Source organism: bacterium, from assembly GCA_035307765.1.
Classification (GTDB): Bacteria; Sysuimicrobiota; Sysuimicrobiia; order Sysuimicrobiales; family Segetimicrobiaceae; genus Segetimicrobium.
In genome coordinates, this window is the sequence record DATGHU010000040.1 from 1 (window position 1) to 98,982 (window position 98,982).

General features: G+C 65.7%; 80 protein-coding genes, 5 tRNA genes and 2 pseudogenes. 20 read left to right on the forward strand and 67 right to left on the reverse strand.

Annotation, left to right across the window (positions count from 1 at the left end):
• Nucleotides 1-246: 246 nt before the first annotated feature.
• The 12 genes from VKV57_13285 to VKV57_13340 form a co-directional block, all read right to left on the reverse strand.
• Complete coding sequence (locus VKV57_13285; protein HLW60880.1) at nt 247-1,446, reverse strand: acetyl-CoA C-acyltransferase; 1,200 nt, start codon at nt 1,444-1,446, stop codon at nt 247-249.
• A 27-nt stretch (nt 1,447-1,473) separates the two neighbouring features.
• A complete protein-coding gene (locus VKV57_13290; GenBank protein HLW60881.1) occupies nt 1,474-2,253 on the reverse strand; it encodes an enoyl-CoA hydratase-related protein in 780 nt (259 codons plus the stop codon).
• A complete protein-coding gene (locus VKV57_13295; GenBank protein ID HLW60882.1) occupies nt 2,243-2,965 on the reverse strand; it encodes a uracil-DNA glycosylase in 723 nt (240 codons plus the stop codon). The genes VKV57_13290 and VKV57_13295 overlap by 11 nt, the downstream gene beginning before the upstream one ends.
• Nucleotides 2,962-3,735 carry an enoyl-CoA hydratase-related protein gene (locus VKV57_13300; GenBank protein HLW60883.1) on the reverse strand — a complete coding sequence of 258 codons (774 nt, stop codon included), beginning with the start codon at nt 3,733-3,735 and terminating at the stop codon, nt 2,962-2,964. The genes VKV57_13295 and VKV57_13300 overlap by 4 nt, the downstream gene beginning before the upstream one ends.
• Nucleotides 3,736-3,788: 53 nt before the next feature.
• Nucleotides 3,789-4,457, reverse strand: coding sequence for an SPOR domain-containing protein (locus VKV57_13305; GenBank protein HLW60884.1), 669 nt, complete (start codon nt 4,455-4,457; stop codon nt 3,789-3,791).
• A gap of 63 nt (nt 4,458-4,520) precedes the next feature.
• Nucleotides 4,521-5,555 (reverse strand): lysylphosphatidylglycerol synthase transmembrane domain-containing protein, encoded by a 1,035-nt coding sequence (locus VKV57_13310; GenBank protein ID HLW60885.1) that lies wholly within the window; start codon nt 5,553-5,555, stop codon nt 4,521-4,523.
• 39 nt (nt 5,556-5,594) lie between these two features.
• Entirely contained in the window at nt 5,595-8,279 is a 2,685-nt protein-coding gene (locus VKV57_13315; protein HLW60886.1) for a valine--tRNA ligase, read from the reverse strand.
• Between the two features lie 373 nt (nt 8,280-8,652).
• The gene (gene lon, locus VKV57_13320) at nt 8,653-11,073 is read right to left on the reverse strand and encodes an endopeptidase La (protein HLW60887.1); all 2,421 of its coding nucleotides are present in this window, start codon (nt 11,071-11,073) and stop codon (nt 8,653-8,655) included.
• A gap of 203 nt (nt 11,074-11,276) precedes the next feature.
• The gene (gene clpX / locus VKV57_13325) at nt 11,277-12,551 is read right to left on the reverse strand and encodes an ATP-dependent Clp protease ATP-binding subunit ClpX (GenBank protein ID HLW60888.1); all 1,275 of its coding nucleotides are present in this window, start codon (nt 12,549-12,551) and stop codon (nt 11,277-11,279) included.
• A gap of 31 nt (nt 12,552-12,582) precedes the next feature.
• Complete coding sequence (locus VKV57_13330; GenBank protein HLW60889.1) at nt 12,583-13,188, reverse strand: ATP-dependent Clp protease proteolytic subunit; 606 nt, start codon at nt 13,186-13,188, stop codon at nt 12,583-12,585.
• Between the two features lie 151 nt (nt 13,189-13,339).
• On the reverse strand, nt 13,340-14,680 hold the full coding sequence (gene tig / locus VKV57_13335) for a trigger factor (GenBank protein HLW60890.1): 1,341 nt from the start codon (nt 14,678-14,680) through the stop codon (nt 13,340-13,342).
• A gap of 136 nt (nt 14,681-14,816) precedes the next feature.
• Nucleotides 14,817-14,903, reverse strand: a tRNA-Leu gene (locus VKV57_13340).
• Between the two features lie 134 nt (nt 14,904-15,037).
• On the opposite strand from VKV57_13340, the gene VKV57_13345 reads away from it, so the two are divergent.
• Nucleotides 15,038-15,113: transfer RNA gene (locus tag VKV57_13345), tRNA-Lys, on the forward strand.
• Between the two features lie 84 nt (nt 15,114-15,197).
• Here VKV57_13345 and VKV57_13350 read toward each other — a convergent pair.
• A complete protein-coding gene (locus VKV57_13350; GenBank protein HLW60891.1) occupies nt 15,198-17,837 on the reverse strand; it encodes an AAA family ATPase in 2,640 nt (879 codons plus the stop codon).
• Nucleotides 17,838-17,981: 144 nt separating this feature from the next.
• Here VKV57_13350 and VKV57_13355 point away from each other — a divergent pair, with 144 nt between their 5' ends.
• The 4 genes from VKV57_13355 (at nt 17,982) to VKV57_13370 (ending at nt 21,302) form a co-directional block, all read left to right on the forward strand.
• Nucleotides 17,982-18,260 (forward strand): DUF4242 domain-containing protein, encoded by a 279-nt coding sequence (locus VKV57_13355; GenBank protein ID HLW60892.1) that lies wholly within the window; start codon nt 17,982-17,984, stop codon nt 18,258-18,260.
• A 59-nt stretch (nt 18,261-18,319) separates the two neighbouring features.
• On the forward strand, nt 18,320-18,925 hold the full coding sequence (locus VKV57_13360) for a hypothetical protein (GenBank protein HLW60893.1): 606 nt from the start codon (nt 18,320-18,322) through the stop codon (nt 18,923-18,925).
• A 55-nt stretch (nt 18,926-18,980) separates the two neighbouring features.
• The gene (locus tag VKV57_13365) at nt 18,981-19,376 is read left to right on the forward strand and encodes a cupredoxin domain-containing protein (protein ID HLW60894.1); all 396 of its coding nucleotides are present in this window, start codon (nt 18,981-18,983) and stop codon (nt 19,374-19,376) included.
• Between the two features lie 330 nt (nt 19,377-19,706).
• Nucleotides 19,707-21,302 carry an ABC transporter substrate-binding protein gene (locus VKV57_13370; GenBank protein HLW60895.1) on the forward strand — a complete coding sequence of 532 codons (1,596 nt, stop codon included), beginning with the start codon at nt 19,707-19,709 and terminating at the stop codon, nt 21,300-21,302.
• A 62-nt stretch (nt 21,303-21,364) separates the two neighbouring features.
• Here the strand turns inward: VKV57_13370 and VKV57_13375 are convergent, their stop codons facing one another.
• Together VKV57_13375 and VKV57_13380 are read right to left on the reverse strand one after the other, a co-directional pair.
• Nucleotides 21,365-22,000: a sigma-70 family RNA polymerase sigma factor gene (locus tag VKV57_13375; protein HLW60896.1), complete on the reverse strand. Its 636-nt coding sequence runs from the start codon at nt 21,998-22,000 to the stop codon at nt 21,365-21,367.
• A 5-nt stretch (nt 22,001-22,005) separates the two neighbouring features.
• Nucleotides 22,006-22,596 carry a TetR family transcriptional regulator C-terminal domain-containing protein gene (locus tag VKV57_13380; GenBank protein ID HLW60897.1) on the reverse strand — a complete coding sequence of 197 codons (591 nt, stop codon included), beginning with the start codon at nt 22,594-22,596 and terminating at the stop codon, nt 22,006-22,008.
• 218 nt (nt 22,597-22,814) lie between these two features.
• Between VKV57_13380 and VKV57_13385 the strand changes: the two genes are divergently transcribed.
• Nucleotides 22,815-23,765 carry a PQQ-binding-like beta-propeller repeat protein gene (locus VKV57_13385; protein ID HLW60898.1) on the forward strand — a complete coding sequence of 317 codons (951 nt, stop codon included), beginning with the start codon at nt 22,815-22,817 and terminating at the stop codon, nt 23,763-23,765.
• 56 nt (nt 23,766-23,821) lie between these two features.
• Here the strand turns inward: VKV57_13385 and VKV57_13390 are convergent, their stop codons facing one another.
• Nucleotides 23,822-24,382, reverse strand: coding sequence for a redoxin domain-containing protein (locus VKV57_13390; GenBank protein ID HLW60899.1), 561 nt, complete (start codon nt 24,380-24,382; stop codon nt 23,822-23,824).
• A 453-nt stretch (nt 24,383-24,835) separates the two neighbouring features.
• Between VKV57_13390 and groL the strand changes: the two genes are divergently transcribed.
• Nucleotides 24,836-26,467 carry a chaperonin GroEL gene (groL, locus tag VKV57_13395; GenBank protein HLW60900.1) on the forward strand — a complete coding sequence of 544 codons (1,632 nt, stop codon included), beginning with the start codon at nt 24,836-24,838 and terminating at the stop codon, nt 26,465-26,467.
• 56 nt (nt 26,468-26,523) lie between these two features.
• Here the strand turns inward: groL and VKV57_13400 are convergent, their stop codons facing one another.
• The 4 genes from VKV57_13400 to VKV57_13415 all read right to left on the reverse strand — a co-directional run bounded on the left by VKV57_13400 (nt 26,524) and on the right by VKV57_13415 (nt 27,901).
• Nucleotides 26,524-26,751 carry a hypothetical protein gene (locus VKV57_13400; GenBank protein ID HLW60901.1) on the reverse strand — a complete coding sequence of 76 codons (228 nt, stop codon included), beginning with the start codon at nt 26,749-26,751 and terminating at the stop codon, nt 26,524-26,526.
• A gap of 17 nt (nt 26,752-26,768) precedes the next feature.
• Nucleotides 26,769-27,527, reverse strand: coding sequence for an MBL fold metallo-hydrolase (locus VKV57_13405; GenBank protein HLW60902.1), 759 nt, complete (start codon nt 27,525-27,527; stop codon nt 26,769-26,771).
• A gap of 59 nt (nt 27,528-27,586) precedes the next feature.
• Entirely contained in the window at nt 27,587-27,793 is a 207-nt protein-coding gene (locus VKV57_13410) for a hypothetical protein (protein HLW60903.1), read from the reverse strand.
• Between the two features lie 31 nt (nt 27,794-27,824).
• Nucleotides 27,825-27,901, reverse strand: a tRNA-His gene (locus VKV57_13415).
• Nucleotides 27,902-28,037: 136 nt separating this feature from the next.
• Between VKV57_13415 and VKV57_13420 the strand changes: the two genes are divergently transcribed.
• On the forward strand, nt 28,038-28,256 hold the full coding sequence (locus tag VKV57_13420; protein HLW60904.1) for a hypothetical protein: 219 nt from the start codon (nt 28,038-28,040) through the stop codon (nt 28,254-28,256).
• Nucleotide 28,257: 1 nt separating this feature from the next.
• Here VKV57_13420 and VKV57_13425 read toward each other — a convergent pair whose 3' ends face one another.
• The 4 genes from VKV57_13425 to VKV57_13440 all read right to left on the reverse strand — a co-directional run bounded on the left by VKV57_13425 (nt 28,258) and on the right by VKV57_13440 (nt 32,317).
• Nucleotides 28,258-31,176 carry an FAD-linked oxidase C-terminal domain-containing protein gene (locus VKV57_13425; GenBank protein ID HLW60905.1) on the reverse strand — a complete coding sequence of 973 codons (2,919 nt, stop codon included), beginning with the start codon at nt 31,174-31,176 and terminating at the stop codon, nt 28,258-28,260.
• A 2-nt stretch (nt 31,177-31,178) separates the two neighbouring features.
• Nucleotides 31,179-31,577: a DUF2231 domain-containing protein gene (locus tag VKV57_13430; GenBank protein ID HLW60906.1), complete on the reverse strand. Its 399-nt coding sequence runs from the start codon at nt 31,575-31,577 to the stop codon at nt 31,179-31,181.
• A 143-nt stretch (nt 31,578-31,720) separates the two neighbouring features.
• Nucleotides 31,721-32,065 carry a hypothetical protein gene (locus tag VKV57_13435; GenBank protein HLW60907.1) on the reverse strand — a complete coding sequence of 115 codons (345 nt, stop codon included), beginning with the start codon at nt 32,063-32,065 and terminating at the stop codon, nt 31,721-31,723.
• A gap of 48 nt (nt 32,066-32,113) precedes the next feature.
• Nucleotides 32,114-32,317 carry a hypothetical protein gene (locus tag VKV57_13440; protein HLW60908.1) on the reverse strand — a complete coding sequence of 68 codons (204 nt, stop codon included), beginning with the start codon at nt 32,315-32,317 and terminating at the stop codon, nt 32,114-32,116.
• Between the two features lie 299 nt (nt 32,318-32,616).
• Here VKV57_13440 and VKV57_13445 point away from each other — a divergent pair, with 299 nt between their 5' ends.
• Nucleotides 32,617-33,963 carry a glycosyltransferase gene (locus VKV57_13445; GenBank protein ID HLW60909.1) on the forward strand — a complete coding sequence of 449 codons (1,347 nt, stop codon included), beginning with the start codon at nt 32,617-32,619 and terminating at the stop codon, nt 33,961-33,963.
• Nucleotides 33,964-34,055: 92 nt separating this feature from the next.
• Here the strand turns inward: VKV57_13445 and VKV57_13450 are convergent, their stop codons facing one another.
• A complete protein-coding gene (locus VKV57_13450; protein HLW60910.1) occupies nt 34,056-34,316 on the reverse strand; it encodes a hypothetical protein in 261 nt (86 codons plus the stop codon).
• 1,960 nt (nt 34,317-36,276) lie between these two features.
• Here VKV57_13450 and VKV57_13455 point away from each other — a divergent pair.
• Together VKV57_13455 and VKV57_13460 are read left to right on the forward strand one after the other, a co-directional pair.
• Complete coding sequence (locus VKV57_13455) at nt 36,277-37,422, forward strand: glycosyltransferase family A protein (protein HLW60911.1); 1,146 nt, start codon at nt 36,277-36,279, stop codon at nt 37,420-37,422.
• An 88-nt stretch (nt 37,423-37,510) separates the two neighbouring features.
• Entirely contained in the window at nt 37,511-38,530 is a 1,020-nt protein-coding gene (locus VKV57_13460) for a polysaccharide deacetylase family protein (protein ID HLW60912.1), read from the forward strand.
• A gap of 78 nt (nt 38,531-38,608) precedes the next feature.
• Here VKV57_13460 and VKV57_13465 read toward each other — a convergent pair whose 3' ends face one another.
• Together VKV57_13465 and VKV57_13470 are read right to left on the reverse strand one after the other, a co-directional pair.
• Nucleotides 38,609-39,265: a hypothetical protein gene (locus VKV57_13465; protein ID HLW60913.1), complete on the reverse strand. Its 657-nt coding sequence runs from the start codon at nt 39,263-39,265 to the stop codon at nt 38,609-38,611.
• Nucleotides 39,266-39,308: 43 nt separating this feature from the next.
• Nucleotides 39,309-39,629 carry a hypothetical protein gene (locus VKV57_13470; protein ID HLW60914.1) on the reverse strand — a complete coding sequence of 107 codons (321 nt, stop codon included), beginning with the start codon at nt 39,627-39,629 and terminating at the stop codon, nt 39,309-39,311.
• A gap of 483 nt (nt 39,630-40,112) precedes the next feature.
• Here VKV57_13470 and VKV57_13475 point away from each other — a divergent pair, with 483 nt between their 5' ends.
• The gene (locus tag VKV57_13475; GenBank protein HLW60915.1) at nt 40,113-40,391 is read left to right on the forward strand and encodes a hypothetical protein; all 279 of its coding nucleotides are present in this window, start codon (nt 40,113-40,115) and stop codon (nt 40,389-40,391) included.
• Between the two features lie 186 nt (nt 40,392-40,577).
• Here the strand turns inward: VKV57_13475 and VKV57_13480 are convergent, their stop codons facing one another.
• Entirely contained in the window at nt 40,578-42,674 is a 2,097-nt protein-coding gene (locus VKV57_13480; protein ID HLW60916.1) for an AsmA family protein, read from the reverse strand.
• A gap of 556 nt (nt 42,675-43,230) precedes the next feature.
• Between VKV57_13480 and typA the strand changes: the two genes are divergently transcribed.
• On the forward strand, nt 43,231-45,069 hold the full coding sequence (typA, locus tag VKV57_13485; GenBank protein HLW60917.1) for a translational GTPase TypA: 1,839 nt from the start codon (nt 43,231-43,233) through the stop codon (nt 45,067-45,069).
• A 151-nt stretch (nt 45,070-45,220) separates the two neighbouring features.
• On the opposite strand, the gene VKV57_13490 is transcribed toward typA, so the two are convergent.
• The 4 genes from VKV57_13490 to VKV57_13505 are packed head-to-tail and all read right to left on the reverse strand — an operon-like array spanning nt 45,221 to nt 49,955.
• Complete coding sequence (locus VKV57_13490; GenBank protein HLW60918.1) at nt 45,221-46,393, reverse strand: amidohydrolase family protein; 1,173 nt, start codon at nt 46,391-46,393, stop codon at nt 45,221-45,223.
• Between the two features lie 23 nt (nt 46,394-46,416).
• Nucleotides 46,417-47,310 (reverse strand): ABC transporter permease, encoded by an 894-nt coding sequence (locus VKV57_13495; GenBank protein HLW60919.1) that lies wholly within the window; start codon nt 47,308-47,310, stop codon nt 46,417-46,419.
• Nucleotides 47,303-48,256, reverse strand: coding sequence for an ABC transporter permease (locus VKV57_13500; GenBank protein HLW60920.1), 954 nt, complete (start codon nt 48,254-48,256; stop codon nt 47,303-47,305). Before VKV57_13500 ends, VKV57_13495 begins: the two co-directional genes overlap by 8 nt.
• 13 nt (nt 48,257-48,269) lie before the next feature.
• The gene (locus VKV57_13505) at nt 48,270-49,955 is read right to left on the reverse strand and encodes an ABC transporter substrate-binding protein (protein ID HLW60921.1); all 1,686 of its coding nucleotides are present in this window, start codon (nt 49,953-49,955) and stop codon (nt 48,270-48,272) included.
• A gap of 105 nt (nt 49,956-50,060) precedes the next feature.
• Between VKV57_13505 and VKV57_13510 the strand changes: the two genes are divergently transcribed.
• Together VKV57_13510 and VKV57_13515 are read left to right on the forward strand one after the other, a co-directional pair.
• Complete coding sequence (locus tag VKV57_13510; protein ID HLW60922.1) at nt 50,061-51,026, forward strand: LLM class flavin-dependent oxidoreductase; 966 nt, start codon at nt 50,061-50,063, stop codon at nt 51,024-51,026.
• A 62-nt stretch (nt 51,027-51,088) separates the two neighbouring features.
• Nucleotides 51,089-51,760 (forward strand): VOC family protein, encoded by a 672-nt coding sequence (locus tag VKV57_13515; protein HLW60923.1) that lies wholly within the window; start codon nt 51,089-51,091, stop codon nt 51,758-51,760.
• A 184-nt stretch (nt 51,761-51,944) separates the two neighbouring features.
• On the opposite strand, the gene VKV57_13520 is transcribed toward VKV57_13515, so the two are convergent.
• The 8 genes from VKV57_13520 to VKV57_13555 all read right to left on the reverse strand — a co-directional run bounded on the left by VKV57_13520 (nt 51,945) and on the right by VKV57_13555 (nt 61,176).
• A complete protein-coding gene (locus tag VKV57_13520; GenBank protein HLW60924.1) occupies nt 51,945-52,232 on the reverse strand; it encodes a hypothetical protein in 288 nt (95 codons plus the stop codon).
• Between the two features lie 275 nt (nt 52,233-52,507).
• A tRNA-Arg gene (locus tag VKV57_13525) sits at nt 52,508-52,583 on the reverse strand.
• 239 nt (nt 52,584-52,822) lie between these two features.
• A complete protein-coding gene (locus VKV57_13530) occupies nt 52,823-53,644 on the reverse strand; it encodes a methyltransferase domain-containing protein (GenBank protein HLW60925.1) in 822 nt (273 codons plus the stop codon).
• A 256-nt stretch (nt 53,645-53,900) separates the two neighbouring features.
• Complete coding sequence (locus VKV57_13535) at nt 53,901-56,168, reverse strand: SpoIIE family protein phosphatase (protein ID HLW60926.1); 2,268 nt, start codon at nt 56,166-56,168, stop codon at nt 53,901-53,903.
• 197 nt (nt 56,169-56,365) lie between these two features.
• Nucleotides 56,366-57,331, reverse strand: coding sequence for a glycine reductase (locus VKV57_13540; GenBank protein ID HLW60927.1), 966 nt, complete (start codon nt 57,329-57,331; stop codon nt 56,366-56,368).
• A 536-nt stretch (nt 57,332-57,867) separates the two neighbouring features.
• Nucleotides 57,868-58,713: a 5'-3' exonuclease H3TH domain-containing protein gene (locus VKV57_13545; GenBank protein ID HLW60928.1), complete on the reverse strand. Its 846-nt coding sequence runs from the start codon at nt 58,711-58,713 to the stop codon at nt 57,868-57,870.
• A gap of 18 nt (nt 58,714-58,731) precedes the next feature.
• On the reverse strand, nt 58,732-59,889 hold the full coding sequence (locus tag VKV57_13550) for a Xaa-Pro peptidase family protein (protein HLW60929.1): 1,158 nt from the start codon (nt 59,887-59,889) through the stop codon (nt 58,732-58,734).
• A 315-nt stretch (nt 59,890-60,204) separates the two neighbouring features.
• Nucleotides 60,205-61,176: a chromate resistance protein ChrB domain-containing protein gene (locus tag VKV57_13555; protein ID HLW60930.1), complete on the reverse strand. Its 972-nt coding sequence runs from the start codon at nt 61,174-61,176 to the stop codon at nt 60,205-60,207.
• A gap of 134 nt (nt 61,177-61,310) precedes the next feature.
• Here VKV57_13555 and VKV57_13560 point away from each other — a divergent pair, with 134 nt between their 5' ends.
• From VKV57_13560 to VKV57_13570, 3 genes and pseudogenes are all read left to right on the forward strand, one after another.
• Complete coding sequence (locus tag VKV57_13560; protein ID HLW60931.1) at nt 61,311-61,751, forward strand: chromate resistance protein ChrB domain-containing protein; 441 nt, start codon at nt 61,311-61,313, stop codon at nt 61,749-61,751.
• Nucleotides 61,752-61,847: 96 nt separating this feature from the next.
• Nucleotides 61,848-62,657, forward strand: coding sequence for a hypothetical protein (locus VKV57_13565; protein HLW60932.1), 810 nt, complete (start codon nt 61,848-61,850; stop codon nt 62,655-62,657).
• A gap of 15 nt (nt 62,658-62,672) precedes the next feature.
• A pseudogene (locus VKV57_13570) lies at nt 62,673-62,819 on the forward strand (chromate transporter).
• Between the two features lie 312 nt (nt 62,820-63,131).
• On the opposite strand, the gene VKV57_13575 reads toward VKV57_13570, so the two are convergent.
• The 10 genes from VKV57_13575 to VKV57_13620 form a co-directional block, all read right to left on the reverse strand.
• A complete protein-coding gene (locus VKV57_13575; protein HLW60933.1) occupies nt 63,132-64,094 on the reverse strand; it encodes an NAD(P)-dependent oxidoreductase in 963 nt (320 codons plus the stop codon).
• Nucleotides 64,095-64,955: 861 nt separating this feature from the next.
• Nucleotides 64,956-65,162, reverse strand: coding sequence for a hypothetical protein (locus VKV57_13580; protein HLW60934.1), 207 nt, complete (start codon nt 65,160-65,162; stop codon nt 64,956-64,958).
• Nucleotides 65,159-65,932 carry a hypothetical protein gene (locus tag VKV57_13585; protein HLW60935.1) on the reverse strand — a complete coding sequence of 258 codons (774 nt, stop codon included), beginning with the start codon at nt 65,930-65,932 and terminating at the stop codon, nt 65,159-65,161. Before VKV57_13585 ends, VKV57_13580 begins: the two co-directional genes overlap by 4 nt.
• 225 nt (nt 65,933-66,157) lie before the next feature.
• A complete protein-coding gene (locus VKV57_13590) occupies nt 66,158-67,147 on the reverse strand; it encodes a VWA domain-containing protein (GenBank protein ID HLW60936.1) in 990 nt (329 codons plus the stop codon).
• On the reverse strand, nt 67,144-68,178 hold the full coding sequence (locus VKV57_13595; GenBank protein ID HLW60937.1) for a VWA domain-containing protein: 1,035 nt from the start codon (nt 68,176-68,178) through the stop codon (nt 67,144-67,146). The genes VKV57_13590 and VKV57_13595 overlap by 4 nt, the downstream gene beginning before the upstream one ends.
• Nucleotides 68,157-69,056, reverse strand: coding sequence for a DUF58 domain-containing protein (locus VKV57_13600; protein HLW60938.1), 900 nt, complete (start codon nt 69,054-69,056; stop codon nt 68,157-68,159). The genes VKV57_13595 and VKV57_13600 overlap by 22 nt, the downstream gene beginning before the upstream one ends.
• The gene (locus tag VKV57_13605; GenBank protein ID HLW60939.1) at nt 69,016-70,059 is read right to left on the reverse strand and encodes an AAA family ATPase; all 1,044 of its coding nucleotides are present in this window, start codon (nt 70,057-70,059) and stop codon (nt 69,016-69,018) included. Before VKV57_13605 ends, VKV57_13600 begins: the two co-directional genes overlap by 41 nt.
• Nucleotides 70,060-70,161: 102 nt before the next feature.
• On the reverse strand, nt 70,162-71,682 hold the full coding sequence (locus VKV57_13610) for a PIG-L family deacetylase (GenBank protein ID HLW60940.1): 1,521 nt from the start codon (nt 71,680-71,682) through the stop codon (nt 70,162-70,164).
• 198 nt (nt 71,683-71,880) lie between these two features.
• Entirely contained in the window at nt 71,881-73,467 is a 1,587-nt protein-coding gene (locus tag VKV57_13615; GenBank protein HLW60941.1) for a stalk domain-containing protein, read from the reverse strand.
• 416 nt (nt 73,468-73,883) lie between these two features.
• Complete coding sequence (locus VKV57_13620) at nt 73,884-74,576, reverse strand: ribonuclease H-like domain-containing protein (GenBank protein HLW60942.1); 693 nt, start codon at nt 74,574-74,576, stop codon at nt 73,884-73,886.
• 232 nt (nt 74,577-74,808) lie between these two features.
• Here VKV57_13620 and VKV57_13625 point away from each other — a divergent pair, with 232 nt between their 5' ends.
• Nucleotides 74,809-75,126, forward strand: coding sequence for a hypothetical protein (locus tag VKV57_13625; protein ID HLW60943.1), 318 nt, complete (start codon nt 74,809-74,811; stop codon nt 75,124-75,126).
• A gap of 136 nt (nt 75,127-75,262) precedes the next feature.
• Here the strand turns inward: VKV57_13625 and VKV57_13630 are convergent, their stop codons facing one another.
• From VKV57_13630 to VKV57_13645, 4 genes and pseudogenes are all read right to left on the reverse strand, one after another.
• Nucleotides 75,263-76,492: a phenylacetate--CoA ligase family protein gene (locus VKV57_13630; protein ID HLW60944.1), complete on the reverse strand. Its 1,230-nt coding sequence runs from the start codon at nt 76,490-76,492 to the stop codon at nt 75,263-75,265.
• A 4-nt stretch (nt 76,493-76,496) separates the two neighbouring features.
• A pseudogene (locus VKV57_13635) lies at nt 76,497-77,117 on the reverse strand (ABC transporter ATP-binding protein).
• A gap of 367 nt (nt 77,118-77,484) precedes the next feature.
• Nucleotides 77,485-78,687, reverse strand: coding sequence for a beta-galactosidase (locus VKV57_13640; protein ID HLW60945.1), 1,203 nt, complete (start codon nt 78,685-78,687; stop codon nt 77,485-77,487).
• A gap of 374 nt (nt 78,688-79,061) precedes the next feature.
• Nucleotides 79,062-79,138, reverse strand: a tRNA-Pro gene (locus tag VKV57_13645).
• Nucleotides 79,139-79,356: 218 nt separating this feature from the next.
• Between VKV57_13645 and VKV57_13650 the strand changes: the two genes are divergently transcribed.
• Nucleotides 79,357-81,015 carry a DUF885 domain-containing protein gene (locus tag VKV57_13650; GenBank protein ID HLW60946.1) on the forward strand — a complete coding sequence of 553 codons (1,659 nt, stop codon included), beginning with the start codon at nt 79,357-79,359 and terminating at the stop codon, nt 81,013-81,015.
• Between the two features lie 7 nt (nt 81,016-81,022).
• On the opposite strand, the gene VKV57_13655 is transcribed toward VKV57_13650, so the two are convergent.
• The 13 genes from VKV57_13655 to VKV57_13715 form a co-directional block, all read right to left on the reverse strand.
• Entirely contained in the window at nt 81,023-81,715 is a 693-nt protein-coding gene (locus VKV57_13655; protein HLW60947.1) for a hypothetical protein, read from the reverse strand.
• A 64-nt stretch (nt 81,716-81,779) separates the two neighbouring features.
• Nucleotides 81,780-82,430, reverse strand: coding sequence for an RdgB/HAM1 family non-canonical purine NTP pyrophosphatase (rdgB, locus tag VKV57_13660; GenBank protein ID HLW60948.1), 651 nt, complete (start codon nt 82,428-82,430; stop codon nt 81,780-81,782).
• Entirely contained in the window at nt 82,427-83,161 is a 735-nt protein-coding gene (gene rph, locus VKV57_13665; GenBank protein HLW60949.1) for a ribonuclease PH, read from the reverse strand. The genes rdgB and rph overlap by 4 nt, the downstream gene beginning before the upstream one ends.
• A 21-nt stretch (nt 83,162-83,182) precedes the next feature.
• Entirely contained in the window at nt 83,183-83,944 is a 762-nt protein-coding gene (locus VKV57_13670) for an MBL fold metallo-hydrolase (GenBank protein ID HLW60950.1), read from the reverse strand.
• Nucleotides 83,944-85,797, reverse strand: coding sequence for an N-acetylmuramoyl-L-alanine amidase (locus tag VKV57_13675; protein ID HLW60951.1), 1,854 nt, complete (start codon nt 85,795-85,797; stop codon nt 83,944-83,946). The genes VKV57_13670 and VKV57_13675 overlap by 1 nt, the downstream gene beginning before the upstream one ends.
• A 151-nt stretch (nt 85,798-85,948) precedes the next feature.
• Entirely contained in the window at nt 85,949-87,133 is a 1,185-nt protein-coding gene (locus VKV57_13680) for a fructose 1,6-bisphosphatase (protein HLW60952.1), read from the reverse strand.
• Nucleotides 87,134-87,544: 411 nt separating this feature from the next.
• Nucleotides 87,545-90,685, reverse strand: a complete 3,141-nt coding sequence (locus VKV57_13685) for a hypothetical protein (GenBank protein ID HLW60953.1) — start codon at nt 90,683-90,685, stop codon at nt 87,545-87,547.
• 867 nt (nt 90,686-91,552) lie between these two features.
• Entirely contained in the window at nt 91,553-92,533 is a 981-nt protein-coding gene (locus VKV57_13690; GenBank protein ID HLW60954.1) for an ABC transporter permease, read from the reverse strand.
• Nucleotides 92,526-93,470: an ABC transporter permease gene (locus tag VKV57_13695; GenBank protein HLW60955.1), complete on the reverse strand. Its 945-nt coding sequence runs from the start codon at nt 93,468-93,470 to the stop codon at nt 92,526-92,528. The genes VKV57_13690 and VKV57_13695 overlap by 8 nt, the downstream gene beginning before the upstream one ends.
• Before the next feature lie 35 nt (nt 93,471-93,505).
• Complete coding sequence (locus tag VKV57_13700; protein ID HLW60956.1) at nt 93,506-95,308, reverse strand: peptide ABC transporter substrate-binding protein; 1,803 nt, start codon at nt 95,306-95,308, stop codon at nt 93,506-93,508.
• Between the two features lie 30 nt (nt 95,309-95,338).
• Nucleotides 95,339-97,135 (reverse strand): peptide ABC transporter substrate-binding protein, encoded by a 1,797-nt coding sequence (locus tag VKV57_13705; GenBank protein ID HLW60957.1) that lies wholly within the window; start codon nt 97,133-97,135, stop codon nt 95,339-95,341.
• Nucleotides 97,136-97,298: 163 nt separating this feature from the next.
• Complete coding sequence (locus VKV57_13710; GenBank protein HLW60958.1) at nt 97,299-97,727, reverse strand: cupin domain-containing protein; 429 nt, start codon at nt 97,725-97,727, stop codon at nt 97,299-97,301.
• A 60-nt stretch (nt 97,728-97,787) separates the two neighbouring features.
• Nucleotides 97,788-98,982: Rieske (2Fe-2S) protein (locus VKV57_13715; GenBank protein HLW60959.1), on the reverse strand; the 1,195-nt coding region annotated here is incomplete at its 5' end.

The following is a 98,982-nucleotide window of genomic DNA, read 5'->3' on the forward strand; positions in this document are numbered from 1 at the left end:
CAACCGGGAGCGCCCGCATCAAGGCTATCGACTGCAAGGCCGGACGCCGGCGACGTTGTTCGCCGGCAGGAAGGTCAGCTAACCAATGCCGGAACGTTCGGTTGGAGTGCAAAGGTGTCAACACCTCATCCACACTGGACATGCTAGACTGGTTCATGAGCCGGCACCTCCGTATGTGGATAGGTTCCTCTCTTGGGAGGAGCAACCCACGTCTAATTACGCAGGTCGCCGGCTCGTCCATGCTATCTACACCGCCTCGACGATCGTCGCGATTCCCTGCCCCACCCCGATGCACATCGTCGCCAGCCCCCACCGCCCCTCACGCCGGCGCATCTCATGAAGCAGCGTGACGAGGATCCGGGCCCCGCTCGCTCCGATGGGGTGGCCGAGGGCGATCGCCCCGCCGTTGGGATTGAGGCGGGCCCGGTCGATCCCGAGGTCGCGAACGCAGGCAAGGACCTGCACCGCGAAGGCCTCGTTCAGCTCGACGACGTCCATCTCGTCGATGCGCCGCCCGGCGCGGTCGAGGGCTTTGCGGGTGGCGGGGACGGGCCCGATGCCCATGTAGGAAGGGTCGACGCCGGCGACCGCGGTGGCGACGATTCGCGCGATCGGCCGGCGCCCCTCCCGCTCCGCCCACTCCGCGGATGTGACGAGGAGCGCCGCGGCCCCGTCGTTGATCCCGGAGGAGTTCCCGGCGGTGACGGTGCCGCCTTGGCGAAACGCCGGCCGCAGCGCGGCAAGCCGCTCCGCCGTCGTCTCGGGGCGTGGGTGCTCGTCTCTGTCGACGACGACCGGTTCGCCGCGGGGGCGCTTGATCGTCACCGGCACGATTTCGTCCGCGAACCGCCCTGCCCCCTGGGCGGCGGCCGTGCGCCGTTGACTCTCGAAGGCGTACGCGTCCTGCTCCTGGCGTGAGATCCCGTAGCGGTCCGCCACGTTCTCCGCCGTCTCACCCATGCTGTACAGCGGGTACACGTCGGCGAACCTCGGGTTCGCGAATCGCCAGCCGATCGTCGTATCGTGCAGCACCATCGGGCCGCGGGGGAACCCCACCTCGGGAGACCCCATCACGTACGGCGCCCGGGTCATGCTCTCCACACCCCCGGCGATGTAGACGTCCCCGTTCCCGTAGGCAATCGCCTGCGCCGCGGCGTGCACCGCCTGCATCCCCGACCCGCACAGGCGGTTCACGGTCTGCCCGGGGACCTCGGGAGGCAACCCGGCCAAGAGGACGGCCATCCGCGCCACGTTCCGATTGTCCTCCCCCGCCTGATTGGCACACCCCATCACGACGTCCTCGATCACCAGCGGATCGACGGTGTTCCGCTGGACGATGGCCTGCACCACCTGGGCGGCGAGGTCGTCGGGGCGGACCTCCCGCAACGCCCCGGCGTACCGTCCGATGGCGGTGCGGATTCCATCCACAATCACCACGTCACGCATTTCGCTCTCCTCCCGGCCCGGCCGGGCCTAGCGCCCCGTGTAGACCGGGGGGCGCTTGGCCAGGAAGGCGGCGACCCCTTCGCGGTGGTCGCCGGTTCTGCTGGCGATCTCTTGGAGATGCGCCTCGTACTCCAGCGCCCCCTCCAGGTCGGTGGCGAGCGCCCGGTTGAGCGCCCGCTTGATCAGTCCATACGTCCGCGTCGGGCCCGCGGCGAGGCGCCCCGCCCACTCCAGCGCCCGGGGCATCAGGTCGTCGTGGGGCACGACCCGATTCACCAACCCCATCCGCTCCGCCGCCGCCGCGTCGACCGGATCGGCGAACAGCACGAGCTCCAGCGCCCGCCCCATCCCGGTGAGCCGCGGCAGCAGCCAGGTGCCACCGGAGTCCGGGATCAGCCCGATTCTGGAAAACGCCTCGATGAACGACGCTCGGTCCGAAGCGATCCGCAGGTCCGCGGCGAAGGCCATATTGGCCCCGGCCCCCGCCGCCACGCCGTTGATTGCCGCGATCACCGGCTTCTCCATGGTGCGCAGCGTCAATACGATCCTATTGTAGCGTGTGCGCAGCAGCTCCCCCACCTTCGTCTCCCCCGGCGTCTGCTCGCGCAGGTCCGCGCCGGCACAAAACCCGCGGCCCGCCGCGGCGAGCAGGACGCAGCGGACCTCGGGTGCGCGCTCGGCCTCGCGGAGGGCATCGAGAAGATCTGCACCCATCTGCGTGTTGATGGCGTTCAGCACGTCCGGCCGGTTCAGGGTCACGGTTCGCACCCCGCCCTGCGTCCCCGTCACCACACTCTTATCCATCATCTCCCCCCCCGGGTCCCGCCTGCGCCGGCGAGTCCAATAACCGCCGGGCCGTATCGAAGACGCGATCGAGCATCGGCGCGGTGAGCTTTCCGGTGTTGGTGTTCTGCCGGCTGGGATGATAACTAGCGATCAGCGTGGGAGCCCCGAGGCCCAGGGGATAGACGGCACCGTGGGCAAACCGCAGGCGGCGCACGTCCGCGCCCCGCGCCGCGCACACCCGGCGACAGGCGTCGAACCCGAGGCGGCCGAGGGCGAGGATGACGCGGACGTGGGGGAGCAGGGCGAGCTCTCGCGCCAGGTACGGCCCGCACCTCACGATCTCCGCCCGGGTCGGCTTGTTGTCGGGCGGAGCACAGTGCACGGCGGAGGTGATGTAGGCCCGTCGCAGGCGGAGACCGTCACCCCGACGAACGGACGTCGGCTGGCTGGCGAAGCCGGCCCGATGCATCGCCCGGGTCAGCCACTCCCCCGACCCATCCCCGGTGAACATCCGACCGGTCCGGTTCGCGCCGTGCGCCGCGGGGGCGAGCCCGACCACCAGCAGTTCCGCCTCGGGATCCCCGTACCCCGGCACCGGCTTCCCCCAATAGGTCCACCCGGCAAACTCGGGCTTCCCTCGAGCGGCGACGGCGGCGCAATACCGGCGGAGGCGCGGGCACGCCGCGCACGCGACGACGTCGCGCGCAACCGCGGTGAGCCGGTCTCGCTTCATCGCCCCGTGAACGTTGGCGGCCGCTTGTCGAGAAAGGCGCGGATCCCTTCGCGCTTGTCCTCGGACCCGAAGAGCAGGTGGAAGCACTTCCGCTCAAACTCCAGGCCCCCCGCGAGGGTGGTCTCGAACGCCTGGTTCACCGACTCCTTGGCCATGCGGACCGCGACGGGAGGCTGGGCGGCCACCTCGGCGGCGAGGCGTTTCGCCTCATCGAGGACCACCTCGACGGGCACCACGCGCGACACCAGCCCCAGCGCGCAGGCCTCCTGGGCGGAGAGCATCTGCCCGGTGAGAATGAGCTCCATCGCGCGTGACTTGCCGAGCGCGCGCGTGAGACGCTGCGTCCCCCCCGCTCCCGGGATGAGCCCGAGGCGGATTTCGGGCTGCCCGAAGCGGGCGCTCTCGGAGGCGATGATGATGTCGCAGGCCATCGCCAGTTCGCACCCGCCCCCCAGCGCGTACCCGCTCACGGCGGCGATGATCGGGGTGCCGATCCGGCGGATGCGGTCCCACTCAAGAAACCGGTAGGACCGCGCCATCTCCACCGACGTCGCCTCGGCGAACTCGCGGACGTCAGCCCCCGCCGCGAAGGCGCGGTCGTTCCCGGTCAGCACCACGCAGCGAACCGCGCCATCGCGGTCGAACGCCTCCAGCGCAGCGGCGAGCTCGCCCATCAGCGCTCGGTTCAGTGCGTTCAAGACCTTCGGCCGGTTGAGCACGACGATCCCGATGGCACCTTCGGTGGTCACGAGGATGTGTTCGTACGGCATCTTCGGCTCCTTCGGTGCCCCCGCGGGGGGCGCCGCGCAATCGCGTGGAGTGGTTACCGGGCGCTCAACGTCACGTCGAAGCCGGCGGCCTGAAGGTTGGCGGCGAGCCGCTCCGCGGTCCCCCGGTCGAGGTACCCGCCGACCCACACGCGGTACGGGGGCCCCTCCACCAGGGTCACCGCATACCCGCGTGCGCGCAGCTGAGTGACCAACGCTTCAGCGTTCGTGCGGTCGTCAAACGACCCCACCTGTACGTGAAATCGTGAGGGGGGCTCCGGGATCGCTGGGGTGACACTGGGGAGACCGGTGGGGCCCGGGACCGGCGAAGAAGGCGGCGGCGGCGGGGCCTGGGGCGCGGGCGGGGCCTCCGCGGGAGCGGGGGGACCGGGAGGGGCTGTCGGCTGCGGCTGGGGGCTTGGCGCGGGTTCGGCGGGCAGAGGCGCCGGGCCGACCGCGGGGGGCGTCCCGGATCCGGGGGCCGTCGTCGAAGCGGACCCGGGGACCGTCGGCAGCGTAAGCGCGGGAGGCGGTGGGGGGGTGCGAAACGAGGTCTGCCCCATGAAGTACCCCGCCGCCACCGCAACGGCGAAGATACCCACCACCCCGAGCCCAACTAGCGCCAGGGACAGCCGCCCGCCCTTCATCGCCACCGCCGCCCGATCATGCTCCCCATCCGCTCGGATCCGATCCGGGGTGAGTGCAGGGCGATCGCCTTGGCTCACCCACAGGCACCGCTCGGGTTTCTCTTCGAGGGTGGTCCGTGTCCCTTCCTGCCCGTGTCCGCCTCAGACGAAAATCCGCCGGTAGCGATGGTAGGCGATGAGGAGGCCCGCGCCGACCAGCACCAGGAGATAATACGAAAAGAACCGATCGAGGAGAACCGCGCTGCGGGCCACGTTGGCCGAGACCGCCCCCGGGGCGAGAAACGCGATCAGTCCGGCCATCGAAACCTCTGTGACGCCCACCCCGCCGGGGATCAACAGGGCCATGCCGAGCATGGCGGCCCCGAGGTAAGAAAACGCGATTAACGCGAGCCCGAGGGTGATGCCCATGGCGCGGAACACCGTGAAGACGCGAGCGATGTCGAGCGCGGCGGCGACCGCGGTGAGGCCGAGGAGAGACCACAGCGTTCGGTGCTGGCGCAGCACCAGGAAACTCGTAAAAAACGTTTCCACCAGGTTGACCACTCGCTCCCGGACCCGTTCGGGAACCGGAATCCGCCGAAGCACCGCGCCGACCCACCCCTGCACCTGGGCGGGGAGGGCGACCACCAGCGCCGAGCAGAACACCAGCGCCGCGATCGTCACCAGCACGACGTGGCTCGCCAGCACCATCCGGCTGGGAACGAACGCGGCGGCCAGCAGGAAGGTGGCGATGAGGAACACGATATCGAGGATCCGTTCCACGATCATCGCCGACGTGCTGATCCGGAGCGGCACCCCAAAGGATCCCTTCAGCAGAATCGCTTTCGCCACTTCAAAACTCCGGCCGGGGGCGATGCTGCCGGCCGCCACCCCGGCGATGATCGAGATCGCGCCGAACCTGATGGAGATGCGGGTCCCCGTGAGGCGCCACACCATGAACCGCCAGCGGGCGGCCTTCACCAGGAGTTGAGCGAAAACCGCGACGATGGCCAAGCCGAACAGCGGCGGCTGGATCCGGCCAATCGCCTCCCCGATCTGCCGGAAATTGGTGGTGGCGGCGAATGCGGCGAGGATCGCCACCCCGAAGCCCAGGAGGAGCAGGCTCACCCAGCGCGAAGCGTCGCGTCGGACCGCGACGTCCCCCGAAGTCACCTCGTTGGCCTTTGCGGCTGCCACGCGTCGCCGCCTCCCCTGTCCACCTGCTTGCTCAACCCGTTACTCACCGATCCCGGCCAGATACCGTTCCAGCGTCGCCCGGCGCGCCGCCAGCTCGCGCTGGCGCAGCCGGTCCGCCTCGACGATCTCCGCCGGGGCGCGCTCGAGAAACATCGGGCTGCGCAGCCGGTCTTCCAGCCCGGTCAGATCGCGGGTGACGGTGGTGAACTGTTTCAACAGCCTGGCCCGCATCGCCTGAGCGGCTTCTCCGGACTCGATCGAGAGGCCGACCTCCACATCCCCGATCAGTGCGGAGAGCCCCCGCTTCGACCGGGGTGCGGCGTCTTCCCCGATCGTGAGCGGTCGGGCCCGTGCCAGCGGCCCGATGTAGCGCGCCGCCGCGTGCATCAGCGGCCGCCGTGACGCCGGCGCGACGATGCTCACGGGGACCGAATCGCCGGGGGGAAAACCAGCGTCGGCCCGCATCCCGCGCACCGCCCGGATCAGCCCCATCACTAGGTCCACCTGCTCCTCGGCTTCGGGGTCGATCCAGGCCTGGAGATCCGTGGGCCACGGGGCGTGCATGATCGTCACCCCCTCGTGGGGGAGCGCCTGCCAGATCTCTTCGGTCAGCGACGGCATAATCGGATGCAGGAGCTGCATCGTCCCGCTGAGGATCCGGCTCAGGACGACCCGGGTCACCGGAGCGTGGTCGGGGGTCTGGGGGTCGCGCAGATCCTGCTTCGCCATCTCCACGTACCAGTCGCAGAACTCGCTCCAGATGAACTCGTAAAGGGATTGGCACACTTCGCGGAACTCAAATCGCTCGAGCGACCCCGTCACCGCCGCGGCGGTGCGCGCGAACCGGCTCAGGATCCACCGATCGGTCAGCCCGAGGGAGGCCCGCCCCGGAAGCGCGGCCGGTCCCGCGAGGAGGGAGGCTTGGCTCGGGAGCGCGGTCGGTCCCGCGACTTCATCCAGGTTCATGCGGACGAACCGGGCCGCGTTCCAGATCTTGTTCGCAAAGTTCCGCGTGCTCTCCACCATCTGTTCCGAAAATCGCAGGTCCTGCTCGCCGCTGCACCGGTTGATGAGGGCAAACCGCAGCGAGTCGGCACCATACCGGTCGATGAGCAGCAGCGGGTCGAGCCCCGTCCCCATCGTCTTGCTCATCCGCTTGCCCTCGATGTTGAGGACCGTGGGATTGATGTAGACGTCGCGGAAGGGGACCTCGCCCCGAAACTCGAGGCCAAACATGATCATGCGCGCGACCCAGAGGAAGATGATGCCCCGGTCGGTGATCAAGGTGCTCGTCGGATAGAAGTACCGTAGATCGTCGGTCTCCCTGGGCCACCCCAAGGTCGCGAGCGGCCACAGCGCAGAGCTAAACCAGGTATCGAGCACGTCGGGGTCTTGGGTGAGGGTGGTCCCTCCGCACTTCGGACACCGCGCCGGAGGAGTCTTGGCCGCGACCGTTTCCCCGCACCCGCAGTACCAGACCGGGATCCGTTGCCCCCACCACAGCTGGCGGCTAATGTTCCAGTCGCGGATCCGCTCCATCCAGTCCATGTACACTTTCGTCCACCGCTCGGGGTGAAACCGGACGCGACCGTCCCGAACCGCCTGGGCCGCCGGCGCGGCGAGCTCGTGCATCCGGCAGAACCACTGATCGGAGATGTAGGGTTCGATGACGGTCTTGCAACGGTCGCACCGCCCGATGCTCGTGGTGTAGGGCTCCTCGCGCACCACCGCCCCCGCCGCGCGGAGGTCGTCGGCAAAGACCCGACGGCACTCGTCGCGGTCCATCCCCTGATAGCGCTCCCCACCCAGGTCGTTGATCCGCCCCTGGGGATCCAGGCACACCAGCACCGGCAGGCGGTGATCGGTTCCGATTTCGTTGTCGAGGGGGTCGTGCCCGGGCGTGATCTTCACCGCCCCGGTCCCGAATTCGCGCTCCACGCGCCGGTCGGCGATGACGGGGATCACCCGGTTCACCAGCGGCACCCGCACACGCGTCCCCACCAGGCGCCGGTACCGTTCGTCGGCGGGATGAACGGCGACCGCCACGTCGGCCAGGATCGTCTCGGGACGCTGCGTCGCGATGACCACCCCCTCTCCCCCGTCTTCGCTGGGGTAGCGGACGTAGTAGAGCGCGCTGGGCGTCTCCACGTACTCCACTTCAAGGTCCGACACGCTGGTCTGGTCCTTGGGGCACCAGTTGATCATCCGCTTCCCTTTGTAGATCAGGCCCTTGCTGTAGAGGCGGATGAAACCGTCGAGAACGGCATCCGTGTAGCCCGGATCCATCGTGAACACCGTGCGGTCCCAATCGCAGGAGCATCCTAGACGACGCACCTGGCCGAGGATCGTGCCGCCGATCTGTTCCTTCCATTTCCAGGTCTCCTCGAGAAAGCGCTCTCGCCCCAGCGCAAATCGTGTCTGCCCCTGCGCGGCCAGCCGGCGGTCCATGACCACGTGCACGGCGATGCCGGCGTGGTCGAGCCCCGGCTGCCACATCGCGTTCAGCCCCCGCATCCGGCTCCAGCGAATGAGGCAGTCCTGGAGGCCGTTGTTCAGGGCGTGCCCAACGTGCAGTTCACCGGTGACGTTGGGCAGCGGCATCACGATGACATACGGCCGACGGGTCGGGTCGGGGACGGCGTGGAACTCATCCCGGCTCAGCCACTCGGCGTACCAGTGCTCCTCTACCCGCTTCGGCTCGTAGGCACTGGGGATCTCGGTCATCGCGATGCCTCCTCTCCGCTCCGTCCTCAGCCGATCCGTCACGAAACGAACGCGCCGCTCCGCCTCAAAGGGCAGAGCGGCGCTCCGCGGTACCACCTTTGTCCCGACCGGCCCCGTCAGGACCGGTCGCTCGTCACGCTGTCTCGGGCGCTCCCGGGCTGACCGCGACCCCAGCAGGGGTCACGCGCGCCGCTCGGGGGCGACATTCGACCCGCCCATCCCGGGGAGCTTGCACCGGCTCTCCCCTCGCTGCGGGAAGACGGATCTACTCCTCCCCGTCATCGCCCCGCCCCGATGCACGGGACGGTGATGTTGCGCGTATTATACCAGCGCCCGGGAAGCCGGCGCAAGCCCGGCGTGGCGGCGGGCCGCTTTACGCCTGGATCGACGGTTGCTGCCGCCGAACCTCCGTCGGCGCGTGCGGCAGGGCGGGCAGGCCCAAGCTCGGGCCCAACGCCTCCTGCAAGACCTCATCCATGTGCTCGACCAGCACGAAATGGAGCTTCTTTTTCACGTGACCGGGGATCTCCACCATGTCCTTCTCGTTCTCTTTGGGAACGATCACCGTCTTGATCCCCGCGCGGTGGGCGGCGATCACCTTCTCCTTCAGGCCGCCGATCGGCAGTACGTTGCCCCGCAGGGTAATCTCCCCGGTCATCGCCACGTCCTTGCGGACTTGGCGCCCCGTCAGCGCCGACGCCACGGCGGTCGCGATCGTAATTCCCGCCGATGGGCCGTCCTTGGGCACGGCGCCCGCCGGGACGTGAATGTGGATATCGTACCGTGAGGTGAATGTGTCGTCGGCCCCCAGCGCGAGCGCCCGCGCGCGGATGTAGCTGAGCGCCGCTTGGGCGGATTCCTTCATGACGTCGCCGAGTTGCCCGGTCAGGGTCAACTTGCCGTCCCCCCGCATCAACGTCGCCTCGACCGTAATGATGTCCCCGCCCTGCTCGGTGTAGACGAGCCCTGTCGCCGCGCCGACCTCGTCGATCTTTCCGACGCTCCCGTAGTGGTATTTCGTCGGCCCGAGGAACTTGTGCACGTTCTGAATCGTCACCTTGACCGACGTCGCCTCGCCCTCGGCCACCTCCCGGGCGATTTTGCGGCAGATCGTCGCGATCTCGCGTTCCAGGTTCCGCACCCCCGCCTCCCGCGTGTACTGGCGGATGACGAGCCGCAGGCTCTCATCGGTGAAGGTGACGTGCTCCGGCTTAAGCCCGTTCTCTTTCAACTGTTTCGGGATGAGAAATTGGGTGGCGATGTGGTGCTTCTCGTCTTCGATATAGCCCGAAAACCGAATGACCTCCAACCGATCGCGCAGCGCGGGGGGGACGGTGTCAAGGATGTTGGCCGTGGTGATGAACATCACCTCGCGGAGGTCGAACGCCAGCTCCAGGTAGTGGTCGCTGAACGTGGTGTTCTGCTCAGGGTCGAGCGCTTCGAGCAGTGCCGCGGATGGGTCGCCGCGGAAGTCCATCCCCAGCTTGTCGATCTCGTCGAGCATGAACACCGGGTTCTTGCTGCCGGCGGTCCGCATCCCCTGCACGATGCGGCCGGGAAGCGCTCCCACGTACGTGCGACGATGCCCGCGAATTTCCGCTTCATCGCGTACGCCACCGAGCGACACCCGGACGAACTTCCGGCCCAACGCCCGCGCGATCGACTTCCCGAGGCTGGTCTTTCCCGTTCCGGGTGGGCCCACGAAGCAAAGGATCGGCGCCTTGGACTCCGGTGCCAGCTTGCGCACGGCGAGGTACTCGACGACCCGATCCTTGGCCTTCTCCAGTCCGTAGTGATCTTCGTCGAGAATTGCACGCGCGGCCTTGGTGTCCAGGCGGTCCGCGGTGCGCACCGCCCACGGCAGCGCAAGGATCCAGTCCAGGTAGGTGCGGACCACCACCGCCTCCGCGACCATCGGCGGCATCTTCTCCAGGCGGCCCAGCTCCTCGAGGGCCTTCTCTTTGACTTTCTCGGGAAGATCGGCCTCCTCGATGCGCTTCCGGTATTCGTCGGCCTCCGCCGTGCGCTCGTCTTTCTCGCCGAGTTCCTGCTGAATCGCCTTCATCTGTTCTTTGAGGAAGTACTCGCGCTGACTCTTCTCCATCTGCTTGCGGACGCGGTTCTGGATCTTGCGCTCCAACTCCAGGATGTTGATTTCCTTCGTGAGGACCCCGCTCAGCTTCTCCAGCCGGTCCTTGGGCGCGGCCTCGAGGATCCCTTGCCGCTCCTCAACCCTGAGCTGCAGGTGCTGCGCCACCAGGTCGGCGAGCCGGCCGGGCTCCTCGGCCGACATCGCCAGCATGAATGCCTCGGGCGCGATCGATCGCGAGAGCCGGGCGTACCGTTCGAACTGCGAGGTCACCCCCCGCATCAAGGCCTCGATCTCGAGGGGTTTGTCCTTCGCGTCGGCCCGGGGGACGATGCGCACCTGGAAGAACGGGGTGGTCTGGGTTACTTCGGTCACCGCCCCGCGGTGAAGCCCCTCCACGACCACCTGCACCGTCCCATCGGCCTGCTTCCCGACCTGAAGGATCTTGCAGATCGTCCCGAGCCAGTACAAATCGTCCGGCCCGGGATCCTCTTGGTCGTCTTGCTTCTGGGCCACGAGCAGGATGAGCCGATCCCCGGCGAGCGCCGCTTCCAGGGCGGCCAGTGACTTCGCCCGCCCGACCCCCAAAGGCACCACCATATACGGAAGGACTACCGTCCCCTTCAGGGGCAACGCCGGCAGCAACTCCGGGAACGTTGTCGGCTGTTCCTGCGCCGTTTCCTGCTTGGACTTTTGCTCCGTCATCGATGGACCTCCTGGGAGGCCGCGTGGCAGACCAGCCCACGGACGCCGTCCCATTCATCATCTACCCAAGTGATACGGTAGACCGACCTCAAATGATTCCTTCGGGCGGGGAAACCTGGGGAGGAAACGGGAACCGTACGCGGAGCACACGTCGACGCGCCGGCGGCGTCCTTCTCCGACCACCGCCTCACCGCGGCATCCGATCAGGCGGGCTTCTCCTTCGGCATTTTCTTCAGATCCGCCGCGGTCAGCAGCAACGGCTCGACTCGCTTCGTCACCGTGTCCTCACTGATCACGCACCGTTTCACATCGCCGCGGGATGGAATCTCGTACATGATATTCAGCATGATTTCCTCGAAAACGGTGCGCAGCCCCCTTGCCCCCGTGTGGCGGGTCATGGCTTCCCGAGCCACCGCCCGCAGGGCCCCGTCGCCGACGATCAGCTCCACCCCGTCCATCTCCAGGATTTTCTGGTACTGACGGACGAGGGCGTTTCGGGGTTCCACGAGGATCGTGACCAGGTCAGGCTCGGTGAGCGGCTCGATCGGCACAACGATCGGCAGGCGCCCGATAAACTCGGGGATCAGCCCATAGCGGAGGAGATCCTGCGGCATCACCCGTCCCAGCAGTTCACCCACCCGTTGCTCGCGCTTCGGCTCGATCGTGGCCCCGAACCCAATATTGGCCACCCGAATCCGCGATTCGATGATCCGGTCGAGGCCGTCGAACGCCCCGCCGCAGATGAAGAGAATATTGGTGGTGTCGATCTGGATGAACTCTTGATGCGGGTGCTTACGCCCGCCCTGCGGCGGGACATTCGCCGTGGTTCCCTCCAGGATCTTGAGCAGCGCCTGCTGGACTCCCTCCCCCGACACGTCCCGGGTGATCGAGGGATTCTCGGATTTCCTGGCGATCTTGTCGACTTCATCGATGTAGACGATTCCCCGCTCAGCCCGCTTCACGTCGTAGTCGGCGGTCTGGATCAGGCGGAGAAGAATATTCTCGACATCTTCACCGACGTACCCCGCCTCCGTCAGCGACGTCGCGTCGGCGATGGCGAACGGCACGTCGAGAATGCGGGCCAACGTTTGCGCGAGGAGCGTCTTCCCGCACCCGGTGGGACCGATCAATAGGATGTTGCTCTTCTGCAACTCGACGTCGTTCGAGCGCTTGGAGTGGGCGCCGATGCGCTTGTAGTGGTTGTAGACGGCGACGGCCAGGGCCCGCTTCGCCCGGTCCTGCCCGATCACATACTGGCAAAGTGTCTGGAAGATCTCATGGGGCTTCGGGACACCGCGGGGTTTGGCCGCCCCGCGCGGCTCGCCGTAGAGCTCTTCCTCAATGATCTCGTTGCAGAGTTCAATGCACTCGTCGCAAATGTACACGCCCGGGCCGGCGACCAATTTCCGGACCTGTTCTTGCGTTTTTCCGCAGAACGAGCACTTCAGACGATCTCGTTCATCCCCGAACTTAAACATCGATCCGGCGCCTCTGTGGGTGTATCATCTTTCAGCGACTGGGGGGAGGGATCAGCTGTCTTGGCTTGATCACGTCGTCGACGAGGCCGTAATCCTTGGCTTCCATCGAACTCATCCAGAAGTTCCGCTCCGTGTCGCGCTCCACGCGCTCCAGCGGCTGTGCCGTATGCTTGGCCAGCACCTCGTTGAGGATTTGCCGGATCGTCATGAACTCCTTTGTCTGAATCCCGATGTCCGTCACCGACCCCTGCGCCCCGCCCCATGGCTGGTGGATCATCATCCGGGAGTAGGGAAGCGCAAACCGCCGTCCCTTGGTCCCGCCCGCCAGGATGATCGCGCCCGCGCTGGCCGCCAAGCCGACACAGATCGTCGAGACCGGCGACCGCATATACTGCATCGTGTCGTATATCGCTAACCCCGCCGTGGCTTCCCCGCCCGGTGTGTTGACGTACAATTGGATCTCCTTCTCGGGGTCCTCGTACTCGAGGTAGAGCATCTGCGCAATGATCAGGTTGGCCATTTCGTCTTCGATGGGGCCGCCGATGAAAATGAGTCGTTCCTTCAGGAGGCGCGAGTAGATATCGTACGCTCGCTCCCCCCGTGCGGTCTGTTCCACGACCATCGGGATATAGTGCATCAAGCGCTCCTCCGCAAGTACAGTCTCTCCGCTTCGGGGCATCCAGCCCATTGCTTCCCCCCACCCTCTAGTAGTACCCCGACGGGCGGTGGGAAGGACGGGATCGAGCGCGCGTTCCGGCCCGGTCAAGCGGAAACCCCGGGGGAATCCGCTACTCCGCAGATTCTCCCGGGGCCTCCGCGCCCGCGGCGAGGCTGGGCGCCGTAGACACGCTGCCGGGGACCGGAGCTCCCGATGCCAGTGCGACCAGCGTCGCCATCGCCTTCTGCCGCAGCAGGTGTTCCCGCAAGGCGTCCAGCCGGTCCCCCTGGGCGAGCCAGGCCTTCGTCTTCCCGGCGTCTTCGCGCGACTCCTGAGCCAAGTTCTCGACTCCCTGAGAGATCTCCTCTTCGGTCAGCACAATCGCCTCGCGCTTGACGATCTCACGCAGCAGCAGACGGGTCCGGATCCGTCGTTCCCCCCCCACCCGCAGCTCCATCCGCAGCGCGGCCTCGTCTTTCTCTTGCGATCGGAGATAAGTCTCCAGACTCAACCCTTTCGACCGCAGCCGATCGGTGAGGTCTTCAATCATGTGTTCCACTTCGTGCGCGACCATGCTCTCCGGAAGCTCGATCCGGGCCTCCGCCAGGACCGCATCCACCACGCGCTCGCGGAGGGCGCGTTCTTCCGCCTCCGCCCGCTCCGCCACCAATCGCTCCCGCAACACCCCCCGCAGCGCCGGCAGGGTCGTTTGATCGGAGACGGTGCGGGCAAAGGCGTCGTCGAGCGCCGGGAGTTCCTTGCGGCGGACGTCCACCACGTGCACCTCAACCGGGCTTTCCGCCCCTGCGGGCTGGGCGGTGCGGTCCTCACCGGCCCGAGCACCCTCCAGCACGGCCTCCACCTCGGCCGGCAGCAACCCGCCCCCCACTTCAACGAGCAGTTCTTTGCCGGCTTGAAGACGGTCCGCTCCCCCTGGCGCCCGCGTCACTTTGAGCAAGATGTAGTCGCCCCGACGGGCGGGCTCATCCCCCGCAGGCACGAGATGCCCGTGACGGGCGCGGAAGTCTTCGAGCACCCCATCGACATCGGCGTCGGTGACGGGGTGAGTTTCTCGTTCCACGCGAAGCGCCCGGCAGTCGGGCAGGGTGATCTGGGGGTAAACGTCCACCACAGCGGTGAGGTGGAGCCCTTTGCCCTCGGGGGCGTCCTTGACATCAAAGGTGGGACGGGCGACGGGAGACACTTCCGCGTCGCGCACCGCCTCGGCGAAGCGCTCAGGCAACAGTTCGTTGAGCGCCTCTTCCCGAAGGGCCGCGGGGCCGAGGTGGCGCTCCAGCACGACGCGCGGCGCCTTCCCCCGGCGAAATCCGGGGACCTGCACCCGCTTCACCAAAGCGGCATAGGCGGCGTCCATCGCCCGAGCGATCTCGTCCTCGGAGATCTCAATCTCGAAGACCGCCCGGCTGCCTGGCTCGGTCCTCCACGCCATCTTCACCGGGGCCGTTGCCATCGCTGTGGATCTGCCTCCTTGCACCGAGTTCGGACGATGGATGCGTGATAGCCTCGACGATCCATCCGTCGAGGCTATCACCCCGGCGCAGTATAGCACACGACCTTTCGGCCGTTCAAGTAAGCGCGGACCGAAGTGCGGGCGGAGGGATTTGAACCCCCACGGACCTTTCGGCCCACTAGGTCCTAAGCCTAGTGCGTCTGCCGGATTCCGCCACGCCCGCGCGTCGCCGCCTCGATTTTACGTCCTCCCCTTTGGCGTCGTCAATTTTCGTCGCCCGCACTCCGCGCGCCGCTGGCGGGCCACGCGGCCCTTAGCGATTTACACCCCCAGGGGGCTCTGCTAAGATATGGTTGCGGGCCGTTAGCACAACTGGCAGTGCAGGGGACTCTTAATCCCAAGGTTGCAGGTTCGAGTCCTGCACGGCCCACCACATGATCGTTCCTCGCGTCACCTCTCGCTGCGCTCAATGGGGCGTTCCGACCCGATGCAATTCAGCGGAATCACGGACCGCGCCCTATCGTGCATTGCGGCCGCCGTTGCCCGAACCCGTGCTCACACCCAGAGAGTGTCTTGTCTTCAAGTTGAGCCTGACCGCTACCGCCGTCGCCTCGCTGCGCGTGCGCACGCCGAGCTTGTGGAGAATCGACGAGACGTGGTGTCCAACCGTTTTGGTCGAAAGGAAAAGCTGCCCCGCGATATCTGCATTGCGCAGACCCCCGACAACGAGCGCAAGTACCTCGATTTCTCGAGAAGTGAGACCTCCGAGGTTCTCCCTGGTCGAGGGGTGGGGCCCGCGGCGGAGGCCGCGCACGCCCCGCTGGCGCAGGCGGCGGGCGACGATCGTCGAGGCGGGGCGCGCACCGAGACGGCGCAGCTCCTCGAAGCTTCGCCGCAGGGACGCCTCATCGTCGGTGTGTGCAAGCGCGAGTGCGGCCTCGTAGGGGCACCCCATTTGTGTCCAGAGCTCCGCCGCCCGCATTCCCTCGCCGGCGATCTCCCGCGCGTAGGGCTCGGCGGCGCACGCCGGGGGGGTCACGAGGAGCCCGGCGCGCCAGCGCCAGCATGCCAGCTCTCCGGTTACCCACGGATCGCCCACTTCGAGTGCCAGTGCAAACGCTGCCCGGGTCTCCCCGTCAATCGCACCGGCATTGCCCGCGAGCCACGCCGCCTCGGCCCGTGCCGCGGCGATCGGCGCGATCCGCTGGAGCGGACCCGCCGTTTCGGCCAATCCAAGTGCTTCGTCCAGCAGCCGCCAGCACTCTGGATCTCCACGCCGCGCCCGCAAGAGCCCGACGATCACGAGCGCAAGAATGCGCAGGAGCGTGGCGTCTCGAGGATGCCCGAGAACGAACGAGGCCGAGTCCGCGGCCTCGGTCCAGCGTCCCTGGTCAAGTTCGACGCGGGCCCGGTATACGAGCAGGTACAGCACCCACAGGTCCAGGCCGCGTTCGGTACAGTACTCGATCCCCGCAGCGAGGCGATCCGCGAGCGCGTACGCACGCGTGCGTGTGATCGCCCACGCGAGATTGATGAAGGCTCGCCCCACGTGCTCTTCAAAGCCGGCCCGTTCGCCGAGCTCGATGCTCCGCTCGAGCTTCTCCCTACCTCCCGGGGCCCCGGCAAGGAATTCCATCGTACCGATGTTGTTGAGAGCGTGGACGAGGATCTCGGCGTCCTCGTGGCGCTGAGCAAACTCAAGCGCACGCTTGCCCCACGCGATGGCTCCCCCGCGGTCCTCGGCGTTCATATAGAGTTGCGAGAGGGCGCTGTAGGCCTTCGCGAGTTCGCGTCCCGGCGGGAGTTGCTCGAGCAGCGCCAGGGCCTTTCGGCCCGCCTCGCCGGCGTCCACCACGCGGCCGGAACACCAAAGAGGGTGTGAGAGCGAGCGCAGCACGTCCCCCTCCTTGCGCCGGTCGCCGAGCGCCCGATAACGATCGAGCGCACGCTCCAGCGCGTCGATCGCCTGGTGGAACTGGTCGGTCAGGAAGCACTCGTACGAGAAACGCTCAAAGAGGTCCGCTTGCGCCGCGAGGGGGATGACGTCCGCGAACCGGAGTGCCCGTGCGTACTGCGCGGCGGCCTCGCGGTGCGCGCCGACCGCAGCGGCACGCCCGGCTGCTTCCGGCGCAAACCGCAGCACGGCGTTCGCGTCGCCGGCAGCCTCCGCATGATGCGCGAGGCGGGTTGGATCGGGCTTCGCCGAGCCCGCGAGTGAGGACAGCACCGCACGATGCAGCTCGATCCGCCGGTGCGCAAGGATCGCGTCCTCGACGGCGAGACGCGCGAGCTCATGGCGAAACGCGATCGTCTCTCCCTCGACCTGCAGCATCCCGGACAATAGGCATTCCTCCAAACACTCGTAGGCCTCCCCCGCCACGGCCTGGAGGAGGGAGAATCCAGCGCCCGCGGGGACGACGGCGACGCACTCCAGCAACCGCTGTGCCGCGAGGCCCAGTCGCGCGACACGCGCCAAGACGGCGTCGCGCACCGTCGGGGGCACCTCTGTCTCGCCCACGCCCAGAACCTCGGTGACGAAAAATGGGTTACCCCGCGTCCGGCGGTGTAGCGCGGCCGGGTCGAGGCCGCTCCCTTCGGCAAGCGTCCGCACCGCCGCTTCTGACAGAGGTGGCAGGGTCATTCGATGTACTGCCGCGGAGGTGGCCAAGTCCCCCAGCACCAGCCGCAGTGGGTGCTTTGGCCCAACTTCGTCGTCCCGATACGTGGCCATGATGAGCGCGCAGGAGTCGTGAACACGGCGGCCGAGGAACCGGAGCAGGTCGAGCGTCGCTTCGTCGGCCCAGTGAACGTCCTCAAACACGAGGACGGTTGGCCCTCCACACCCCCGCAGTTCTTGGAGGAGGGCTCTGAACGCCCGCTGCCGCTGAGAGGCTTCTTCGATCAACGCCAGATCGGATCCCAGGGCGTCGGCAATGTCATGGAGCGGAGCGAGGGGGCGTGGCGTCGACAACGGCTCACACATTCCCCACGCGACGCGCACCGCCGACCCCGCGATCGTGCTGAACCTGTGGGCCAGGGTGGTTTTGCCACCCCCGGCTTCGCCGCCGATGAAAACGAGCGCCCCGCTGCCCCTCCGCGCCCCCTCGAGGCGATCCGCAAGTTTCTGGAGGAAGATGCCTCGTTCCAAGAACTGCATCATACCCTCCCCACGCGACTCAGACCCGGGCTTTCGGGGGTCAAAATAGGGATTCCTGCCGCACAACATAGGGGGTTCCCCCGATGCTCCGCGGACCGCACCTCGGTAGCATCGCGGATGAGACCTGTCGCGAGGGGGAAGAGGATGCCGAGATACGTGATCGAGCGCGAACTGCCAACGGGAATCACAGAATCCGAAATCGAGGATGCGGTCCGGCGGGCGATCGCTGTGAACGCAACCCTGCCCGCCATCCGGTGGGTTCACAGCAACCTGACGGTTGACCGGCGCAAGTTCTTTTGCGAGTACGAGGCTCCGAACCCCGACGCCTTGCGCGAGGCCGCACGACTGGCGGACATCCCATGCGACCGCGTGAGCGAGGTCGTGGAAGTTCGGGCCAGCCAATATAAGCTCTCCGGCGGCTGAGGGCGAGTTCGAGCCCTTCGCAGCGGCTTCACCCTGTTCAAAAAAAGGAGGTGGTGGGCATGAAGAGAGTGCCCCTGGTCCTCACTGCAGTACTCCTAGCGGGACTGCTCGCGGCGGGTCCCGGCCTGTTTCGCGGAGGCAACGTCCACGCGGCCGGGACGACAAATGCCCCCGTGGCCTCGGCCGTGATCGCCGAGTTGGCCCAGGCGCGTGTTGCCACGGCGAAATACGCCTCGGGGATCGAGCGGGCAAAGGCCGACGGCTACACGATCATCACCCCGATGATCCCCAACATGGGCTATCATTTTCTGAATCCAAAGATCAGCAGTTTCGACGTCTCGAAGCCGCCGATCTTGGTCTACGTCCGCAAGGGAGAGGACTGGCAGCTCGTCGCGATCGAGTGGGTCTGGCCCAAGAGACCCGCGGCCGCCCCCCTGCAGGGAGCGACGTACGGATCCTTTGGCGCCGCGTGCCACTATACGGACGGATCGTTCATCGCCGCCTACGCCGAAGCGACATGCGTGAAGCGACATCCCAAGACCGGTGCGGAGTTCAGCTTCTGGCATCCCCCGCTGGTGACGTTCCACGTGTGGATTTGGTACCCGAACCCCAACGGCCTCTTCGGAGAATACAATCCGCTCTTGACCCCCTTCAACAACGAGTAGCGCGAGATTGAATGAGGAGGGAAGGAAAGGGCCTTCCCTCCTTTTCCTCCGATCAATGAAACGGAACATCTTCCTCCTCGCCGCCCTCCCCTTACTGTTGCCGTTGTATGCCGGTGCCGAGATGCCCTCGACCATCCGTATCGAAATGAGTGAATTCGCCTTCCGGCCTGCGACGATCCATCTGACGATCGGCCATCCCCTCCGTCTGGTGCTGGTGAATCGTGGCCAGATCGCCCATCAGTTCCAGACAGGGTATGTCTCGGCGCTCCCGGTGGTCCTGGTGAGCGGCGCGCTGCACGAGGAGGCTCCCGGACTCGACGTAGTGCGGTTGGATCCTGGCGGGACTGCGCGGCTGGAGTTTCTGGCCCGCAAGAAAGGCGACTTTGAGTTCTTTTGTGGGATCGAGGGCCACCGCGAAGCCGGGATGCACGGCATCCTCGAAGTGCGGTAGTGGCGCGACGTCCTCGCCGCGGCATACATCCATGATCTATCGCTCGACGGTCCGGCTCCTCTAGGGACGTCGGGGCCCACCTGAATGCAACAAGCCTTAGCCCCCCCGATGAAATCGCATTTTCCGGCAGGAACGACCCACCGCTCCGCCGCATAGAGTAGATCGATTTGCCGCCCGGCGCGTCGCCCACCCTGCCCTCCCGGTTGGAGGCAGGCGAATCCCCATGGGTGCCGCGTCGGATGAGACCATCGAGCGGTCAGCCCACTCCGTTCGCCTCGGCCGGGAGATCATGACCGCTTTGACCAAGTCAGTCCGTAGGCAGGTGATGACATGCAAGGGCCCCGCTGCTTCGCCAGCTTCACCGTCGCCGCCCTTCTCTTAGTCGCCCGCCCTCCGGCGAGCGTGGGGGCGCAAGGTGGGGCGACGCTGACGGTCGCCCAAAGCGGTGCGGTCGCGACGCTTGATCCAGCGGGTCCATCGAACGACCTGATGCACCCCGCGGGGTCAGCGGCCGCATCTCTCGTCTACGAGGGCCTCGTCGGGTTCGACACCGAGATGAAGATCACCCCGGAGTTGGCCTCGTCGTGGAGGGTGGATCGCGACGGTCGAACGTGGATGTTCAAGATCCGGGGCGGGGTGTCATTCCAGGACGGCACTCCCCTTACCGCGCAAGCGGCGGCCATCAATTTCGAACGAGAGATCAACTCGAAAACCAACGAATCGACCCTGTCGCTCTGGGATCCCATCGCCTCGGTCACCGCCCCAGACGCGTCCACGTTGCAGATCGTCACCACAAAACCCTACGGCGCGCTCCTCAACACGTTGGCCCACGGCTCCGCCCTCATCGCCAGCCCGGCCGCGCTGGAAAAGTGGGGCGCCCAATACAAACTCCACCCGGTCGGCACCGGACCGTACGTGCTGGACCGATGGGACGTCGGGACGCAGCTGGAACTGGTCCAAAACTCTCAGTACTGGGGAGGGAAGCCCGGGTTCGGACGAATCATCCTGCGCGACATCCCGGATCCGGCCGCGCGCGTCGCCTCGCTAGAAAGCGGCCAGGCCCAGGTCGCCGAATCGATCCCGCCCGAGAACGCCGACCAAGTGCGGCGGATTCCCTCAACCCGCGTCATTATCGAGCCGGGGCTGGCCACCTTTGGGATGGGGATCAATCTGACGCGGCCCGTCCTCCAGGATCTCCGGGTGCGGCAGGCGCTCAACTACGCCGTCAGCAAGGATCTCCTGGTAAAAGCCCTCTTCCACGGAGACGCGAGGGTGCTGGATTCGCCCCTGGCGCCCGGAGCCGCAGGCTACACCGACGTCGGACCCTGGCCGTACGACCCGCCAAAGGCGCGTCGGCTGCTCGACGCGGCGGGATGGAAACCCGCTCCTCCGATTGGCATCCGGGTCAAGGACGGCAAGTCGCTTGAGATCACACTCCTGACTCCGCGGGGGACCTTCCCACACGACATGGAGGTCGTGGAGACGCTCGCCGACTATCTGCGAAACGTGGGGTTTGGACCCCATTTCCTCTACGTCGACTCCGCGGCGTTTCGGGACGCCCTGTTGGCCCCTCCCGATCAGTACAAGTGGGATCTCGCGTATTTTGGATTCACCCCCGGCAACGGCGACGGCGGGTATCACCTCGATGCCCTCTATCGGTCGAATCCCGACCGCCAGCATCGGCCCCAGATCTGGAATTTTACATGGTACAGCAACCCACAGGTAGACGCGTGGCTTAATACGGGGGACCAGGCTGTCGATGCGCGGATCAGGGACGCCGCCTACGCCAAGGCGCAGCGGCAGGTTTGGACAGATGCGCCCTACCTCTGGCTGTTCTCGGAGGATGTCATCGTCGGGACGCGGGACGTCAAAGGGGTCGACGTCCTGCCCACCGCCCTCACGATGCTCAAGCACGCCCACCCGTAGCCCCCGCCGCGAAGGACCCGAGCGATCCGGCGCGGGGACTTCACGGTCCTTGGAAGGGAGGCTCAGCAGGCCTTCAGGTATCCGTGATCGCGCCCGTATTGAGTCAGAGCCCGGCGCATCGCCCGCCGGCCACGGAAAAGTCGACTCATGACCGTCCCCCGGGGAATGCTGAGGATATCCGCAATCTCCTGGTAGGAGAATCCCTCGAGATCCGCGAGGATGAGGCAGGCCCGAAAGACCTCCGGGATCTCCATCAATGCCTGTCGCACCTCCGCATCCATCAACCCGGCCATGATCAGTGACTCGGGGGTATCGTGAACCACAAACGCCGGATCCTGCCCTTCCAGCTCGTCGACGGTCTGCACGGTACGGGATGACGCCCGGTACCGATCGATGTGCGCGTTGTGCAGGATCCGGAACAACCATGCCTTGGGGTTGGTGTCCGGCTTATAGGTGTGCAACGACCGCCACGCCCGCAGGTAGGTCTCCTGCACCAGATCCTCCGCATCTTGGGGCCGACCGCTGAGCCGCAACGCCGTGCGGTAGAGGGCGTCCAGGTGCCGGGTTGCCATCTCGTTAAACAACACGGCTTCGGGTGACCCCGGAGTGCGGGCCCGCAGCGCCGCCTCCTTCGACCCGAGGAGGACGGCCGCGGACGGCGCGACCGATGTGCTCGCCTGACGGTCCACTTGTTCCATTCGGCTCACCTACTTTCTATCAGCTTGAGCATCGTATCGACGCCCGCCTCGAGGGGACCCCCGTGGCGGTGCGTCTTCATAAGCAAAATGGCCCCTTCGATCTGGGTGACGAGCGCGACGGCAACCCGCTGCGTGTTCATGTCCTGGCGAAACTCACCCTGGGCCACTCCCTCTTGAAGGCACCGGTCGATCGACTGCTCCCAACGGGTGAAAAATTCGCTCAGCCGCCGTCGAAATTCCGGGTGCACCCCGCCCAGTTCGGCCGCGAGGTTGCCGAACGGGCATCCGTAGCGATACTCATCGGCTCGCTGTCGGGCCGCCACGTTCTCGTACATGAGTTCGAGCCGCCGTCGAGCGGAGGTGGTTCGATCTTCGAGGATTCCCCCGATGCATCGCCCCTCGAATGCCTCCGCTTGCTGCCGCAGCACCTCGAAGCCTAGGTCTTCCTTGCTTCGAAAGTGATAGTAGAAATTGCTCCGGCACACCCCGCTGGCCTCAAGGATGTCCTCAAGCGCAGTCGACTGGAAGCCCCTCAAATGAAACAGGGCCCGCGCGGCCTCGACGATCTTCTCCCGACTGTGTTTGTCCCGCCCCATTCTTGGCGCCCGCTTGTGTGGTTTAGATAGGACTGTTCAGTCCTAATTGTACCCGTTCCGCCCTTGTTCGTCAAATTCTTGCACCGGGGGTTCACGGATTGGTATCGTGGGAAAGATTAGTCGGCACCCCGAGTTCGAAGCCCGCCGTAGGAGGCATCGTTAAGTTGGGTAGCGCTGAGATCGGAAATTCGCTGCGAATCCCCCTCTGGGGAGTCGTGGTGCTGACCGTAACCTGGCTCCCCGCCTTTGCCGCGGCCCGGCCAGAACCCGTCCTCCCCGGAAACGTCCTGATCGCAGACGCGGGGAACAACCGGATCATCGAAGTGACCCCGGAAAAGCGGGTGGTCTGGGAGTTCCCGCGGCCTGGGGATCTGGCCCCGGGAGAGTCCTTTTACTATCCCGACGATGCGTTCTTCACGCCGGGCGGACGAACAATCATCACGAACGAAGAGGAAAACCACGCCATCTCCATCATCGACTATGCTACCCATAAGATCGTCTGGCGCTACGGCCACCCCGGCCATCCCGGAAGTGGGGCCGGCTACCTCAACACCCCAGATGATGCGTATCAGTGGCCCGATGGGCGGGTCACCGTCGCCGACATCAAGAACTGCCGCATTCTCATCTTCGATCCGCCACCGGCGCACCACATCCAGAAACAGTTCGGGGTGACGAAGGATTGCCGTGCGGGGTCGGGGCACTTCCTCTATCCCAACGGCGATACCCCGCTGCGCAACGGCCACATCCTCCTCACGGAAATCGGCACGCGCAGCGCGGCGGAGCTCGATCCGGTTTCGGGGGACATCCTGTACCGGGTGCCGCTCCATGTCGACTATCCGTCAGACACTCAACTAACCCACGACGGGCTCTACTTGGTGGCCGATTACAGCCGCCCGGGTCAGATCGCGCTGGTGACCAGGCAAGGAAAGGTCGCGTGGCGGTACGCCCCCCGATCGGGGCCCGGCCGGCTCGACCATCCGTCCCTGGCAATCGAACTGCCGAGCGGCAACTTTCTCATAAACGACGATTTCAATCACCGGGTCATCGTGCTCAGCCGGGCGGGCCAAATTCTCTGGCAGTACGGGGTCACGGGAACCCCGGGCCGGGGGGCGGGACAACTGCACACCCCCGATGGGGTAGACCTGAAACCGGCGGGGTTCTCCCGCTAGCGTCGTCAGAAGCGGGAGGCCCCCCACTCCCCGCTCCAACGATCCCCCAACGACGGTTACGGGACGATGACCCGCCCCGCAATCAACCCCTCCACCGCCTCCCGCCAGACGGAGGGCCCTCTCTGCTCTCCGGGAAATCTCCCGCGGATGCGGCCGTCGGCACCGACAAAAAACGTCTCGGGGACCCCGGTCGTGCCGAAAAGACGGCCGACATCGCCATCGGGATCGCGCAGATTGCGGTAGGTGATACCGAACTGTGTAAGGAACCGCCGGGCCGGCGAGGCAAGGTCTTGGGTGTCAATTCCGAGTACGATGACTCCCTTCGCCCGATACTCCGTCCAGATGCCTTCAAGCAGCGGGGCCTCCTCGCGGCACGGGACGCACCACGAGGCCCAAAAATTGACGATCACGGGATGACCGCGCAGGTCGGACAGCGAGACCGATCGACCGTCAAAGTCGACCAGGGTCACAGCGGGGACCAAGGGGGTATCTCCCCTGGCGAGCGCCTCCCCAATCTCGAGGGACCGCTGGTGGTGCACCACGGCCCAGGCGAGAACGCCCAGCACCGCTGCCACCGGGATGAGTAGGGCCGCCCGGACTCCCCAGGGTGACCGCACGGCAGGAGCCATAGGTTAATGGTACCAGAAAGCCCCTCCGCCCCCCTTCAGTTCTCAAATTGAGAGCAAACTGCTCTTGACTGGGTCGACGCTCCGTGGTACCGTAATTTCCCGTCTCATAGAGCGGACTGCAAGGCTGGGGGCGCCGTCTCAAGTACTTGTGGCGGCCCAGCCCAAGGGCACGGACTTCTCGAGACGGGATGACCGACGGCTGCGACAGCCCAGGACCGGACACTCTCCGTGCTGGGCGGCAGCCGTCTCAGTTTTCGCGATTACGAGAGATATCGAAAGAAATATCGAGTGCTAGCGCGATAAACAGCGGATTTATGCGGCAAAGCCCCTGCCGACCCCTCTTGATCCCCTTGAAAGGACGCTGACCACAGTGAAAAATGAGAGTAGTTAGCACTTGCCCATGGCGAGTGCTAAACTCCACAGAGTTGAGGAGGCCCGGGTATGCCCGCCAAGCTCCTGCTTTACGATGAGGATGCGCGCAAAGCCCTCGAGCGCGGCGTCGAGAAGGTCGCGAGCGCGGTCCGCGTCACGCTCGGCCCGAAGGGGCGAAACGTCGTACTTGAAAAGAAGTGGGGATCGCCGACGATCACGAAGGACGGCGTCACCGTCGCCAAGGAGATCGAGCTGGAGGACCCCTATGAGAACATGGGCGCCCAATTGGTCAAAGAGGTGGCGAGCAAGACCAACGACGCCGCGGGGGACGGCACGACGACCGCAACGGTCCTGGCCCACGCGATCGTAAAGGAAGGGCTCCGGAACGTCGCGGCCGGCGCGAACCCCATGATCCTCAAGCGCGGCATCGACAAGGCGGTGGCGGCCTTAGTGGCGGAGCTCAAAAAGCTGAGCGTTCCGCTGGAAGGCAAGGACCATATCGCCCACGTCGCCAGCATCGCCGGGAACGATCCCGAGATCGGCCGGATTATCGCCGAGGCGATGGACAAAGTCGGCAAGGACGGGGTGATCACCATCGAGGAATCCAAGGGGATTGAGACGACGGTCGAGGTCGTCGAGGGCATGCAGTTCGACCGGGGCTACATCTCGCCCTACATGGTCACCGATGCGGACAAAATGGAGGCGGTGCTCGAAGATCCCTACATCCTCCTTACCGAGAAGAAGATCAGCGCGGTCAAAGACATCGTCCCCTTAATGGAGAAAGTCATGCGTTTCGGCAAACCCCTCATCGTCGTCGCCGAGGACGTCGAGGGAGAGGCGCTGGCCACCCTGGTCGTGAACAAGCTGCGCGGCATCATGCCGTGCTGTGCGGTGAAGGCCCCCGGCTACGGCGACCGCCGAAAGGCGATGCTGCAGGACATGGCCGTGCTGACCGGCGGAAAGGTCGTCAGCGACGACATCGGCATCAAGCTCGAGAACGTCGAGATCGAGATGCTGGGCCGTGCGGCCAAGGTGCGTGTGGCCAAAGAAGAGGCGACGATCATCGAGGGGCGGGGCCCCAAGAAGGACATCCAAGGGCGGATCGCCCAGATCAAGAAAGAGATCGAAACAACAACCTCCGACTATGATAAGGAAAAACTGCAGGAACGGCTCGCCAAGCTCGCCGGCGGCGTCGCCCAGATCAAGGTCGGCGCAGCCACCGAGACGGAACTCAAGGAGAAGAAGCATCGCTTCGAGGACGCGCTAAGCACGAGCAAGGCGGCGGTCGAGGAAGGCATCGTCCCCGGCGGAGGAACGGTGCTGCTCAACATCTCCAAGGCCCTGGACAAGGTCGATACCGATGGCGGGGATGAGAAGATCGGCGTGAATATCGTGCGCCGTGCGATCGAGGAGCCCGCCAAGTGGCTGGCGGCCAATGCCGGGATGGAGGGCGCGGTCGTCGTCGAGCGCATCAAGTCCGAGAAGAGCGGCATCGGCTACAACGTGGCGGAGAATCGGTTCGAGGATATGCTCAAGGCCGGGATTATCGACGCGACCAAGGTCACCCGACTGGCGCTCCAAAACGCCGCGAGCGTGGCAAGTCTTCTGCTCACCACCGAAGCGTTGGTGGTGGAGAAGCGGGAGAAGAAGAAGGCCGCGCCCACCCCGGGTGGGTACAATCCGGAAGATATGGACATGTAGCGACCGGGCAATCCGCCGGGCCATTCCGAGGGGGGCCGACTACCGGCCCCCCTGCGCTATTTCTGCGTCGCTCCGCTGAGGCGCTCCACGGTGCGCGCGTACACCATGCGCCCCATCTTGCCGACCCGGCCGGGCACCAGCACCACCAGGACGCCGTACCTCGGGTCGACGACTTGGACATCGGCGGGGTCGGCCAAGCCCTCGACCCGAACCGTATCACCCACCTGCACCAGCCGCCCCTGCCGATCCAGGACGCCGTGCGCGGTCGTCACCGGAACCGCCATCGCCACTCCCCCTTCCTTCACCTCGATCGGGTAAACCCGCCGTCGATCCGGCGGGCCTGCCCGCCCGCCACTAACTTTTCGAGATGGGCCAGCACCGTCCCCTCCGCCGCCCTCCACAACCGCGGATCCAGATCTGGATAAAGGGTGCGCGCCAGGTCGGAAGGCGTCCGCGCGACCTCCGTGAGCGCGTCGAGGATTTGGCGCTCGCGCATACGTCGGTGCGCCAGATATTCCGCAACCCGCACCTTGGGTTCCCTGATCAGCGGTCCGTGGCCCGGCGCGATGCTCGCCAGGTTGAGTTGAGCAATTCGCTCCAACGATTTGAGGTAGTCGATCATCGATCCGCCGGGTGGGGTCACCTGGACCGTCCCTTGGCCCAGGATCAGATCTCCCGAAAATAACACCCCCGGGCCCTCCCAGTAGAATGCCACGTGGTCCGGCGCGTGCCCTGGCGTGTAGACTACCCGGCATGCTTCCCCCCGAAACGGGAAGATCTCCCCGTCGTGGAGGGGGCGGCCGGTGCCCCGCCATCCCCGTACCTGAGCCCCGGTTTCCCGCGCCAAGCGGGCGACACCCCCCACATGGTCGCTGTGCCCGTGGGTGACAAGGATCAGGACCACTCGCCCGCCGGCGCGGGCGGTCCGTTCGATCACCCGCGCGAGGTGGGCGGGGTCGTCCGGGCCGGGGTCGATCACGACGGCCTGACCAGCGGAATCGATGAGATAGGTGTTGGTCCCAGCGAGCGTGGCGGGCGACGGGTTGGGGGCGGTGATCACTTCAAATGGTGCCCCCGCGGGATCGGGCCCTGGGGCACCCTCTCCACCCTGCTCGGCGCCTATCGGTCCTCCTCGCTTTCGCGATCGAGGAGCTCGAAGCGGGGGCGCCACCGTTTGTCGAGCAGGCGTTGCGCGCGCTCGTGCGTCGCGGCGTTGACACTCAGCCGCTCTTCGCCGCCCGGATCATCGCACGCGGCCACCCACCGACCGCCGCGGCGGTCGAACTCCACCCTGACTCCGGTCATGACGGGGCGTACCTCTGGCATGAGGGGGAACCCCTCCCTGAACGACCCAGGATGGGGTGGCCGAGGGGATTTGAACCCCCAACCCCCAGAGCCACAGTCTGGTGCTCTGCCAAATTGAGCTACGGCCACCACGCGCCAGCATTGTAGCATCAGCGACCGGCGAGCGTCCAGGGCCGGGTCTGAGGGGCGATTAGAGTGGGCATGAACCCAACCGGATCGCTGGGCGCTCGGTCCGCGCATCGATCGAACGGGAGAGTGATCGCCGGTGAAATGGGTTGCGCTGATCAGCACCGTCGGAATGGGGGCCATCTTTCTTGCGGGACTGCTGGCCTTCACATTTTATGTTTCCCGACTGTCCAAGGTCGTCGCGGCTCCGGGATGGTTCCTACCCCATCTCGCCCAAGTCCTCATCGTGATCGACATCGTGATCGCCGTCGGACTCGGGGTGACGGCAATCGTCCTCTTACGCATGCGGTCGGAATAGCTCACCGATCCAGAGGGCCCAGCGCCTCCGCCAGGGCTTCCACCAGGTGCACGGCCGGGCGCCCGGTGCCGTGGAGGATCTGCTGACGGCACGACGCCCCCGCGGCGACGATCAGCGCGTCGACGGGGAGATCTCGAATCGCCTTGAAGAGGGCACGCTCGCCCATCGCCAGCGACACGGCATAGTGCTCCGCCTCGTAGCCAAACGACCCGGCCATCCCGCAGCAGCCTGAGTCCGCCTCCACCACCGTTGCTCCGGGAAGCCACCGAAGCGCAGCCAGCGACGGCTGCGTCCCCACCATCGCCCGTTGGTGACAGTGCCCGTGAAGCAGCACTCGACGCTCGCGGCGCCCCAGGGGAAGGTCGATCCCCCGTGCGTGAAGCTGAACGAGGAATTCCTCGATCATGAACGTTTGCCGGGCCACCTGATCCGCCGCACCGCCGGGGGCAAGGTCGGGGTACTCGTCTTTGAGGGTCACCGTGCACGATGGTTCGAGGCCGACGATGGGGATGCCCTCGTCCGCGTACGGACGCAGCCGCTGCGTATTTGCCGCGGCGAGGGCCTGGGCTTCTTTCAACAGCCCGTTGCTGATCATCGGGCGACCGCAGCATCGGCTCGGGGCGAGCACGACCTCGCACCCGGCGGCCTCCAGCACCCGCACCGCGGCTTGCCCGATCGCCGGATAGTAGTACTCGGTAAACGTGTCAACAAGCAGCATGACCCGTCCGCCACCCGGAAGCGCCTTCGCCGCCCCGTTCGCTCCTCGAGGGCTGCCCCCGCGGTGGCGGAACCACCGCGTGAACCGTTGCCGGCTGAAGGCAGGCAGGCGACGGCGGGGGTGAATCCCGAGCGCGCGATGCAGCAGCCACCGAACGGGGGGTGTTCCGATGACCCAGTTTGAAACCGGCGCCGTGGCACATCCCACCGGCCCGGCCGCGGCGACGTGGCCAAACATCCTCGCCCGGAACGGCACCCCATGGGCCGCATAGTAGTGTGCGAGGAACTCATGCTTGAGCTTCGCCATGTCGACGTTGCTCGGACATTCCGCCTTGCAGGCTTTGCACCCGATGCACAGATCCATCACCGCATACAGCTCGGGGCCGGTCAGTGCCTCCCGTGGGAGCCGACCGGAGATGGCCGCCCGCAGCGCGTTCGCGCGGCCCCGCGTGCTGTGCGCCTCTTCCTTGGTCACCATGTAGGACGGGCACATCGTGCCGCCCTGCGGTTTCCGGCAGGCTCCCACCCCGCTGCACAACTCCACGGCGTTCGTAAACCCGCCGTCGCGGTGGAAGTCCTGCACGGTGTGAATCGCGTCCGCCCGATAGGCCGCGCCGTAGCGCAAGGACGCGGTCATCGACGGCGCGTCGACGACCTTCCCCGGGTTCATCCGCCCCTCCGGGTCGAACGCGGCCTTGATCTCACGAAAGGCTTGATAGATCTGAGGGCCAAACAGCTTCTCGTTGAAGTGGCTCCGAGAGAGCCCATCCCCGTGCTCCCCGCTCATCGCTCCGCCAAACTCCTGCACCAGATCGCTGATCTCTTCTGCGATTTGCCGCATGGTATCGATATCCTTGGCCTCGCGGAGGTCGAGGATGGGCCGGGTATGCAGGAGGCCGACGCTGGCGTGACCGTAGAACGAGGCGTGAGTCCCGTGCCGCTCGACGATTTCCCGGAACCGGCGGACGTACTCGGCGACCCGGTCAGGGGCCACCGCGGTATCCTCCACGAACGCCACCGGTTTGCGAGCCGTCTTCATCCCAAGCAACAACCCCACACCCGATGACCGTATCTGCCAAAGATTGGCCTGGGCCGCGGGCTCGATCGCGCGGACGATCGCCCCCCCGAACCCTCGGCGGCGCATGCGCGATTCGAGCGCATCGAGCCGTGGGAGCAGGGCCTCGGGAGTTTCCGCCGCGTACTCCACCACGATCAACGCGGCCGGATCCCCTTCCACAAAGGTCATCTTCGTTGAGTAGTCCCGCATCTGGCGGGCCATATCCAGGATGATCTTGTCGATCAGTTCTACCGCGGTTGGGTGGGTATCCAAGATCTCCGGCGTCACCTCCAACGCCGGTACAATATCGTCAAAGTGCAACACCGCCAGCACCGTCGCCTGGAGACGGGGAACGATCCGGACGGTTGCCTCCGTGACGGTGGCAAGCGTCCCCTCCGACCCCACCACCAGTTTGGCCAGGTTCCACGGCCCGCCTGGAGGAAATTCGTCGAGGTTGTAGCCGCCCACCCGGCGCTGGATCTTCGGGTAGCGCTGGGCCACCTCGGCGCGGGTGCGCTCAACAACCTCGGGGATCATCCGGTACAGGACCCCTTCCGGCCCCTCTTTCCGCGCCCGGGCGGCCACCTCCGCACCACCGAGCGGTTCGAACGTGACCGCCTCGCCGCCCGCGAGCAGGGCGCGAACCGAAATCGTGTTGTCGACGGTCTTCCCGAATACGATCGACCGCGCGCCGGAGGAGTTATTGCCGATCATCCCCCCAATCGTCGCGCGGTTGCCGGTGGAGGTCTCCGGGCCGAAGACCAGTTTCCTCGGCGCCAGCGCGTTCGCCAGCTCGTTGCGCACCAGCCCGGGTTGGACGCGGGCCCATCCGGCGTCTGGGTTCACTTCCAGGATGCGGTTCATGTACTTCGAGAAGTCGAGCACGACTGCGTGCCCGACGGTCTGACCGGCGAGGCTCGTCCCTCCTCCGCGCGGCAACACCGGAACGCGGGCCCGTCGGGCGATCTCCAGAACCGCCTGCACGTCATCCGTGTCCCGCGGGATGACGACGCCGATGGGCTCGATTTCGTAGATGCTGGCATCGGTGCTATAGAGCACCCGGGACACCGCATCGAAGCGTACTTCGCCGCGAACCACCCGGCGGAGGTCCTCCGCCAGATCCTGCACGAAGGTAGCCGATGACATGGTCACATCACCTGCCGCATCTCGCCGCCGAGGTAGCCGGTCACGGTCACCAGCGCCGCCCCCATCAGGGAGAGCAGGAGGATGCCGGAAGACGGCCGATTCGCTCTTCGCCACCGCCAGAGGAAGACGCCGAGGTAGGCGGCGGTGGAGGCGTACGCGAGCACGCTATGCACGTTGTGACGGAGCAGCAACCCGGTGCCCACGCCCTGTTGCTCCTGGGCGAGCAGATCCGCCCACCCCAGCAGGATGCTTCCCGCCGCGCCGACCAACCCAAGCCCCACGAGCCAGAACGCCATGTCTCGGTAGAACGTCCCCGGCCGCCGCCATCCCATCAGGTCGAAGAAAGTGCTGGCGAGCCAGAACGCGATGGGGAAATGAACGACCGTGGGATGAATCAGCATCCACAACTCCTTCGGCGGCGTATTGCGGTGATCGTGCCTTGTGCTCCGATCCCATCCATCTCGACGTGAAGGTGGATCCTCCGTCACCATCCGCAACATGTTGAACCGTCCCGCGCTGTGCGGTCGATGCGCGGCGCCCTCCCTCAAGGAGTCAACAACGGGATCGCGACGCATGCCATGGCTGCCAACACCCAGATCGTCCGGTGCTCCCGGACCAAGGCGGCGGCCGCCGCAGCGGCACCCAGGGTGATAAACACGCCCCCCAGCAGCCAGGCTCGAGCCAGCAGGGCGGCCCGCGGATCCTGCCCGCTCATCGCCGCCGCAAGAAACACGAACCCGGCACGACTGACCGTGACCTCGAACCCGGCGCGCAAGATCAGTCCTCCCACCACGCCGGCCGCGGTGGCTTTCAGCCAGTCGTTTCCCTCCAGCAGCCCCCGGCCGCTGTCGAGCTCCGGCTGGGATCCCGGGCGCGGATCGACTGGCAAAATCTCCGGGCCGCCCGTGCTCCAGTCGGGGCCCGCATCGAGGGTCCCTCAGGAGTCGCCGATTGCGGCCGGTGCGCTTTCGATCTCCGCTCGCCGATGCTCGAGGTCCTCCAGCCTCCGACGGTACTCGAGTCGAGCAACCACAGCGCCTTGGACGTAGCTCAGCACCACACCGTCCACCGGGCGCTGGATTTTCCGCTCCCGCTCGACAATAATGTCCGCGAGGCTGCTCACGAACTGCCTCAACTCCATGGGCGATCCCTCCTTGGGGCCGCGGCGCCCTTGCTCCCGGCGACGCGCTCGCGTGCATCCCTCGCCCGAGGGTTCTCGCCAAAGGAATCATCTCCTCCGCCCGCCGACCAGGACTGGGCGTCAACCGCCGCGAAGAGGGAGACCATGGACCTCTGCCCGTTCCCCAGGCGGCCCAGCCAGGCGCCGAGGCGCACCAAGGACTTTCCTCTTCCATGAGCCCAGTATCTCCAGGATATCCGGAACCGCTTGGTTCTGGTCAGGCGAGAGAGCTGTCCGCCCCACCGGGGGACGACGCAGCCGTGGGACCAACGATTTGGGACGCGCGACTCGCGTGCGTTCTCATCTTGTTCCTCACCGTGATCTTAATCGGGCCGCTTCTGGTGGGGGACATGCGTCCGCTCCAGGCCACCCTTTTCATCCTCGGTTTGTACATTCTGAAGATCACCTCCGCCGCGGTCTGGTCGATTCGAAACCCCCGGCGAATCACGATGCCCGCCCCGCTCCCCTTCGTTTCGGTCCTCATCCCCGCGCGCAACGAGGAGCGGGTCATCGCCACGACCATTGCTGAAGTCGCCGCTCAAGACTACCGGGGGCCCGACGGAGAGCCGCGGTTCGAAGTCCTCGCGATCGATGACGCCTCCTCTGACGGCACCGGGGCGATCCTCGCGTCTCTAGCGACCCAGTACCCTCAACTGCGGATCCTCACCCGATTGGATGCCCAAGGGGGCGGGAAGGCCGCCGCGCTGAACGCCGCGTTACCTCACTGCCGTGGCGAAGTCATCGTCGTTTTCGACGCCGATATCTTGATCGCCCGCGATTTCCTTCGGATTTTGATCAGCAACCTGGATCCCTCCATTGCCGGCGCCCAGGCCCGCGTGCGGATTTACAATCGCGACCGCCACCCGTTGGCAGCCTGCCAGGATGACGAATTTGCCGCGTTTCACAAGGTGATGCAGCTCGGGCGGAACGCGCTGGATGGCGCGGTTGGCCTGGGCGGCCAGGGGCAGGCCGTCTGGGCATCTGCGCTTCAGCAGGTCGGAGGGTGGCACACCGGGGCATCGACCGAAGATCTCGATCTGACCGTGCGCCTGGTGCTGGCGGGACATCGGGTGAGGTTTTGTCCCCAGGCGGTTGTTTGGCAGGAAGGAGTCACCAGCCTGCGAGGCCTCTTCCGGCAACGACGCCGGTGGGCCGCGGGGAACTTGCGGGTGTGTTTTACATACCTGTGGCCCCTGTTGAGAGCGCGTGTGGTTCTTGGTAGACGGCTCGACTATGCGGTGTACCTGACGAGCATTCTCACGCCGTTCTGGCTGCTGTTGTCCTATCTCGTTGTCAACTTGCGCCTCATCTTCAACGCAGACCCTGCCCTCTCGCTCGCCCCCGCGTATATAGCGATCAGCGCGGTGGCCTATTTTCCTCTGCTCGTGATCGGGCTGTGGGGAGAGGTCACGCGATCACCCCTCGACCTGATCTGGCGCGTCGTCCGACTGTGGGGCTACAGTTTCCTCTGGATTCCCATCGGCCTGGCCGCGCTGTGGCAAACCTTAATCGTGCGCGCACCCGTTTGGGACAAAACGCCACATGCGGGATTGCATCCCAGCGAGCGGTTGTTGATCGGACAAGGGGCGGTCGACGGGGATGGCTGAGCGCCACACTCACGGTTAGCCGAACCGGCCCTCTTCGCTGAGGGCCGGGTGATGCCGCGCGTGTTGGCGAACTACTGGTAATGTTCCACGAGCTACCCGCGCTGAATGACCTCCGACAGTCGTCGTCGCTCGACCCAGTCCCGGGCCCACCGCAGCATATACGAGTTGGCTTCTTCCTGGGTAGAAAATGTCTCGACGTCCTGGGGGGAGATCAGGTATTCGAGCCTTGGCGGGCCGGCTTCCACGACAACCGCCTTCGGCCGCCACCCTTTCCTGACGCCTCGCCCAGACGGCACCCATTGCGACCGAGGTTCAATGCTGTAGCCGTTTCGCTCGATCACCGCTTCACTCATCCAGACATCCCTCCTGGGCGGTTGGCGCCCGAGAGGGTGTGTATACCCGAATACCCCTGCTTCGAGACTCGCGAGGTCGGGCCTTCTCAGCATCCTCGCCCCGGCTCAACGTCCGGCGCCTTCGATCACCTGGTGGTTGACCCGCACGCTTGGTTCGACATGGTGCTCTCGCACCTCTGTCGGGGTTGGCTGCCTCCCGGCGCATCCTGCCGACGGTCATTTCGATACGTTTGCGGATTTCGGTTAGTATCTCGATATGCCGGTGTGGGCTGATTACCCGGAGGAGTCCACCGCGGCGACCCTTGCGGAGCCGGTATCCGGTTCGCCGGCTCGCGATACGCCGGTGTGGGTTGATTGCTCGGAGGGGTCCACCGTGACGGCCCTTGCGGAGCCGGTGCTCGGTCTCCCGGCCTGCGATACGCCGGTGTGGGTTGATTGCTCGGAGGGGTCCACCGTGGCGCCCCTTGCGGAACCGGTCCTCGGTTCGCCGGCTCGCGATATGTCGGTGTCGACTGATTGCTCGAAGGGCTCCACCGTGATGGCCCCTGCGGGACCGGTCCCTGGTTTGCCGGCCCGCGATACGCCGGTGTGGGTTGATTGCTCGGAGGGGTCCACCGTGACGGCCCCTGAGGAACCGGTACCCGGTTCGAATCACGGTGGGTGGGAACGTCCCAGCGGGTGTCCGGGCCGCGCACGGGCGCATCACGATACGGCCCATAGTAAGGGCGGTACTCCGCCCTATAGTAATACCGGTGATACGGGCCGTAATACGGATACCGATAGAATCGGCCGTCGTGGTCGCGTGCCAGCAGATACTCGAGTCCGCCCACGACCGCTATGCCCAGGACGACCCCGACAATTAGGGGGGGAACAGTGATAATCGGGGCAAACACGGGGTAGAATCCGAAGTAGGGTCTATACTCCGGTCGATAATAGTGGCGGTAGTACGGCCCGTAGTATGGGTAGCGATAGAAATGTCCATCGTCGTCGCGAGTGAGCAGGTACACGAGGCCCGCGACAACGACCGTCCCCAGGACAATCCCGACCACGGGCAGCGGTGTTGTAACCTCCGGATATGCCGACGAGGCTGGCGGCAGAGGAGCTGCGACAGCTTGGGCGACAACGTCAATCCGCGTGGCGGTAAATTCGTTGCCGCTGGCAAGCAACCACACGGTTGCAGGAGCACCGACGTACTGCTGCAAAGCGCACAACGGGATGCTTGTCGAGTTGACCAACACCACCGTATAAGGCGCCGCGGCAATCGTGTTCGAGGTACCGGGCCCGACCAACACAACCGTCTGCGCCTGACAATCCACAGCCTGAATGGTGCCCTGGACCTGTACCGAGGATTGAGCGTCGCCGATCCCAGACCACCCCAGAAGCGGCAACAGCGTCCCCAGCAAGAGTGCGGTTGCCCTTCGCATCGCCTACCCCCTCTCACCTCGTGCAGGTGCCGCTGCTTCGCATTGTCCGATTTCCGGTTCCGCCCGAGACGCCCGAGACCGTCAAAAGCTGGATCGATTCGACAGTAGTTTACCAGCCAGTTTCGAAGAACTTGTGAAGAACTTGTGAAGGCCCGCGCCGCCGATAAAATTCATCTTTTCGGAGGAGAGTCGGTGGTTCTCGCAAGGTGTAATCTGGGTGCACAAACAGTTCAAATGGGGCAGCGCATCACACACCGGAATCAGGTCGATGTCACCGTGGTGGTGACCCCCCCGAGGGCCCGCAACCAGCTCGTATTCGTGCGGCGAGAGCCCTGCTGAAACGAGTGGACGTAGCGGCGTGCCTTCCCTCAAAGAGAGCACCAGCATGCTACCTCCCGCCCCTGATGTGGGTGTGCTCGTGGAATGGGGAAAACGCTTTATGCGCAGCATCGCGACGACCGCATCCCTGAACGAGTCGAATGCCCGCTGACCTCCCTGTGGCCCCCCGGAGCGGCAGGCCGCTAGTCAGCGCGATCGTGCCAACGCGCAACAGGGCCGCTCTCCTGGTTGGCGCACTGGACTCAATCTATGCACAGAACGGCATCGGCGACCAGTTCGATATCGAAGTTATCGTCGTGGACGACGCCTCGACAGATTCCACGCCGGAGGTCGTGGGGCGTTTCCCCGAAGCCCGCTACATTCGACTCCCCGCGTGCAGGGGGGCGTCGGCGGCCCGAAATCTAGGGATCGCCGCCGGAAGGGGGGCATTTATCGCATTTCTGGATGACGATGACATATGGCTCCCGCATCGACTGAGCGCGCAAGTCCCCATCCTGGAGAGCCGTTTGGAGGCCGGAGCGGTTTACAGCCAGGCTCGCATTCAGGAAGGGACGGAGGAGATTCTGTGGCCGGACGCACGCCGCGCGGTTTCCGGTCAGATCTTCGGTGCGTTGTTGCGTGAGGACTTTCTCAGTGTGCCGTGCATACTCGTGCGTCGCCGAGCCTTCGAAGTGTGCGGTCTTTTTGACGAAACCCTCGAAACGGCCGAAGACTGGGACATGTGGCTGCGGTTGAGCTCTCGCCTTCCATTTCTGTACGTCCAGGGGCCCGTCGCGGTGGTCCGGCAATCTTCGGATGGGAAGCATTTCAGCGCCGTCGCGAGTGGGCGATATGGACCGACGATCCAACGGATCGTGGAAAGAGCCCTTGCGACACTCCCCGACACCGGGGCGCGTGCCAGCATGAAACGAGAGGTGCGGGCCCGGGTGGAAATGACCATCGGCGAACGCCTCTCGCACATCGGCCAGCACGAGGCGGCTCGACCGCACCTCTTGGCGGCACTGCAACTCTGCCCTTCCCTGCCCGGCGACCCGGCGGTTCGGCTCACGGTATCTCGGATTGCCAGCCGCCTTGCGCTTGCGTCTTCCTCCCCGCTGCCCACCACCCGGACGCTCTGCCAAGAGGTGAATCATTTCACCGCCAGACAGGGCTTCATCGGGTGTCTCCGGGCGAGAAGGTTGATCGCACACATATGGAGCGACGTCGCGGTCGGCCTCAGCGAAGGGCGGGGGGGGCAGGTCGACCCTCGATTGGTCGGGTCCGCGGTGGCGGAGGCCATCTGGCATAACCCCTCGCTGCTCAGGAAGACGAACTGGGTGAGACTCGTGTGCTCGTCGCGGTGATGTACCGTCGCGGTCACGCCGCGGCGGCCAGGGAGGAATTACGACCGCAGCGACCCCACCGCAGGGATACGGGGTGCCAGGGGGCCTTGTGAAGGAATCGATAATCCTTTGCTATCACCATATCGTTGAAGCGATCCCCGCGGATCCGTTGGACATCCTGAACCGCTTTCGCGTCTACGTGGAGGCGCGGCGATTCCGGCAGCAGATGGAAATCCTTGCCCGCCGGTATTCCATTGTTCCCCTCGATCAGTTCCTGACCCGCCTTGCCGCTGGAACCCCGCGTGGGGGTCTCGCAGCGGTGACGCTCGATGACGGATATGCGGATAACTATTGGTTCGCGTTCCCCATACTCGAACGCCTCGGCGTCCCCGCGACGATTTTCCTTGCCACGGGGTATATCGAACACCAGGTGCCGTTCTGGTGGGATCGGCTTTCCGGGTTTTTCTGCGCGAAAGCCGGTGGAACCCTGTCCGCCTCCGCCTCCCTCGGGAGCGTGGAGCTCCGCACGCCGGACCACCTTCGCCGGGCCCACTTCGCACTGCGCGAGCGATTGTGCGCCCTCGACGGCGCAGCGAGAAACCGGCTGCTCGACACCTTGGGCGCGGAAAGCGGACCATCGGGCAGCCGCCCGCTGACCTGGCGAGAGGTCAGCACGATGAGCCGCCGGGGCGTCGGCTTCGGTGCCCACTCGGAGTGGCACTCGTCCCTCATCGCGCTTCCCCCCCCCCAACTTCGGGAGGACATCACCGCCTCCCGGGACCGCATCGCCGTCCACCTCGGCGGAGAGCCGACGGCTTTTGCGTACCCTCATGGGGACGTGGACGCGCGGGTCAGGAATGAGGTCGCCGCCGCCGGGTTCTTGGGGTCTGTCACGATCCGACCCGAAATGTGCACGGCTACTTGCGACCGCTACCTTCTCCCGCGGGTATCAGTGGGAAACCACAACCGCACCAACTTTGCCAGACTCTTGGATACGCTGGAGGGGGCGGCGCACAACGCGCACGCCCCCACCGTAACGGCTCTAAAACGAATCCTTCCCGGTCCTGTGTGGTCCGCGGGAAGGCGCGTCTCTCGAGCTCTTGGCAGCATCCGCAGAAACGCGCATTGACGCCAACGGGTCCTTGCGGTCGCGTCCGCCGAGGCGCGCCTCCGTCTTCACACCTGGTTCGTCCGCCCGTCCCGGGTGCTACTGAAATTTATCGGGAAACTGCTTGGCGATCCCTTCGGCGAGAGCGTCGCTAATCGTATAAATGTGCTTGACCATGGGATCCCACATATCCGCTTCGCCCGACCAATCCTTCTTCGTGGTTGCCTCGATGGACATGATGTGCTGCTGCGCATGCGTCACCAAGAGGCCGTACACGGTCGCCTTGGGCAGGTTCGGGTTCGCTGAACTCACAAACGCGGCGATCTCGGTCGCATTCTTCGTCAGCTGATCGACAGCGGCTTTCTTCTGGGCGGCGCTGCCCTTGAAGTTATTGGTAAACGCGGCACGCATGTACGCCTTTACCCCCGAGTAGTGCCCCACGAACAACGTGGCGAATTTATCGCCCGCCGCCTGTCCATAGAACGGGGCAATCGATTCTCCGATCGCCTTGGCATTCTTCATGCCATATTCGTCCGCCTCGCTGATAGCGCCCTTTTCCCCGAGCCGCGTCGAGACCACAAGATCGCGCACCCAGAAAATATGGTTGATGTAGAGGTCGCGGAGGGCCATCTTCAACTCGGCGACCTTTGCGGGATTCGGCATCGCCGATTGGCTCCGGGCCGGGGGCACCGTCCAGGCGAACAGAACACTGATTACAACAAGACCGCTGAGCACCGATCGCATTTTCCGCATCATGCGTCCCCCTTCTCTGATTCTCCAGTCCGGTTCTTCTTCATGGCTAATAGCCGTACGATGATTTCGAGACGCTTACTGGATACTGAACCACGGCAGAGGGGTCATCCCCTGTCGCCCGGACCTTTACCGAAAACGTCCCCGGCTTCACCGTCGAGGACGCTTTCACAGTCATCGTGCTCGTGAACGTTGGGTTGCCGGACGCCGGAACGAAGCCGATTGCCAATCCGGCAGGCACGCTCGTGGCCTCGAGGTTCGTCCCCCAAGACTTCCCCGAGCTGAGGGTGAGGGTGACCTTGGCCGAAGCCGACTTCCCCGCCGCGACGGTGAGACTCTTGGGTTCCAGCGTTAAGACGGACGTGCCCATTCCTCCACCATAATCTTGGCCCGAGGCCCATGGATGAAAACCACCCCAGGGGGAGAGGACTACCCCCGCGGCGACAAGAACCACTCCGACGACCCATAATCTTCTCATGCTCGTCTCCGCGTTGCAGTATTTGCTTCTCTTCTTACTCCTTCGCTGTCACGATTTTGTCAACAGGCAGTTAACTCTGACATGACTTGGAACCTCCACCCCGACTGACATCGGCCGATCCCGCCCGGAAGGATGCGTGAGGCGCCGACGGCCCCTTTGGGAGCCTTCGCCTCGACATGAGGGCCGCCCAAGCTATGGATCCGGATATCGGACCCACAGCGGCGTTGGCCGCGGGGGAACACAGTCGACTCTGCGCAACTCCGCCATATGAGGCCCCGGAAGAGGCCGGCGGGTCTCTCCTCGCGAATTGGAGCGGCAGAGGACGCCGTGCATTAGCGCGGTCGCCTCTCAATCCAGGTATCGGGGGGGAAACCGATGATTGTCCACTATGAGTTTCAGATTCACCCTGACCACAAGGAGCGAGCCAAAGACGAGCTCCGTAAGTTGAAGACGATTATCGCGAAGCACGGCGGCAGAAACTTCAAGTACTACGCATCGATGACCTCTGGCACGCCAAACAGGCTTTTCATCTACGAGATCGACAAGCTTGCCCACTTCGACTCTCTTAACGATGATCCAGACTTTCGAAATGTGAAACTCGACGCGCTCTACACAGACGCCACCGGCACCACGTGGGCAGAAGTGCCCCTGTGATACGGGTAATGGGTCGCGTCCGGCATCCTTCATGCCGGACGCGCGACATCACGCGCGCGATGACCGCGCCCCATACGGAAAGGCATGCCGGACGGAGCGATGTCCCCTAAAGAACTGCACCTCCGGTGCGGTCAGGGACGACAAGAAATGGATGGCGGCCTACAGCCCGCTTGAAACTTCGACGGGCTAAGGGGAAACCTTAAACAGGTCTTGCAATGCGGGCGGCAGCTGAGGGAGTTGGGTCTGCTGAGTTTGTTGTGGCTGAGCCCCCTGGGCTCGAATGAACTCCGGCATGCCGGCCAGCGCGAATTTGGGATCGTCGAAGGTTCCGCGGATCGAGAACGGCACCCGGGTCCCGGTTGAACCCGCCGCTCCCGGCAGCACTCGGCCCACCATCTCCCCCGCCGACGGCAGTACCCCCATGGCCGGCGCCCCCCCGGCCGGCTTCAGGGCCAATACACCGCTCCCCGTATAATCGAGTGATCTATTGAAGCCAAAGCTGCCCCGGCCGGTACCTTCCAAGCCCTCGCCGGTTAACCGGAGGGCATTGCTATAGACGCGCTGTTGGGCGAACCGAACATCCCCTCCAAAGTAACTGAACCGAGTGTCGCCCGTAGGGACGCCGAGTTGGAAGACCCTCGCGATCTGCGCCAGGTTGTGCTTGAGGTCCAGTCCCGGAAAGGAACCGTCGTGCAGCGCAAAAGTTCCCGCACCCGTCAAGGCCGCCTGCGGGTCTCCTCCCAGCGCGGTCGCAACTGCGAGATCGGCACTCAGTGTTCCCGTGACCTTCTTCGCCCCGGGGGCAACCGAGGTCACCAGGCGTTCCAAGTTGACCCCACGCACCGTCGCGGTTCCGGCGACGGGAAGAGCCCGCGCGGAGTAGTCCAACCCGCCGGTGCCCCGGATGGTGCCGCTGTATGCCGAGAGCGTATACGAGGTCAGCTGAATCCGGTTCGCCCGCACGCGCACCGCACCGTGCGCCTCATTCGCCTCGAGCGGGGGAACTACCAACCCGTGCACGAGGAAGGTTCCGCTGCCCGCCAGCGCTGCTTTAGGGTCTCGGCCCAAGGCGGTCGCAAACGAGAAGTCGGCATCCAGCCTCCCGGCGACCTGCGTTTTCCCAGGGTTGAACACGCGCACAATCTCCGCCAAGTTCACCCCGCGCGCGTGCACCATCCCCTTCGCGGGGAGGTCGGCCGAGGCGTAGTTCAGCGCCGCCCCGCCCCGCACCAAACCGCCGTAGGCGGTGAGCGCGACCGAATCCAGTCGCATAGAGGTTGTGTAGAAGCTCAACACACCCCGCGCCCCGGTCGCCTCGACCGGGGAAGCTACGAGCCTATCCGCCGTCACCTCTACGCGGGCCACCAACCGCGGCCGCACCGGGGGCGCGTTCACATCTGACCTACCTCCGCCGCCACCGGCCAGGACGCGCTCCAATCGATCGACGTCGAGCCGCGGGGTGGCGAGGGCAAATGCGCCGGAGAATGGGACAAAGCTGGCGATCGAAGCTGTCCCCTTCAACCGCATCGTGTCCAGCGATGCTGCAAACGCACCCCGTCCACCGCCGTTCTTCAGCAAGAGTTCGCCGGTTTGGAATTGGACGGGCTTGGTCAGCGTCGAGGTGGCGAGCCGTGCACCCCGAAGGTCGATGGCGACCTGGACCTTCGCCGCCCAATTCGATGAAGTCAGGTCCATGGATCGAACCTTGGCGTTGAGGCCAGTCAATGCGAGATATGGGGGGGCCTGCCCGTGACGCGGATCCACGTTGGCAAGAGCGATCCCAACGTCTCTTCCCGTCACAACCCCGATGTGATTCAGGGCAACCAGAGGAGCGCGCCCTGCGTCCGCAGCGGACTTGGACACTGGTGCGCCTCGCGGGGGCGTCGGGAGGTCGAAGTTTGACCGCCCGACGGGATCGGTCAGGACCTCGGCCCTGACGCCGCTGAGGGTGATATAGGTGACGTCGAGCCGGCGAGAGAGCAAAGCGCGAGCGGCGACGCCGAGATCGATCGATTTCACGAGAATCGCGTTCCCCGAGGGGAATCCCGGGGGGTTCTTCAGGCGGACATTCGCGACACGAAGGTGGATCGTCGGCAGGAGGTAGAGTTTCAGGTCGCCGATTTGGACCTCACGGCCCAGGCTGGTTCGGATAAACTGCTCAAGCAGCGGCCGGTATCGGTAAACCGGAATCAGAAATGGTGTCGCCGCCACGGCCACCACCGCAAATATCAGAACCGTGCCCCCGATGAGCGACCACCGCAGTCTGAGCGAGGATCTAGCCATAGCGCAGGTTGGCCCTCCAACCCTCCTCGTACCCCTTGAGTCTACCATTTAGACCGCACTCTTTTTACACCAACCACTTCCAGAGGTCTGCATGGGCAGCGCGAGTGAATTTGGCCGGGCGCCCGAATCCCCTGCTGCGCTTTGCTCGGCCTCAGCACAGGTTTATTCGCAGTCTACCCGAACCTCTGCCCACGAGCGGCTCGGAGTAACGCGTGGGGTTATGGGGAGGGTCGCGCTCCCGCTTCCTCGTAGGGCTCCCCGCGGTCAAACCAGACCAAGGCCCCCCCGACCGCTGGCCGGGCATTCCGCAACACCTCGGGGCGTTGTGCTCAAGAGGTTAGCTCCAACCAAACGGGGAGTTCGGCCCGGTGCCAAACTCCAGGGTATGGTGGTCCGGGAGGGCGGGCGACCGGCCTGATGCCGGATTCACGCAGGGTGCAGGAGACACCGTCGCACCACGCGGTCGTCACGGGCGAGGACCCACCGAATATCAGTCGATCCCGGGGCCAAGCGTAGGCGTTCGACAGAAGATCAACGTTGACCGAGGAGACCGGCAGTGATCAGGGCGATTCGTAACATTGCGATCATCGCGCACGTCGACCATGGGAAAACGACATTGGTCGACGCCATGCTGTGGCAGAGTGGCGCGTTTCGTGCCAATGAAATCATGGTGGACCGGGTGATGGACTCCAACGAGCTGGAGCGCGAGCGCGGCATCACGATCCTGGCCAAGAACACCGCCATCATCTATGCCGACACCAAAATCAACATCGTGGATACCCCCGGTCACAGCGACTTTGGCGGGGAGGTCGAACGTGCCCTGAAGATGGTGGATGGGGTGATGCTGCTGGTGGACGCGAGCGAAGGACCCCTCCCCCAAACCCGCTACGTGCTGAGCAAGGCCCTGGAGGGCGGCCTGCCGCCAATCGTGGTTATCAACAAAATTGACCGGCCCGATGCGCGCCCGCAACAAGTGTTGAACGAAATCTACGACCTGTTCATCGACCTGGACGCCCAGGAAGGGCAACTCGATTTCCCAGTCCTCTACACCAACGCGAAGCTGGGCACCGCTTCGACCGATCCGGCGCAGGCGGGGAAGGATCTGCGTCCCCTGTTTGAGGCGATCGTCTCCACCATCCCCGCGCCCGGCGGAACGGCCGGGGCCCCGCTACAGGTGTTGGTCGCCAACCTCGACTACAGCGATTACCTCGGCCGCATCGCGATCGCGCGGGTCTTCAACGGCACGCTGAAGACGGGCGAAGACGTGAGCATTGCGAAGATTGATGGCTCGGCGCCCAAAACGCGCATCACCAAACTGTTTTCGTTCAACGGGCTAAAACGGGTAGAGATTACCTCGACCGATCTTGGCGACATCATCGCGGTCGCCGGCGTTGAAGGCATTGCCATCGGCGACACCATTACCGAGGCCGATGTGCCCGCTCCCCTGCCCCGCATTGCGATTGATGAACCGACCATCGCGATGCAGTTCACCGTGAACACTTCGCCTTTTGCCGGCAGAGAGGGGACGTACGTCACCTCACGCAACCTGCGCGAGCGCTTGGAGAAAGAGACGCTGACGAATGTCTCCATGCGGGTGGAGGAAATGGACAGTACCGATTCCTTCAAGGTCATGGGGAGAGGAGAGCTCCAGCTCGCCATCCTCATCGAGATGATGCGGAGAGAGGGATACGAGCTGATGGTCGGCAAGCCGCAAATTGTGACCAAGATGCTCGCCGGCAAGCTGATGGAACCTATTGAGCGGGTGACGATCGACGTGCCCGAGACCTTTGTCGGGGTGGTGGTGGAGAAACTCGGCGCTCGCAAGGGACTGATGACCAACATACACAACCACGGGTTTGGGCGCGCGCGCTTGGAGTTCCGACTTCCCAGTCGCGCCCTCATCGGCTTGCGAGGCGAGTTGCTTACCGACACACGCGGCACCATTGTCATGAATTCGCTTTTCGATGGTTACACCGAGTGGATGGGAGAGATCCCGCGTCGCCCCACGGGTGCGCTCGTCGCCGATCGGCCGGGGGTGACGACGTCCTACGCCCTCTACAATCTACAGGAGCGCGGCGAACTCTTCGCCGGCCCAGGGATCGACGTGTACGAAGGAATGATCATCGGCGAGAACGCACGAGACAATGATCTCGACGTCAACATCGTGCGGGAGAAGAAACTCACCAACATGCGGGCATCCACCGCCGACGACGCCATCCGACTCGTCCCATTCCGGGCCTTGAATCTGGAGCAAGCGATTGAATTTATTGCGGACGATGAGTTTGTGGAGGTCACGCCCAGATCACTGCGTCTGCGGAAGAAAACCCTGCAGTCAAACCGCCGCCCGCGGAAAGGTGCGGTCCCGGCTGCGGGATCACGCCTTTCCGAGCAATGACGGGCTGAAATTCACGTACCCAGGGGGCGCCCCTCCCCCGCCCTCCTGCGGACGCTGGGCGGCCGCGGCCTTCGCCCGCTCGTCTTGCGCCGCTTCAGCAGCTCCACGCGTATCAATTCGGTCCGAAGGCCGCGGCGAGCGCGGGTCGCGACTACGGTGCCGCGTCGCGCACGACCTCGCCCCCCTGCATCACGATGGCGACCTGGTGCAGCGCCGCGATATCGCGGGTGGGGTCTCCCTTGACCGCAAGCAGGTCCGCAACCTTGCCGGAGGCGATCGTGCCGGTCTCGTGGTCTGTCCCCAGCGCGGCCGCCCCGCCGGATGTCGCGGCCGCCAGCGCCGCGCTCGGGCGCATGCCGCACTCCACCATGTACTCGATTTCCTCGGGCAGCGACTCAAATCGGCCGAGCCCGAAGAAGAGATCCGTACCGGCGCCCATCGGGACCCCGGCCGCGAGGGCGATCTGGAAGCTTTCGACGGCGCGTTTCGCACGCACGGGAATCGAGCGGAACATCGGGATGGTCTTGTACTCGTCCCACCGATCCATGATCCGCTTCGAGACGAGCAGCGTTGGGACAAGCGTCATCCCCCGATCAGCCATCTGGCGCGCGGTCCGCTCGTCGAGATCGGACCCGTGCTCCATCGTGTCCACACCCGCCTGCACGGCCATTTGGCTGGACCCAAGGATTGACGCGTGGCACGCGACCCGCCGGCCCAGTCGGTGTGCCTCGTCGACGATGGCGTCAAGTTCGGCCTGCGTGAGCTCCACGACGTTCAAAGGCCCGTTCGTTGTGACCTTGATGCAATCCGCCCCCGCTTTCACCTGCTCGCGGACGGCGCGCCGGCAGTCATCCGGACCGTCCACCTCGCGCGCCATTCCGGGAAGGGCCGGCGGCTCCGACCCGTGGCCGCCGGTCATGCAAAGGATCTGCCCGCACGGCACCACGCGGGAGCCCGGAATGTCACCACGTCCCACCGCATCGCGCGCGGCCGCGGCGACGCCGCCCAGAGTGCCGACGTCGCGAACCGTCGTGATCCCCACGGCTTGTGTGGCGCGGAGGTTGCGGGCTGCCCGGAACGCAATCGTCGCGACACTCGGGGCGAACGTCCGCGGACCCCACCCCAAGTGGACGTGAAGATCGATCAGGCCGGGGAGCAGCGTGCACCCGCTGAGATCAATCGTCCGCGCGTCGGCACCCCCGTCTGCGGACCCATCGCTCGCCACCTCGGTGATACGGTCGCCTTCGACAACGACCGTTCGGCGCTCGGGCGGCCGGCCGGTGCCGTCGAAGACGCTCGCGCCGCGCAGAATCATCCGGGTCATCTCACGCCTCCCGCTCGAACGACTCAAATCTGCAGTCTGGGATCAAAAGCGTCGCGGAGACCGTCGCCGACCAGATTAAATGCCATCACACCCAAGAGCACACACAACCCTGGGAATAGCGACACCCACCAGGCGGTGGCGAGATACTCTCGCCCGTCGGCGATGATGTTCCCCCAACTCGGCTGGGGCGGCTGCACCCCGAGGCCCAGGAAGCTCAAACCCGCCTCCGTCAGGATCGCCAGGCCGACGCGCAGGGTGGCCGAGATCACGATCACGGGCACGACGTTCGGTAGGAGATGGCGCGCGATGATCCGGCCGCTCGACGCGCCGGTCGCCCGGGCGGCCGCGACGAAGTCCCGGCCGCGCAGCGACAGAAACTCCCCCCGCACCAGCCGGGCCGTCGGGGGCCACGCGGTGACCCCGATAATCAAGATGAGACCGGGTACGCTGGGGCCGAACAACGCCAGGAACGCGACCGCGAGGAAGAATATCGGGATCGCCAACACGACATCGGTCAGGCGCATCAGTACGGCATCGGCCAAACCGCCGAAATACCCCGCCGAAGCGCCGACAAGAATGCCGATCACCACGGAGATGAGCATCGAGAGGAGTCCGATCGCCAGCGAGATGCGCGAGGCGACGATGATCCGGCTGAGCACGTCGCGCCCCAGGTTGTCCGTACCGAGCAGGTACGGCCACGCGGGCGCGCGCAGGATCGCCAGGACGTGCGGCACGTCCGGCCGGAACGGCGCGAGGCGCGGCGCGGCGAGCGCGATCGTAAAGAACAACGCCATGATCGCGCAGCCCGCGATCGCCCGCGGGTTGCGAATGAACCGGTGTCGCGCGCCGCGCCGTCCCCGATGTCCGGTGCCGGATCGCCCGGGACCGGCGGTGGGGCGAAAGGACTGTCTAGCCATCGCGGATCCGGGGGTCGAGATAGAAATAGCCGAGGTCGGCGCCGAGGTTGCTCAGCGCCACCAGCACGCCGGCGACGGTCGTCGTGGTCAGCACCGTCGGGTAGTCGCGCGCCAGCGCGGCGTTCACCGCCAGCCGGCCGATGCCGGGTAGGGCGAAAATCGTTTCGACGACCACCGAGCCGCTCAGCAGAAAGGGCAGCAGCAATGCGACGATGGTGAGCATCGGCGTCAGCGAGTTCCGGGCAACGTGCCGGAGGAAGACGGCCTGTTCCGCCAGCCCTTTGCTGCGCGCGACGCGCACGTAGTCCTGGTCGAGTGCGTCGAGCAACGACGATCGAGCATATCGCACGAGCACGGGGAGGATGCTCAGCGCCTGCACGATCGTCGGCATCACGAGGTAGGGGAAGATCACGACAGGGTTGTATCCGGCAACCCCCACGGGGCGGAGCCCGCTCGCCGGCAACGCGCCCAGTTTTCCGGTAAGGACGAAGATCAGCACAAGTGCGAACCAGAACGTCGGGAGCGAAATGCCCAGCAGCGAAAACAGCGTCGCGACGTGGTCGACGCTACTGTAGGGCCGCAGCGCCGAAACGACCGCGATCGGCGACGCCAGCGCGATGGTCAGGGCAAGCGACGTCGCGGTGAGGATGAGGGTCGTCGGCAGAGCGTCGATCACGCGTTGGGTCGTGGGACGCCGGTCGCTGAAGCTCCGAAGCTTTCCGGTCATGAGATCCGCCATCATCGAAACGTACTGCACCGGGAGCGGCCGGTCGAGCCCGAGCTGGTGGCGCAGCTGTGCGACGTCGGTGAACCCGCGCTGCTCCGGTGAGACTAGAAAGTCGACGGGATCCCCCGGCGCCAGCACCAAGAGTGCGAAGGTGATCGCGGTGATCCCAAACAGTAGCGGGATGAGGGTGAGCACCCGCCGTGCGATGTAACCACTCACGCGACCCGCTGGCTCAGCGCGCCGTCCAACGCGGCAGGGATCCGAAGAAATCGCGGAGCGAGTTGACCCCGGTCGGCAAGACGAAGTTCTTGTTGACCCCCCAGATCACATCGGGCCGGATCGTGAGGATGTGTGGTGCGTCCGAAAGCACGAGCTCCTGTATCTGGTTATAGAGCACCTTCTGCGCCGCCCGATCGCGGGTCAGCACGACCTGCTGGAGCAACTGGTCCATCTTCGGATTGTCGTAACCGATGATTTGGGAGGTCGACCCCGTGCCCAAGAAGTTTGCCTCAAGCTCCGCCTGCGGCGGTAAGATCAAGTTAAACCAAGCGATGCCGACCAGCTCGATCGGGGCGCCCGGCGTGAAGTATCGGCTAAAAAAGTCGCCGCGCTCGATCGCCTGCACGTCGATCGCGATGCCGACGGCGCGGAGATACTGCTGGATCAGGAGCGCCTGGTCTTGGTAGTCCTTCCCGGCGAGGAACGCGTACTTGGCTTTGAACGGCTGCCCGCCCTTCTGCACGATCCCGTCCGGCCCCGGCGTCCACCCGGCTTGGGTCAGGAGCTGCTTTGCTTTCGCCGGATCGTACGCGTACCCTTTGAGCTGCTTGTCGTACTGCCAGAGACTTGGGTGAACGGGGCTCTGGCAGACCGTCCCCAGACCTCGGTACAGCGCACTGAGCATCTCCTCGCGATTGATCGCGTACGCCATCGCCTGGCGGACCCGAACGTCCTGGAACATCGGCAGTTTGAGGTTGGGCGCGAACCAATAGAATGTGTCCCCGGGCACCCGCAGCGGCGTGACCCGCGGATCGTTCTGAAACTGCGCATACGCCTCGGGAAGGATGCGACCGGCGTCGATATTGCCGGCATGGAGCTCCGCGAGCACCGTGGCGTCTTCCGGAATCAGCTTGAACACCACGCGCGGCAGGTGCGGGGCGCCCCCCCAATACTCGCGGAACGCCTCGAACGTGATGCTCTCCGACTCGCGCCACTCGACCAGGCGGTAGGGTCCCGCCCCGATCGGCCGTCGGGCAAACGGCGCCTCCTGCAGCCGCGACATGTCAACGTTTGCGAGCGCGTGCGCGGGGAGGATGGCCCCGGTCCCGATCTGTTCGTAGAAGAACGGATACGGACGGTTGAGGATGAACCGCACCACACGCGGGTTGACGACCGTAATCCCCGTCACCGCGGAGGCCTTGCCCGCCTTGTACTCTCGCGCCCCGGCAATCTCCAGGAACGCCGGAGCGGTCGTGGGGTACTTGGGATGCAGATAGAGTTCGTAGCTGAACTTCACATCGCGAGCCGTCACGGGTGACCCATCTTGGAATTTCGCGCCCCGAAGGGTGACAAGATACGTCTTGCCGTCCGGCGAGGCCGGGTACTGCGCGGCGAGCCGTCCGCTGACGTTCCCCTGACCGTCGACGGCCGTCAGGGAATCGTTGATCAAGAGATTGACGTACGAAAATACCGCTTCGCTGCTCCCCAGCATGCGAACCGGAAGGCCCCAGATCGCGATCACGACCTGCGATGGCCCCTGCGCGGCTTCCCCCGGCCGGCTCAAGGCCCCAGCGACACCAGTCGCGATTCCGCCCATACCGATCTTCAACAACGCGCGTCGAGTCAACATATCGAGCCCCCACCACCCAAACCTGCGTCCCGAGTTGGTCCCACGCCGGTCACTGATTCGCTGAGGCACCGACGACTCCTCCGATCGGCGGCGCAGGGGTGGAAGGAGCCGCCAAGGAAGATCCCTCAACGCCTCGCGCGGCGCATGATCTGGCGGAGGTGGAGGGGTGAAGGTATGAAGTTCGGACTGACGCTGCCAAACCGCGGTGTGCTCTTCGGAGCGATCACGCCGGATGAAATGCTCGCCATGAGCGAGATCGCCGACCAGTCGGGACGGTTCGAGCATCTCTGGGTCGGCGACAGCTTTCTCGCCAAGCCGCGGATGGAAAGCATCACGTTGATGGCCGGCCTTGCCGCTCGGACGAAACGCCTGCGGATCGGTCCGGCGTGTATGGCCAGTTTCCCGCTGCGCGATCCGCTCCTGCTGGCGTACCAGTGGGCGAGCCTCGATCTGCTGTCCAACGGGCGCACCATCCTGGTGGCGTGCACCGGCATCGTGCCGCAGGCCGGCGCGGCAGTGGAGGACGCGCAGTACGGGGTCGACAACAAGGCACGCGCCGAACGGTTGGTCGAGTGGATCGTGCTGCTGAAACGTCTGTGGACCGAGGAGAAGGTGACGGTTGAGGGCCGGCACTACCGCGTCCATGGCGTCACGATCGAGCCCCGGCCCGCGGCGAAACCACGGCCCCCGATCTGGATCGCCAACAATTCACTTGCCGCCCGAAGCGTCGTCGAGCGCACCCATAGACGCGTCGCCGAGCATGCCGATGGTTGGATGACCGCGCTTTCGAACCCCGAGGAGGTGTCGTGGCGCCTGCAGGACATCCGGAGCAAGGTCCGGGAGCTCGGGCGGAACCCCGATACGTTCCCCACGTGCCTCTACCACAACATCAACGTCAATGAGGACCGCGGCGCGGCACTGGCGGAATCCAAGAAGTTTCTCGACACCTACTACACCACGGATATGCCTCCGGACCGGGTCGCCAGCTGGACGGCCGCCGGCTCACCGCAAGAGTGCGTGGAGCACCTTCGTGTCTACGAGCGGATAGGGATGGGTTCTATCGGGTTGCGGTGTACGAGCTGGGACCAGCGGGGGCAGCTGCGGCGGGTGATCGAGGAAGTGCTGCCCCACCTGAGCTAACCTCCAACCTCGAAGGAGATGCGTTGGGCATCGGGTGCCACACCGCAGAGGGGGAAACTTCATTGACGGACCATCCGCTAGTCGCGATCGATCACATCCTCATCCCTGTCGCCGATTTGGCCGACGGAGCCCGTCATCTTGAGCAGACCTACGGGCTCCGCGCGCTCCCGGGAGGACGGCATCCGGGCGTCGGCACCGGGAACATGATTGTTCCCCTCGGATCATCCTACCTAGAGCTGATCGCGGTCGTGGAGCCCGCGGAAGCCGGATCCCCAAGCGCTCTTCGCGTGACCAACGCCCTGCGCGACGGGCGGACGTTTGTGACATGGGCGGCACGCACCGATCGCCTCGACGCTCTTCGGGCCCGCCTCCAGGCGGCCGGTGTCGCGCGGGTGGTGCAGAACGGCGCGCGCGCGCGCCCGGACGGCGTGATGTTGCGATGGCGCACACTCTCGCTCGTACCGTTTGGCGAGCCGAGCGTGCTGCCGTTCATCATCGAATGGGGCGTACCGCCAGCTCAGCACCCCGCCGCGGCCACGGTCGAGCATCCGTCAGGTGCGCGCGGGATCCGGCGGCTCCGTCTCGGCGATCCCCACCCAGATGAGGCGACACGCCGATTGGCGTCGCTGCTCGGCGAAGAGATCAGCACCCTCGTGGTGGTGGAACCCGCGGAGACCCCAGGAGTCGTGGCGGTCGAGCTGGACACGCCCGGTCGCGAAGTCGTGATCACATAAACGTGGCGCGGGATCGTCTTGGAGATGCGCGCCCGGGGGGATTCACCCCCCCCGACCCGCTGCTGAGAAGGCCGACTGCATGATCGTTCCCGAGGTGCGTCGAGTGAGGCGCTGACGCTCCCCGACTATTCGCTACTGCTTTGGCCGGCGGATGAGCAGGTGGTGGGCATGGAAATCGGGCCTGTTACCGCAGCAGGTGATGGACGTCGAAGGCCGTCTCCTGTGGTGGTGTCGTGAAGCCACCTTTGATGCCCTGCCGCATTCGCGGCATCAGGGTGCCGTCGCGAAACCGCTCCCAGCTCTCTTTGGAGTCGTGGATCGCGACAATCGTCCAGCCGCCGGCCGACGCACCAGCCGCGTGGAAGATCTGCCCTTTCGGTAGGCTGTCTTTGGTGGGATGCACCGCAGCGATTGACGCTTCGTACTGCTCCTTTGTACCGCCTGGAAAGTGATGCACGATCCCGTACGCCATTCTTATTCTCCTCTCAGGATGGTTCCGCCTCACACCCGATGCTGCTCGTGCTTGCGCGGTACGGTAGTCACGTTCCGTAAGTTACGCGCTGACTTTCCCGATTCCTCCGGGAATTCGCCGCTCACTTCGCCCGTCGATGAGCAAAGGCAGAGCAAAACGCCGGCCAAGTCGGCCCCGGGGCTCGAACCGCTCGAAAATCCGTTCGGCCCGAAAGTGTTACCCATGTCTTAGGTACGAAGTGTCACCTATGTCTCCGGGTTGGACCCTGCTTGCTTTGGCGCGCCCGGAGGGATTCGAACCCCCGACCCGCTGCTTAGAAGGCAGCTGCTCTCTCCCCTGAGCTACGGGCGCGCTTTACAAAGCATACACCTGGGTGGACCTGTACTTCCTTCCGTCTGAACCGCGCCGCTCCAAGCAGTGTATCACAATTGGCGACCCCCTTGGACGGAGTGAGCGGACGCAACGGTGGATATGGAGGGGGGCAATGCTTTCTAGGCAGAGAGGGTCGCGCTAACGTCAGCGGCCGGACGCCTGGAACCCCCAGGGCCGCCGAGGAATAAGCTCTCTCCCAACCATTTCGGTCCGCGACTTCAACCGTCCGGTGGGCGGCGTCCCCGGGCCGTCATGACGATGAATCCCTGGGACACGAAGTTGGGGGAATCAAGAAGCGCAAAGTACGCCTCGATCTCGGCCTCTGTCGCTAGATGGGCGTCGACAATGTCCTTTCGAAGTTGCTCAACGGAGAGCCGCTTCCAGTACGTCGCCGCAGTGCCGGCGTGAAGCAGAGACACACGCCCCTCGGCATGGACTTCGGCCAGTCCGAGAGCGCTTAGATACCCATACAGATGGTGCCCGCAGTACACGTGGCCCCGCGTGGCCATCACCCGATCTTTCCCCTGCTCGACCTTCATGAAGAGTTCGTTGTTTGCGGAATTCATGGGGGAGACAAGAGCAACCGAGGCGTTGTCTGTATCCTCACAAACCAACCAGCCTCCGGGTTTGAGCGCTGATCGCATCCGCCGCAGCGCCTTCTCACGTTCGGGAATGTGCTCCAATACCAGTCTCGAAAGCACCAGATCGAATCTACACTCCGGGAGATCCTCTGAGAGGATATCATGACGACGAACGTCGAGATTGGTCATGGGCAAGGTCTCAAGAAAGCGAGTGTCCAGGTCGGTCGCCATGACGTATCCGGCCTGCCCCACTCGTTGGCACAACCACTCGGCGATCGTGCCGCCTCCGGCGCCGACTTCCAGACAGTGCCAGCCTTCACCCACCCCGAGCGCCTCCAGGTGTTTAATCGTGCCAGGATCAAGGAGTTGCTCAAGGCCCCGGAGTCGCTGCCGTGCGTGGACCCACGTGGGGTCAAACGCATACTTGTCCATTGGGGTGGAATTGTGAGGTGGGGTCACCGCGAAACCTCCGCCGCAGGGGCCAGGAACCCGTACCGCGCCGCTCCGCAGGTTCGATGGGGCAACGCGAACGGAGCATCAACCTTCTGAATCAACATGACCGCAGATTGACAGGGATGCGGGCCCGGGCCCCACCGGTCCGGGGCGAGGCGCGAGACCTTTCGTGCGAAGACAAATCCGATTGCGCGGCCGAGAACATACCCGGAGCGTCCCCGGCCGGGGTCCGAGAAGATTGACCGGGGGTCGACCGGAGGGGTCATCTCGACCCATGGGGGGAAATGGGGGCGACCGACACGGTAATGAGCGCGATGTCATCGCGTGGAGGCGATTCCTGCGGAAGGACGTGCGCGAGGATCGCTCGTGCGGGATCGTCGGCACCCGTCTGCAACACCGCGCGCATCGCCTCCTGCAGGGCCATCGAGCCCTTGATGGGGTCGCGGGTCATTTCGATCAGTCCATCAGTGTACAGCACCAGCAATGAGCCGGCCGGCAGTGTAATAATCCGCTCGGCCGGCCCATGTGCGCTGGGCGCCCCCAGCGGCGGACCACCCGTGATGGGAAGAATCTCCACACGTCCGTTCGAAGTCCCAAGCATCGGCGGAGGATGGCCGGCGGAGGCAAGTGTCACCGTGAGTGTGTCGGCATCAAGCTCGCCGACGATAGCCGTGGCCATTCCGTCCCCCGCGCTGGTCGCCGTGAGGACCTCCCCGGCGCGGCGGAGGATCGCCCAAGGCGCATATCCCTCCAATGCCGCCGCGCGGACGGTTTGGCGTAGCTGTCCCATGATCAGGGCTGCATGCAGCCCGTGCCCCACGACATCCCCCACCGACATCATCACATGGCCGGTCGGGAGCGCAAACGCATCATACCAGTCGCCTCCGATTTCGGCCTCGTCACTGCCCGGCGCGTATGCGGCGTGGATGGTCACCCCGCTGAGGATCGGCAGGGCCTCCGGCAGGAACGCCCGCTGAAGCGCACCCGCGATCCGGTGTTCGCGTTCATAGAACCGAGCGCGCTCCAACGCTTGCGCACAGAGTCGGCCGAGGCTCTCCAGGAAAGCGCGATCGTTCTCAGGAAACAGCCGGGAGTCCGCGGTGACGAACAGCAGTGCCCCGATCGGCCGTCCTTGGACCATCAGCGGCACAGCGACCCGGGCCCCCCATTCGAGCGCGCCCTGCAGCTCAGCGAGGTCCGGATGCTGAGCAACACCGGCATTCCGGGAGGGCAGGAATACCAACTGTCGCCTCCGCACTGCGTCCGTGATGGCGATCCGGGTAGTAATCGGGATGTGGTGCCAGCGCCCGATGAACCCCTCGGGAATACCGATGGCACGCACGATATCCAGGGTCTGCCCATCTTCGCTCAGCAGGCACATCGTCCCAGTCTGAGCATCGAGCGCGGCGATTCCACGATCAACGATCACCTCAGCAACCTGTGCCGGAGTCAGCGCCTCGGACAACGCGGCGGTGATCGCCTGGAGCCGCGCGATGCGGTCGGTTGCCCGTTCCGCTCCGGCGCGAGCGACCTCGGCCTCGTGGCGGGCCGCGTCGGCCTCGTGGCGGGCCGCGTCGGCAGCTTGGCGAGCCGTGTCGGCGGCGATGCGGGTTGCCTGTTCGGATTGATAGAGGGCAGCGTTGTCCAACGCCAAACCGGCGCGCAGGCCAATTTCCTCCGCCAGGCCAAGATCGCCTCGACCGTAGCGCCGGCGAGCCTCGGCCGACGCGAACGTAAGGGCCCCCAAGATGCGATCACGGCCCCTGATCGCGACGATCATCGCGGAAGCGAGCCCGAGCCGACGTAGGACGCTGAGGTAATCGGCATTGGGAGCGACGTGTTCCAAGAAGCGCTCGGTAATCACTTCAAACAATTCCGACTGGCCGGTGCGGATGACGCCCATCGATCCTTGAGAAGATTCTGGGGTGGGCGGGTAGCGTTCTTGGAGTTCCCTCGCCACCTGGAGCTTCAATGGGTCTCGATGGGCCACCACGAGCGTCCGTATGATTCCGGCCGCATCCGCAACGTCAACCGCGCACCAATCGGCGAATGTCGGCACGCAAAAGTTGGCCAGCCCCGACAATCTTGCCGACACATCCAGTGAAGCGCCGGACAGCAGAGCTCCGACATCGGCGAGAAATTGCTGCACTGCCACACTGTGTCGCTGCGCTTCCTCGACCCGTCGCAAACGTCTCCCGCTGAACGCCACGGTCCACGCGGCCAATGCGAAGAGTCCCAACAGGGGAAACGTCCCCGGTGACATCGCAAACGATCGCTCCGGAGAAATGATAAAGGACCATACGGCCCCGACGCAGAGGAGCGCTGATCCATAGCCGGCGATCGGCCCTGCGTAATACGCGACCCCCCCGATAACCGGGATCGGGACGAAAAGGAACTGGCTGGGAAATTTTCCGCGGAGCCAGACCATCCCCAGGGTCAACACGCTTGTGCAGAGGAGGGCGACGACGACTTGGCGCAACGGAGACTGCGCGCCCCCGCTCACCGACAGGAGGGCGGGCCGCGGAGACATCAGCGACCCCCTCCCCTCGGCGTCGACCCCCGGTGCCAGGTGGTGCGGCTGGGGATCAGCCCTTCGATCGTAACCGCCGCTTCCCGCTTCCCCATCTTCGCGTCTCCAAGCGCAATGCCACCGCGACGTGATGAATGCGCGATTGCGGCCGGCGTCTCAAATCGTCGTTCGGCAACGTTCAGCCCGGGCAATGTCCATCAAGCGGTCTCATCCGCCACCCCGGACGCGAGTCCGGCCTTCTCGCGCACGTTCTTGGCCTCTCTCTTTCCTCTGTCGAATTCAGCCCGCCGGCGCCCGATTTCCTCGAGCGTGAGGCATTCGATATTGCAGTAATCGCGCTTCCAAGCAGGGCTGGGGCCCCATCTCAACGGAGACTGTACGGTGGTCCGTGGGGCTGGTGCAGCCTCGACCACCTTGAGGGCGAGGTCAAGGGTGAAGGCCTGCGACGCGGAGTCGTTGGGGCGGCCCGCTCCGTTCCCGAGCGGGAAATCCGAGAACACAAAACGCGGCACGCCCACATACTCGACAATATCTTTGGCGCAACCCATCACAACGGTGGAGACACCGTGTTCTTCCAGCATTCGCGCGGCAAGACCGACGGTCTGGTGGCAGACGGGGCAGTTGGGAACCAGGATCGCCACATCGACTTCGTCGGCCAGACAACGTGCGACGATCTCCGGGCAGTCGATCTCGAGCGTGACGCGATGGCTGCGATTGGTTGGAACGCCGTGAAAACGCGGGGCAACCGACCCGATGCGACCTGAGGCGGCGTTGTGACGCAGCGCGGTCAGCGGAAAGTACGCGGCGGGATCGTCGGCCTTGGTGTGCTTACGATCAATCGCGATGTGTGAGATGCGCAGGTCGTGGTCCTTGGTCGTGTCACCCGAGTACACGGTGTAGAACTTGGCCGCCGCATTGTAGGGGGCCCCGGGCCCTTGATCGCCCTTGTCCGGCTGATAGGGAGCCGCCGTGGTAATGATACTGACCCGACACCGGGCGAGCGGCTTAGGCAATGGCCGAAACGGCACGTCGGAGTAATGGGCCCACTCGTAAGGCGCGCCATAGCCCAACGCCTGATAATAATCCCGGATCCGTGGTAGGTAAGGAACCGGCACATCATCCTCAGCGGCGAAGCCAAATTTCCTGCCACGCTCGCTCGTCATGGCGGTACCTCCAATTCTCGATACGTCACCCCCCAATGAGGAGTGTCCGCCCCGCGCGTACGTGACAGGGTGACCTCCAGGGGAAGTGATCGCGCGGTGGCGGATCGACCACGCCGGCCTCCACCAGCGGAGGAATCCGCCAAGCCCGACGTTCGGCGGAGGGATCCGTTGTTCCTCGGGGCGGACGTGGTCTGAATGGCGGGGCGTCGCGCGGCACAAGCTCGTTGGAATCAACCCTCCGGCGCCCATCGGGGGGTGAGTCGAAGGATAAACCTCAGACACGCCATCGTCCACGCAAGACATCGGCAACGGCGTTCAGCGAGAGCACCGTGATCGCGATCGCCGCGCCCGGAAAGATGCCATGCCAGGGTCGGCGCAAGTCAGCGCCCGTGCGTAGTCGAGCGGAGGATGCCGCTGTGCCCGGCGAAAGAATCGCGGCTCGGCGGCGGTCAGCGTTGGAAAACGAAAACAATTTCGGTTGCGTCGGGGAAGAGGATGACACCTCTCTTACGCTGGCCGGGCAGCGGAAGATCCATTCAGGCTTCCCTCGCACCTGAGGTCACTCGCGCTTCGAGGCAGCGCGCCAGCAGGCGGGCGTCTCCCAAGCGCTCCGACCACGCCGCAAATGCGTTGGTGGGGCCACGCCACCGCAGGCGGTCCACGTCGCGGAAAAGGGGCGCATCGGTTCTGAGCACGGCGAGGTCCTTGAATAGGAGCGCCTGGTCGCGTCGGTTCTCCCGCAGTACGGCTGGCGGAAAGTTCTCAATGATGCCGTATTGATTCAGTAGCCGTGCCGCGGTGGTCCGGCCTATCCCCGGAATGCCTGGATATCCGTCTGCCTGGTCCCCGACGAGGGCGAGGAAGTCGGGGATCAGGACCGGGTCCACCCCGAACTTTGCGCGAACTCCCTGCTCATCGAGGATCCTCTGACCTTTGCGGTCAACCTGCACGACACGCTCGCCCCGGACGCACTGGGCCAGGTCCTTGTCCGGGGTCCAGATGCAGATTTTCTCCACGTTCGTATTTCCGGAGGCGATCTGCGCCGCGGAGGCCAATCCGTCGTCGGCTTCGAGCTCGATCATGGGCCAGACTGCCACGCCCATCGCCGTGAGCGCTTCTTCCAGGGGGGAGAATTGCGCAAAAAGCGCGGGGTCAACGCCCTCGCCGGTCTTGTAATCGGGCCACAGATCGTTGCGGAAAGATTCGATGACATGGTCGGTCGCCACACCGACGTGAGTCGCCCCGGTCTCGATCATCTGCAACAAGGAATGCAGGACACCGACAACAGCGCCGAAGGGCGGATCCGCGCTCTTCTTGTACCGGCGAAGCCCGTAGAACTGGCGGAACAGTTCGTACGTGCCGTCGAGGAGATGAACGATCATCGCCGCTCGTGCGTCCGCTTATCCCCCCGCCGCGGCGACGCACCACCCACGGTCGACGTCACCAAGTCCCTCGCACCCAGTCGCGGTCACGACCACGCTGTCCTCGATTTTGACGTGTCCAACATCTGGGTGCCGAACTTCTGTCTCAATCGACACGACCATCCCGGCCTCCAGCGCGCGCGTGCTTTCGGGCGTCACTTCCGGGGGTTCGTGGCTCACCATCCCGAGCCCGTGGGCGAGGAAGCGGCCGTACTCCGCCCCGGGCCCAACCCGGACGGCCTCGCTGCCAACCCGCCACAACTCACCGCAGGATACACCGGGTCCCACCGAGGTGCGGGCGCGCTCCTGTGCCGCGCGGCACACCTCAAACAGCGCGCTGGCCGCGGGGGGCGGCGGCCCCACCGAGCCCATCCGCGCAATGTCGGCGATATATTCGTCCAATTCGGCGCCGACGTCCAGGTGCATCGGGCAACCGCGCCCCCACGCCTGGGATGAAGGCGCCCGGAGCAGTCCCGGTCCAACGTTGATCAGCGAATAGAGAAAGGCCGCGCCGCGCTCGCCGACGTGTCGCTCGACCCGCGCCGCGATCTGACGGGTGGTCTCCTCGGCTCGGCTCTGCATAAAGACCGCACGGACCACCTCGGCCGTCAGGCGATGCACCTCGCGCAGTCGCGCCAGCTCGTGCGGTTGCTTGATGGCCCGCAGTTCGCCCAGGAGCGACGTGCCGTTGACGAACGACGCCTCGGGAAGTTCCCGCCTCAGGGCTTCGTAGGCGTCTACCGGCAGGAACGACGACTCGATCGCGATCGTCGCTCCGGCAAAACCGTGATCCCGCAGCGCCCGCGCCGCCGCGGCCGCAGCGTCGGACGACATATTGGGACCGCGCGGGACCCAGCGCCGATCGGCGATCCAGAACGGGCCAAAGGCGGCGATGTAATCCTGCTCGTCGAGCGCGCGGTCCTGTCGGCCCACGTAGAACGCCGAGTCGAGCCGGGTGGATGGAACGGCGACGAATGAAAGGTACCGCCCACCGCCGAACCGCGACGCCCTGGAGAAGAACGGGAGGTAATAGCCCCCGGTAAGGTACCGGACACTGTATCGTGTGCTCGCGAGCACGACGTCGACCTGCTGGGCGCGGGCGAGGCGGGCGAACCGCTCGGGATCAAACGGGAGCATCTTGACCGCTATTTCCGTTTTGGCGCGCCCACTCCTCCCACGGGAGGACCGTCAGGCCCCCCACACACCGCATCCGAGGCCTGCCCGAAGACCCTTGCCGTACCTTGCGTCCGTGCCGGCCCGAATCCGACCCGTGCGGCGAACGGGACCCGCACCTCCCCGTGCATCCAGGATGGATCGAGCGATGATGCCGTCCTTCCGATCCACGAAGATCCGAGAGGCCGGAGAGATACGTACGTCAGACCCACAGCGCCCGCCGAGCGGGTGTCCGCGGCGCCGCGTTCGATCGCCCCCCCCGGGTGAGGCGCGCGTGGCTTATCGGGCCGAGCGTCTCCGCCCCGACGTCGTCCGCGGACTCTGAGAGAGCGCGGCGTGCAACCCATCGAAGAGCGCGAGACCGTGGACCTCGCGCTCAGCGTCGGGGAGGACTTGCCAACCCTTCAGGATCGCGTCGACCCCGGGACCTTCCAGGCGCACGTAGCGGCCATCACGCAGATCGATCTCGTGGACGATTTCTGCGATCGCCCGCAACCCGGGGTCGTCGAGGCCGAATGCCTTGAGCATCGTCTCAAACGTGCAGAGGGACCCTCGGTGACCGAAGGTCGCACCCCGCATGTCGAAGGCGACCTCCTCGGGGGCCGCTGTGGTCGAATAGCGAATCTGCGCACGGGGGTTGATAAAGCGGCGGATCAGCCAGGCGCAAGCCAGGCGATCCACGTGGGGGTGGGGACGCGTCACCCATCGTTTGTCCCGGTACGCCGCGACCGCGGCGGGGGGGATCCGGGGGTCGGCCGTGGGGGCGGGAGCGAGCGCCTGCTCAACCCGGGCCAGCGCCGCAGCGGCATGTATTCCGGCGGGGGCGCCGAAGAAATCGGTCCGCGCGATCTCCCCGTGCTCGCGCCGCAAGCGGGCGAGGAGGTCTCGGGCTTTCGCCTCCGCCCGCGCGGTGCGTGGGGCCTTGACCCGGAGGGACTTCTCCAAACCGGCCGCCCGGGCACCGAGCGACTCGTATTCCTTCCGCCGCGCCCCCTGGAAAAGTTCGATAAGGTGGGCGTCGCTGAGCCCCTCGAACCGCTCCACCCACATCAGCAGCGCCTCCCCATTCGCCTGCTCGACCTCCTGGGCCAGCCACTGGAACGCCTCAACGCATTCACCTCGCGCGGGCAACACGTGCACGCCCCCCTTAGGAGACACGGCTCCCAAGGTCCGGAGGCGGCGCCACATCGTGACCCGCGGACTCGACCGCCCCGTAGACGGCAAGGAATAGGAGAATACCACCCAAGCCATTTGACGTTGACAAGCGTATCATATATTGCTACGCTACGCAATACGTATTACGTCTCGTTTTCGCCTGAGCGCCGCAGCGCGGTCGGGGCACGGTGCGGCTCGGGCGCGAGAGAGGACCGGTGGAGGTGTTGGGCATGAAGTGGGTCACACGCAAGAACGCCAATGTCGATCGGATTGCCTGTCCGTGGCTCATTCGGAAATTCGTCGACCAGGACCCGGTGTTCATCTATGTCCGCGCAGAAGAGGTCAGGGCCGCGGCTAAGCGCGAGGAGGCCATCCCCTTTGACATCAAGGACGTCGAGTTGGGTCATGTCGACGGCCGATGCAGCTTCGAATCGATCATGGTCAAGTACGCGCTCACCGATCCGGCCCTGCAGAAACTGGCGAAGATCGTTCACGGCGCGGACGTTGCCGCGGACGTCAACATCGTCCCCGAGGCGGCCGGCCTCAAGGCGATCGCCCACGGCTTCGCCTTGCTCCATGGCGACAACGACCACAAGAAGATCCGATTGGAAACCCCCCTCTACGATGCGCTGTACGCGTGGTGCCAACGCACAGTGGCCGAAGAGCGGTAAGGCACAGTGACATTGAACTTCGCGGGATCGATAGGCCTTCCGCCTCACCCCTCTGGCGGGTTCGATCACGGGGACGTACATCTCCAGACGGGACGGGTGTTCGTCGCGCATACGGCGACGGGCGCCGTGGAAGTGATCGATGGCGCGCGCGGTGTCCACCGCGCCACGCTCCCGGGTTGTCCGGAATCGAGCGGGGTGCTGTGCGCTCAGGAGGAACATCTCATCTTCGCGGCAGCCCGCGGTGCCGGGAAGATCCTCGTCATCGGGGCAAGATCCAGAGATGTGATCAAGAACATCATCGTCGGACCGAACCCCAACGGCCTGGGCTGGGATTCGCGCCGAAAGCGGCTCCTCGTGGTCGATGTCCAAGATTTTCGCGCCAGGCTCATCGACCCCTACGCCGGGGCTGTCGTCACCGAGGGTGAGTTGCCGGGGAGACCGCGATGGTGCGTCTACGACCCCACGGCCGATCGGTGGCTCGTGAACATCAAAGCGCCGGCCTGCGTAGCTTCCCTCGCAGCGGAGACCTTGGTGGGACAAGCCCGGTGGCCGGTGTCATCGGCAGGCCCCCACGGACTCGACCTGGACGTGGAGCACGGCCGGGCGTTTGTGGCCTGCGATGGCGGCAAGGTTATTGCGGCTGACCTCGCGAGCGGCCGGGAACTCGCGGGCGTCGCGATAGCCGGGGCGCCGGACGCGATATGGTACAACGCCGATCGCGCATACCTGTACGTGGCCATTGGGCAACCCGGAGTTCTCGACGTCGTCGATACGAAAGAGATGGTCCTCGTCCAAGAGATCGTCACGGAGGCGGGTGCGCACACGACCGCCTTCGATCAGGCCCGGCAGCGCCTGTATCTGTTTCTCCCTCGCAGCCGCCAAGCGGTGGTTTACGAGGAGAACTAGCACGACCTCTGGAGAATGCCCATGAACCATCAAGCAATGACACGTCGGGTGCCCCTGTGGGACCTCTTCGTGTACTACCTCCGCCTGGGTGCCATCGGGTTCGGTGGCCCCGTTGCCCTCGTAGGACAGATGGAGAAAGAACTCGTCCAGGAGCGCCGGTGGTTCGGGTGTGACCTCGGCCACCTTGTCCCACCCGGTCTCACCGTCGAGCGCTGGGATGATGTGCCGTTGGTCAGCGACGGGTTTCCGGCGGCCCGGGATGCCATCGTCAAACGTGTTCAGCAGTTGTTGGACCGATGCGAGGCCGCTGGTGAGGGCGAAATCTCGACCGAGTGAGAGGCACCACCGGACCCCACGCAAGATACGCGGCGCCCGAGCGCCGATGACCAAGGGGGGCGTACAGGCTCCCTCCGGCCATTGGGGAGTGAGCGGGCAAACCGTCGGGGCCTCGTGACGGCCAACGACGCTTCATCCTTATAGGCCGTTCAGCGCGTATCGCGCCGGCAATCCACTCATCACTCGCCGGATGTTTTCGGCGGAATGGCGGGCGAGCGTTTCCAACCCCTCCTTCGTAAAACCGGCCACGTGTGGAGTCGCGATGACGGTGGGACACTGCAGGAGCGGGTCCTCCGGGTCGGGGGGCTCCTCCCAAAACACATCCACTCCCGCACCGGCCAAGCGCCCCTCTTGCAGCGCGGTCAACAGGGCCGTCTTATCGACAATCGATCCGCGTGAAATGTTGATCAGAAACGCCGTGGGTTTCATGAGTCCAATCTCGCGTGTCCCGACGAACCCGGTCGTCTCCTTCAACAAGGGGAGGTGAATCGAGACGAAGTCGCTCTCGCGCAGGAGCTCGGGCAACCGGTCAAATGGCTGGAGCCAGGTCAGCCCCAACTCATCCCGAATCCGTTCGTCCACCATCCGTTTCACCGCCCGCACGTTCATCTCAAACGCCCGGGCCATGCGAACCAGTGGGGTGCCTGTCCGTCCCACGCCGATCAGCCCCAGGGTTTTGCCCCGCAGCCCTAGGGTGAGCGGCTGGCCGGACCGTCGGGCCCGCAGCGATTCCTGGGTCTCCCGATACCGCTTGGCAAGCGCGAGGATCAGAAACATCGCATGCTCCGCGACGTAGGGTTCCCAGAGCAAATCCCGCGGGATGTTGCAGACCGGGATGCCCTTCTCCGTCGCATACGCCATATCGACCGCTTCGACATTGGCGCCTGGCCGCTGAATCAATCGCAAGTGTGGCGCAGCATCAATCACTTCCCTCGTCACCGGCACGCTCCTGACCAAAAGCACCTGGGCCGTCGCCACCTGGTCCCTCAGCGGCACCTCGGGGGAGAACTCCTCCACGAGGAACTCATCCCCCAGCATGGCCGCCAGCGCCCCCCCGGCGCTCAGGCCCGAACTCGCGATCTTCACCCGACACTTCTCCATCAACGCCTCCTCCAGGCAGAAAGGTGCCAGCCCTCATGTTCGCTCAAACCGTCGCCCGAGCCCTCTGACGCCTTGGCCCGGACCAGAGGGCACAGATCCTCATCCACGCCGGCCGCGTCCGTGAACCCACAGTCTCGTCTGGAAATCTTGCGCTGGGCCCAGATCATTCACGGAGGCGACTTCATGGACGACTCTCCCTCGCGCAATCGTGATCTCGCATCCCTCGGCCTGCGAGTCGGATTGGGTGTGTTATTCATTCTCTCCGGGTGGGCAAAGTTGTCACATGTCGCGGCTGTCGTGGGCCTTTGGCAAAAGTTGCACCTGCCACTTCCGCACGTCTTCGGACCCATTCATGGCGTTGTGGAGTTCGGGGCGGCATCCTGCTGATCGCAGGCTTGTTCACGCGACTCGCCGGCTATGGCGGTGGATATGTTCGGCGCGCTGTTTTTGGTAAAGATCCACACCCCGACCTTCATTCAGCAGGAGTGGTTGGCGTTTTGGATAAGCCTGGCACTCCTGGCCGTTGGTGCGGCCTTTTCCCCTGGATGCATTTCTTGAGAAGCGCCGGGCTATGGGATCCCAACCAACGGCTATCCAACACTAAGGTCCCCCGTGATTCGCACGCTCCCTGGGCCAATCGAGATTCCCGCCCCACTCGTGCCGGGCGGTTCCCGCCCCGTGTGCAACCCCGCCTAGCCGCGCGATCGAGCTGGAGTGGGGTCTGGACCACCCGCGCCGGTGCGGGGGCGATCGGTCTAGGCTCTCGGAGGGCGTGGCGAAGAACGGCTGGGGTCGCAAACGCCCCCATCCCGACCTGCTGACGCCACGGATCCCCGATCGACCGCCCGGCTGGTCGAATGCCTAGCGCCCGAGCGTTCTGGCCGCCCGCCACAGTGAGGCGGTCAACACCGCGCCCACCGCCGGCGGCAGCCAGAGCCAGGCCGGAAGATGTCGGTGCACCAATGCGGCGGCAACCGCCAGCGATCCGACCACTCCCACCGCGACCGTCCAATCGTCGCCTACCACGAAAACGTACCAGAACATGAAGAACCGGAAGAGATAGCTCACTCCCCCTGCCCCCCGCCGGCCAGAACGGGAGGAGGCGGCGGCCCCTGAATCTGGTAACGACTCAACCAGCGCACCAGTCCCCATGAGCAGAGAATGGTAAAAATCAAGATGGCGGGGATGGCGGCATCGGATCCCGGCCATTCCACCCCCGTCCCTTCGCCCGCGAAGAAGATGCCGAACGTCGAGAGCATTGCGCCAACGGCAAATTTCATGGTGTTTTCGGGCACCCGGCTGAGCGGGCGGTGAACCAGCACCCCGATTGCGACGACCAAAACCACGGCCGCGCCCGCCCCTCCCGCCGCAAGCGGAATGCTCCCTTGCGCGCTGCCGAAGGTCAGGACGATAAAGGCGACCTCCAGACCTTCCAGGAAGACGCCTTTGAACGCCAGCGTGAACGCGTACCAATCCACCCTCGAGGGAGCAACCGGGCCGCCGGCGCGGGCCAACTCCACCTCACGGCGATACGCGGCGTCTTCATCGTGAAGCGCTTTCATGCCGCTCGCGCGCAGGATGCCCTTGCGGAGCCACTGCAGGCCGAAGATGAGCAGGGCCGTGCCGACGATCAAGCGCAGGATCCCGATCGGGACGAGACTCAATGCAGGCCCGAGGACCACCACGAATACGCTCAACGCCGCAATCGCGGCTCCCGCCCCCAGCCGGGTGGAGCGCCACCCGCGGGTCACACCGACCGCGAGGATGATCGTCAGCGCCTCGACCATTTCCACTGACGAGGCGAGAAACGACGCCAGAACCAGGAAAACGCTACCCACAGGTCTCCCGAATGCGTGCGGGAGAAACGGAAGAGCGCCGGCACCGCACCGGCCCCCTCCCCCGCTCGCCGACGCTCAACGCCTCCCACCGGCGCGGCGGATCGACGGGACACCCCTCACCCCGTCCCGAACGACGGCCGGGCAAATCTTCAGGTGCGCGCCGGCGGGCCGGGAGCGCCCCCAGGCCGGATGCGGCGGCGTGGGACGATTAACGTCCAAGCCGTCTCACACGATCCGGTGCATCCAGAACAGCGACACGCCCATGGTGAGGACGAAGAGCGCCGCCACGGCGATCGACGTCAACCCGCTGATCTCCGTCGGCTTTCGTTCCCACCCGATCACCCGCCCCAGCCGCGTGTACACCCGACTGAGCTCTGTCGTGGAGGCGACGCGCTGGTACGTCCCCCCCGTCACCTGGGCGATCTCCTTCAGCGTCTCCTCATCGAGGCGAACAAAAATGCTGCGGCCGCCGAGCTCGAGGAACGTCCCCTCGGGCGAGCCCAGCCCTACTGTGTAGACCTTGACCCGAAGCTGGCGCGCGACGACCGCGGCGTCCTCGGGCGGCGTCCCGCGGTTGCTTTGCCCGTCGCTCAAGAGCACCACCGTCGCCGGCCCCAGGGTATCCGGGGGGGGCGGCGTGACCGGCACCACCGGCCCGAGCGTATTTTCGGGGCGCGACCGGCCCGGAAGCGCGTACACCGCTTCCAGGAGGCCGTCGCCGATCGCCGTCGCAAACTCCAGGGCCAATCCGTTGATCGCCTGGATCACGCGGTCATGATCGTCGGTCGGCGGGGTCACGAGGGTCGCGTAGCTGCTGAACGATACCAACCCCACCTTCGTTCCGCGAGGGAGCGCCCGAACAAACTCCACGGCGGCCTTCTTTGCGGCCTCGATGCGTGTCGGGACCACGTCCGTCGCCATCATGCTGCGGCTGACGTCAACGCTCAGCATCACGACCGTGCGGTTGTCGGGAACCGGCACGGGGGCCATCGGCCGCGCCAGGGTGAAGATGACCGCGCAGAGGGTGAGGAGGTACAGGGCCGCCGGCACATGACGCCGCCAAGGCTTCCCGGCCGCCGCGGCTTGCACCACCAGGTCGAGGCTGGAATAGCGAACCCGGACCCGCGACGGCCGCCGGAGCAGCCAGACGTACCAGGCCACCAACGCCGGGATCAGGAGGTAGAGAAGGAGGGCCAGCGGCCACAGAAAGGTCACGGGAGGCGTCCCGTCCACAGCATCGAAATCACGCCTCCCACCAGCAGCAGGAGGCCCGCGCTCCCGACGACCATCGAGGAGACCTCTGTCTTGCGGGTCTCCCACCCGATCATGCGCCCGAGTTCGCGGTAGATCTGTTTCAGTTCCTGCGCCGACCCCGATATGAAGAATCGCCCGTCCGTGATCGCGGCGATCTGCTGGAGGAGGGCGGGATTGAACGGCACAAAGACCATCTGTCCCTGGTAGTTGAACACGCTCCCGCCTAAGGTCCCCAGGCCGATCGCGTAGATCTTCACCCTCTGCTGCTTGGCCAGCAGGGCGACCTTCAGCGGATCGGCGCTCCCGGCGTTCTGCCCGCCGTCGCTGATCAGGATGATCGCGGCGGGCGGGAGATCCTCGGGACGGACGGGCGCGGGGGACGGCTGGACGGCGGGCGGTTGGGCCGGCCCGAGCGGACCCGGACCCGCCTGCGCCTCCGGAAGGTCCACGATCCGTCCGGGGATCGCCTTGAGCGCGACCGCGATCCCATCGCCGATCGCCGTGGCCTCCTGGGGTTTCAGCCCCGCGATCGCCTGCTTCACCGCTTCGTGGTCGGCAGTCGGCGGGATCATCAACGTCGCGTACGTGCTGAACGACACCAGGCCGATCTTCGGTCCTTGCGGGAAGACGTCGACGAACGTCCGGGCAGCCACCTTCGCCGCCTCCAGCCGGCTCGGCGCCAAGTCGGGGGCCATCATGCTGCCGCTGGTATCAACCGCGAGCAACACGACCGCCTTGTTCACCGGCAGCGGGATCGCCATGATCGGCCGGCTCACCGCCGCCAGCAGCAGCGCGAGGGCCAGGAAATAGAACCCCATGCTGATGTGGCGGCGCACCGCCGGCAGCGAGGTGGCGAGGCGCTCGAACAACGGCTGCTCGGCGAACCGGATCACCGCATGCGTGCGGGCCCTACGCACGCCGATCGCATACCAGCCGACAAACGCCGGGAGCAACAGGAGCCCCCAGAGCATTACTGGCCAGGTGAATTCCACCGACGCCGCCTCCGAAAGGTCACGAACTTCAACAACGGATCCACCAGAGAGGTGCCGGTCGACAGGCTCAGCAGATCGACGGCCGCCCTCCGCATCATCTGAGCCAACTCGGCATCCCGCGTCGCGACCAACTGACGGTACGCGTCGCGCACGTTTCGGTCGGACGTATCTACCCAGACCTGCTGCCCGGTTTCCGGGTCCTGCAGGTAGACGCCTCCAACATCCGGCAGCTCTCGTTCACGGGGATCTTCGACCCGGACGGCAACGACGTCGTGCCGCTTGCTCAGTTCGGCCAGCGTCCCCTCCCAGCCCACCAGGGAATGGAAGTCTGAAATGAGGAAGAGCAGCGAGCGCCGCCGCACCACCCGGCCCAACTGGTGGAGCACGACGCTGAGATCGGTCCGACCTCCACCCGACACCGTCGGCTCGGACGAGAGGGCGTGCACGATCCGAAGCGCCTGCAGCCGCCCCGTCCGCGGGGGAACAAACAGTTGCCCCCGGCGCCCGGGAAACCCAATCGCGCCGACCTTATCGCCGTGGCGGCTGATGATGTACGCCGCCACGCCGGCAAAGTCCACCGCGACCTGGCGCTTGAACTGCTGCACGGTGCCAAAGTCCATCGACGGTGACAGATCGACGAGTAGCCAGGCGGTAAGCTCTTTCTCCTCCCGATACTGGCGGACGAAGATCTGGTTCATGCGCGCGGTGACGTTCCAGTCGATCCGGCGCACCTCGTCCCCGGGCTGATACTGACGCACCTCAGCCAGGTCGAGGCTGGGGCCGTAAAACACCCCCGTGTAGTCGCCGAACAGATAGCCGTCGAGGCGTCGGACGACCTTAAACTCGAGGCGCCTCAAGATTCGCTCGGGTGTCTCCATACGGATCCCCAATGTGGACCTTTGGCACTGACACGGCTTCAATGACCCGCTGCAGCAAATGCTCCGGCGTGATATCGTGGGCGAGCGCTTCGTACGACAGAAGGAACCGGTGGCGGAGAACCTCCGGGGCGAGATCGCGCACGTCCTCCGGCATGGCATATTCCCGTCCGCGGAGCAGGGCGAGGGCTTTCGCCCCGATGATCAAATTGAGGGAGCCCCGAGGGCTGCTGCCGTAGGCGATGAACTTCGTCAGATCTCCGAGCCCAAACTCCTGGGGGCGACGGGTGGCGGTCACGAGGCTCACCGCGTACTCGTGGAGCCTGGGGTCGACATACACCGCCTCAGCGATCTTCTGAAGCTGCAGCAGTTCGTCTCCGCGGATGATCTGGGAGACCGAGGGGGACTGCTCCGTAATCCGGTCCACGACGGTCATTTCCTCGTGGAACGACGGATATGAGATCACGACCTTGAACATAAACCGATCGACCTGAGCCTCGGGGAGCGGATAGGTCCCCTCGCTCTCGATCGGGTTTTGGGTCGCCAAAACGAGAAAGGGATCCGGCAACCGGAACGTTTCCTTGCCGATTGTCACCTGACGTTCCTGCATCGATTCGAGCAGGGCGGATTGCACCTTGGCCGGCGCCCGGTTGATCTCGTCCGCGAGGACCAGGTTGGCGAAGACGGGACCCAGTTCGACCTCAAAGGTTCCCAGTTTTTGGTTGTAGATCCGTGTCCCGATGAGATCGGCAGGGACGAGATCCGGGGTGAACTGGATGCGGCGGAACTGACAGTCCAAGACGTCCGCCGTGGTCTTGATCGCGAGCGTTTTGGCCAGCCCGGGCACTCCCTCGATCAGGATGTGTCCGCGCGAGAGGAGCGCCACCAAAATTCGCTCAAGCATCAGGTCCTGCCCGACGATGATCTTCTTGATTTCGTACAGGACCTTCCGCATCGTGCTCGCGGCCTGCCCGAAGGTCTCGGTCGGATAACGCAGAACCCGCATCCTGCGCTGCGGCTGCTCGTCGACCACGACGTCCACCTCGTCTCTGGCGTGTCCGTGGATACTTATCGACCGGGCGGTCCGACTCCTACCATCCCTGCTAACTTAGTGTCCGCGAATCCCCGTTAAATCCTCACTACGGAGCCAAACCGGGGGGAGGACGGGCGAATTCCCAGCCGGGTGCCCCGCCTGATCGAGATGCACCAACGTCCAGGGGCTGCGGTCGACCAGCGCCTTGAGCGGCCCCACGGTCGCGGCTTGGAATAATGCGCTCACCGGATCGCCGAGCGGTGCCAAGGGGAGCACCACGTAGATCCCCGGGCCGACGCTCCGGGCCCCGGCGCCGACCGGGAGCGCGAGGTCGGCGGGCAGGGTGTGCCGGGCGGTCAGGGACTGCGGCACCTGGAACAGGAGCGGCAGCCGCCCCAAATGCCCGTCGCGATAAAACAACCGGAACTCCAACCGGTACTGGGCCTCCCGAATCGCCCGATGCCTCAGCCGGAGGACAACGTAGAGATGCGCCGCGTCCTCGGCGAAGGCCACCGACTCCAGTTTGACGCTGCCCTCTGCGGCGTGGAGGAAGGACCCCCCCGCGGGCCCGCGGATCGCGGCCGGGACGCGGTCCCACCCCTCGGGGACCGAGAGCGACAACCCGTCTCCGTGCAGCCGCAACGGCCAGACCTCAGGCGGGGGGGCGAAGAGCTCGTTGCGGCGCACGAAGCTCAGCATATACGTGCGGAGCAATTCCACCTGGCTGGAATATTCGCGGATCGCCGCCCGCTTCGCGTTCTCGTCGCCTGGCCCCAGGGGAAACTGCGCCCAGGCCGTTTCGGTTCCCACGAGGTCCCTCGGCGGATTGAGGAAGAGATCCGGCGCATACGCCTCGGGAGCGGGCCACATCGCGTGATGAACGAGATACGTCCACACGTGCACCCTCTTCGCCCACGCAGGGTCTTCGAAGGAGTACCGTTGGATCGCGGTGACGACAAAGGCCGCCGCCGCCCAGTGATCGCGGTGGGTATCGGCGGGGGTGTGCATCACGATGATGCTGGGGCGCTCCTGCCGGAGCAGGTTTTCCACGTCACCGAGAACGTTCTCTCCGCAGTAGCCGGCTTCGGCCCGGTATCCGAGAGGATACGGCGACCGGTTTCGTCGGGTGTACGGTGAGGTGTAGGGACGACCACAGTCCCAGGCGGACCCCCACAGCACGGGGAGTCCCCGATCCGGGTACCCGAGGAAGGTGACCCGCGCGGGAGGCAACCCCAGATGCGCCGCGGCGGCGAGGGCCTCCCGCTGTCTGCGCTTCCCATACTCGATGAACTGCCGGGGAGTGCTGAACAGTGTGCGGAACCCCACGTCGACCCCTTCGACGTAGCCATCCCCGTTGGTGAACGTAACGACCCGTACCCGAGCCCCAACGGCGGTCGCGGCATGGACCATGCCCCCCGCCCCAAGGGTCTCGTCGTCCGGGTGTGCGCCGAACACCAGGATCGAATCGTGGGCCGTCGGATGGTACGAGAGCACTGGAACGGGGATCCCGGAGGTCGCGGGCGCGGAGAACCCGGGGGCCGCCGCGATCGGTGCATACCCCCCCCACCCGGCCACGGTGGCGAGCAATGACAGCACCGTGCCCCGTAAGACCCCATGCGGTATCCGTAGCGTCGCGGCGGGTGCCTCCCTGAGTCTCCGGGATCGTTACCGGCGACGGCGATGCCGAGCCAGGGCAGAATGAGAAGTTCGCAATTGCGACACCGCCCCCCTCCCCCGGCCGCACCGCGAGGGCAACTCCGCAGGAGGGGCGGACGGATCCGGCCTGTGGTGCGATTACGACAAAGTCGCCGTTACCTTGGCCACCGGCGAGATCACCCGTCCATCGTCGGCGACGGCCGCCGCGGTGATAACGACCGTCAACCCGTACACGGGAGGTTTTTCCGTAAACTCGGCCGACCAGTTGCCGTTCTGGTCCGCCGTCACGGTTTGATTCCCGAGCGAGCCGTCGACCTTGAAGAGCAGCACCGCCCCGTTGTAGTCGGCGGTGATCTTGATGCGGCTTCCCGGCGCGGCTCGTCCGCTCACCGTGAACGGGGATCCAATCGACGCTCCGTCCGCCGGACTGACGATCATCGGGACGACGACGGCCGCGGGAGCGGGAAGGCCCGCGTTGATCTGCACGCGGTTCTGGGCCGTTGCGGTAAACACCTGGCCGTCCGGCGCCGTCAGGCGGACGACCACCTCCGCTCCTTGCATCCGATCTCCCGGCTGTACCGTATAGCTCCCGTAGTAGGTCCCGCGCTCAGATGTGGATTCCACCATGGGGATCCCCGAGCGGAGGGTGCCGATGGAAAACGTCGCATGCCCCTGCTGGCTCCCGGAAGCCACCACCTCCAGCACGTCCCCCGCGTTGAGGGTGCGGCCGGAGGGCGTCGTCGTGACCGAGGTAATTCCCGCAGGAGGGGCAGCCCCTTTACTGATGGTGACGGCCCAGATCTCGTTCGTCTGCGGGTTGACCCGCATCCGCACTTCATCGCCCGGCCGAAGCGCGCTGGGGGTCACGGCCGTGCCGCCCTGGGCGACCTGGGCGGAACGGTTGAGCCGATACGTGTCGCCGTTCTCGAGGACGACCACGCCGGCGTCGGTCGTGGCGATCACCTTCCCCGAGACCTCTTTAAACGTCGCCCGGACGGATTGGGCGGTTCCGCTGGGGTCGACGATCGCCTGGACCTCATCCCCGGGGCGAAGCGCGTCCAACGCCACCGAACCTCCCCGATTGTCGACCGCGTTCACCCGACTGATCGAGGTGACCGAGGTCACTTTGTAGGTGTAGAGGTTCTGGTCCACCTGAACCTGAATCTGGCCGGCCGGTGCGTTCACCGCCACCACCGTGCCCGTGACCGCGGTCGACGCCGGCGCCGGCTGCGGCTGAGGGGCGGGCGGGTAGGTTTGCGAGGGCGGCAGGGTCGACGCCGCCTGGCTTGTGATTTTGACCGTCGCGCTCGTCTCGTCCCACGAGACCTCTGCGCCCAGGGCCTGACTAATGAACCTCAGCGGGACCAACGTCCGGCCACCGACCAGCATCGCCGGCACGTCCATGGGGGTGGGCTGTCCGTTGATCTGCGCCTGGGTGTTCCCGATGCGCAGGGTGATGATCGTGTCCCCCCGGCCGGCCGTCACGGTCTGTGTGCCCGAATCCCAAAACACCTCAGCACCGAGACGCTGGAACACCCCCCGCAACGGCACAAGGACGCGCCCCGAGGCGATCATCGGTGGGACGTCGAACGCGACAGGGCCCCCATCGACCAGCACCTTTACCGCGGGCGCGGAGGTCTGCGCGTAGACGCCAACCACCATCCCCGGACCCATCAGCAGAGCCAGCATCATCGCCAAAAGTCTTGCCTGCCGGATACGTCGCATGAGGCCACCTCTCGATCTCAACTGCATCCTTAAGCGGTATTTGCCCGAGACACACCGGTTTTAGATAGGTTGAGGGAGGACCGACCGATCGGTCCTCCCTCGTGGCGCTGCCCTGTCAACGGAACGCTCCACAACGGAGCGGGCGCTCCCATCCCCCACAGTTCCATCCGCCCGTGGATGCGGCGGTTCTTACCCGATCGCTCGGTCCCTAGACGGCCCTACCGGAGAATCATGTGCCCGGTGGCCGCCAGAATCAGGAGGCCCAACAGGAGGAAGATCATGGAAATGACACCCCCTTTCGCGATCCTAGGTTCCGTTGAGTATGTATTCCCGACTCCGCTGAGGCTTAAACCTCGCGCCTCGATGGTGACCTCGCTGAAACCTCGGGCGGATCTCCACCCACCCGGCGCAAGACCTCAGGACCGTTCTTGGTCCATCAGCCGGATGATCGGACGGAGGCGGAGGTAGAGCCGGGCGGTGGCCCGGGCGTCGCCCAGACAATACCGGGCAATCTCCTCATACTTCCGCTCCCGGTAGAGGCCCGCGACGTCACGGCCGTCCATTTCCGCCTTCGGCGAATCGATGCCAAATTGGCGGCACCAGAAGTCAAGGTTCCCGCCAGGACGCCGGGAGTCCCTAAAGCTCAGCACCTCCGCCAGGTCGCAATGGTCCTGGAAACTGTAGCGGTAGGGCAGCAGGTTCCGAGTGGGTACCACCCCCAAGATCGCCGAGCGCAGCATCAGGTACGGCGCATCGAAGGACCGGCCGTAGAAAGTCACGATGGTTCCGGCCGCGTCGCTGATGATCCGCCAAAACTCCCGCAGCAGGGCGTCTTCCCGATCTTGAAAGAGCTTGGCATGGGGAGGGAAGTCTGTCCAGTCCTGCGCGCTTCCTTCGAGGAGGATGGCCCCGCGGTCCTCGTCAGGGTACCAGAGGCCGACGGCGACGATGTTCCCCGTGCCCGGGTGCAGCCCTAACCTTTCCGGTATCTCATCGCGCTGGGTCTCCCCCTTCGCCGTATCGAGGAGGTAGGCCTGGACCTCGGGAGCCAACGTGCCCCAATCCTGGCCCACCGTCTCGATGTCGATCGCTATTGGGGGTTTGGCCATCCGGCGGGCGCCTCCTCAAACCGGCGGGCGCGAACCGTACCAGCGCCACACATCTTTTCGCCTGCCCCCGGATGACCACCTCCACACCTGCGCTCGACGGCGAGCGCAGCGCCGCCGGCCGGGTGGTCCACAAGCACCTGTCTTTTGGGCAATAACTCCTTGCGCGCGTCGAGCCCGCGACACGGGATCGCCGCCGCACCCGAACGCAGCGGCAAGAACCGGAGGCCCGTGGATGCGACTCGACGACCTCGAAATCTCCGACGCGGAGTTGCACGACTGGGGGCGGGCGATTGAGAAAACGCCCTCCGAAGAGTTTAACTTAGACGACCTCCCCTTCGGCAAGCAGGTCGTCCATTGGATCGATGAGACGATCCTCACGCTGCTCGAGTACGGCCGAAACGAGGCGCTGCACTATAAGAAGGCGGCGGAGATCGCGCGCCGCGCCACCGCGCTTTCACGCATGACCCTGGACCCCCGCCCCATCACGGCCTTTAAGATCGGCGAGCGCTGGCTGGTCAAGGTCTTATCGGAATTCGGCTGCCGCATCTAGCCCCCGAGAGCAAAGGAACGACGCAGGGACAGCATTCTCCGTTCGGCGGGCGGGTTGGGTCGACGCGTGGACAAGGACCAGCCCCCGCGACGACATGCCTTGCTTCACGGCTGATGGTGCGGTGCGCCGGCGCGAGCTAGGACCAATGGCGCTCGTCGACGAGCACGGGCCGCGCGTCCGCCAGAGTCCCCGGCGCGACTAACTCCATCACTACCCGAAGGCGCGTCACGTCCTTGACGGCGGCCGCCACCCTCTCGGCGAGCGTCGCATCGGGTCGTTCCGCCTCCACGCGAGCAACGAGCTCGTCTAGGTTGCCATCCCGGCGGACAACAAACTGGTAGCGGTGTGCCTCGGGATGGCGGGCCATCGCCGACCGCAGCGCGGACGGATGCACGAAGAGCCCGCGCACCTTGACCGCGTCGCCGGTCCGCCCAAGAATCCCGTGCAGACGCGGCGCCGTCCGGCCACACCGGCAGGCGCGCGGACCAGCACCGAAAGATCCCCCGTCGCAAGGCGCAGCAGCGGATAGGTAGGATCGAGCAGGGTGACGACGATCTCGCCCGGTTCCTCCGGTCCGGCCGGCGCCGGTCTCGGGATCGACGAGTTCCACGATGCACCGGTCCGCAAGGTGAAGCCCTTCGGCGAAGGGACACTCATACGCGATGACCCCGGCGTCGGCCGTTGCGTACGCCTGCTGCGCGCGCACGCCGCGGGAGGCGAAGTGCAGGCGCAGGGACTCCGGAAGCGGCTCCGCGGAGACAAGCGCCACCTCCAAGCAGAGGTCGATCGCAAGGTCACCGGCCTTTTCGAGCAGTATCGCCAGAAAGCTCGGCGTGCCCACATATCCCGTGGCGCGCAGGTGAGCCGCGGCCCGACACTGCAGTTCCGTATTCCCGACACCGCCCGGGATGACGATCGCGCCCAGCGCGAGCGCCCCTCCTTCCATGATCGAGCCGGCGGGGCTCATATGATAGGAGAACGAGTTCAGCACAACGTCGCCCGCCCGGAATCCAGCCGCGTGCATGGCCGGTGCACAACCCCAGGGGTCCGGTCCAGCGCCCTCGGGTTCGTAGATCGGTCCCGGGGAGGCGAAGAGCTTGCGCACCCGTTCCCACGCTCCCCAACCGGCAAGCGGCGGCGCACCGGCCTGGTAGGCGGGCAGCGCCTCTTTGCGCAGGAGGGGCACCCGTTGCAGGAGGTCGATCGTGGGGACGCCGTCAAGCAACCCCGCCCGTTCGGCCGCATCGCGGGCGCCCGCCGCCGACGTCTCCGCCAGCGCCAGGCCCAACCGCCGCAATTGCCGAGCCTGGCGAGCGTCAGGAGGGTCGCCTTCCGCCGGAGAGTGGAGCGAATCAGAGCGCGTCATGCGGTCAGGAGAGCCACCGCTTACGGCGCCGGTAGTGCTTCACATCCCGATAACTCCGCCGCTGTCCCTCCCCGGAAAGACCCAGATAGAACTCCTTCACGTCCTCGTTGGCGCGCAGCGCCGCCGCGCTGCCATCCAGCGCGACGCGGCCATTTTCGAGCACGTAGCCGTACTCGACGATCTCCAGCGCCCGTGCGGCATTTTGCTCCGCCAGCAGGATCGCCACGCGCTCCTCCCGGTTGAGGCGGACCATGATGTCGAAGATCTCGCCGACAAGAAGGGGGGCGAGTCCCATCGAGGGTTCATCGAGAAGCATGAGACGCGGCCGCGCCATCAGCGCCCGCCCGATGGCCAGCATCTGCTGTTCACCGCCTGAGGTGTACCCGGCCCGCACGCGGCGCCGCTCCGCGAGCCGCGGGACATAATTGTACACGGCATCGAGATCCCGTCGCACCGCCGCCGCATCGCGCCGGACATACGCGCCGGTCAACAGGTTCTCTTCGACGGTCAGGTGCTCGAACGGCCGGCGCCCCTCCATCACCTGCACCACACCGCGGCGGACGACCTCTGCCGGGTCGCACGTATCGAGGCGCCGGCCGGCGAATTCGACGGTACCCCGCGTCACCGCAGCCAAGGCAGAGGGGGATTAGGGGGCAGCTGTTGACGCGAGTCCATTTGTGACCATTGGAGGAGCGTTCGATGCCAAATGTTCGCTGAATAATTCGTCCAATGGGTACCCGCGTTAGCAAGAACTCGCGGAACCCTAGGGTGTCGCGTTGACCGCGGCGGACGTCGAAGCGATCTACCATCGGGTGCCCACGATCAAGGCTACGCTCCCGCCCTCAGGCCGCAGGTGACCGACGGACTCGAGCCGCCGTAGGAGTTCGTGGTTGGACTGGCTCCAATACCCGAGAATTAATGAAGCATACTTTTGACTGAGGACACTGGGTGAGCGTAGCGCGGGACTTTTGATTGGATCTCATTCGCTAACGCTAGCGAGCCCACTCGTCGTGCGCCCGCGTGATCGCCCCTGCGAATTGGATCGCATCCGGCGGGAACACTTCAACGAACGCGCCCTTTTCATTGGGGCCGGATCCGCCCTCGGGGTGTATGCCGGCCTCGAGCAGGCTCAGGAATGAGGCGTCGGTACAGCGAGTCGCATTCCCAAACTCCCCGCCGCAGGCGGCGCCTTTCCCCTCGCCACCCAGGTAGAAGTTCGTCTGCCACGCAACCGGTACCATGAACCGTTTTGCCAGTTCCATCACCAACGGCCGAACAGGTTTACCGGCTATCAGCCAGTCCATCTGAAGTAGAAAATGGCCACGGGATACGCTTTCCGCCGCGCCGACAATATCGGCGTTTATTTTGCGAATGGCAGTCTTTGCCCGACCTCCACTCTGGGCCCCCCCATTTTCCCCGATCGGCGGAAACGAGCCCTCGGGTATGATGGGGAGCGCCAACCAAGTGTCTGGGAAGGCTCGCGTCCACGCCGTCGCAACGCCTCGCACGGCTTGAACAACGAGCGCAGGCCGGTACCCAACGCTCCTCCAAGTGGCGATTGCGTCCGAGACGCCCGGGTTTCCGGTCTCTCGAGGCGTTTCGGCAGGCAGACGGGCCTCATCGGTGTCCGTGTTGACTCCCGTGAGCTTTGCGACAGAGACGTACTTCAGAACATCGATCGAACGCAGGTGCTGCGCGACATGATCAAGCATATCGGCAAAAGCGGCCTGATACGTGGGGTCCCAGGGCGGCGCAAGGGTCACGTTGATGAGGTGTCCCTGGCCCTGATGATGCGAAAAAACAAAGTTGAGCTTCTTGGCACTTTGGTCCTTGGACGACGCCTGGTAGATCCAACCCGGCGCGTTCCCCCCTGCGAGGATACCGAGTTCGATCGACAGACCATGCGAGCGCACGAGCTTGATCCTGCGGTCAAACTCTGAAAAATCATACACACCCCTGGAAGGTTCGATCTCCGCCCACGTCATGACGACGGCGCCGCCATTGAACCCGTTGACGGTAAGCGCCTTCTCCCATGTGCCGTTCTGGACGAAGGCCGGGTACGAGTAGACATAGAGACCCTGGGGCGGCGACCCCATGGCGGCGCTGTGGGCTGGGATCGCGCCAGCATATGAAAGAAGCACCGTCAGGCATAGCGCCGCAATTCGAATGAGCGAGTTCGACGCTCCGTTGAACATGTGCCGGTCTCTTTTCATGTGCTCATCTTAGCGGACTTCGCCAAGAATATATGGAACCGAAAATTCTCTATCGGTTTCTGAACTGACATTTCCGTTTTGATGCCCTCACTCCTTCCCTTCGCAGAGCCCAGCCCCATCCGCGTCATCCGGACCCCCTGGGCGCCCCAGAACGCCCGTTTGGGCCCCGTTGGGACCCTCGACGCTCCGTATAGCCACGCTGGCAGGCGATTTCTCGGACATCGATCCCACCTCCGGCATTGGATACACTGTCGCCTCTGCGGCGACTGACGGGATTGTCGTGCCAGCGAGGTTCTCGGGCGGAGTTCTGTGCAAGTCCTCGGGCGAATCGTGCGGAAACCTTATCCTGTTTGGTTTGGTCGGGGCGCCCGGACTTGAACCGGGGACCTTCTGCTCCCAAAGCAGACGCGCTACCAAGCTGCGCCACGCCCCGATTTCTACGCCTTTCCGCGTCGTGACCGATTACACGATTCCTGGCGCGCTGAGTCGCCCTCTATTATACCGGGTATTAGGGTTCTCCACGACCCCGAGTCCACCTTGCCAAGCCCAGCAGACACCAGCTTTCCAGCCCCATCTCCATTGAGCCAGGAGTTCGGGAATGGGACGGTGAAGGGAACGACGCGTATCCCTGGCGTGAACGGAGTGCCACACGTGTCCACCCCCCCACCGACCCCCGCTCGGCTGCTCGCGCAGCTGACCGAAGAATATCTCACCGCCTTATTCGAAGCCCAGCCGACGACGGCCGCAGCGCTGGGGCTCCACGAATACGACGGCCGGATCCAGGACTTCCGAGAGCCGACCCAAGCCCGGCGGATTTCCGCCCTGCGGAGCTTCCGCGACCGCGTGTCCGGACTGAACCCGCTGGCGCTGGATTCCGACGATGTACACGACCGTGCGCTTGTCGCGCTGGCGGTCGACGAGGAAATGTTTGAGCTGGAGGCCCTCCGCGAGTTCGAGCGCAATCCCATTGCTTTCTCCGGCCCCCTCGATCTCAGCGGCTACATCAAGCGCGACTACGCGCCGCTGGCCAAACGCGTTGGCTCGCTTTGCGAGCACCTCAGACAAATCCCAGATTACCTCGCGGTCGCCAAAGAAACACTTCGGGAGCCCATCCCCCTCCCTTTCCTCGAAACTGCCCTTGAAGTATACGCCGGCATCATCCAATTCCAGGAGCGAGAGTTGGTGCAGGCGGTCCGCCCCATCGGGGGTGGATCGCTGTGGGAAAAGTTCAAGCGCGCCAACGCGGACGCGCTCGCCGCCTTCCGCCGGTTCATGGAGTACCTGGAGCACGAGGGACGCGCGAACGCGGTGGACACCTTCGCCATCGGCGAAGCGCACATCCGGACGATGCTTCGGGTGGGGGAAATGGTGGACCTCCCCGTCGAGCGCCTCCTTGAGATCGGACGCGAAGATCTCAGGCACAACCAGGCTCTGCTGCGCGAGGCGGCCGCGCAGATCGACCCAGCAGCCGCGGTCCGCGCCGTGATGATCCGGCAGGCCGAGGACCACCCTTCGGCCGACCGCCTCATCCCCGAGGCGGAGCACGTCCTGGATGAGCTCCGGCGATTTGTGGAGACCCACGCCCTGATCTCCATGCCCCCCGCGGGGCGGTGCCGCGTCGAAGAAACCCCTCCCTTCGCTCGCTGGGCGTTTGCGATGATGGATACGTCAGGGCCCTTCGAAAGCACGGGTGAATCCTTCTACTATCTCACCCCGCCCGAACCGGGGTGGACCTCCGCGCAGAAGGAAGAGTGGTTGCGAAAGTTCGATTATGCGACCCTGCGGGACGTGGGCATCCACGAAGTCTATCCAGGGCATTACGTGCACTTCCTCAAGATGAAAGAGGTGCCGCGGCCTCTGCGGCGGGTGCTCACCAGCTATTCATTCGTCGAAGGGTGGGCGCACTACTGTGAGGAGATGATGCTCGAGGCGGGGTATGGGGCACGAAATCCCCGCCTTCGCATCGCCCAACTCTCGGAAGCGCTTCTCCGGAATGTCAGATTCCTTGCCGCCCTGGAGATGCACACGCGGGGCATGTCGACGAACGCCGCAGCATGGATGTTCGTCACCGAGGCTTATATGGATCCCTTGCCCGCGGAGCGGGAAGCGGTGCGCGGGACGTTCGATCCCGGGTATCTGAATTACACGCTCGGGAAATTGATGATCCGCAAGCTTCGGGACGACCTGCGCCGTCAGGAAGGCGCCGGGTTTTCTCTCCGGAACTTTCACGACAGACTTCTGGCCTTGGGTGCCCCCCCCATTCCCCTGGCGCGGCGGCAGCTCCTGGGATCGGACGCCGCCGCCTTGTAGGTCCGGATCAACTTCGCGGAGTCCCTCCGGCCGGAGGCGTCCCTCCCCCGGCCGCTCTTTCGGCCTTCATCGCCTCGGCCTTGGCTCTGGCGGCGGCGATCTTCTCGTCGCGGCTCATTTCGGCCTGTCCCGCCGGCTGGGCAGTTGGGGCCGCGGCGGCAGCCGGTGCGGCGGCAGGCGTTGCGCCGCCGGCGGCTGGTGCGGCCGGTTTGGCCGCGGGCGGTGCCGGGACCTTGGGGGGAATCTTCTGGCCGAGGAACTCCTGACGCAGGTACTGGTCGACCGCGGTGTGGATCCGCTCACGCGCCTCCGCCTTGCCCGCCATCGCGTCCGCAACCCAAGCTTTGTCCACGCGGTACGAGACGAGGCGCTTCCCCTGGGCGAAGTGCACGAGGTAGTGGGCCATCGAGTCCTGCACCACCATGATCCGCACGTTCAGCTTGAGGGGGATCGAGATCTCGCTGACCAGATGGAACACCCATCGTTCTTTCTCGTCCATCGCCGTTGTCGCCAGCGTCTCCGACACGGTCCGGCCCGCCAGCGGATCCATCGGCCGGAGGCGCGCCCGCCCCAACTTCTTCCGGATGGCACTCAACGCTTCGTCCTTGACGTCGGCAAACGCGACGGCAACGGAAAACCCCCAGATGACGAGAATGGCGAAGGTGAGCGACCAATAGGTCAGAAACTTGCTCAGGGTCATCTATCTCCTTTCGCTGCGATCACGCGGTCGACACCGGACCTGCCCCTCAACGGCCCAGAGATACTTATTTGGCGCCCCGGGCCTGTCGATCCTTCCCCGCCAAGCGGAGGATCTCGATCAGGTACGGCTCCGCCAACCGGAGCGCGCGGCCGCGGTGGCTCAGGCGATTCTTGACGTCCGGGGGGACCTCCGCCATCGTCCTAGGGTCCTCCTCCGGCACGAAGATCGGATCGTACCCGAACCCGCCGTTCCCCCGCGGATCGCGGGCGATGCGCCCCACACAGGTGCCTTCAAAGATCCTGACCGTGCCCGCCGGCAGCGCCACGGCGACCGCGGCCCGGTACCGCGCCGTCCGGTGGGCGTCCGGGGTCTCCCGCAGCAAGGCGAGGACCCGTGCGTTGCGGTCGGCGTCCGTCGCCTGCTCTCCGAGAAAGCGCGCGGAGTGAATCCCAGGGGCCCCCTCTAGCGCCTCGATCTCCACCCCGGAGTCATCGGCGAGCGCGACTTCCCCGGTAACCGCCGCCACCGTGAGGGCCTTGGCCCCGGCGTTATCGGCGTAGGTCTTCCCCTCCTCAGGGATTTCGCCGATCTGCGGGTAGTCAGCGAGCGAGCGCAAGACGATCGGCAGGTGAGCGAACACGGCGGCGATCTCCCGGACCTTGCCGGGGTTTCGGGTCGCCAGGACCAGGCACGGCCGGCGGTGCGCCCCGCTCACGGAGCGGTCAGGACGTCCGCGAGCACCTCACGCTGCTTGGCGATCAGGGTGACGATGCCTCGCTCACCGAGGGCCATCAGGGCGCTCGCCTCCGCTTTGCTGAACGCCGCCCCCTCGCCGGTCCCTTGTATCTCGACGAACTTCCCGGATTCCGTCATGACGATGTTCATGTCCACCCGGGCGCGAGAGTCTTCAGCAAAGGTGAGGTCGAGAACCGGAGCCCCATCGATGATACCGACGCTGGTCGCGGCGAGGAACTCCCGCACGGGGAACTTGGAGACGGCGTTGGTGCGCTTGAGCAGCGTCAGGGCATCCATCAGCGCCACGAACGCGCCGGTGATCGACGCCGTGCGGGTGCCGCCGTCCGCCTGCAGCACATCGCAGTCGATCCAGATCGTCCGCTCACCGAGACGCTCGAGATCGACGACGGCGCGCAACGACCGGCCGATCAATCGCTGGATCTCGTGGACCCTGCCGCCCACCTTTCCGGCCGTCGCATCGCGTGGACTCCGCTCGTGGGTCGACCGAGGCAGCATGCCGTATTCGGCGGTGAGCCAGCCCTGGCCGGCTCCCCGCAGCCAGGGAGGCACGCGCTCCTCGATGCTGGCCGTGCAGACGACGCGGGTGTCGCCCAATTCGATCAACACCGAGCCCTCCGCAAACTTGCTGAAGCGCCGCCGGAGAACGAGCGGCCGGAGCTCGTCCGGTTGGCGGCCATCACCGCGTGGCACAGCGGAGCTCCCTTCTCGACATCAGATTGGGTAGCGGGCGTTCTCTTCTGCGATCAGGGCGCGAGTGTGAAGGATCTTCGCGGCGGCGCGCCGCTGCTCCTCCGGATCGAACTGCGGCGAGAAATGCGTGAGCACCAGACGTTCCACCCCGGCACGCGACGCGAGTTCGGCGGCCTGCGTCGCGGTCATATGTCCCACCTGGGCGGCGAGGCCGGCGTGGGAGTCGGGAAAGGTCGCCTCGCAGAGCAGCAGGTTCGCCCCGCGGGCGAGCGCTTCCAGGGCCGCCGTCGGCGAGGAGTCTGCGGAGTAGACGAACGTGCGACCGGCGCACTCGATCCGCACGGCCAGGCAGTAAACGGGATGTGCGGTCCGGGCGAAGGTCAGCCGCAGCGGGCCTACGGACTCGACCGAGGTCTCGGTGATCGGACGAAAGACGAACGTGCCGCGAAACCGTGCCACCGACTCCGGACCCCGCAGTATCCGCACCAGCAACTCTGCGGCGTCATCGGGAGCGTAGACCGGCAGCGGCGGGCGCTTCGGGTCCACCCGCTGCCACTCGTAGGCATCGCGGAGTGGATAGATCGACAGAATATGGTCCACGTGCAGGTGACTGAGCACCAGGGCGTCCAGGTCGTGGGCCTCACAGTGCTGGCGCAGACGAGCCACCGCCCCCGGCCCGCAGTCCAGCATCACGCGAGTTGAACCCTCCTGCACCAGGTAGCTGGGGCATGCACCGCCGGGGGCCGGGTAGGGAGACCACCGGCCAAGCACGATCAACTGCATCAGGGGACGAGGCTTGCGCTGCGGGATGCCAGGAAGCGAAGAATCGCCCGCGCGATGGCCTCGGCGATCCGCGTCTGAACCGCGGGGCGACGCAGCAACCGTTCCTCCACCGGGTTGCTGATGAACGCGGTCTCGACCAGCACGGAGGGCATCGGGGTCTTGACAATGACGTAGAAATCCGCGGTGCGAATCCCCCGGTCGGGCTCACCCAACGCTTGCACGACCTCACTCTGGATCATCATCGCCAGAGCATGACTATCGGCGGTCCCGTAGTAGGTTTCCGTTCCTTCCTTCAGAGGGCTCTGACTGGCGTTCGCGTGGATGCTGACAAACACGACCCCTCCTGCTCGCTGCGCGACATCCGGGCGGTCCTCCAGGGCGACGGTGCTGTCGTCGGTCCGGGTGAGGACCACACGGATCCCTTGCCGCGCCAGCCGCTGCTGCACCATCCGGCTGATCGCCAGGGTGACGGTCGACTCGCGCAGGCCGGTGGGGCCCACCGCCCCGCTGTCGGCGCCCCCGTGCCCGGGGTCGATGATCACGGCCGGCCCTGGGGGTGCGGCCCTCGCGCCGTCGCCGAAGACGAGGTCGATGCGGCGGCCCTCGTCCGTCGTGCTCGCGGAGTAGTCGGACTGCCGGCGCAGGTTGATCATGATCCGCGCGAGGTTTGGCGCGGTGTGCAGTTGCTCGACGACCACGTTCCGGATGGTGCTGCTCCCCACCTCGAGATCTTGACGCCGCGGCATGAAGACCGCCCCAGGGAGGTCGATCGCCAGCCGGGACGGGTACACGAACTGTTTGACCTGATATACCGCCGGCTGAGAGGCGATGATCGTCAAATGACCGGTGCCGCTCTGGATATCGTAGGTCACCGCTTGAAGATGGAACGCGCCTGGAGCGTCCGCAAACGGTGGGAGCGGGGGCGGCGCCAGCGGCTCCGCCGGCACCGCGGTTGGGTGTTCGACGGGGACGTCGCGGATGGCGACGTCGGGGGACACCGCCGGCGCGCTTCGATCGTCCCGCTCCGGGTGCGTCTCCGCCTCGACGCCCGCGGGCGCAGGCTGACTGTCGAGCTCGGGTTCGGGGGGCAACGCCCCCTCCGCGGGCGGGGTCCGGGCAGCGGGAATCGCGTCGCCGATCGTCACCGTGACGGCTCCGGGAGCGACGGCGATCCGATACGGAACGCGGCGGGTAAGATCGAACACGACCCGCGTGACAAATGGTCGAACCTGAAACTGGCCGTGGCGCACGCGGACAACGTCCGCATCACCGACCGCGAGCACCGGCTTCTCGATGAGATCCGCAGAGTGACTGATATCCACCGCCAGCCGGTCGGGCGCATCCAGCAGGTGGGCGTCGGCGCCCACCGGTCCAGATGTGGCGATCACAAAGGTCAGGACGCCGTCGTGCCGGCCCCACGTCACGCCGGTCGTTTGGGAAAGGGCCTCGACGCGGCCCTCCCCTTCTTTCACGTACGCCCCCATCGCCCGCAGCACCGCCGCGGCGGGCACGACCACGACATCGCCTTTGAGCACTGGGGCGGTGGGAAGCTCCACCCGCTCCGCGCCCACCAGCGCCTCGGCCTCCCCGATGCTCAGGCGCACCGCCAACCCCGCCGCGGACGTCACCGTGGCGGTATGGGCGTCTCGATCCCAGACCATCGTGGCGCCGAACGACGCGGCCAGCGGCGCCAGCGGGGCCATCACCGCGCCGTGCTGAAGTGCGAGTGGAGCGGAAAATGCGACCACCCGATCGTTGACCGTGACCTGGGGGAAGCCGTTCTCCGCCGAGCCCGGGTTGGACCAGAGCGCAAGAATCACGGCGATCGTCGCCGCGGCGGACAACAGCTTCATGGAGACCTCCGATGCAGGGGGCACGCGCACCGCAACAGTGGGTGGCTATTCGAACCCAAACCCCGGGCTCCTGCCGACTCCCAAACAACCGGCGGTCGGGGGAACGCTCCGACCCCGACCGCCGCTGTGAGGGAGAGCCGGCTTAGCCGGCCTACCGCTTCTGGGATTTGCGCACCGCCGAAGCCGCGGCTTGATTCCGATCGCCGTCGCGCGCCCCGTTGAGGACGAAGCGCTGATCGAGCGCCTTCAGCCGCTCCATAATGCCGCCGTACTCGAGTTCTTCCATGCCGAGCATCGCCGGGTTGAAGAACCCCTGCGAGCGGATCTCGGCGCCCTTCCGGACCGCCTGCTCCAGGAACACCTCCCACACTGGGTTCTTGAACAGGTCGATCGGGCCGGTCAACACCCCATCCCGAATGGAGTAGCCCGCCGCCGACACCATCGGCAGACAGTAAAAGATGCTCGAGTCCGTGTTGAGCGGGACGGGGGCCAGCGGCATGTTGTGGCTTCCGCGGCAGTCGCCGGCGACATAGGGAATCTTGCTGAACGCCAGCCCGAACTCCTCGGTCGCGGGGAAAATTTTCTGGGTGCGCACGATGGCGACCGGATCGTCTTTCCCCACGTACCGACCGGCGATGTGCTTGAGCCGGGTCGTGCTGAGGGCGACCGCCTGCTCGTTTGGATGGGCGCGGGAGTGAATGCTCTTCACGACAAACCGGCCGGTGTCGCGCAGAAGCGCGGCGAGATCGTAGAGATCCTCCGGAGCCTTCAGGGTAATCTCCCGCTCCGCTTCCGTATGGTTGACGTCCACAACGGTGAACGTGAACCCTTTGCCGACATCCGGGCTCAGCAGGAGCCCGCCACAATACATCGGATCGCAGAACGTGAGGTAGAGCAGGAGGTTAAAAGCACCGGGCTCGGTCTTGTCGGCGGTGAGGACCATAAACGGCTCCGCCGGTCGCTCGACGATCTCTACCTCTGCAACCCCCGGCCCCATCCCCTGGATATTGCCGGAGAACTCGCTCTTCAGGATGTCCTGCTTGGCGCCGTACAACCCCTGCCGCTCCGCGACGGAGCCCGCCTCCATGAAGATGTCGTAGGCCAGCCGGTGGACCGCTTCGGCCTCGACCCCGTGGCGGTGAGTCATCAACACGCAAATGTCGTCGCCGGTATGGGTGACGCGACAGTCAACCAGCAACTTGCCGCGCTGGGCCCCCGCCATCTCCGAGGCGACTTTAAGCATCTCGGGACTGGGTTGGGTATGCCCGGCGATACTCCCCACATCCGCCTTGATCGCCGTGATTGTTATCGGGGCTCGACCCGTGGACCCTGCCATCCCCGCACCTCCCCCACAGATACCTCAGTCACATCGGCAGAGGAACCCGATCACTCCCATCTCTCTTCTATTATAGCTGGAAGATCCTCGATGGAATCCCTTGTCCAATTCTCTGGCGGGAGTGGGGCTCCTGCCGCTCCAAGCCTGCGCGATCCGAAGTGGAACCCCAAAGGACAAAGTGGCTTCCAAAGTTGACCCTGCTCGCGGTGTGGCCTTGGGGGAAAATGCAGTTGCAGTTTCCGATGAAGCCCGATGGTGATTGGGTGAACGGAGTGGCGCAAGTCCCAGTGGGGGTGTCAGACGAAGTTTTTTCTGTGGAGCCTTGAGGGAGTGGAGCACCGGTCGCCAGGGCGATGGCGCTCCACCCCCTCGATGTTCCTGCGGGAAATCTACTGCACGCCGCGGCGCTTGTTAGTTGTTGCCGCCACCATGACCCCCACTGCCGCCGTGCCCGCCGTTACCGCCGCCGCCCGAGTTGTTGTTACCGCCCGTGCCGCCATTGCTGCCGGAGCCCCCGTTGCCATTATGACTCCCACCCGCACCGGTTCCGCCGCTGCCAGATCCGTTGCCATTGCCGCTGCCCCCGTCGCCACCGTTCCCCCCACCGCCCCCGTTTCCCCCGCCTGAATTGCCGCTCCCCCCGTTACCGCCGTTGCCGGCATTTCCGCCGTTGCCGTTGTCGTTTCCGCCTGTCCCCGTGCCTTTGATACCGGTACCGTTCCCGTTTCCGTCGCCGCCCGCGCCACCGTTCCCGCCAGGGCCGCCTTTGCCGGCCCCGACCCCGTTGAGGGAGTCGCCGGCGTTCGCCGTGTTGCCGTTTCCGCCGTTCCCACCATTCCCACCTGTCCCGCCGTCCCCGTTGTTACTCCCGCCCGTACCCATGCCGTTCGTGCCCGTGCCGTTCCCGTTGTCGTTCCCGCCGTTACCGCCACTTCCCCCACCGCCGCCCTGACCAGCACCGGCACCGTTGGGGGAGGTGCCGGTGCTCGCCGTGTTGCCATTGCCACCTGCGCCACCGTTGCCACCCGCCCCGCCGTTCCCGTTGTTGGTTCCGCCCGTGCCTGTGCCGTTGGTGCCGGTGCCGCTCCCGTTGTTGTTGCCGCCGTTGCCACCATTGCCCCCGTTGCGGCCCTGACCGGCACCGGCCCCGCCAGAGAGCGGGGAGTTGTTGGCAATCGACGTGTTGTTATTTCCGCCGTTCCCGTCGTTCCCGGCGGTGCCGCCGTTGCCATTGTTGCTCCCGCCCGTGCCTGTGCCGTTGGTACCCGTGCCGTTCCCGTTGTTGCTGCCCCCGTTACCGCCCGCAGGGCCCTGCGCTCCGCCGTTGCCGCCATTACCTGCGCCAGCCCCACCCGGGGCAGCCACGCTGGCCACCGTGTTGCTATTGCCTCCATTGCCGCCGTTGCCCCCCGCACCGCCGTTGCCGTTGTTGTTCCCGCCGGTCCCCGTGCCACCGTTCAGGCCGGTGCCGTTCCCGTTGTTGCTGCCCCCGCTCCCACCACTGCCGCCGACACGTCCCTGACCAGCCCCCGAGCCGCCAAGGGGATTCGAGGCGTTGCTGTCGCTTCCCACGTTGTTATTGCCGCCATTGCCACCGTTCCCGCCCGCGGCGCCGTTACCATTGTTGCTGCCACCACTGCCCGTACCATTGGTCCCGGTACCGTTCCCGTTGTTGCTGCCCCCGCTCCCACCACTGCCGCCGCCAAAGGCGCCGTTCCCCGCGAAGGCCCCGCCGGCGGAATTCACTGCGCTCGCCGTGTTGTTATTGCCGCCATCGCCGCCGTTGCCACCAGCCCCACCGTTGCCGTTGCTGCTGCCACCCGTGCCCGTGCCGTTGATCCCGGTACCGTTCCCGTTATTGTTGCCACCACTACCACCGGCACCGCCGCCACTTCCTCTACCGGACCCGGCAACCGAGTTTCCGACGGCATCCGCGATGTTACTGTTGCCGCCGGTGCCACCGTTGCCCCCATTGCCGCCGTTTCCGTTACTGTTCCCGCCCGTCCCTGTGCCCGTGCCGTTGCCCCCGTTGCCGGAATTGTTAAGTTTCTCGTTGCCGCCGCTTCCGCCAGTACCGGTGCCAATGCCATCACCGTTAGTGCCGCCGCCGGTTCCGCCGGCCCCGCCGCTGCCCCCATTCCCGGCAATCGCATTCGCAAATGATCCACCCGTGCCTGTTGCAGTTGCGCTGTTGCTGCTGCCGCCGCTTCCGCTGTTACCCCCGTTGCCGCCATTCCCGTTATTATTGCCGCCCGTACCAATCCCTATGCCATTGCCCCCGTTCCCGGAATTAGTGCCGTTCTCGTTGCCACCGCTGCCCCCTATCCCGGTACCGATGCCATTCCCGTTGTTGTTGCCGCCATTCCCCGCAACCCCGCTCCGCTGGCTGTTCCCGGCCTCGGCATTGGCAAAGGAGGAATTGCCGATGGTGTCGGCCGATGCGGTGTTGCTGTTCCCGCCGTGCCCGGTATTGCCCCCGTTACCGCCGTTCCCGTTGTTATTCCCGCCCGTTCCGGTACCCGTGCCATTTCCACCGTTACCGGAATTGTTGACGTTCTCGTTGCCGCCGTTGCCGCCGGTACCGGAGCCGGTGCCGTTCCCGTTGTGTGTCCCTCCGTTACCCCCACTGGGCGCAAAGCCATCGCTGCCGCCGGCAGCGCGGTAGCTATCGCCGGCATCGGTCGTGCTGTTTACGCCCGAGTGCGAGGTGTTGCTGTTCCCGCCGCCCCCGTTGTTGCCCCCGTTGCCGCCGTTCCCGTTGTTGCTGCCGCCGGTTGATGTCGCCGTGCCGGTTCCACCGTGACCGGAATTGCTTACGTTCTCGTCACCGCCCCGGCCGCCCGTGCCGCTGCCGACATTGCCGGGGTTGCCGGTCCCGTTGACATCACCGGCGCTCCCACCGTTGCCCCCACGAAAGCCATTGCCGGCGTCCGCTTCGCTGTATTGGCCCTGCTGCACGTCGCTTGATTGCGCACTGTTGCTGCTCCCGCCGTTGCCGCCATTGCCCCCCTTGCCACCGTTCCCGTTATTGGAGCCGCCCTTCGCCGTGCCCGTGCCGGCGCCCCCGCTGCCGGAGTTACCGGTGTTCTCGTTGCCGCCTGCACCACCTACACCAATCCCGCTGGCGTTCCCGTTTCCAAAGCTCCCGCTGCCGCCGCTCCCGCCGCCGAACCCGCTCCCGGCGTCACTTTCCGTCCCCACAGGAAACCCACCGCTCTGCCCGCTCCCGGTCGCCGCACTGTTTGCGCTCCCACCGTTGCCGCCGCTGCCCCCGTTGCCGCCGTTCCCGTTGTTGCCGCCGGCTGTGGCGGTGCCGGCCCCGGCACCACCGTTCCCGGAACTGTTGGTGTTGTTGTCGCCGCCGTTCCCGCCAGTGCCTAGCCCGCGGCCGGTTCCGTTCGTGGAGCCGCCGTTCCCGCCCGCCCCGCCGTTGCCCCCGCTCCCGGCCGAGCCGCGATACCCGCTGCCGCTACCCGTCGTCCCGTCGTTACTGCTTCCAGCGTTCCCCCCGTTCCCCCCGGTGCCGCCGTTCCCGTTCTGGTTCCCGCCCATGCCCGTCGCGCTTGCACCCCCGCCACTGCCGGACCCGTTCGTGTTGAAGTTACCGCCGTGGCCCCCTGTACTTGCCCCACTTCCGTTGCCGTCGTCGTCCCCACCGGTCCCGCCATCTCCCCCGTTGCCGCCATTCCCGGCCGTCGGGCCGGAATTTTGGCTGCCTCCGTTGCCGCCGACGCCTCCACCGCCCCCGCTGCCATTGTTGTTCCCGCCAGTGCCCGCCGCAGTTGCCCCAGAAGATGTCGATTGGTCGTCAAATGAACCGTTCGCGCCGGGCACCCCCGTGCCACCCCCGCCACCATTGGCGGCATGAACGGCTGGCGCCATCAGGCCAATGTAAGATAGGGAGACCGTGATCGACAAGAACACTGTCACGAGGAAGTAGAGCGGACACCGCGCGCTGAAACTCGACCGGCTCGTTCCCACCACCCACCCCCTTCTCAGAGAAGCCCAGAACCCACCTGTGGAGCCCGGGACACGCCTCGATCCGAAGAGCGGGGAATCAATCCATTGGTGCATGCGACTCTTTTCGATCTCTACTGACTACGCCAAGCAGCGCGATTCCTTTGGCAGTCTTAATACCATTCTGGGGGTTCAAATGAGGCGGGTCTGCACCGGAATTAGAACCAGGACAGTATCTTATCCGGTAGGGGTGGCTCGATCGATGCCAAGGCCTGACGGCTTAGAGACATCGGGAGAGCGCGCATATTCCGGCACGCCACCTCCACATCGATGCAAGTCGGCGATGAGTGAGCGCCTAAAGCCATCGCGGTCCCCATGACCTCCCCCCAAGGGTATCAATTTCTGCGCGGCCCGAGGTGAACCGCCCGCAGGCGAGAGCGGCGTTAAGGTCGAGGTGGGGCGTTAAAGGGTGCGGGTGGGGTCCAGAGCGTCCCGGAGGCCGTCACCGACGTAGTTTACGGACAGGACCGTGAGGCAGATCATTAGCCCGGGGAAGAGGGCCATGTGGGGGGCGAGTTCCAGGTAGTTCTGGGCGTCGTAGAGGAGACGCCCCCAGGTGGGGACGTCCGGCGGAAATCCGAGCCCCAGGAACGACAGCGTCGACTCCGCGATGATCGCCGAACCGACGGACAGGGTCGCGGAGACGATCACGGGGCTGAGGACGTTCGGCAGGATGTGGCGAAAGATCTGCCCCCCCGGCCCGACGCCGATGCATCGGGCGGCCTCCACAAACTCCCGCTCCTTGATCGACAGGAACCCCGCCCGGATCAGGCGGGCGGTGTGCATCCAGTTCAGCCCGCCGATCACGCCGACGATCAACCAGAAGATCCCGAGCTGGGGCCCAAGGCGCCTGGCCAGCGAGTCACGGAAGAGGTAGATGACCAGCAGGAGCAGCGGCAGCTGCGGCAGCGAGATGAACACGTCGGTGATGCGCATCAGGATCATGTCCGTCGTGCGCCCGAAGAATCCCGAGATCGCCCCCACCATGGTGCCGAGCGTCACCGACATCAGCATCGCGGCGATCCCCACGGCGATCGAAATCCGGCCGCCGTAGAGCACCCGGGCGAGCATATCCTGCCCCAGATCATTGGTCCCGAACGGGTGGACCCCCGACGGCGGCGCCATCGAGGCCCGGAAGTCGATCGTGTTGATCCCGACGTGGTAAATCACCGGACCGACCAGCGTCGCCGCGGTGAAGAAGAGAAACGCCCCCGCCCCGACCATGGCCAGCCGATGGCGCCGGAACCGGCGCCATGCGTCCCCCCACAACGACCGGGTGTACCGGCGGCCGGCGACAACCGGGCTGGCCGGACCCCGTATCGCGGCGGCGCCGTCCGGCAACACCGGCAGGTCGGGGAGGGATTCCGGCCGGGTGCTAGCCATACTTGATCCGGGGATCGAGCAGGCCGTAGACGACGTCGGCGACGAGGTTGAAGATGACCACGAGGATGGCGTAGAGGAATGTGATCGCCATCACGACCGGGGTGTCGCTGTTCTGGATCGACGCGATCAGCAGCGACCCGATCCCTGGCACCCGGAAGATCTGCTCGGTCACCACCGCTCCCGTGAACACCGCCGGCAGCCCCAGGGCCAAGAGCGTCACCACCGGGATCAGCCCGTTGCGCAGGACGTGCCGCACGATCACCCCGCGCTCGCGAAGCCCCTTCGCCCGGGCGGTGCGCACGTAGTCCTGCCGGACGTTGTCCAGCATCGATGACCGTACAAAGCGCATCAGCCCCGCCGCCTGGAATAGTGCCAGGACCGCCACCGGCATGATCGCCTGCTTGATCATCCCCACCGGGCCGGTGACCTGTACGTTGTAGATGAACGGCAGCCAGTGCAGCCGGACGCTGAAGATGATGATCAGCAGGACTCCGGTGAAGAACGTCGGCAGCGAGAACCCGATGAACGCGCCGGTCGTCGCGACCTGGTCGAAAAGCGAGTACTGCTTCACCGCCGACAACACCCCGATCGGGATCGCGATCAGGATCGCAGCGAGGTACGCGGCGCCGATCACCCACAGGTCGGTGGGCAGCCGCTGGAGGATCAAGCGGCTCGCCTCGACGTGGCTGGCAAACGAGTACCCCCAGTTGCCTCGGAGAAACGCGGTCGCCCACTTCGCGTACCGGATCGGAATCGGCTCATCCAGCCCCATCTGGTGCAGGATGTTGAGCCGGACCTCCGGCGGGATGTCCGGGTTGGCCGCGAACTGCCCCAACGGGTCCCCGGGGGCGAGCGCGAGGATCCCAAACACCACCATGCTGATCAGGATCAGCGTGGGGATTGACGTCACGAGCCGGCGGCTAATGTAGGCGGTCATCGTGGCGACCTCGCAGGCCCCCGCGAGTGGGTGCCTTAGCCGACGCGCCTCCAGTCGGCGATGTTCCACGTCTGGCTGTCGAACGGGGTCATGTTCGGGCCGACGTCCAGCGTCTTCGCCCGCGCCGAGACGTCTTTGCGGTCGATGATCGGCAGCGAAACGCCCTGCCCCACCACCAGGTCGTTCATCTTGATCCACAACTCGTCGTTCTTCTTAGGGTCGAGCTCGACGAGGCCCTTCTCGTAGAGCTGATTGTAGTCTTTGTTGACCCAGCGGCAGATGTTTTGCCCCGACCAGTTGTTCTCTTTCTGGGGGATGTCCTTCGCCGGATCCCCGCTGTAGAACCGCGCCATGTACGTGGCGGGGAACGGGGATCCGAACGTGGCCGTGTGCATCTCCGTGTCGGTGTAGAAGTGAGACAGGGTGTCGTTGTTGCCGGGCATGCTGCCGAAGTACACCGCCGCGTCCACCGCCTTCAGGGTCACCCGGATGCCGAGCTTCTCCCACCCTGCCTTGACGACCTCCTGCTCCTTCTGCCGGAGGCTGTTGACGCTCGTGGCGTAGGTCAGCTCGAGCTTGACCCCGTTCTTCTGCCGGACGCCGTCGGACCCGCGCTGCCATCCCGCCTCGTCCAGCAACTGGTTGGCCTTGGCGAGGTCGAAGATCACCTTGGTGTCCTTCGAGTTGACCCGCGTGGGGGTCGTCAGCACGTTCGCGGTCGACTCCCCCGTCTGGCCGTAGAGCTGCTTGGCGATCGTCTCGCGGTCGATCCCCAGGCTCATCGCCTGCCGAACCTTCGCATCCGTCAGGAAGGGGTGCGGCCCCCGAAGCGAGGAGCGCTGCCCGTCAACCTCCTTCGTGGGATCGCTCTGGTTGCAGTAGATCTGCTCGACGCCGCCGCCGCCGACCGCGAGGATGGCCCCTTTGGCCCCCTGCGCCATCTGCTGGAGCACCGGCCACTCCACTTGGAGGTTCCAGGCGTAGTCGTACTCCCCGGTCTCCAGCACGGCGCGGGCGGCCGAGACCGCGTCGCCGCCGCCCTTGATCTGCACCTGGTCGAACACGGGCTTGGCGGGATCCCGGTAGTATTCGTTGATCGAGTAGACGACAAGATCCCCAGGCCGGAAGGTCTCCACCTTGTAGGGCCCGGTGCCAAACGACTTCGTGTTGAACGGGGCGTTGCGCGAGTTGCTGCCGATGTAGGCGTCCAGCGCGTGCTGGGGCAGAATTTGGCCGTTCGACCCCACAAACGGCAGGTACCACGCCGGCGTGGGGTGCTTGAAGGTGATCTTGACCGTGTAGGGATCGAGCGGTTCGACCCTCTCCACGTCCTGATAATAGGCGTAGCTGATCGCGCCCGTCTCCTTGTGGTTGACGAACTGGAAGGTGAACACGACGTCATCCGCCGTGAACGGCCGGCCGTCGGCCCAGCGGACGCCGCGCTTGAGCGTGTAGGTCACGGTCTTCCCGTCGGCGGAGAGCCCGCCGTTGGCCCGGGTCGGCACGCTGGCGGCCAACACCGGCCGGAACACCCCGGCCTCGTCCACGGTCAGGAGCGGCTCGGTGCAGACGTGGGAGGCATGGGCGTCCTTCACCCCCACGGCGAGGTGCGCGTTCAGGATCGTCGGGGCCTGCCAGTACAAGAGTTTCAGGAGTCCGCTTCCTCCCCGCTTGGCCGGCGCGGCGGCGCGGGCGGGCCGAAGCCCCGCCGCCGAAAGCGCCGAGGCGATGGCGGTCGACCCGAGTCCGGCCGCCGCCAGGCGGGAGATCACCTCGCGTCTGGAGAGCCGACCGCTTCCCCCCCTCGCCAGGATCCCGCGCGCCTCACGCGTCGCCATCGCCGGCCCCCCTATCCCCTGCCGCCCGCCCTATGCCTTGCGCACCCAGTCGGCGATGTTCCGAGTTTCACTGTCGAACGGGCTCATGTTCGCCCCCACCTCCAATGTCGTGGAGCGGGCGGAGACGAACTTCCGATCGATGAGCGGGAGCGACACGCCTTGCGCGACCACGATGTCGTTCATCTTGATCCAGAGGGCGTCGTTCTTCTTCGGGTCCAGCTCGGACTGGGCGGTATCAAAGAGCTGGTTGTACTCCTTGTCCACCCAGCGGCAGATGTCGAGGCCGGCCCAGTTGTTCTCCTTCTGCGCAATGTCCTTCGCCGGTTCGCCGCTGTAGAACCGGGCCATATACTGGTTGGGGAACGGGGAAGTGAAGGTGGAGGTGAACATCTCCACGTCCCGGTAGAAGTGGGCGTAGGTATCGTTGTTCCCCGGCGAGCTGCTGAAGAACACCCCCGCGTCCACCGACTGCAGGGTGGTGACGACGCCGAGCTTGCCCCACCCCGCCTTGACGATCTCCTGCTCCTTCTGCCGCAGCGTGTTGACGCTGGTGACGTAGGTCATCTGCATCTTCACGCCGCCCTTTTGCCGGGTGCCGTCGCCCCCGCGCTGCCATCCCGCCTCGTCGAGCATCTGGTTGGCCTTGGCGATGTCGTACACCATCTTTGTATTCTTCGAGCTCAGCGAAGCGGGGGTGGTGAGGATGTTGGCGGTTCCATCCCCCTCCTCCCCGTAGAGCTGCTTGGCGATCGTGTCCCGGTCCAGGGCGAGGCCCAGCGCCTGCCGCACCTTCACATCGGCGAGGAATGGGTGCGGAGCCTTCGCCGAGGAGCGCTGGCCGTCGACCTCTTTGGTGGGATCGGACGTGTTGCAGTAGATCTGCTCGACCCCCGAGCCCCGTTCGGTGAACACCACACCCTTCCCGCCCTTGGTCATGGCCTCCAGCACCGGCCACTCCACCTGCAAGTTCCAGGCGTAGTCGTACTCGCCCGTCTCCAGCACCGCGCGCGCCGCCGACACCGCATCCCCGCCGCCCTTGATCTGCACCTGCGAAAACGCGGGTTTGTTGGGGTCGCGATAGTTCTCGTTGATCGAGTAGACCACCAGATCGCCCGGCCGGAAGGTGTCCACCTTGTAGGGCCCGGTCCCGAAGGACTTCAGGTTGAACGGGGCGTTGCGGGCGTTGTTGCCGACGTACGCGTCGAGGGCGTGGCGGGGAATGATCATCCCCTGCTCACCCACAAACGGCACGAACCAGGCCGGGGTCGCCGTCTTGAACGTGATCTTGACCGTGGCGGGATTGAGCGCCTCCACCTTCGCGACGTTGACGTAGGTCCCGTAGGTGGTCGCCGCGGTTTCCTTGTTCGACACGAACTGGTAGGTGAACACCACATCGTCCGCGGTGAACGGGCGGCCGTCCGCCCACTTCACCCCCGGCTTCAGTTTGTAGGTAACCGACTTCCCGTCGGCCGCCACACCGCCGTTGGCGCGGGACGGCACCTCGGCCGCCAGCACCGGGGTGAAGGCGCCGGCGGCGTTCACGGTCAAGAGCGGCTCCATGCAGACGCGGGAGGCGTGAAAGTCTTTGGTCCCCTGCGCCAGGTGAGGGTTGACGATCGTCGGCGCCTGCCAGTAGAGCAGCTTGATCACGCCGCTGTCCCCCCGCTTGCCCGCCGCCCGAGCGGGCTGGAGCCCGGCAGCGGCCAGCGTAGAGGCGATCGCGCTCGACCCGAGCCCGAGCATGGCCAAGCGGACGATCACCTCGCGGCGGGAAAGGCGCCCCGTCGCCCCCAGCGTCATGACGTGATGAATCTCATCCTTTCGCATCCCGCACCCTCCCCATGGTCCGGTGTGATGATAACGGCGCATCGAAGTGGCGCAGACCGGCCAGAAACAGGACCCCCTTTCGTCATATCCGCGGGAACTCCCTCCGCGGGGAGGCCGCGGTCTCCTCCCTATGATATTCCTACGGGTGCGGAGCGACCGGCGTTCACCCCGACGGGGACGAGGCGGGCTCCCCCGGGTCGGGCGCGGGATACGGCACGACGCTCTCCTGTTCGTTGGGATCGGTGCGGGCCAACACGGCGGTGCAGACCTCGGTCTCGCTGGGATTGTACGGGAGATGGGGCATGTTCGCCGGAATGTACAGCAGTTGGCCGGCCCGCACCGTCAGATGCTGCCGCAGGCCCTCGCCGAACCACATCGCCGCCTCGCCGGAGAGCACGTAGATGGCGGTCTCGTGACGTTCGTGCGCATGCGGTTTGGCCCGAGCGCGCGGCGGGATGGTGACGAGATGCATGCAGAGCCCGGAGGAACCCACGCTCTCGGCCGAGATCCCGGCGAAGTAGTCGAGATCTTGCTTCCCGTGAAAGGTCGCATCCGGAGAAATGACGGTGCACGTCGCCCGCGGAGCCGGCATGGGGGCCACCCCCTCTCCCCGGGTGAGTACGCCGCGGGGGCTGCCCCGACCTCCGGGTCTCTACCCCCCCTCGAAGAGCCGCTCGCCCCGGTGCAGGCGGGATGCGATCTGATAGGTCTGCCCTTGGGCGCGGACGGTCGGAGCGTGCGCGGCCAGGTAGCGGGCGGCGGCGATCAGCGGGGTGGCCCCGTGGGGGGTGTCCCGCAGCCGGGCGGAGAGGCGGACCGCAGCCTCGATCGTCTGGATCGTGTGGAAGTCCCTGTCCTCGCGCAACAACAGGGCACCGAGGACCGCCTGCAGCGCGTCGGGGCTCCCCCCGCTGTGGAGATACCGGGCGACCATCCCCCCGGCCTCCGCGACCTGCTGCTGGCGATCGAGCGCCTTCGGGAGCTCGCGGAGGATAGCCGCCGGGTCCTCGCGGGTTTCGGGATCGGGCAGATGGGCCGGCGGAACGTTCAAGAAGCGATCGAGGTAGACGCTGATCGCGGCATCGAAGACCCCCCGCATCAGCTCCGGCGACGCCGCACGGCGCACCCCTTGATGCACCGCGTTGGCGAAGGTGAACGTGTGCAGCGCCGTATCCCAATCGCCAAATTCGTTGCTGGTGTGAAACTGCGCGATGCGCGTCGCGGCCGCGGCGGACACGGTTGCGGCCAACGCCTCCTCCGGCGCCCCCTCGCGCAGCGCGTCGAGCAGCGCGTCGACGATCGCCTGGGGATCTGTCCCCAGCAGCACCGGCAGCAGAGCGTCTGTGCCCGTCCAGCGGCCGCCCCGCCCTTCTCGCCCCGCCGCGATCGCGGCGGGAACCTCCTCGAACGCTTCCTGCAGGATCCGGATCAGGTCCACCGGATGGCGCCAGGCGTTGTCCTCCTCCATCCGATCCGCCGTGGCGTAGCCTCGGATCAGGCTCGCCAGCACCGGCTCCGCATGCGCCCACCCCGCTTCGTCCAGCGCCTCAAACGCCTTATTCGTGAAGTCGAGGACGTGGCCGATCTGAATGAAACGATGGTCCGTCGCCGCCGCAAAGAGCATGTCCGCCATCCGTTGATGGTCGCATCCGGCGCGAACCGCGGAGACCACGCACCGCTCCGCTCCCTCCGCATCGCGCACCTCCACGAACTGGCGGAGCCAGCGCTTGAGCGCGGCCGGCTCGAGGGTCGAGCCCGGCAGCGGCCGCAGGTCGAACCGGGGCGGGGCACCGTCGCAGTCGCGCGCCACCGCCGATAGGCCGTGGCACAGGGCGCGCGCGCGGTCG

What these genes read in the sequence shown, in the direction of transcription:
- VKV57_13700 (HLW60956.1), bottom strand. Translation starts at nt 95,308, where the DNA reads ATGGCGACGCGTGAGGCGCGCGGGATCCTGGCGAGGGGGGGAAGCGGT.
- VKV57_13300 (HLW60883.1), bottom strand. Translation starts at nt 3,735, where the DNA reads ATGCCGTACGAACACATCCTCGTGACCACCGAAGGTGCCATCGGGATC.
- VKV57_13410 (HLW60903.1), bottom strand. Translation starts at nt 27,793, where the DNA reads ATGCCAGAGGTACGCCCCGTCATGACCGGAGTCAGGGTGGAGTTCGAC.
- VKV57_13545 (HLW60928.1), bottom strand. Translation starts at nt 58,713, where the DNA reads ATGATCGTTCATCTCCTCGACGGCACGTACGAACTGTTCCGCCAGTTC.
- VKV57_13360 (HLW60893.1), top strand. Translation starts at nt 18,320, where the DNA reads ATGAAGAGAGTGCCCCTGGTCCTCACTGCAGTACTCCTAGCGGGACTG.
- VKV57_13540 (HLW60927.1), bottom strand. Translation starts at nt 57,331, where the DNA reads ATGACGAGCGAGCGTGGCAGGAAATTTGGCTTCGCCGCTGAGGATGAT.
- VKV57_13600 (HLW60938.1), bottom strand. Translation starts at nt 69,056, where the DNA reads ATGGAGACACCCGAGCGAATCTTGAGGCGCCTCGAGTTTAAGGTCGTC.
- VKV57_13365 (HLW60894.1), top strand. Translation starts at nt 18,981, where the DNA reads ATGAAACGGAACATCTTCCTCCTCGCCGCCCTCCCCTTACTGTTGCCG.
- VKV57_13620 (HLW60942.1), bottom strand. Translation starts at nt 74,576, where the DNA reads ATGGCCAAACCCCCAATAGCGATCGACATCGAGACGGTGGGCCAGGAT.
- VKV57_13290 (HLW60881.1), bottom strand. Translation starts at nt 2,253, where the DNA reads ATGATGGATAAGAGTGTGGTGACGGGGACGCAGGGCGGGGTGCGAACC.
- VKV57_13670 (HLW60950.1), bottom strand. Translation starts at nt 83,944, where the DNA reads ATGCAGTTGATCGTGCTTGGCCGGTGGTCTCCCTACCCGGCCCCCGGC.
- VKV57_13480 (HLW60916.1), bottom strand. Translation starts at nt 42,674, where the DNA reads ATGGCTAGATCCTCGCTCAGACTGCGGTGGTCGCTCATCGGGGGCACG.
- VKV57_13555 (HLW60930.1), bottom strand. Translation starts at nt 61,176, where the DNA reads ATGGCTTGGGTGGTATTCTCCTATTCCTTGCCGTCTACGGGGCGGTCG.
- VKV57_13380 (HLW60897.1), bottom strand. Translation starts at nt 22,596, where the DNA reads ATGGGGCGGGACAAACACAGTCGGGAGAAGATCGTCGAGGCCGCGCGG.
- VKV57_13615 (HLW60941.1), bottom strand. Translation starts at nt 73,467, where the DNA reads ATGCGACGTATCCGGCAGGCAAGACTTTTGGCGATGATGCTGGCTCTG.
- VKV57_13430 (HLW60906.1), bottom strand. Translation starts at nt 31,577, where the DNA reads ATGCTGATTCATCCCACGGTCGTTCATTTCCCCATCGCGTTCTGGCTC.
- VKV57_13425 (HLW60905.1), bottom strand. Translation starts at nt 31,176, where the DNA reads ATGTCATCGGCTACCTTCGTGCAGGATCTGGCGGAGGACCTCCGCCGG.
- VKV57_13370 (HLW60895.1), top strand. Translation starts at nt 19,707, where the DNA reads ATGCAAGGGCCCCGCTGCTTCGCCAGCTTCACCGTCGCCGCCCTTCTC.
- VKV57_13295 (HLW60882.1), bottom strand. Translation starts at nt 2,965, where the DNA reads ATGAAGCGAGACCGGCTCACCGCGGTTGCGCGCGACGTCGTCGCGTGC.
- lon (HLW60887.1), bottom strand. Translation starts at nt 11,073, where the DNA reads ATGACGGAGCAAAAGTCCAAGCAGGAAACGGCGCAGGAACAGCCGACA.
- VKV57_13625 (HLW60943.1), top strand. Translation starts at nt 74,809, where the DNA reads ATGCGACTCGACGACCTCGAAATCTCCGACGCGGAGTTGCACGACTGG.
- VKV57_13560 (HLW60931.1), top strand. Translation starts at nt 61,311, where the DNA reads ATGAAGTGGGTCACACGCAAGAACGCCAATGTCGATCGGATTGCCTGT.
- VKV57_13705 (HLW60957.1), bottom strand. Translation starts at nt 97,135, where the DNA reads ATGCGAAAGGATGAGATTCATCACGTCATGACGCTGGGGGCGACGGGG.
- VKV57_13510 (HLW60922.1), top strand. Translation starts at nt 50,061, where the DNA reads ATGAAGTTCGGACTGACGCTGCCAAACCGCGGTGTGCTCTTCGGAGCG.
- VKV57_13695 (HLW60955.1), bottom strand. Translation starts at nt 93,470, where the DNA reads ATGACCGCCTACATTAGCCGCCGGCTCGTGACGTCAATCCCCACGCTG.
- VKV57_13495 (HLW60919.1), bottom strand. Translation starts at nt 47,310, where the DNA reads ATGGCTAGACAGTCCTTTCGCCCCACCGCCGGTCCCGGGCGATCCGGC.
- VKV57_13690 (HLW60954.1), bottom strand. Translation starts at nt 92,533, where the DNA reads ATGGCTAGCACCCGGCCGGAATCCCTCCCCGACCTGCCGGTGTTGCCG.
- tig (HLW60890.1), bottom strand. Translation starts at nt 14,680, where the DNA reads ATGGCAACGGCCCCGGTGAAGATGGCGTGGAGGACCGAGCCAGGCAGC.
- VKV57_13685 (HLW60953.1), bottom strand. Translation starts at nt 90,685, where the DNA reads ATGGGCGGGAACCAGAACGGGAACGGCGGCACCGGGGGGAACGGGGGG.
- VKV57_13640 (HLW60945.1), bottom strand. Translation starts at nt 78,687, where the DNA reads ATGTTCAACGGAGCGTCGAACTCGCTCATTCGAATTGCGGCGCTATGC.
- VKV57_13375 (HLW60896.1), bottom strand. Translation starts at nt 22,000, where the DNA reads ATGGAACAAGTGGACCGTCAGGCGAGCACATCGGTCGCGCCGTCCGCG.
- VKV57_13400 (HLW60901.1), bottom strand. Translation starts at nt 26,751, where the DNA reads ATGGCGGTTCCGGTGACGACCGCGCACGGCGTCCTGGATCGGCAGGGG.
- clpX (HLW60888.1), bottom strand. Translation starts at nt 12,551, where the DNA reads ATGTTTAAGTTCGGGGATGAACGAGATCGTCTGAAGTGCTCGTTCTGC.
- VKV57_13520 (HLW60924.1), bottom strand. Translation starts at nt 52,232, where the DNA reads ATGGCGTACGGGATCGTGCATCACTTTCCAGGCGGTACAAAGGAGCAG.
- VKV57_13350 (HLW60891.1), bottom strand. Translation starts at nt 17,837, where the DNA reads ATGCAGTTCTTGGAACGAGGCATCTTCCTCCAGAAACTTGCGGATCGC.
- VKV57_13315 (HLW60886.1), bottom strand. Translation starts at nt 8,279, where the DNA reads ATGACCGAGATCCCCAGTGCCTACGAGCCGAAGCGGGTAGAGGAGCAC.
- VKV57_13630 (HLW60944.1), bottom strand. Translation starts at nt 76,492, where the DNA reads ATGACGCGCTCTGATTCGCTCCACTCTCCGGCGGAAGGCGACCCTCCT.
- VKV57_13535 (HLW60926.1), bottom strand. Translation starts at nt 56,168, where the DNA reads ATGTCTCCGCGGCCCGCCCTCCTGTCGGTGAGCGGGGGCGCGCAGTCT.
- VKV57_13655 (HLW60947.1), bottom strand. Translation starts at nt 81,715, where the DNA reads ATGACCCTGAGCAAGTTTCTGACCTATTGGTCGCTCACCTTCGCCATT.
- VKV57_13605 (HLW60939.1), bottom strand. Translation starts at nt 70,059, where the DNA reads ATGCGGGTTCTGCGTTATCCGACCGAGACCTTCGGGCAGGCCGCGAGC.
- VKV57_13490 (HLW60918.1), bottom strand. Translation starts at nt 46,393, where the DNA reads ATGACCCGGATGATTCTGCGCGGCGCGAGCGTCTTCGACGGCACCGGC.
- VKV57_13470 (HLW60914.1), bottom strand. Translation starts at nt 39,629, where the DNA reads ATGGGCACGTCCGTCTTAACGCTGGAACCCAAGAGTCTCACCGTCGCG.
- VKV57_13550 (HLW60929.1), bottom strand. Translation starts at nt 59,889, where the DNA reads ATGCTCCCGTTTGATCCCGAGCGGTTCGCCCGCCTCGCCCGCGCCCAG.
- VKV57_13465 (HLW60913.1), bottom strand. Translation starts at nt 39,265, where the DNA reads ATGATGCGGAAAATGCGATCGGTGCTCAGCGGTCTTGTTGTAATCAGT.
- VKV57_13675 (HLW60951.1), bottom strand. Translation starts at nt 85,797, where the DNA reads ATGAAGCTGTTGTCCGCCGCGGCGACGATCGCCGTGATTCTTGCGCTC.
- VKV57_13285 (HLW60880.1), bottom strand. Translation starts at nt 1,446, where the DNA reads ATGCGTGACGTGGTGATTGTGGATGGAATCCGCACCGCCATCGGACGG.
- VKV57_13440 (HLW60908.1), bottom strand. Translation starts at nt 32,317, where the DNA reads ATGGAGTTGAGGCAGTTCGTGAGCAGCCTCGCGGACATTATTGTCGAG.
- VKV57_13475 (HLW60915.1), top strand. Translation starts at nt 40,113, where the DNA reads ATGATTGTCCACTATGAGTTTCAGATTCACCCTGACCACAAGGAGCGA.
- groL (HLW60900.1), top strand. Translation starts at nt 24,836, where the DNA reads ATGCCCGCCAAGCTCCTGCTTTACGATGAGGATGCGCGCAAAGCCCTC.
- VKV57_13450 (HLW60910.1), bottom strand. Translation starts at nt 34,316, where the DNA reads ATGAGTGAAGCGGTGATCGAGCGAAACGGCTACAGCATTGAACCTCGG.
- VKV57_13355 (HLW60892.1), top strand. Translation starts at nt 17,982, where the DNA reads ATGCCGAGATACGTGATCGAGCGCGAACTGCCAACGGGAATCACAGAA.
- VKV57_13680 (HLW60952.1), bottom strand. Translation starts at nt 87,133, where the DNA reads ATGGCAGGGTCCACGGGTCGAGCCCCGATAACAATCACGGCGATCAAG.
- VKV57_13710 (HLW60958.1), bottom strand. Translation starts at nt 97,727, where the DNA reads ATGCCGGCTCCGCGGGCGACGTGCACCGTCATTTCTCCGGATGCGACC.
- VKV57_13575 (HLW60933.1), bottom strand. Translation starts at nt 64,094, where the DNA reads ATGGAGAAGTGTCGGGTGAAGATCGCGAGTTCGGGCCTGAGCGCCGGG.
- VKV57_13330 (HLW60889.1), bottom strand. Translation starts at nt 13,188, where the DNA reads ATGCACTATATCCCGATGGTCGTGGAACAGACCGCACGGGGGGAGCGA.